This window comes from Solibacillus sp. R5-41, from assembly GCF_002736105.1.
Classification (GTDB): domain Bacteria; phylum Bacillota; class Bacilli; order Bacillales_A; family Planococcaceae; genus Solibacillus.
Genome location: NZ_CP024123.1, coordinates 2,085,487 through 2,200,829, shown reverse-complemented (window position 1 = coordinate 2,200,829; position 115,343 = coordinate 2,085,487). Strand labels below are relative to the sequence as shown.

General features: G+C 35.5%; 112 protein-coding genes, 4 pseudogenes and 1 riboswitch (2 of these 117 only partly in view). Of the genes and pseudogenes, 96 read left to right on the top strand and 20 right to left on the bottom strand.

The window, feature by feature from the left end; genetic code table 11:
• A protein-coding gene (locus CSE16_RS10600) for a right-handed parallel beta-helix repeat-containing protein (RefSeq protein ID WP_099423870.1) crosses the window boundary here: on the bottom strand, positions 1 to 1,732 show its 5' portion. 206 nt of this gene lie to the left of the window's left edge; 1,732 of the gene's 1,938 nt are visible here — the first part of the coding sequence; its start codon is at positions 1,730 to 1,732; its stop codon lies off the left edge, out of view.
• A gap of 288 nt (positions 1,733 to 2,020) precedes the next feature.
• Between CSE16_RS10600 and CSE16_RS10595 the strand changes: the two genes are divergently transcribed.
• From CSE16_RS10595 to CSE16_RS10575, 5 genes are all read left to right on the top strand, one after another.
• Positions 2,021 to 3,142 (top strand): AAA family ATPase, encoded by a 1,122-nt coding sequence (locus CSE16_RS10595; protein ID WP_099423869.1) that lies wholly within the window; start codon positions 2,021 to 2,023, stop codon positions 3,140 to 3,142.
• 11 nt (positions 3,143 to 3,153) lie between these two features.
• A complete protein-coding gene (locus CSE16_RS10590) occupies positions 3,154 to 4,608 on the top strand; it encodes a VWA domain-containing protein (RefSeq protein ID WP_099423868.1) in 1,455 nt (484 codons plus the stop codon).
• Between the two features lie 78 nt (positions 4,609 to 4,686).
• A complete protein-coding gene (locus CSE16_RS10585; protein WP_253896062.1) occupies positions 4,687 to 5,520 on the top strand; it encodes a DUF2785 domain-containing protein in 834 nt (277 codons plus the stop codon).
• Positions 5,521 to 5,920: 400 nt separating this feature from the next.
• Positions 5,921 to 8,623, top strand: a complete 2,703-nt coding sequence (acnA, locus tag CSE16_RS10580; protein ID WP_099423867.1) for an aconitate hydratase AcnA — start codon at positions 5,921 to 5,923, stop codon at positions 8,621 to 8,623.
• Between the two features lie 185 nt (positions 8,624 to 8,808).
• A complete protein-coding gene (locus CSE16_RS10575; protein ID WP_099423866.1) occupies positions 8,809 to 10,971 on the top strand; it encodes a 5'-nucleotidase C-terminal domain-containing protein in 2,163 nt (720 codons plus the stop codon).
• 114 nt (positions 10,972 to 11,085) lie between these two features.
• Here CSE16_RS10575 and CSE16_RS10570 read toward each other — a convergent pair whose 3' ends face one another.
• Together CSE16_RS10570 and CSE16_RS10565 are read right to left on the bottom strand one after the other, a co-directional pair.
• Positions 11,086 to 11,379 carry a YxcD family protein gene (locus CSE16_RS10570; RefSeq protein ID WP_099423865.1) on the bottom strand — a complete coding sequence of 98 codons (294 nt, stop codon included), beginning with the start codon at positions 11,377 to 11,379 and terminating at the stop codon, positions 11,086 to 11,088.
• The gene (locus tag CSE16_RS10565; protein WP_099423864.1) at positions 11,367 to 11,822 is read right to left on the bottom strand and encodes a large conductance mechanosensitive channel protein MscL; all 456 of its coding nucleotides are present in this window, start codon (positions 11,820 to 11,822) and stop codon (positions 11,367 to 11,369) included. Before CSE16_RS10565 ends, CSE16_RS10570 begins: the two co-directional genes overlap by 13 nt.
• Before the next feature lie 333 nt (positions 11,823 to 12,155).
• Here CSE16_RS10565 and CSE16_RS10560 point away from each other — a divergent pair, with 333 nt between their 5' ends.
• The 4 genes from CSE16_RS10560 (at position 12,156) to CSE16_RS10545 (ending at position 15,625) form a co-directional block, all read left to right on the top strand.
• Entirely contained in the window at positions 12,156 to 13,139 is a 984-nt protein-coding gene (locus tag CSE16_RS10560; protein ID WP_099423863.1) for a diaminopimelate dehydrogenase, read from the top strand.
• Positions 13,140 to 13,262: 123 nt separating this feature from the next.
• Positions 13,263 to 13,535 carry a YhdT family protein gene (locus CSE16_RS10555; RefSeq protein ID WP_172954378.1) on the top strand — a complete coding sequence of 91 codons (273 nt, stop codon included), beginning with the start codon at positions 13,263 to 13,265 and terminating at the stop codon, positions 13,533 to 13,535.
• Complete coding sequence (gene panF, locus CSE16_RS10550) at positions 13,535 to 14,980, top strand: sodium/pantothenate symporter (protein WP_172954433.1); 1,446 nt, start codon at positions 13,535 to 13,537, stop codon at positions 14,978 to 14,980. The genes CSE16_RS10555 and panF overlap by 1 nt, the downstream gene beginning before the upstream one ends.
• A gap of 54 nt (positions 14,981 to 15,034) precedes the next feature.
• Positions 15,035 to 15,625, top strand: a complete 591-nt coding sequence (locus CSE16_RS10545; RefSeq protein WP_099423860.1) for a transcriptional regulator — start codon at positions 15,035 to 15,037, stop codon at positions 15,623 to 15,625.
• A 125-nt stretch (positions 15,626 to 15,750) separates the two neighbouring features.
• Here CSE16_RS10545 and CSE16_RS10540 read toward each other — a convergent pair whose 3' ends face one another.
• Entirely contained in the window at positions 15,751 to 16,131 is a 381-nt protein-coding gene (locus CSE16_RS10540) for a nucleotide excision repair endonuclease (RefSeq protein WP_099423859.1), read from the bottom strand.
• 622 nt (positions 16,132 to 16,753) lie between these two features.
• On the opposite strand from CSE16_RS10540, the gene CSE16_RS10535 reads away from it, so the two are divergent.
• From CSE16_RS10535 to CSE16_RS10470, 14 genes are all read left to right on the top strand, one after another.
• Positions 16,754 to 17,272 (top strand): NUDIX hydrolase, encoded by a 519-nt coding sequence (locus CSE16_RS10535; RefSeq protein ID WP_172954377.1) that lies wholly within the window; start codon positions 16,754 to 16,756, stop codon positions 17,270 to 17,272.
• Positions 17,273 to 17,461: 189 nt separating this feature from the next.
• Entirely contained in the window at positions 17,462 to 18,184 is a 723-nt protein-coding gene (locus tag CSE16_RS10530) for an alpha/beta fold hydrolase (protein ID WP_253896061.1), read from the top strand.
• A 50-nt stretch (positions 18,185 to 18,234) separates the two neighbouring features.
• Positions 18,235 to 18,717: an HXXEE domain-containing protein gene (locus CSE16_RS10525; protein ID WP_099423856.1), complete on the top strand. Its 483-nt coding sequence runs from the start codon at positions 18,235 to 18,237 to the stop codon at positions 18,715 to 18,717.
• 265 nt (positions 18,718 to 18,982) lie between these two features.
• Positions 18,983 to 20,128 (top strand): VanZ family protein, encoded by a 1,146-nt coding sequence (locus CSE16_RS10520; protein WP_172954376.1) that lies wholly within the window; start codon positions 18,983 to 18,985, stop codon positions 20,126 to 20,128.
• Between the two features lie 128 nt (positions 20,129 to 20,256).
• Positions 20,257 to 21,012, top strand: a complete 756-nt coding sequence (locus CSE16_RS10515) for an ABC transporter ATP-binding protein (protein WP_099423855.1) — start codon at positions 20,257 to 20,259, stop codon at positions 21,010 to 21,012.
• Positions 21,013 to 22,938, top strand: coding sequence for an FtsX-like permease family protein (locus CSE16_RS10510; protein ID WP_099423854.1), 1,926 nt, complete (start codon positions 21,013 to 21,015; stop codon positions 22,936 to 22,938). It abuts the gene before it with no gap.
• 21 nt (positions 22,939 to 22,959) lie between these two features.
• Entirely contained in the window at positions 22,960 to 23,319 is a 360-nt protein-coding gene (locus CSE16_RS10505; protein WP_099423853.1) for a YxeA family protein, read from the top strand.
• 123 nt (positions 23,320 to 23,442) lie between these two features.
• A complete protein-coding gene (locus tag CSE16_RS10500; RefSeq protein WP_099423852.1) occupies positions 23,443 to 24,150 on the top strand; it encodes a response regulator transcription factor in 708 nt (235 codons plus the stop codon).
• Positions 24,151 to 24,153: 3 nt separating this feature from the next.
• Positions 24,154 to 25,560: a sensor histidine kinase gene (locus CSE16_RS10495; protein WP_099423851.1), complete on the top strand. Its 1,407-nt coding sequence runs from the start codon at positions 24,154 to 24,156 to the stop codon at positions 25,558 to 25,560.
• Between the two features lie 327 nt (positions 25,561 to 25,887).
• Positions 25,888 to 26,760: a DMT family transporter gene (locus tag CSE16_RS10490; protein ID WP_099423850.1), complete on the top strand. Its 873-nt coding sequence runs from the start codon at positions 25,888 to 25,890 to the stop codon at positions 26,758 to 26,760.
• Between the two features lie 208 nt (positions 26,761 to 26,968).
• Positions 26,969 to 27,080: riboswitch (TPP riboswitch) on the top strand.
• Between the two features lie 167 nt (positions 27,081 to 27,247).
• Entirely contained in the window at positions 27,248 to 28,228 is a 981-nt protein-coding gene (locus CSE16_RS10485; RefSeq protein WP_099423849.1) for an ABC transporter substrate-binding protein, read from the top strand.
• 3 nt (positions 28,229 to 28,231) lie between these two features.
• Entirely contained in the window at positions 28,232 to 28,525 is a 294-nt protein-coding gene (locus CSE16_RS10480) for a thiamine-binding protein (protein ID WP_099423848.1), read from the top strand.
• Positions 28,522 to 29,307: an ABC transporter permease gene (locus tag CSE16_RS10475; RefSeq protein ID WP_099423847.1), complete on the top strand. Its 786-nt coding sequence runs from the start codon at positions 28,522 to 28,524 to the stop codon at positions 29,305 to 29,307. Before CSE16_RS10480 ends, CSE16_RS10475 begins: the two co-directional genes overlap by 4 nt.
• A complete protein-coding gene (locus CSE16_RS10470; RefSeq protein WP_099423846.1) occupies positions 29,282 to 30,007 on the top strand; it encodes an ABC transporter ATP-binding protein in 726 nt (241 codons plus the stop codon). Before CSE16_RS10475 ends, CSE16_RS10470 begins: the two co-directional genes overlap by 26 nt.
• A 52-nt stretch (positions 30,008 to 30,059) precedes the next feature.
• Here the strand turns inward: CSE16_RS10470 and CSE16_RS10465 are convergent, their stop codons facing one another.
• A complete protein-coding gene (locus tag CSE16_RS10465) occupies positions 30,060 to 30,554 on the bottom strand; it encodes a GNAT family N-acetyltransferase (protein ID WP_172954432.1) in 495 nt (164 codons plus the stop codon).
• A 161-nt stretch (positions 30,555 to 30,715) separates the two neighbouring features.
• Between CSE16_RS10465 and CSE16_RS10460 the strand changes: the two are divergent.
• From CSE16_RS10460 to CSE16_RS10440, 5 genes and pseudogenes are all read left to right on the top strand, one after another.
• Positions 30,716 to 31,228: pseudogene (locus CSE16_RS10460) on the top strand (cysteine hydrolase family protein).
• A gap of 739 nt (positions 31,229 to 31,967) precedes the next feature.
• Complete coding sequence (locus CSE16_RS10455) at positions 31,968 to 32,705, top strand: GTP cyclohydrolase II (protein WP_099425810.1); 738 nt, start codon at positions 31,968 to 31,970, stop codon at positions 32,703 to 32,705.
• 13 nt (positions 32,706 to 32,718) lie between these two features.
• A complete protein-coding gene (gene ribD, locus CSE16_RS10450; protein ID WP_099423844.1) occupies positions 32,719 to 33,831 on the top strand; it encodes a bifunctional diaminohydroxyphosphoribosylaminopyrimidine deaminase/5-amino-6-(5-phosphoribosylamino)uracil reductase RibD in 1,113 nt (370 codons plus the stop codon).
• Positions 33,824 to 34,906, top strand: a complete 1,083-nt coding sequence (locus tag CSE16_RS10445) for an FAD-dependent monooxygenase (RefSeq protein WP_099425809.1) — start codon at positions 33,824 to 33,826, stop codon at positions 34,904 to 34,906. The genes ribD and CSE16_RS10445 overlap by 8 nt, the downstream gene beginning before the upstream one ends.
• A gap of 9 nt (positions 34,907 to 34,915) precedes the next feature.
• Positions 34,916 to 35,473 (top strand): 5' nucleotidase, NT5C type, encoded by a 558-nt coding sequence (locus tag CSE16_RS10440; protein WP_099423843.1) that lies wholly within the window; start codon positions 34,916 to 34,918, stop codon positions 35,471 to 35,473.
• Between the two features lie 385 nt (positions 35,474 to 35,858).
• Here the strand turns inward: CSE16_RS10440 and CSE16_RS10435 are convergent, their stop codons facing one another.
• Complete coding sequence (locus CSE16_RS10435; RefSeq protein WP_099423842.1) at positions 35,859 to 36,392, bottom strand: dihydrofolate reductase family protein; 534 nt, start codon at positions 36,390 to 36,392, stop codon at positions 35,859 to 35,861.
• A gap of 657 nt (positions 36,393 to 37,049) precedes the next feature.
• Between CSE16_RS10435 and CSE16_RS10430 the strand changes: the two genes are divergently transcribed.
• The 6 genes from CSE16_RS10430 (at position 37,050) to CSE16_RS10405 (ending at position 43,007) form a co-directional block, all read left to right on the top strand.
• A complete protein-coding gene (locus CSE16_RS10430; protein WP_371514649.1) occupies positions 37,050 to 38,006 on the top strand; it encodes a M23 family metallopeptidase in 957 nt (318 codons plus the stop codon).
• The gene (locus tag CSE16_RS10425) at positions 38,007 to 38,753 is read left to right on the top strand and encodes a polysaccharide deacetylase family protein (protein ID WP_253896059.1); all 747 of its coding nucleotides are present in this window, start codon (positions 38,007 to 38,009) and stop codon (positions 38,751 to 38,753) included.
• A gap of 518 nt (positions 38,754 to 39,271) precedes the next feature.
• Positions 39,272 to 39,682 carry a YrvL family regulatory protein gene (locus tag CSE16_RS10420; RefSeq protein ID WP_099423841.1) on the top strand — a complete coding sequence of 137 codons (411 nt, stop codon included), beginning with the start codon at positions 39,272 to 39,274 and terminating at the stop codon, positions 39,680 to 39,682.
• A gap of 104 nt (positions 39,683 to 39,786) precedes the next feature.
• A complete protein-coding gene (locus CSE16_RS10415; protein ID WP_099423840.1) occupies positions 39,787 to 40,455 on the top strand; it encodes a peptidylprolyl isomerase in 669 nt (222 codons plus the stop codon).
• A 289-nt stretch (positions 40,456 to 40,744) separates the two neighbouring features.
• The gene (locus tag CSE16_RS10410; protein ID WP_099423839.1) at positions 40,745 to 42,364 is read left to right on the top strand and encodes a Na/Pi cotransporter family protein; all 1,620 of its coding nucleotides are present in this window, start codon (positions 40,745 to 40,747) and stop codon (positions 42,362 to 42,364) included.
• 106 nt (positions 42,365 to 42,470) lie between these two features.
• A complete protein-coding gene (locus CSE16_RS10405) occupies positions 42,471 to 43,007 on the top strand; it encodes a TVP38/TMEM64 family protein (protein WP_157764793.1) in 537 nt (178 codons plus the stop codon).
• A 364-nt stretch (positions 43,008 to 43,371) separates the two neighbouring features.
• Here CSE16_RS10405 and CSE16_RS10400 read toward each other — a convergent pair whose 3' ends face one another.
• The 5 genes from CSE16_RS10400 to CSE16_RS10380 are packed head-to-tail and all read right to left on the bottom strand — an operon-like array spanning position 43,372 to position 49,434.
• Positions 43,372 to 44,574 carry an ROK family transcriptional regulator gene (locus CSE16_RS10400; RefSeq protein ID WP_099423837.1) on the bottom strand — a complete coding sequence of 401 codons (1,203 nt, stop codon included), beginning with the start codon at positions 44,572 to 44,574 and terminating at the stop codon, positions 43,372 to 43,374.
• 21 nt (positions 44,575 to 44,595) lie between these two features.
• Positions 44,596 to 46,350 carry a glycoside hydrolase family 35 protein gene (locus CSE16_RS10395; RefSeq protein ID WP_099423836.1) on the bottom strand — a complete coding sequence of 585 codons (1,755 nt, stop codon included), beginning with the start codon at positions 46,348 to 46,350 and terminating at the stop codon, positions 44,596 to 44,598.
• A gap of 12 nt (positions 46,351 to 46,362) precedes the next feature.
• Positions 46,363 to 47,184 carry a carbohydrate ABC transporter permease gene (locus tag CSE16_RS10390; RefSeq protein WP_099423835.1) on the bottom strand — a complete coding sequence of 274 codons (822 nt, stop codon included), beginning with the start codon at positions 47,182 to 47,184 and terminating at the stop codon, positions 46,363 to 46,365.
• Positions 47,185 to 47,195: 11 nt separating this feature from the next.
• Entirely contained in the window at positions 47,196 to 48,101 is a 906-nt protein-coding gene (locus tag CSE16_RS10385) for a carbohydrate ABC transporter permease (RefSeq protein WP_099423834.1), read from the bottom strand.
• A 49-nt stretch (positions 48,102 to 48,150) separates the two neighbouring features.
• Positions 48,151 to 49,434 carry an ABC transporter substrate-binding protein gene (locus tag CSE16_RS10380; protein WP_157764792.1) on the bottom strand — a complete coding sequence of 428 codons (1,284 nt, stop codon included), beginning with the start codon at positions 49,432 to 49,434 and terminating at the stop codon, positions 48,151 to 48,153.
• Positions 49,435 to 49,672: 238 nt separating this feature from the next.
• Here CSE16_RS10380 and CSE16_RS10375 point away from each other — a divergent pair, with 238 nt between their 5' ends.
• The 10 genes from CSE16_RS10375 to CSE16_RS10330 all read left to right on the top strand — a co-directional run bounded on the left by CSE16_RS10375 (position 49,673) and on the right by CSE16_RS10330 (position 59,667).
• Positions 49,673 to 50,455 carry an SDR family NAD(P)-dependent oxidoreductase gene (locus CSE16_RS10375; RefSeq protein WP_099423832.1) on the top strand — a complete coding sequence of 261 codons (783 nt, stop codon included), beginning with the start codon at positions 49,673 to 49,675 and terminating at the stop codon, positions 50,453 to 50,455.
• 11 nt (positions 50,456 to 50,466) lie between these two features.
• Positions 50,467 to 51,426: a sugar kinase gene (locus tag CSE16_RS10370; protein ID WP_099423831.1), complete on the top strand. Its 960-nt coding sequence runs from the start codon at positions 50,467 to 50,469 to the stop codon at positions 51,424 to 51,426.
• Positions 51,427 to 51,434: 8 nt separating this feature from the next.
• The gene (locus tag CSE16_RS10365; protein ID WP_157764791.1) at positions 51,435 to 52,076 is read left to right on the top strand and encodes a bifunctional 4-hydroxy-2-oxoglutarate aldolase/2-dehydro-3-deoxy-phosphogluconate aldolase; all 642 of its coding nucleotides are present in this window, start codon (positions 51,435 to 51,437) and stop codon (positions 52,074 to 52,076) included.
• Positions 52,077 to 52,081: 5 nt separating this feature from the next.
• Positions 52,082 to 52,957, top strand: a complete 876-nt coding sequence (locus CSE16_RS10360) for an SMP-30/gluconolactonase/LRE family protein (protein WP_099423829.1) — start codon at positions 52,082 to 52,084, stop codon at positions 52,955 to 52,957.
• Entirely contained in the window at positions 52,954 to 54,105 is a 1,152-nt protein-coding gene (dgoD, locus tag CSE16_RS10355) for a galactonate dehydratase (RefSeq protein WP_099423828.1), read from the top strand. The genes CSE16_RS10360 and dgoD overlap by 4 nt, the downstream gene beginning before the upstream one ends.
• Positions 54,106 to 54,438: 333 nt before the next feature.
• Positions 54,439 to 55,404, top strand: a complete 966-nt coding sequence (locus CSE16_RS10350) for a quinone oxidoreductase family protein (RefSeq protein ID WP_099423827.1) — start codon at positions 54,439 to 54,441, stop codon at positions 55,402 to 55,404.
• A gap of 341 nt (positions 55,405 to 55,745) precedes the next feature.
• Positions 55,746 to 55,889 carry a CPBP family glutamic-type intramembrane protease gene (locus tag CSE16_RS22215; RefSeq protein WP_157764790.1) on the top strand — a complete coding sequence of 48 codons (144 nt, stop codon included), beginning with the start codon at positions 55,746 to 55,748 and terminating at the stop codon, positions 55,887 to 55,889.
• A 303-nt stretch (positions 55,890 to 56,192) separates the two neighbouring features.
• The gene (glsA, locus tag CSE16_RS10340; RefSeq protein ID WP_253896058.1) at positions 56,193 to 57,131 is read left to right on the top strand and encodes a glutaminase A; all 939 of its coding nucleotides are present in this window, start codon (positions 56,193 to 56,195) and stop codon (positions 57,129 to 57,131) included.
• A gap of 292 nt (positions 57,132 to 57,423) precedes the next feature.
• Positions 57,424 to 57,945 (top strand): AAA family ATPase, encoded by a 522-nt coding sequence (locus CSE16_RS10335; RefSeq protein WP_253896259.1) that lies wholly within the window; start codon positions 57,424 to 57,426, stop codon positions 57,943 to 57,945.
• Between the two features lie 540 nt (positions 57,946 to 58,485).
• Complete coding sequence (locus CSE16_RS10330; RefSeq protein WP_099423824.1) at positions 58,486 to 59,667, top strand: MFS transporter; 1,182 nt, start codon at positions 58,486 to 58,488, stop codon at positions 59,665 to 59,667.
• 425 nt (positions 59,668 to 60,092) lie between these two features.
• On the opposite strand, the gene CSE16_RS10325 is transcribed toward CSE16_RS10330, so the two are convergent.
• The 4 genes from CSE16_RS10325 to CSE16_RS10310 all read right to left on the bottom strand — a co-directional run bounded on the left by CSE16_RS10325 (position 60,093) and on the right by CSE16_RS10310 (position 63,373).
• Positions 60,093 to 60,569, bottom strand: coding sequence for a DUF4188 domain-containing protein (locus tag CSE16_RS10325; RefSeq protein WP_099423823.1), 477 nt, complete (start codon positions 60,567 to 60,569; stop codon positions 60,093 to 60,095).
• A 2-nt stretch (positions 60,570 to 60,571) separates the two neighbouring features.
• Positions 60,572 to 61,126: a PadR family transcriptional regulator gene (locus CSE16_RS10320; RefSeq protein ID WP_099423822.1), complete on the bottom strand. Its 555-nt coding sequence runs from the start codon at positions 61,124 to 61,126 to the stop codon at positions 60,572 to 60,574.
• Between the two features lie 442 nt (positions 61,127 to 61,568).
• Positions 61,569 to 62,681: an ABC transporter permease gene (locus CSE16_RS10315; RefSeq protein WP_099423821.1), complete on the bottom strand. Its 1,113-nt coding sequence runs from the start codon at positions 62,679 to 62,681 to the stop codon at positions 61,569 to 61,571.
• A complete protein-coding gene (locus tag CSE16_RS10310) occupies positions 62,681 to 63,373 on the bottom strand; it encodes an ABC transporter ATP-binding protein (RefSeq protein ID WP_099423820.1) in 693 nt (230 codons plus the stop codon). Before CSE16_RS10310 ends, CSE16_RS10315 begins: the two co-directional genes overlap by 1 nt.
• Before the next feature lie 202 nt (positions 63,374 to 63,575).
• Between CSE16_RS10310 and CSE16_RS10305 the strand changes: the two genes are divergently transcribed.
• Entirely contained in the window at positions 63,576 to 64,073 is a 498-nt protein-coding gene (locus CSE16_RS10305) for a hypothetical protein (protein WP_099423819.1), read from the top strand.
• 189 nt (positions 64,074 to 64,262) lie between these two features.
• On the opposite strand, the gene CSE16_RS10300 is transcribed toward CSE16_RS10305, so the two are convergent.
• On the bottom strand, positions 64,263 to 64,460 hold the full coding sequence (locus CSE16_RS10300) for a cysteine-rich CWC family protein (RefSeq protein WP_099423818.1): 198 nt from the start codon (positions 64,458 to 64,460) through the stop codon (positions 64,263 to 64,265).
• Between the two features lie 330 nt (positions 64,461 to 64,790).
• Here CSE16_RS10300 and CSE16_RS10295 point away from each other — a divergent pair, with 330 nt between their 5' ends.
• Both CSE16_RS10295 and CSE16_RS10290 read left to right on the top strand, forming a co-directional pair.
• Positions 64,791 to 65,195: an MFS transporter gene (locus CSE16_RS10295; protein ID WP_099423817.1), complete on the top strand. Its 405-nt coding sequence runs from the start codon at positions 64,791 to 64,793 to the stop codon at positions 65,193 to 65,195.
• Positions 65,196 to 65,481: 286 nt separating this feature from the next.
• On the top strand, positions 65,482 to 66,213 hold the full coding sequence (locus CSE16_RS10290) for an alpha/beta fold hydrolase (protein ID WP_099423816.1): 732 nt from the start codon (positions 65,482 to 65,484) through the stop codon (positions 66,211 to 66,213).
• A 45-nt stretch (positions 66,214 to 66,258) separates the two neighbouring features.
• Here the strand turns inward: CSE16_RS10290 and CSE16_RS10285 are convergent, their stop codons facing one another.
• Entirely contained in the window at positions 66,259 to 67,083 is an 825-nt protein-coding gene (locus CSE16_RS10285; protein ID WP_099423815.1) for a TetR/AcrR family transcriptional regulator, read from the bottom strand.
• 93 nt (positions 67,084 to 67,176) lie between these two features.
• Between CSE16_RS10285 and CSE16_RS10280 the strand changes: the two genes are divergently transcribed.
• Positions 67,177 to 70,272, top strand: a complete 3,096-nt coding sequence (locus CSE16_RS10280; protein WP_099423814.1) for an efflux RND transporter permease subunit — start codon at positions 67,177 to 67,179, stop codon at positions 70,270 to 70,272.
• A gap of 280 nt (positions 70,273 to 70,552) precedes the next feature.
• Positions 70,553 to 72,361, top strand: coding sequence for a M3 family oligoendopeptidase (locus tag CSE16_RS10275; RefSeq protein ID WP_099423813.1), 1,809 nt, complete (start codon positions 70,553 to 70,555; stop codon positions 72,359 to 72,361).
• A 147-nt stretch (positions 72,362 to 72,508) separates the two neighbouring features.
• On the opposite strand, the gene CSE16_RS10270 is transcribed toward CSE16_RS10275, so the two are convergent.
• Positions 72,509 to 72,706: a tyrosine-type recombinase/integrase gene (locus CSE16_RS10270; RefSeq protein WP_256376325.1), complete on the bottom strand. Its 198-nt coding sequence runs from the start codon at positions 72,704 to 72,706 to the stop codon at positions 72,509 to 72,511.
• A 162-nt stretch (positions 72,707 to 72,868) separates the two neighbouring features.
• On the opposite strand from CSE16_RS10270, the gene CSE16_RS10265 reads away from it, so the two are divergent.
• The 27 genes and pseudogenes from CSE16_RS10265 to CSE16_RS10120 all read left to right on the top strand — a co-directional run bounded on the left by CSE16_RS10265 (position 72,869) and on the right by CSE16_RS10120 (position 97,275).
• Entirely contained in the window at positions 72,869 to 73,291 is a 423-nt protein-coding gene (locus CSE16_RS10265; RefSeq protein ID WP_099423811.1) for a VOC family protein, read from the top strand.
• A gap of 42 nt (positions 73,292 to 73,333) precedes the next feature.
• Positions 73,334 to 73,462, top strand: a complete 129-nt coding sequence (locus tag CSE16_RS22050; RefSeq protein ID WP_256376315.1) for a hypothetical protein — start codon at positions 73,334 to 73,336, stop codon at positions 73,460 to 73,462.
• Positions 73,463 to 73,663: 201 nt separating this feature from the next.
• The gene (locus CSE16_RS10260; RefSeq protein WP_172954431.1) at positions 73,664 to 75,772 is read left to right on the top strand and encodes a transglycosylase domain-containing protein; all 2,109 of its coding nucleotides are present in this window, start codon (positions 73,664 to 73,666) and stop codon (positions 75,770 to 75,772) included.
• Positions 75,773 to 76,075: 303 nt separating this feature from the next.
• Positions 76,076 to 76,426, top strand: a pseudogene (gene def / locus CSE16_RS10255) (peptide deformylase); the annotation flags it as partial.
• Positions 76,427 to 76,577: 151 nt separating this feature from the next.
• Positions 76,578 to 76,901, top strand: coding sequence for a hypothetical protein (locus CSE16_RS10250; protein WP_099423809.1), 324 nt, complete (start codon positions 76,578 to 76,580; stop codon positions 76,899 to 76,901).
• Between the two features lie 237 nt (positions 76,902 to 77,138).
• Positions 77,139 to 77,483 (top strand): hypothetical protein, encoded by a 345-nt coding sequence (locus tag CSE16_RS10245; RefSeq protein WP_099423808.1) that lies wholly within the window; start codon positions 77,139 to 77,141, stop codon positions 77,481 to 77,483.
• Positions 77,484 to 77,969: 486 nt separating this feature from the next.
• Entirely contained in the window at positions 77,970 to 78,131 is a 162-nt protein-coding gene (locus CSE16_RS21370) for a hypothetical protein (protein WP_157764789.1), read from the top strand.
• Between the two features lie 138 nt (positions 78,132 to 78,269).
• Positions 78,270 to 78,587, top strand: coding sequence for a hypothetical protein (locus CSE16_RS10235; RefSeq protein ID WP_099423806.1), 318 nt, complete (start codon positions 78,270 to 78,272; stop codon positions 78,585 to 78,587).
• A 255-nt stretch (positions 78,588 to 78,842) separates the two neighbouring features.
• Positions 78,843 to 80,120 (top strand): IS110 family RNA-guided transposase, encoded by a 1,278-nt coding sequence (locus CSE16_RS10230; RefSeq protein WP_099423704.1) that lies wholly within the window; start codon positions 78,843 to 78,845, stop codon positions 80,118 to 80,120.
• A 461-nt stretch (positions 80,121 to 80,581) separates the two neighbouring features.
• Positions 80,582 to 81,190, top strand: a complete 609-nt coding sequence (locus CSE16_RS10225; protein WP_371514648.1) for a DUF6141 family protein — start codon at positions 80,582 to 80,584, stop codon at positions 81,188 to 81,190.
• A gap of 362 nt (positions 81,191 to 81,552) precedes the next feature.
• Positions 81,553 to 82,368: a lipid II flippase Amj family protein gene (locus tag CSE16_RS10220; protein ID WP_099423804.1), complete on the top strand. Its 816-nt coding sequence runs from the start codon at positions 81,553 to 81,555 to the stop codon at positions 82,366 to 82,368.
• A 1,540-nt stretch (positions 82,369 to 83,908) separates the two neighbouring features.
• Positions 83,909 to 84,313, top strand: coding sequence for a hypothetical protein (locus CSE16_RS10205; RefSeq protein WP_099423801.1), 405 nt, complete (start codon positions 83,909 to 83,911; stop codon positions 84,311 to 84,313).
• A 241-nt stretch (positions 84,314 to 84,554) separates the two neighbouring features.
• Complete coding sequence (locus CSE16_RS10200) at positions 84,555 to 85,124, top strand: hypothetical protein (RefSeq protein ID WP_099423800.1); 570 nt, start codon at positions 84,555 to 84,557, stop codon at positions 85,122 to 85,124.
• A gap of 386 nt (positions 85,125 to 85,510) precedes the next feature.
• Positions 85,511 to 86,713 carry an IS110 family RNA-guided transposase gene (locus tag CSE16_RS10195; protein ID WP_099423799.1) on the top strand — a complete coding sequence of 401 codons (1,203 nt, stop codon included), beginning with the start codon at positions 85,511 to 85,513 and terminating at the stop codon, positions 86,711 to 86,713.
• A 265-nt stretch (positions 86,714 to 86,978) separates the two neighbouring features.
• The gene (locus CSE16_RS10190) at positions 86,979 to 87,533 is read left to right on the top strand and encodes a hypothetical protein (RefSeq protein ID WP_099423798.1); all 555 of its coding nucleotides are present in this window, start codon (positions 86,979 to 86,981) and stop codon (positions 87,531 to 87,533) included.
• 95 nt (positions 87,534 to 87,628) lie between these two features.
• Positions 87,629 to 88,030 carry a DUF3997 domain-containing protein gene (locus CSE16_RS10185; RefSeq protein WP_099423797.1) on the top strand — a complete coding sequence of 134 codons (402 nt, stop codon included), beginning with the start codon at positions 87,629 to 87,631 and terminating at the stop codon, positions 88,028 to 88,030.
• A 16-nt stretch (positions 88,031 to 88,046) separates the two neighbouring features.
• Positions 88,047 to 88,571: an SMI1/KNR4 family protein gene (locus CSE16_RS10180; protein ID WP_099423796.1), complete on the top strand. Its 525-nt coding sequence runs from the start codon at positions 88,047 to 88,049 to the stop codon at positions 88,569 to 88,571.
• A gap of 239 nt (positions 88,572 to 88,810) precedes the next feature.
• Entirely contained in the window at positions 88,811 to 89,095 is a 285-nt protein-coding gene (locus CSE16_RS10175; RefSeq protein WP_099423795.1) for a hypothetical protein, read from the top strand.
• Positions 89,096 to 89,366: 271 nt separating this feature from the next.
• On the top strand, positions 89,367 to 90,077 hold the full coding sequence (locus CSE16_RS10170) for a hypothetical protein (protein ID WP_099423794.1): 711 nt from the start codon (positions 89,367 to 89,369) through the stop codon (positions 90,075 to 90,077).
• A 451-nt stretch (positions 90,078 to 90,528) separates the two neighbouring features.
• Positions 90,529 to 91,143: a cysteine peptidase family C39 domain-containing protein gene (locus CSE16_RS10160; RefSeq protein ID WP_099423793.1), complete on the top strand. Its 615-nt coding sequence runs from the start codon at positions 90,529 to 90,531 to the stop codon at positions 91,141 to 91,143.
• Between the two features lie 234 nt (positions 91,144 to 91,377).
• Positions 91,378 to 91,557 carry a hypothetical protein gene (locus CSE16_RS10155; RefSeq protein WP_099423792.1) on the top strand — a complete coding sequence of 60 codons (180 nt, stop codon included), beginning with the start codon at positions 91,378 to 91,380 and terminating at the stop codon, positions 91,555 to 91,557.
• Positions 91,558 to 91,727: 170 nt separating this feature from the next.
• Positions 91,728 to 93,005 (top strand): IS110 family RNA-guided transposase, encoded by a 1,278-nt coding sequence (locus CSE16_RS10150; RefSeq protein WP_099423791.1) that lies wholly within the window; start codon positions 91,728 to 91,730, stop codon positions 93,003 to 93,005.
• 437 nt (positions 93,006 to 93,442) lie between these two features.
• Positions 93,443 to 93,829, top strand: a complete 387-nt coding sequence (locus CSE16_RS10145) for a DUF5071 domain-containing protein (protein ID WP_099423790.1) — start codon at positions 93,443 to 93,445, stop codon at positions 93,827 to 93,829.
• Between the two features lie 72 nt (positions 93,830 to 93,901).
• Positions 93,902 to 94,531, top strand: a complete 630-nt coding sequence (locus CSE16_RS10140; RefSeq protein WP_099423789.1) for a DUF3885 domain-containing protein — start codon at positions 93,902 to 93,904, stop codon at positions 94,529 to 94,531.
• Between the two features lie 734 nt (positions 94,532 to 95,265).
• Entirely contained in the window at positions 95,266 to 95,421 is a 156-nt protein-coding gene (locus CSE16_RS21365) for a hypothetical protein (protein WP_157764788.1), read from the top strand.
• A gap of 766 nt (positions 95,422 to 96,187) precedes the next feature.
• Positions 96,188 to 96,331, top strand: coding sequence for a DUF4083 family protein (locus CSE16_RS10125; RefSeq protein WP_256376324.1), 144 nt, complete (start codon positions 96,188 to 96,190; stop codon positions 96,329 to 96,331).
• A gap of 296 nt (positions 96,332 to 96,627) precedes the next feature.
• Positions 96,628 to 97,275, top strand: coding sequence for an alpha/beta family hydrolase (locus CSE16_RS10120; protein ID WP_099423785.1), 648 nt, complete (start codon positions 96,628 to 96,630; stop codon positions 97,273 to 97,275).
• A 240-nt stretch (positions 97,276 to 97,515) separates the two neighbouring features.
• On the opposite strand, the gene fabF is transcribed toward CSE16_RS10120, so the two are convergent.
• Positions 97,516 to 98,751, bottom strand: a complete 1,236-nt coding sequence (gene fabF, locus CSE16_RS10115; RefSeq protein ID WP_099423784.1) for a beta-ketoacyl-ACP synthase II — start codon at positions 98,749 to 98,751, stop codon at positions 97,516 to 97,518.
• A gap of 122 nt (positions 98,752 to 98,873) precedes the next feature.
• Between fabF and CSE16_RS10110 the strand changes: the two genes are divergently transcribed.
• From CSE16_RS10110 to CSE16_RS10040, 16 genes and pseudogenes are all read left to right on the top strand, one after another.
• Positions 98,874 to 99,722, top strand: a complete 849-nt coding sequence (locus CSE16_RS10110; RefSeq protein ID WP_099423783.1) for a helix-turn-helix transcriptional regulator — start codon at positions 98,874 to 98,876, stop codon at positions 99,720 to 99,722.
• Positions 99,723 to 100,163: 441 nt separating this feature from the next.
• Positions 100,164 to 101,441: an IS110 family RNA-guided transposase gene (locus tag CSE16_RS10105; protein WP_099423782.1), complete on the top strand. Its 1,278-nt coding sequence runs from the start codon at positions 100,164 to 100,166 to the stop codon at positions 101,439 to 101,441.
• Between the two features lie 441 nt (positions 101,442 to 101,882).
• Complete coding sequence (locus CSE16_RS10100; RefSeq protein WP_099423781.1) at positions 101,883 to 102,272, top strand: YhfM domain-containing protein; 390 nt, start codon at positions 101,883 to 101,885, stop codon at positions 102,270 to 102,272.
• Between the two features lie 102 nt (positions 102,273 to 102,374).
• The gene (locus tag CSE16_RS21560) at positions 102,375 to 102,533 is read left to right on the top strand and encodes a hypothetical protein (RefSeq protein ID WP_167395904.1); all 159 of its coding nucleotides are present in this window, start codon (positions 102,375 to 102,377) and stop codon (positions 102,531 to 102,533) included.
• Between the two features lie 222 nt (positions 102,534 to 102,755).
• A complete protein-coding gene (locus CSE16_RS10095) occupies positions 102,756 to 103,184 on the top strand; it encodes a hypothetical protein (RefSeq protein WP_099423780.1) in 429 nt (142 codons plus the stop codon).
• A 160-nt stretch (positions 103,185 to 103,344) separates the two neighbouring features.
• Positions 103,345 to 103,602, top strand: coding sequence for a hypothetical protein (locus CSE16_RS10090; RefSeq protein ID WP_099423779.1), 258 nt, complete (start codon positions 103,345 to 103,347; stop codon positions 103,600 to 103,602).
• Positions 103,603 to 103,684: 82 nt separating this feature from the next.
• Complete coding sequence (locus CSE16_RS10085) at positions 103,685 to 104,479, top strand: phosphotransferase family protein (RefSeq protein ID WP_099423778.1); 795 nt, start codon at positions 103,685 to 103,687, stop codon at positions 104,477 to 104,479.
• A gap of 192 nt (positions 104,480 to 104,671) precedes the next feature.
• Positions 104,672 to 105,718: a DUF1835 domain-containing protein gene (locus CSE16_RS10080; RefSeq protein WP_099423777.1), complete on the top strand. Its 1,047-nt coding sequence runs from the start codon at positions 104,672 to 104,674 to the stop codon at positions 105,716 to 105,718.
• Positions 105,719 to 105,897: 179 nt separating this feature from the next.
• The gene (locus CSE16_RS10075) at positions 105,898 to 107,175 is read left to right on the top strand and encodes an IS110 family RNA-guided transposase (protein ID WP_099423704.1); all 1,278 of its coding nucleotides are present in this window, start codon (positions 105,898 to 105,900) and stop codon (positions 107,173 to 107,175) included.
• A gap of 463 nt (positions 107,176 to 107,638) precedes the next feature.
• Positions 107,639 to 107,830: a hypothetical protein gene (locus tag CSE16_RS10070; RefSeq protein WP_099423776.1), complete on the top strand. Its 192-nt coding sequence runs from the start codon at positions 107,639 to 107,641 to the stop codon at positions 107,828 to 107,830.
• 388 nt (positions 107,831 to 108,218) lie between these two features.
• Positions 108,219 to 109,022, top strand: a complete 804-nt coding sequence (locus tag CSE16_RS10065) for an alpha/beta fold hydrolase (protein ID WP_099423775.1) — start codon at positions 108,219 to 108,221, stop codon at positions 109,020 to 109,022.
• Positions 109,023 to 109,171: 149 nt separating this feature from the next.
• Positions 109,172 to 109,402, top strand: coding sequence for a hypothetical protein (locus CSE16_RS10060; RefSeq protein WP_099423774.1), 231 nt, complete (start codon positions 109,172 to 109,174; stop codon positions 109,400 to 109,402).
• Positions 109,403 to 109,528: 126 nt separating this feature from the next.
• Positions 109,529 to 110,035, top strand: coding sequence for a GrpB family protein (locus tag CSE16_RS10055; protein ID WP_099423773.1), 507 nt, complete (start codon positions 109,529 to 109,531; stop codon positions 110,033 to 110,035).
• A 219-nt stretch (positions 110,036 to 110,254) separates the two neighbouring features.
• Positions 110,255 to 110,911, top strand: a complete 657-nt coding sequence (locus CSE16_RS10050; protein WP_099423772.1) for a CPBP family intramembrane glutamic endopeptidase — start codon at positions 110,255 to 110,257, stop codon at positions 110,909 to 110,911.
• A gap of 164 nt (positions 110,912 to 111,075) precedes the next feature.
• Complete coding sequence (lepB, locus tag CSE16_RS10045) at positions 111,076 to 111,639, top strand: signal peptidase I (RefSeq protein ID WP_099423771.1); 564 nt, start codon at positions 111,076 to 111,078, stop codon at positions 111,637 to 111,639.
• Between the two features lie 220 nt (positions 111,640 to 111,859).
• Positions 111,860 to 112,670, top strand: a pseudogene (locus CSE16_RS10040) (IS3 family transposase); the annotation flags it as partial.
• A 25-nt stretch (positions 112,671 to 112,695) separates the two neighbouring features.
• Here the strand turns inward: CSE16_RS10040 and CSE16_RS21360 are convergent.
• Positions 112,696 to 112,869: a hypothetical protein gene (locus CSE16_RS21360; RefSeq protein ID WP_157764787.1), complete on the bottom strand. Its 174-nt coding sequence runs from the start codon at positions 112,867 to 112,869 to the stop codon at positions 112,696 to 112,698.
• A gap of 506 nt (positions 112,870 to 113,375) precedes the next feature.
• On the opposite strand from CSE16_RS21360, the pseudogene CSE16_RS21865 reads away from it, so the two are divergent.
• The 4 genes and pseudogenes from CSE16_RS21865 to CSE16_RS10020 all read left to right on the top strand — a co-directional run.
• A pseudogene (locus CSE16_RS21865) lies at positions 113,376 to 113,474 on the top strand (cytidine deaminase); the annotation flags it as partial.
• A gap of 61 nt (positions 113,475 to 113,535) precedes the next feature.
• Positions 113,536 to 114,099, top strand: a complete 564-nt coding sequence (locus CSE16_RS10030) for a hypothetical protein (RefSeq protein ID WP_099423770.1) — start codon at positions 113,536 to 113,538, stop codon at positions 114,097 to 114,099.
• Between the two features lie 77 nt (positions 114,100 to 114,176).
• The gene (locus CSE16_RS10025; RefSeq protein WP_216641138.1) at positions 114,177 to 114,608 is read left to right on the top strand and encodes a terpene synthase; all 432 of its coding nucleotides are present in this window, start codon (positions 114,177 to 114,179) and stop codon (positions 114,606 to 114,608) included.
• Between the two features lie 282 nt (positions 114,609 to 114,890).
• A protein-coding gene (locus CSE16_RS10020; protein ID WP_099425804.1) for a D-glycero-alpha-D-manno-heptose-1,7-bisphosphate 7-phosphatase crosses the window boundary here: on the top strand, positions 114,891 to 115,343 show its 5' portion. The gene runs 84 nt beyond the window's last position; 453 of the gene's 537 nt are visible here — the first part of the coding sequence; its start codon is at positions 114,891 to 114,893; the stop codon falls past the right edge of the window.

The following is a 115,343-nucleotide window of genomic DNA, read 5'->3' as shown; positions in this document are numbered from 1 at the left end:
CATGTCCTTCAATCACCTGTGTCGCGGAAAGCTCCACTGTGGAATCTAAGTCAATCCAAATTTGTGGAAACTTATGGTTGGAAATAAAAGAATCCTGGATGAACGCCTCCGCATTATTTTCGATAATAAATCCATTTCGCTCGCCCTGTAATAACTCGCTATTTTTAAAAATGAGTGAGCTATCATTTATGACGATTTGGGGCATTTGATGATCTAAAATTTGGCTTTCTGAAATGTGAACGGACGAATTATTTTGCGCTTTAATCGCATTACCCGTGCCTCCGCTAACTTTTGAACGATGAATCGTTGCTTTTGTCCGACCAATGAGTTCAATTTGTGTTCCTAATGCGTTCTGAAACATAGAATCCTGTACATCTAATCGGCAATCATCCACCATAAAAATACTCTTCCCACCAGTAAATTCACTGTTATGAATAGCCACACTTGCATGCTCTTTGCCCGCGATATGTGGCATATGATTGTCATGGAATTGACAGTTTTCAATCGTTATATTCGCTTCATTGGCAGCGAGTATCCCATTTCCTTTATTTTGTCTTAATTCGCATTCCATCATTACTAATTCCGCACCAATGACTGTAACAGCCGAATTGTCGTTTTTCGCTAGGACACTTGAGACAAGGGATACAGATGCCTCTTTATCAACGAAAATTCCGACTTGTTTTCCTTCTTTAATGGTTGAATCTTTTAACGAGCAAATCGACTTTTCCGTGACGAATAATTGCGACAAGTCGTTCTCTGCAAACGTTGTGTGAACAAAATTGAGTATCGATTTTTCCCGTACTTGTATGCCAACCCCTTTGCAATGAACGATTTGGCAGTCGGTCATATGAAGCAAAGATTCCATTGTGAGCTGGACATTCGCGATGTTGTGGGAAGAAAAAAGGGTGTTCGAAACCGTCCCTTCAGCGTATTCCCGTAGCATTAATCCGGATTCATTGCCATGCTGAATTTGGCAATGGTCTAACTGAAATTTACTTTTTTGAATCCAAAGCTGTGGCAAGTGATGATGTTGCAGTGTAGTTTTTGAAAGTGTGACCGATGCATTTTCGGTTGCGTATATCCCATTGCCTTCACCATGTTCAATCGTACTTCCACAATCCGTTAATCCGGATTCATTTTGAAGAATAATTTGAGTGCCAGTGTGATGATGAATTATGACATTTTCGGTTGTGACATGCGACTGCGATTTTGCCCATATCGCATGGCGTGCATTTGAAAATTCGCTATTTGTAATTGCAACCGTCGAATTTTCTACTATTAGGTGCGCTTTTTCATTATTATCAAACGTGCAATTTACAAAAGATGCATGACTATGATTGATTAACGCAATCGCGACTTCGGTAGCATTTGAGAATGTACAGTTTTCAAACGTCGCATTTCCGCCATTTAACGATAAAATGACGTTCGTTAATAAACCATTAAATACACAGTTATTGAACGTAATGTCACCTTCAACAATCATTTGCATTGTTGGGAAAATCGCCATATTCTCAACAGTCACTTCGCCTAATTTTGGTATGATCATGACCCCTTCAAATAAAACGGGATTCGTTAAATGTCCGCTAATCGTTACGTGCTCATGGATTGTAATGGTTTCTTTATATTTACCGCCAGCAAGAAGGAGCTGATCGCCTCGCTGTGCTTTTTCCAATGCACGTTTTACCGTTTTTATTTTGGAAAAAATAGAAGTGGATACTTTAATCATCGTCATACAAAAACCTCCTACTCGTCATGCCCTACCTTTTATGTTCACTCAATTTACCAAAATTAATCATGTGGATGAAAATTTTCTACCCATACCTTGTCACAGCGAATTACCTACAGTTTTACTTTTATATGTGAGAACGGCGCTGTTTATTAAAATGGAAGCAAGGGAATAATAATGAATGGATACAATGATTCATATATATGTTTAAAACGTACTAAATAAGTGAAACTTGGTAACAAGATTTTTTTAGACACTTTGAAGTTGGTGTTTGGTCGGAAAGGAGCGTTTCGGATGTTAAATAAACAATTACTCGTAATCCAGCAACATTTAAATGAGAAATTTTTTGATCGTGAAATTGAAATAGAAGCGTTATTGACCGCACTTCTTTCAAAACAACATATTTTGTTTATTGGTCCAGCTGGCACGGGGAAAAGTGCGTTGTCCTCGATGCTCGGGAAAATGGTGGAAGGAAGCCATTATTTTCAACATTTATTGACGCCCTTTAGTACACCAGAAGAACTTTTCGGGGTATTATCATTGAAAGATTTAGAACAAGGAATTTACAAGCGCAATGTGAGTGATATGTTGCCTGAAGCGAATTTTGCATTTATTGATGAAATTTTTAAGGCCAATTCGGCTATTTTAAATTCCTTATTAACGTTAATTAATGAACGTATTTACTATAATAACGGGTTGCCCATTGCCTCTCCATTAATGACCTTAGTCGGCTCCTCGAATGAATATATCGAGGAAGGGGAAGGATTAGAAGCGCTTTTTGACCGTTTTTTATTGCGCTATGAAGTGACATCCATACGTGAAGACGAGGACTTTATTGCGATGCTTAAAGATGAGCAGCCTAAACACATTCCGAAAATGACATTGCAGGAGCTTGCGAATCACCAAGCACTTGTTTCGCGTATTCCTATATCAGATAGTATTTACAAAACGATTGCGAAAATACGCCAGGGTCTTTTTGACTTGGGGATTCGCCCGTCGGATCGCCGCTTTAAGCAATCATTATCTATTTTAAAAGCGAGGGCATACTTAGCAGGAAGAATGGAAGTACAACGAGAGGATTTACTCATTTTATCGAATATATTATGGGAAACGATTGATCAAAAAATGACGACCGAAGAAATAATTCATGACCTCGCATTTGATACAGTCGAAACCTTTATTCACCGTGTACAATATGAGTTTGAGGGGATTTTAATGAATGTGCAAAGTACGATGCTTAGCAAGACCCCATTCGCGCGGACAGCATTGAGCGAGCTTCTCATGCAAGGAAAAACATTATTTATCGAAGTGCAAAATATGAATCGCCAAGTACCGAATCGTCCAGAATTGCAAACATTAAAAAATGATATGCATAAACGATTACTCCAAATGACGTCAGAGGTAATCGGGTTTTAAGGGGGATTGCGATGTTGTATCATCATTCCATTTTTGACCAATCAAATGACCTACAATTGCGATTTAATGAATTACTAAAAATGGCCACTACACTAAAGCAATGCTGTATGGAAGGTGAGCAAATGCTACCAGGCTTTACGAATTTGGTAGGGGACTGCTGGACCGCATTTATTTCACTTCAACCGCAATTAAACGATGCTACCGAGAAAAATGATGCTTTTCAATATCCGTTTATCGTCAGTTTATTAAAAAATGAGGAGTACAAGCGTTGGCATTGTTTAACAAAGGGGGATGAACTGCTCAGTGTCTTAACGGCAATCGGAGTGGCAGAGCAAATGAAAGCGTCATTCCATATTACACAAGCCGTGCAACAGCTAAAGGCAGCCGAGCAAATTAAAGAAATGACCCAAAATCAACTCCATCAACTGCGGAAAAGACGATTCGATACGACACTTTCGGACCAAATGAAGCAACAGCAGCAGCTACTTCGAAAAAGAATCGATGAGGCAACTAAAACAATTGAACAAGCCCATCATCAGCTACAACAACAAATCAGAAAGCTAGATGACGTGTCCATTAGCTCGCTCATTACAAGCAATAAAAGAAAAATTTGCCGCACGAAAAATGCCATAATTGCTGTAGGTACGATGGGTGGAAAAAAAATCGAGCGGTTGCCTTTATCAGATCAATTTGAATTAGTTGAACAAATCCGAGAACAAAAGAGCTTACTCCTCATTGCGGAAATGGTGGGTCGCTTCAAAAAAATAATTCAAAAAAAGCAAAAGATAAAGGAAAAACAGACGATGGCGAGGCAATACATTTCGACTGGTCAGGAAATTTCAAGATTATTGCCATCGGAGCTCTCAAGCTTTGTTTTACCACCGAGTAAGCTAGATTTTTTACGGCGGTACGGCGAACAACAAACGTTTATCTTTGATACGAAAGGGAAAGATAGAAAAGGAAGAGGACCTATCATTATTTGTATGGATGAAAGCAGCTCCATGACTTCGCTAAAGGAACAAAGCAAAGCCTTTTGTATTGCGTTACTCATGATTGCTCGGCAACAAAAAAGAGATTTTGCAATCATTCCATTTGCAAGTGCCGTAGGGGAGGTGCAACGATTTAAAAAAGGGCACGCGACATCCAAACAACTAGTGGATTTTAGTACTCGTTTTTTAGGTGGCGGCACGAACTTTGAAAGCCCTTTGCGAGAATCATTGAACATTTTATTAACAAGTGGGTTTAATAAGGCGGATATTTTATTTGTAACAGATGGCTCAAGCTTTTTACCAACGAGTTTTATTGATGAATTTAATGAAATCAAAAGGAAAAAGCAATTTGAATGCACGGCCGTTGTGTTAACGAATTTATTTAATGCTGTCGATTTAACGTTAGTTGGTAGGTTTTCGGATAGGATATTAGAGGTTAATGAGTTATTTGAAGCGGAAAATGCGTTTGTACTTTAGATTCGCCATTTTCTTTCTAGTAAAACAATCAATTGTCAAATACAATGTCAGTAGCAATTGTTTGAGGAGGAATTTTTTTTGTTAATAGATTATTCAACTTTACTAGAAGTTTTACCTGAGCAGCGAGCGCAGTTTGTTAAAGAACAGGATGTGCTTTTTGAAACGATCTTAATGAATGTCGGTCATATTGAATCTACTATTCGGGATCAGCAAAATTACCGATTATTTATTCAGTTACTTTCAGAAAATATAATACCAGCACCGATTATCCATCATTATGTAAACTATTTGAGCGCGGACAATGGCTTGCTATTTGAATTAAATGATACGGATACGTCAACGGTCATCCAGCGTTCGTTTTCCGCTTTATTTTTAACAGCCATTGTTAACGCGGATCGCCAACTTGGTATTTTAACGAAAGAGGAAGTAGAACAACTGACAACCGCCGCGATCGAGCTTTTTTCGAAAGAGCAGGATTTTCGCAGTTATATAGATGAAATGACAGGCTGGGCACATAGTATCGCCCACACAGCTGACCTCATTTGTGCTCTTATTTCGCATCCGTACTTCAATATTCGTTTCACATCACATATTTTACAAGCTATTCGTACAAACTTGTGGAAGGGCTATGTATTTCAAGATGATGAAGAGGAGAGGTTTGTGAAAATTGTTGAGGCGCTTATCGCGAAAGGGATCGAAGAAGCACTATTCATTGAATGGGTCGAGCAGTTATTTGACCGTTTGGAAATGGTTGCTTATGAGCAGGGCTATAATGCTTCTTGGTTCAAAGCAAGGACAAACATATTAAATATGATGAAAACGCTCTACTTTTTCTTGAAATTTTCGAATCATTCGGACAAGCTACGAGGGATCGTGTCGATCTTTATTCAGCGCTGGCTAAAACTAACATAACTTCGAAAAAAGTTATGAACAGAATAATGAGGAATCCGTTAATTGGTATTGTAGGAAACTTGTATTGTATGGGCGATTGATGCCCCCATAAGCGGAAAATCTATTTATTCTGAATGCCTCGCCATTCAATGAATAACGGAGTTGAATCCGCAAAAAAACATCTCTTTCAAAATTAATATTAAATCCAGAATGACTATGGGCTACAAAACAATTGTGAGACAGTTCATAAAAAATGACGTTATTGTAGAATAATTTAGAGTTTCCGATAGGTCATAATTAAAACTTATCGCAAAAGATAATAATAATGCAATTTACTTATGTAGGTAAATACGTTATCATAGGCGTTGGAGAAAAGAACTTATTAACCTTTTCGATTAAGAAAAACTAGGGGGAACATCAAATGGCACAAAACTTACACAACAGCCGCGCTTCATTTGAAGTAAACGGTAAGTCTTATAACTACTTCCGTTTAGCTGCTATTGAAGAAGCTGGTATCGCAAACGTATCACGCCTTCCTTACTCAATTAAAGTATTATTAGAATCAGTATTACGTCAATATGACGGTTATGTAATCAAAGAAGAGCACGTAAATGAATTAGCAAAATGGGGTAAAGATGCTAACACTGAAGCAGAAGTACCATTCAAACCATCTCGCGTAGTTTTACAAGACTTCACTGGTGTACCAGTAGTAGTTGACTTAGCTTCTTTACGTTCTGCAATGAAAGAAATGGGTGGCGACCCAGACAAAATTAACCCAGCAATCCCAGTTGACCTTGTAATTGACCACTCAGTACAAGTTGACAAATACGGTAACGCTGCTGCATTAAATGCAAACATGGACCTTGAGTTCGAGCGTAACGCTGAACGTTATAACTTCTTAAAATGGGCGCAAACTGCTTATGATAACTTCCGCGCTGTACCACCAGCAACTGGTATCGTACACCAAGTTAACTTAGAGTACTTAGCACCAATCGTACACGTTCAAGAAAATGCTGATGGCACTTTCGAAACATTCCCAGACTCAGTAGTAGGTACTGACTCACATACAACAATGATCAACGGTATCGGCGTTCTTGGATGGGGTGTTGGTGGTATCGAAGCTGAAGCTGGTATGCTTGGCCAACCATCTTACTTCCCAATCCCAGAAGTTATCGGGGTTAAATTAGTAGGCGAACTTCCTAACGGAACAACAGCTACTGACTTAGCATTAAAAGTTACTCAAGTATTACGTGCAAAAGGTGTAGTAAACAAATTCGTTGAGTTCTTCGGACCTGGCGTACCTGGTTTACCTCTTGCTGACCGTGCTACAATTTCAAACATGGCTCCAGAATATGGTGCTACTTGTGGTTTCTTCGCAGTTGACGAAGAATCATTAAACTACATGCGCTTAACTGGCCGTGACGAAGAGCACATTGCTGTAGTAGAAAACTACTTAAAATCAAATGACATGTTCTTTGATGCAGCTTTAGAGCCTGTATACACTGAAGTTTTAGAAATTAACCTTGCTGATATCGAAGCGAACCTTTCTGGTCCAAAACGTCCACAAGATTTAATTCCTTTAACTGACATGAAATCTGTTTACCGTTCATCTGTAGTAGCTCCTCAAGGAACTCAAGGTTTCGGTTTAACGGAAGCTGAATTCGACAAAAAATCTCCTGCTAACTTTGCAGAAGGTACTGTAGAAATTCCAGCTGGTGCTGTAGCAATCGCTGCAATCACTTCTTGTACAAATACATCTAACCCATACGTTCTTTTAGCAGCTGGTTTAGTAGCTAAAAAAGCAGTTGAGTTAGGAATCAAACCTGCGAAATGGGTTAAAACTTCTTTAGCACCAGGTTCAAAAGTAGTAACTGGTTACTTAGAAGATTCTGGCTTACAAGATTACTTTGATGCAATCGGCTTCAACACAGTTGGTTACGGTTGTACAACATGTATCGGTAACTCAGGTCCATTACTTCCTGAAATCGAAGAAGCGATTAAATCAAATGACTTATTCGTAACTTCAGTACTTTCTGGTAACCGTAACTTCGAAGGTCGTGTACACCCACTAGTAAAAGCTAACTTCTTAGCTTCACCACCACTAGTAGTTGCATACGCTTTAGCTGGTACTGTTGATATCGACTTACAAAAAGACGCTATCGCTGTAACTCCAGAAGGCAAAGAAGTATTCTTCGCTGATATCTGGCCAACTACAGAAGAAGTAAATGCTGTATTAAACAAAGTAGTTACTCGTGAATTATTCCAAAAAGAATATGAAACAGTATTCACTGCTAACGAAAAATGGAATGCAATCGAGACTTCAACTGAATCTCTTTACACATTCGATGAAAAATCAACTTACATTCAAAACCCACCATTCTTCACGGGTCTTTCTAAAGAGCCAGAAGCAATCAAAGGTCTTGAAGGTTTACGCGTAATGGCGAAGTTCGGTGATTCAATCACAACTGACCATATTTCTCCTGCAGGTGCAATCGGCAAAGATACACCAGCTGGTAAATATTTAATCGAAAATGGCGTTGCAATTCGCGACTTCAACTCTTACGGATCTCGTCGTGGTAACCACGAAGTAATGATGCGCGGTACATTCGCTAACATCCGTATCCGTAACCAAGTTGCTCCAGGTACAGAGGGTGGTTTCACTACTTACTGGCCAACAGGTGAAGTTGAATACATTTATGACGCTTGCATGAAGTACCAAGAAGCTGGCACTGGCTTAGTAGTATTAGCTGGTAACGACTACGGTATGGGTTCATCTCGTGACTGGGCTGCTAAAGGTACATTCTTATTAGGCGTTAAAACTGTAATCGCACAAAGCTATGAGCGTATTCACCGTTCTAACTTAGTAATGATGGGTGTTTTACCACTTCAATTCATGGCTGGCGACTCTGCTGATACTTTAGGATTAAAAGGTGACGAAACAATTTCAGTTAACTTAACTGATGATGTTAAACCACGTGATATCTTAACAGTAACTGCAACTTCTCCAGAAGGTAAAGTAACTCAATTCAAAGCGTTAGCTCGTTTTGACTCTGAAGTAGAAGTAGATTACTACCGTCACGGCGGTATCCTACAAATGGTATTACGTGCTAAAGCTGCACAATAATCCATTATATTTATGAAAAAAAGGTAAAGTCAAATTGACTTTACCTTTTTTTTATGTGAAGAAAAACCTAAATTTCGAATAATATTAAAATTTAATTAATTTCTTATAATACATATGGAATAGTTGGTTAAATTTAGATAAAATGGTAGAGTGGTATTATTATAGGATGGAAAAGGGGTATTTAAATGACGAAGAAACGTAAAAAATATACTGCCGCAGCTCTTACAGCGATGACAGCAGTAGTAGTAGGTGCTACTGGTGTAGTTGCAGAACAATCAATGTATTCAGATGTGAACGATTCTCACAAATACTCTGAAGCAATTCAAGAACTAACAACTGCAGGAATTGTAACGGGCTTTGAAGATGGAACATTTAAACCAGATGCGACAGTTACACGCGGACAAGCCGCAAAAATGATTGTAGGCGCTTTAAATTTAGACACAAAAAATGTAGTTGATCCAAAATTTAGCGATATCACACAATCGAATCACTATTACGGTGCTATCTCGGCATTAGTGTCGACAGGCTTTATCTCAGGCTATGAGGATAATACATTCCGCAGCTCAGAAAAAATTACACATGGTCAATTTGCAACGATTTTAACGAATGTTTCAGCTGTTTATCCAATTGATACACAAATGATTCTAAAAGCGGCAAATGTATCATTCAATCCAACAAATGAATTATCACGTGGTGAATTATCTAGCATTTTAGCAACTATTTTAGCAGGGGCAACAACACCAGAAACGCCTGAAGCATCAGAGAATTTCAAGCTTTCTGTTATGCATGTCAATGACACACATGCACGTGTTGAAAATTTCCCAAAATTAATGACGGCTGTTAATGATTTCCGTGCAACATCATCGGAATCACTTTTACTCCATTCAGGCGATGCATTTTCAGGGACATTGTATTTCTCTGAATTTAAAGGGCAAGCCGATATTCAGTATTTCAATGCACTTGGCTTCGATGCGATGACATTAGGGAACCATGAATTCGATTTAGGCTCTTCACCAGAAGGGCACAAAGCATTAGCTGATTTCGTAAAAGCAGCAAAATTCCCAATCCTTACAGCGAACGTTGATTTTACAAAAGATCCAATTTTCACAGGGCTATTTACGGATTTAAATTCAAGTGATCCAGAAAACGGTAAAATTTATTCGGGTATGGTGAAAGAAATTAACGGCGAAAAAGTCGGGATTTTCGGTTTAACGACTGAAGAAACAGAATCGGTTGCATCACCTGGGAAAGTAACGTTTGAAAATTACATTAAAGAAGCAGAAAAAGCGGTTAAAGCATTTGAAGGTATGGGCATTAATAAAATTATTGCGCTTACGCATATCGGTTTTGACGATTCAGCTGAAATTGATAATGATCAAATTTTAGCAAAATCAGTACCTGGTATTGATATTATCGTAGGTGGACATTCACATACGAAGTTAGAAAAACCATTTATCGTTGATACAAATACGGTAGGTGAAAAGAAAGATTCGACAATTATTGTCCAAGCAAGTGAGCAAGCGCAATTTTTAGGTACGTTAGATGTTGAATTTGACGAGCAAGGGGTTGTCGTGGGTCATAATGGTCAACTTATTGATGTAGCGAAATTAGCGGCAGATCCAAAAGGTACTGAAATGCTCGCTCAATATAAAGAAAAAGTAGATGTAATAGCAAGTAAAGAAATCGGGGTAACATTAAAGGAGCCTCTTTTAAATCCTCGTTTGAAGACAACAGGTGATACGGCAAGTGTTCGTAATAGTGAGACGGCTTTAGGTAATATTATTACAGACGGTATGTTAGCAAAAGCAAAATCATTTACGGGTAAAAATGTTGTAATGGCACTACAAAATGGTGGGGGGATTCGTTCGGATATTCCAGCTGGCAATGTAACATTAGGCCAAGCCATTACAGTATTACCATTCACAAACACATTAGCAGTAATGGACATTACAGGCGCGGATTTACTTGAGGCATTCGAATTTTCGGTTCGTAATGCACCAAAAGAAAATGGCGGTTTCCTACACATCGCGGGTGCACAGCTTGTATTTGATTCATCAAAAGAAGTAGGCTCACGTGTCGTGTCGTTGAAATACTATGACGAAAAAACAAAAGCGTATGTTGATATTAAAGCAGATGAAACGTATACAGTAGCGACAAATGCTTTCACAGCACGCGGTGGCGATGACTATGAAGTATTTAAGAAAATCTATGATGCAGGAAAAGTTCAAGATTTAGGCTTATCTGACTATGAAAACTTCGTGGAGCAATTAACTTCATTAAAAGAAGTGAAAACGACAACAGAAGGTCGCATTACGGATGTAGCTGCACCAGTAACTGAAACGAAATAAATTAAAAATCACCGAACGAGGGCAACCTGTTCGGTGGTATTTCTTTTGGAATGATTATAATTTGAATAATAATAAAAGGGCGAATCCAATTGAATGGGTTCGCCCTTTGTTTGCTTAAAATTCGATATATGCGACCATGCCTTCTTCATCATGAATGTCCAGCGTAATACGTGCTGACATCGAGTCACGACCAAGCTGTTCATCAATATAAAGACGGATAGCTGTAATAAAATTAACAGAGTTGTAGACGTCTAGTTGACCATTGTAAAATGCTTCAGCAGAATAGCCTGCAAGATCATCGTACATTAACTCTACTTCAATGTCTTGTGGTGCCACGTTTTTAAATTTAGCGTGAAAGTGGCATACCGAATTAATTAAATCTTGTTCAAGAAACGTTAGTTTTTCCAAGATTGTGCAACCTCTTTTTCTTTTTTACGCTTGATTAATTGATAAATCTTCACTAAGAAGAACACAACTGCCCCAATTGCAAGCATATTAATCATTAATCCTAAAATCGAACCAAGCATACCCATGCCACTAAATAGACTACCGAATAATAAACCAGCTAAACCACCAAGCATTAAGCCCTTCATTAAGCCGCCTGATGATTTTTTCGTTGTATCTTGTTTCGTTGTCGTGCTGTTATTTTGTTTTGCAGTTGTAGGACTTGTAGCGTCATCCTTTTTTTGGATGTTGGTGTTGTTATTTGTGTTTGAATTATTAAAACCCTTTTTTCCTGATTTGTACGATTTTGCCTCTACTGAATGTGCGTCATTAGCAAAAAATAATGTTGATCCTACACTTGAAAAGACAAGTGCAAATGCTAACAATACAGCTGATAATTTCTTCATGTTGTGCCCCCAATTTGTCGATTCATTTACTTTTTTAGTATACCAAAAAGAAACAAAGATAGAAAATAAAAAGTCTGAATATGATTCTTCACATGAGTGAAAGGGATATTGTTAGCAATAAATTGAGTTGAAATCCCATTAAAAGTTGGGAAGAACGAATAAATAGATTGGTAGGGATATGCCACCAATTCAATGAAAAAAATCCATAGAAAATAAAAAAATTGATTGTGTTTTTTTTTATAAAAATATATGATAAATAGTGAATTTAAACGCTATTCTGAAATTAAAACGAAAGTTTATCAGATTAGTGTACTTAATATGGGAGGGACAAAAATGGCTAAAATTCGTATTGGTATCGTTGGCTATGGTAATTTAGGTCGAGGTGTGGAAGCGGCAATTCGTCAAAATGATGATTTGGAATTGGCAGCAGTATTTACGCGCCGTGACCCATCAACAGTGAGCATTAAAACAGAAAATGTCCCTGTTTATTTAGTTGAGGATGCGGTAAATTATAAAGAACTAATTGATGTAATGATTTTATGTGGAGGTTCGGCAACGGACTTACCAGAACAAGTGCCGTATTTTGCACAATGGTTCAATACAATTGATAGTTTTGATACACATGCTAAAATTCCAGAATTTTTTGATAGCGTAAATGCGGTTGCAGAACAAAATGCCACTGTTTCAGTAATTTCAGTTGGCTGGGATCCAGGTTTATTCTCATTAAATCGATTACTTGGTGAAACGGTTTTACCAGAAGGCAATACGTATACTTTTTGGGGAGATGGCTTAAGTCAAGGGCATTCCGATGCAGTCCGTCGAATCGAAGGAGTAATTAACGCGGTACAATATACATTGCCGATCAAAGAAGCTGTTGATCGTGTACGAAACGGTGAAAATCCAGAATTATCAACACGTGAAAAGCATGCGCGTGAGTGTTTTGTAGTTGTAGAAGATGGAGCAGATAAGGCAAATATCGAACAAGAAATTAAAGAAATGCCAAACTATTTTTCTGACTATGATACAACAGTTAACTTTATTTCTGAAGAAGAATTACAACAAAATCATGCGGGTATGCCTCATGGAGGATTTGTCATTCGTTCAGGAGAGTCTGGCGAAGGAGATAAACAAATTTTCGAGTTCTCGTTAAAATTACAATCCAATCCTATGTTTACATCCAGTGTATTAGTAGCATATGCGCGCGCTGCACATAAATTAAGTGCAAAAGGGGAAAAGGGAGCGAAGACGGTATTCGATATTCCGTACGGGCTACTTTCACAAAAATCACCAGCAGAGTTACGTAAAGAGTTACTATAATCAATTAAGTAAACGACTTCGTGTTAAGCGGAGTCGTTTTTTCTCGTTTTTTCACACATAAAGTCTTTTCATCTCTTGAATTCAAACGTATGATAGAGAGGTCACTATTAGAAATATGAAAGGATGATCCATGTGCAAGATAAACGGTTTAAAGTAGCCAACAAGGAAGCATTAATAGGTGTTGGCCTTGTTGTTATAAATTTTGCAATTTGGTTTGGGTTTGCCTATGGACTTGGCTCTGGTGACCCACTTGAATATCGTTATGTGTTCGGCTTTCCAGCGTGGTTTTTTTATAGCTGTATGGCGGGCACCGTTTTCATGATTGTATGTATTTGGCTAGCCATGAAACTGTTCTTCAAAGACATTTCACTTGAAGAGGAGGATGAACAAAAATGATTCATTGGCAAGTTATTATTCCATTATTACTTTTTTTAGTCATTATATTTGGAATTGGCATATGGGCAAATAAACAAGTGCGCACGTCGAACTCCTTTATGCAAGAGTACTTTTTAGGTGGACGCGAAATGGGTGGCTTCATATTCGCGATGACAATGATGGCTACTTATGGGAGTGCTTCTAGCTTTATCGGGGGGCCAGGAGTTGCCTATAATACAGGGCTTGGTTGGGTGCTACTCGCAATGGCACAGCTTCCAGCAGGGTATTTTGCATTAATGGTACTTGGGAAAAAATTTGCGATTGTGTCGCGCCGTATTGAAGCGATTACCTTAATTGATTTTTTAAAGAAGCGTTATGACAGCAACATAATTATCATATTGTCAGCATTAAGTATTATTGTGTTCTTATTTGCCTCAATGACCGCGCAATGGGTTGGTGGCGCACGGTTAATTGAATCGTTAACGGGGCTGAATTATACGAGCGCGTTATTAATTTTTGCTGCTTCCGTACTAGTTTATGTAATTATCGGAGGATTTCGTGCTGTTGCGTTAACGGATGCAGTCCAAGGAACAATTATGATAATCGGGACAGTCATTTTACTCATCGGCACAGTCATTGCCGGGGGTGGTGTTGAAAATATTATGCAAAATCTCGTAGCAGAAAATCCTAAGTTAGTTTCACCATTTGGAGCAGAAGGGAATTTAACACCACTGTATGTTTCGACATTTTGGATATTAATTGGTCTCGGTGTCATTGGTTTACCGCAAATTGCCGTTCGCACCATGAGCTATAAAGATGCCAAAAGCCTACACCGCGCGATTTTAATAGGAACAATCGGGATTGGAACAATTATGTTTGGCATGCATTTAATTGGTGTGTTTGCTCGATCAGTAGTACCTGGCATTGAAATTGGTGATAAAGTTATGCCTATAGTAACGCTGGAAGTATTGCCACCTTTATTAGCTGGGATCGTATTAGCAGCTCCAATGGCGGCCATTATGTCGACAGTCAACGCATTACTTATTTTAGTGAGCTCCACGGTTGTGAAGGATATTTATTTAAACTTTATCAATCCAAAGGCGACAGAACAGCAAATTAAGAAAAGAAGCTACTGGGTAACGACTACTATTGGACTGGCCGTTGTCATTTTTGCACTGAATCCACCAGAATTTTTAATTTGGTTGAATTTATTTGCATTTGGCGGCTTAGAGTCGGCATTTTTATGGAGTGTTGTTTTCGGACTGTATTGGAAGAAGGCGAATAAATACGGGGCAATTAGTTCGATGATTGTCGGTTTAACGTTGTATATCGCCATTGATCGATTATCACCGCATGTATTCGGTATGCACACCGTTACGCTTCCGATTGTTGTGTCATTCTTTACATTTATACTCGTAAGTTTAACGACTCATAAAGTAAAAAAACTAGAAGAATTCCACTTTTAGTAATAGGTGTGGTATTGTAAAGAAAATGGATAAATTATACAATGGAGGGCAAGCATGACAAACGATTATGAAGCAAGTATACATTATAATGGAATCATTTTATTAACAGCTTATTTACAGCGCCAATTTGTTTATGAAACGGTGCAAGTGCGATTACATAATGCGAGTGATGACAAATTAAAAAAAGTAAAAGATTGTTTAGATCGTACGCACGCGATGTTAAAGCTCTTTGAAGAAACGAAAAGCTTACTAGAAGGTCAAACGAATAAATTAAAATCTTTTTCAGAGCAAGTGACGCTCATGATGCAGAACTATATTAAAGAGGAACCTTCCTTCACAGAGCGTTTAGCCGTTGTAGGTTCAACTTTATATGCCGAGCAAATGATGAATAATGGCATCATCCGATTAGGACAAGTGTTTCAGCAAAATGTAGGAAAAGATTTTACTGCGCGCACAAAGTTTTATGAGGACCGAACAAAGGTAATTGATATTATCGTTCATTTACTAGCGGACGGAAAAGAAGTAGAAGAAGCTATGATGCAGCAAATTGATAAATGGTACGAAGGTATTGCTGGGCAGAAAAATAATATTTTAGGTGATATGAAAAAAATCAATGAAATGTTGGACTACACGCATAGAGGCTAAAGTGACATTGAGTGGGGAAAACTTCACTCATTTGACTCAGGTGTAATTGCGTCCACATATTGTAATGAGCTTTTACTGCTGAATAAAGAAAAAGGACCACCCGTTGAATGGGGCGGTCCTTTCGATTATGCACGTTCGAAAAATACTTTGTCGATATTGTATTTAGATTTGAATTGGTTGATCGCATATGTTTCGTAAATTTCACGTTCCATTGGATCTTCAATTTCATAAACTTCGATTTTATGCACTTCATCACGGTGATTTTTCATTGGTGATACAGTATCCTCGAAGTGTTTTTTAATGCGTTGACGAATTTTACGTGCCTTACCGACAAATAAAAGTTCGTTTTGTTCATTGTAAAAGAAGAAAATTCCACCAGTATCACGCGTAATTTTGTGGAAATCAATAAAGCCGAAGTAAGGTGTAATTTCAACTTCACCTGGTTTAATAACTTGCTCACGTTGACGAATAACAAGGGTTGGTTTTGGCATTTCAATAGTAATCAAACAGTTCACGTCCCTAATATATTATAAAATTATATATTACATTAAATCGCATCATAATTCCATCATTTCGTTATAAAAAAGTGGAAATTCAGTTAAATTGTACGATTATTCATAGAAAGTTCGTTTTTGAAGTGAACAGTTCTGCATATTATACGACACAATTAATTGAACTTTATTTTTCATCTACTCGCCCCAAAACAAACAATATACACAACTAAATCACGATAAATTGATAAAACTACATTTTAAGATCAGAAATAGCAAGTATCTAGAACAGGGGCAACCTATGAAACGGCACATTGGGAATTATTAAATAACGGCTCACATACCACAATTTATTTATCGGATGTGGATACAAATCGTGAAGATGCTGGGTTATATATTTTAAAAAAAAATGCGAATTAGTTTATCTTTTCAAAGAGATTTTTCAAAAGGTTGAAATGTTATAGGGTAGTTTTAATGTTCATTATACTTGCCATAATCCAAGACTTTAATGAAAAACTAGAGAATAATAGGCGTTAAACGAAAGCTCCTTCAAGTAAGAGGACGTTCAATGCGATAAGGATTTCAAAAATAACTGGGCTTTTTACAAGCTAACTAAAATGATAAGGGGAGCATAGCAATGGAAACTTGGGATTTATATAATAAGCATCGTAATAAAATCGAGAAACAAATAACTCGTGGAGAACCCATGGCATCGAATGAGTTTCATTTAGTAGTGCACGTCTGTATATTTAATTCTAAAGGAGAAATGCTCATTCAGCAACGTCAGCCATTTAAACAAGGTTGGTCGAACCTTTGGGATATTACTTGTGGTGGAAGCGCTACTTCAGGGGATACAAGCCAGCAAGCAGCGTCGAGAGAGTTATTCGAGGAATTAGGTATTGATTTTAGCTTTGAAAATATGCGACCACAATTCACCATTAATTTTGAACGAGGTTTCGATGATTATTATTTAATTGAACAGGATATTGATTTAAATGAACTTACATTACAATTTGATGAAGTCCAAGCAGTAAAGTGGGCTTCAAAAGAGGAAATTTTTAAGTTAATCGAGCAAAAAGCGTTTATACCATATTATGAGAGCATTATTTCCTTTCTATTTGAAAGTCGACACCGTTACGGCTCAATTCGTCTTTAACTGAGTAGGGCGGTAGAATTCTACGGGAACAGCACTACGCCTGAGACTACAGGCATAGGTCGTGCCGACGGAAAGCGTCCGCCCGCAACGGAATATGTGGTCAGTCGCATATTTTAGTAAAGATCCAGTAGGAAACAAAAAGATCTTCGAAATAGCTAAACAAGTGAAAAAGTAATCAGAAAGGTAGGGATGACTTTGCTATTACATACAGAAATTTTGGGGGATGGGGAGCCCATTGTCTTTCTTCATACCGGTTTACAAACGGGATTAACTGATTTTGCCTATCAAAGTGATTATTTCAGACACCACTTTAAAGTAATTCTTCCGGATTTAAGAGGTCATGGTAAGTCTATTGAGAATGATATTTCGAACTTCTTTGAGGATTCTGCAATGGATTTAGAAGAAACACTAAATAAATTAGAGTTGAAATCTGTTCATCTAGTTGGTTGCTCATTAGGGGCTTTAGTGGGCTTATGCTTTGCTAAAAAATTCCCTCATAAAGTAAAAAGTTTAACTATTTCTGGGGTTTTATGTGAAAAGCCAGACAACTGGAACGAAATGCACAAGAAAGAAGTGGAATCTCAAGCACGATTATTACAAAATAAAGAGGCAGCAAATTACTTTGATAATATCCATAATACTGACTGGAGACAATTTTTACATAGGGCAAAAGATGAACATTGGTATCCATTTTACGTAACAAAGGATTTGGATGGAATTGGTGCACCTGTTTTGTTTATAGTTGGTGAAGGAAATACAGCTGAAACGAAGGGAGCTACGCTGTACCCATTATTAAAGAAGAATGTTCACGTATCAATTATTCCCTTCGCGTCGCATTTGGTGCATTGTGAGCAGCCAGAAATATATACAAAAATATTAGAAGTATTCTTTAATAAAATTGAGAACAAATAGTTTTATGAAACAACTAACGGTTAGGGGTCATTATGGAGGGGGAATAATGAATGGAGCATCTCATAATATTCTTTTGTTTTGCAATTACTCTACATAATATTGAGGAAGCAATTTGGCTTCCTCAATGGTCACAGAAGCCGTCAAAGTTTCAAATGGCCGTTACTCCGAGTGAATTTCATTTTGCAGTCATTATTATTACAATTTTGGCTTATTTATCTGCTTTTAGTTATTTATATTTTCCAGAATCAGATCTTGCAAAATGGATTTTTATTGGCTTTTTAGGTTCCATGGTTTTTAATGCCATTTTTCCACATCTTATTGCTACTATTTTATTGAAAACGTATGCTCCAGGGCTCCTTACAGGCTTATTGCTTAACATCCCAATAAACTCATTAATTATTTATGAATTGCTTGAAAATCATTTGATTATCTGGAAAGAGCTAATAATATCTACGGTAATCATAGGAATTATTTTATTATCTCTTATACCATTATTATTTAAAATGAGTAGAAAATTATGTCCGTATACATAGATCGATTAAGTATTATACAGTTTGAATAAGTAAATTCTTAATGCGGTTCTTGTTGATCTTAGTATCTTTTTGGTTATGCTTTTAAGGAGTTTTGAATATTTCCGTTTCTAACCAAAAACCGTCGTTTAGAAATTTAAAAATTTCGGGTTTTCTCTTTATTAAATTCTTCAAAAGGGCATAGTAAGTAAATAAAGTAATCTGAAACTGGTTTCTTGTTATATCTTCAAGGCCAACAATTTAATTTTTGTATAGGGGTACTGCCACCGTGTCTGTATATTTAATATCAATAAAAACTGCATTTATTATATTTGGTCTTTTGGGTTTTTTTCTTATTATTCCTTGGTTAATCTATAGTTATAGAAAATATGCGTATTTAAGCATTTGGGCATCAATAGTAGCTTATTCCTTTATTTTTTATATGTTAGCTGCATTATTTTTAGTTCTTTTGCCTCTACCGGCTACACGTAATACTTGTGCTTTACAATCGCCTGATACGGTGCACTATTCTCTTGTACCATTTTATTTTATTTGGGATGTTATTAAAAGTAGTTCAGTTGTTTGGTCTCAGCCATCAACTTACATTCAGATATTTAAACAAAGTGCTTTTTTGCAGGCAGCATTCAATTTCATATTATTACTTCCTTTTGGTGTTTATTTAAGGTATTTTTTTCAACAAAAAAGATATTGGAAAAGGGCACTTGGTCTTGGGTTTGTACTCTCTCTTTTTTATGAGGTCACACAAGTAACTGGGATTTACGGAATCTATAATTGTCCATATCGCATATTTGATATTGATGACCTTATATTAAATAGCACTGGCGCACTGTTTGGATTCCTTATTGCACCGATTATACTTGCTTTATTCCCGTCTAGAAAAAGCATACTTGCTAAAGGCGAAGGTATACGGGAAAGTCACTTTGTCCCTCCATTATCGCAATTAGTGGCTGTACTCATAGATTACCTTTTAATCAAAGTTAGTTGGAACCTAACAGTTGGATTCTTTTCAACAAGTGCATTCTTAGAATTTATTTTTACAACGTTTGGATTTATCATTTATTACCTTCTTGTTCCTCTTTTTTGGAAAGGCAAAACAATTGGAACAAATATCATGCGTTTTAAACTTATTACATTTGATGGAGAAACACCATCATGGCAGCCTTTGCTAAAAAGGTTCTTTGCGTTATATCTGCCTTGGGTAGCAACAAAGTTTCTAAGTATATTTAACAGTATTGAGCTAGATATGAACTCATTTTTCTATCCATATCTAGTGTGGTCTTCTGTTTCTGTATTTGTACTTTTTGCTACTATGTGGTCTGTATTATTTATTCATGCTATGTTCATCATTGTTAATAGAGGGAGAAGGACGTTTTATTTTGACCATGCAGCGAATGTAATACCGAAGAAAAAATAATATGATTTATAAAAGCAAATCCTGATTTAAGGGTTTGCTTTTATTTTTAAGGTTTATTTAAGGTTTAGATTAAATTGGTGTAAGGTTTGTTAATTATACTTGTGATTAGTTACAAGGAGGCTATAACAGTGAAAATAATATTACAAGCAAAAAACGTACAAAAAGTATTTGGTACAAAGGGAAATATTTATAAAGCATTAGAAGATATTGATTTGGAAATTAAAGAGGGCGAATTTGTTGGAATAATGGGGCCTTCAGGTGCTGGTAAATCAACATTGTTAAATGTGTTATCCACTATTGACACACAAACATCAGGGGATATTATCATCAACAATCAACATATCGTAGGCATGAATGAAAAACAATTGGCAGACTTCCGTCGAAATCAACTCGGCTTCATTTTTCAAGATTATAACCTTCTTGATACGTTATCAGTGAAAGAAAATATACTACTTCCACTTGCATTATCAAAAGTTTCGGCACGTGAGATAGAAACCCGAGTGGAAAAAATTGCGAAGACGTTTGGCATAAGTGAAATACTCGATAAATATCCGTATCACATTTCAGGTGGGCAAAAACAACGCACAGCAGCAGCAAGGGCTATTATTACGAACCCGAGTCTAATCTTGGCGGACGAACCAACAGGTGCATTAGATTCAAAATCCGCAACCAGTTTATTAGAAAGCTTAACTATGTTAAACGAAGAGATTAACTCCACGATTATGATGGTTACACATGATGCTTTTGCTGCAAGCTTCTGTAAACGAATTGTATTTATTAAAGATGGTAGAATCCATGCTGAAATTCATAAAAAACAACAGTCTCGAAAGGAATTCTACCAAAAAATATTAGACGTTCTTGCTTCACTTGGGGGTGGGAATTAAATGACGCTGTTTCAAATTGCTAGGAAGAATATTAGGAAAAACTTCACCAATTATTTTCTTTATTTTTCTTCTATGATTTTTAGTATTGTAATCTACTTTACTTTCGTTTCAATGAAATATGATAAAACAATTCAATCTGCATCAGAATCTTCGACAAAAATTAGTGCAGCCTTTAATGCTGCATCTGTCGTATTAATGATTTTTGTTGCCATTTTCATCTGGTATTCAAATTCTTTTTTTACAAGGAAACGGAAAAAAGAGATTGGACTTTATTCATTACTAGGTGTACGTAAGAAACAAATTGGCCGTATGCTCTTTTATGAAAACTTTATAATGGGTATCATGGCGCTTATTATTGGAATTTTCCTAGGTTCGCTATTATCCAAATTTTTTGTATCGATCTTAATGAAAGTGATGGGCTACGATGTGATAGCGAACTATGCTATTGCACCTGATGCGGTAATCAACACGCTCATTGTGTTTACTATTATTACAATCATAACTTCATTTTATGGGTATAGATTAATTTATCGATTTAAGTTGATTGAACTATTTCAAGCAGACAAAGAAGGAGAAAAAGAGCCAAAATCTTCTTTTATCACTGCGATGTTAGCTGTTTTATTCATTGGTATTGGGTACTGGCTTGCACTTCAAAATATATTGGAGTCAGAAGCTTGGAGAAAAATCGGTATACTGGTAACTCCACTTGTTATTATCGTAACCGTAATTTTAGGAACTTATTTATTATTTAGTACAGTAACAATCTATTTATTAAAGATTTCAAGAAATAATAAGAAGAAGTTTTGGAAAGGTATTAACATCATAAGTACATCCCAGCTTCTATATCGTATGAAAGGAAATGCACATACATTAACCATTATTGCTATTTTGAGTGCTACTACGCTAACAGCAGTCGGAGCGTCTTATAGTTTGTATTATAACAATAAAAGTAATGCTGAATTAGCAAATCCAAACAGCATCATGTTTATCAATAATGACAACCAAATAACAAATAAAGTTAAAGAGCTAGTTTCAAAAGTAGAAAACCATGACATTACCTATCATAAAGTGATTCCTACGCTACAAATGAGAGTAGATACGACGAGTTTGAATAGTAAAATGGGTCCGGAAGAAGCGATTTATACTATGATTTCAAATTCATCTTTCAACGAAATGGCTGAACTTCAAAAAAGAGAAGACCATCTTTCACTGGAAAAAAATGATGCAGCTGTACTAGATTCAGGCTACTATGAGGGATTATCTCCAGAATATGTAGGTTCAAGTATTCCTTTAAATGGAGTCAGTCAAACGGATGAAATTATGTTAAAAAAACTGTTGAAATATAATGTCCTCAATGTTCGAACTGCAAATATAACCGTTGTGATTAGCGATGAGCTATTTACACAATTGGAAAAAGAAACTACCTCAATCAATATGGAAACATATGGCCTTTCGGGTGGCGAAAATGGAAAAATGTTAAGTAAAGATATTCAGTCTATTCTCCCAGAGGAGGCTGGTTTCTCTAGCTTTTACAACGATTACGCTCAGGGAATGGAAGCGGCTGGTTTAATTATCTTTATTGGCGCTTTCCTAGGATTGGTATTCCTTGCTGCAACAGGAAGTATTATTTACTTTAAACAGTTGACGGAAGCGAATTCTGATAAAGAGCGTTATGTGATCCTACACAAAATTGGTGTAAATAAAAAAGAAATTAGAAAGTCTATTTCTAAACAGGTATTCTTTATATTTGTTCTACCATTATTAGTAGGGATAGCACATTGTGTAATTGCGTTAACTGCTTTATCAAGATTACTACAAACAAACTTGGTTGTTCCTGTATTAATCTGTATAGGTATTTATGTTTTAATCTACATTATTTATTACTTCTTAACGGTGCGTACTTACTATAAAATTGTGACCAAATAAAATATGGACGGAGAAATAGCAATGAAAAAAATAATTATAGTTGTTGGAATAGTATTAGTGATTCTAATCGGTAGTTTGTTTTTTATCCAAAATGTAAATATTAATCGGTTTGGAACGGATGAATATTATACAACAATAATTGGAGATGGAAATAAAATGGAGGATAAAATGGACGATGGTTCTATTTTAGTAAGGTATGAATACGATTTACCCGCTTATGATAAAGATAGTAACCAAAAAACATTAACATTTACTGCCAACAAACAACTTCGAAAGAATGCGTATTTACTTCTGTTCGTGAAAGATGGAAAGGGAGTTACCTCATACAAGGAAGTGACTGCTGAAGAAATACCGGAAAAAGCCGTTAAAATGTTGGAGTAAATTTTTTCTGAAATCAAATCTAAAGAATCCTTTATTACAAGGGTTCTTTTTTGTTCATATAGAAATCTTAGGGTTGTTTCGTTTATAATTGTTTAAACATTGAAGGTGTGGAGGTAGTAATGAATGGCGTTAAATAAAACAGTATTAATTATTGATGATGAGGAAGATATTTTAAGAATTATAAAAACGGTTTTAATAAAAGAAGGGATTGAAAAAGTTGTAACTTCTACCACTGCAAAAGGAGGCTTTGACGAGTTCCAACAATCACATCCAGACCTTGTATTATTAGACATAATGTTACCAGATGGAGAAGGTTATGATGTATGTAAACAAATAAGAAATATTTCGAATGTGCCAATTTTATTTATATCAGCAAAATCAGAGGAATTGGACAAGCTCTTAGGCTTTGCCATTGGTGGTGATGATTATATAACAAAACCATTTAGTCCTAAAGAGGTTGCTTATCGAGTAAAAGCTCAGTTACGAAGGGCAGAATTTTTGCTAACGGATAACAAGACAGATCCTATAATTATAGCTGGTCCGTTTGAATTGAACGATCAAAAAGCGGAGTTATTAAAAAATAAGGAAGTCATTGAATTAAAGCCAAAAGAACTTGGTTTAATGAAGTATTTTCTCCAAAATATTAACAAGGTGATTAGTAAAGAAAGGCTCTATGATACCGTCTGGGGTGAGGACTATTTTGGCTCGGATAATACAGTGATGGTTCATATCCGGCGATTGCGAGAAAAAATAGAAATTAATCCCTCCTCTCCAAAATTTTTAATTACTGTAAAAGGGTTAGGCTATAAATTTACTGTAGAGGATGAATAAATCATGACGTGGAAGTTAACTGGAAGATATATACTTTCCGTTGTATTAGTCGTAATTCTCGTTGTTTTCATAAATATGTTTACAATGTTTGCTTTATTGCTAGCTCAGTCTGCTTTTAACTTACCAATATTTAAAGGAAACGAAGCAACGCCTGAACAATTTACAAGACAATTTCAAGAGAACATAAATATAGCAAATAATCATGTGACTATTACCGAAAAAGGAAAAAAAGCGTTGGTCGAAGAAAATGCTTGGATTCAAATTTTAGACGAAAATGGTAAGGTAATCTATGGCTATAGGGTGCCAACAGGTATAAAGGAAAAGTATACGCCATCAGAAATCATTCAAAACTATAAATATCAGGAGATTAATGGGGATACAACTGTATTTGTTGGTAATAAAAAGGAAGAATCCTATAATTACAGTTATTTTATTGGAATAGAGAATCCCAGTGTAAATCGCTTATTTATTTCGTTTGATAATCAGGACATATTTCAAGCAGTAAAAGTTGGCGCTATTGTTCTTATTATAGACATCTTCATCGCCTTATTAATTGGCTACTTATTTAGTAAACGTCTAACAAAACCTATACAAATACTCATTAATGGCATCAAAAGACTGGCGAATAAAGATTATACTGTCCATTATGAGCCTAAAGGGGTTTATAAAGACGTTTTTCATAATGTCAATTTATTATCTAATCAACTTACAGCCAATGAAAAGGAAAGAAAGAAGTTGGAGATGATGAGAGAAGAGTGGATAGGAAATATTTCACATGATATAAAAACTCCATTAGCTTCCATACAAGGATATGCTGAATTAATAAAAGATCCAGATTATAACTTTAGTTTATCAGAAATAAGGGAATACGCTGAGATTATTGAACAAAAGTCTTTGTATATAAAAGAGGTAATGGATGATTTAAATTTAACGACAAGATTAAAAAATAAAGCATTATCATTAAACAAAGAAACGGTTAATATTGTTTCTTTATTAAGAAATATGGTAATTGATATCTTAAATGATCCGCATTATTCTAATCGCCATATAGAGTTTCATGTAAATCAAGAGAATATACCTGTAGCGATTGATGAAATTCTTTTTCGAAGAGCGATCAATAATCTAATTTATAATGCGATTGTTCATAATGATGAAAATGTAATAATAGATGTAATGATTGAGAAATGTGAACGAACTCATATAACTATAAAGGACAATGGAAAAGGCATAAAGAATGAGGAACTTGATAAAATTTTTGATCGCTATTACCGAGGAACCAGTACCGGAGAAGCACATAAAGGATCTGGACTTGGAATGGCCATAGCTAAAGATATTATTCAGGAACATAATGGAGAGCTTACGATTAACAGTGAACTTGGTTTTGGGACAACGGTAGAAATTAAATTTTAAAGAACCCTAGTAAAATTAAAACGTTGCCGAATTAAACAGCAATATTTTATTCATTAATAACAGTATGTTGAGTTAATAAAATTCAGTTAATGACTGGGGTTTTTTTCAGTGATTAGATTAAATCTTTTTTATAAAACTACAGATACATCTACAACAAGTGGAGGCGCACATTTGAAGCTACCTGCCTTATCCAAAACCCAATCGCCAACAGTAAATTTCATTGAATTTTGTACACTTTTTCGATTTTAGTAAATTCTCCTTCCATTTTTACTAAATATTGATTATTGTTAAACTATTCGTATAAATTCATAGAGAGAAGGAATATTTATGCAGAAATATAAAGGCGAAATTTTGATGCTCATTACGGCCGTGATGTGGGGGAGCGGTTTCGTCGGCATGGCTGTTGGGCTAGAGTACTGGACCGTCTTTCAATTAATGGCTGGGCGCTTTTTATTAGCGTCCATTATTTTAAGCGTTATATTTTATAAAAAGTTAAAATTAATTACGAAAAGCGTTCTTTGGAAGGGTGCTGTCCTTGGCGCCATCTTATTTGCCGCATTTGCTTTGCAAACGATGGGGCTGGAGTACACGACACCCTCGAAAAATGCTTTTTTAACAGCTTTAAATGTTATTATTGTACCAATCATTGCGTATGTCATTTATAAACGTCGCATTGATCGCTTTGAATTTATTGCTGCCGGAATGGCGATTGTCGGAATTGGCTTTTTATCATTACAAGACTCGCTCACAATCAATTTTGGCGATTTCCTGTCCATTTTATGTGCAGTTGGCTTTGCCTTTGACATTTTCTATACAAATGTTTTCGTCAAAACTGAGGATGCACTTGCTTTAACAATTGTTCAATTTTATACGGCGACGATTTTAAGTATTGCTTCAGTCCTAGTGCTTGGTGAGGTGCCAACTACATATTCTTCGGAAGGGATCTACGTTATTCTTTACTTAGCGGTTTTCTGTACGGCGGTTGCGTATGTGTGTCAAAATATTGGGATGCAATATGCAAATCCAACAAAATCCGCAATTATCCTATCAACGGAAGCTTTATTCGGTACGATATTCTCGGTATGGCTACTCAGCGAAATATTAACGGGGCGTATGCTGTTCGGCTGTGTGTTAATTTTTGTTGCCATTATATTTGCCGAGGTCAAGCCAACCTTTAAAAGGAAAAAATTATATGCATAAAAGGATGGAAAGCAACCTGTTTTTTAGGTTGCTTTTTTGTGAGGGGAAAAAGTTGAAATACGTGCCAATTCACATGAAATCACCCATTATTCGCACTTTATTCAGGTACTACGAAAGGCTTTTAAAGTGAAAAATCGGAAAACTGGATATATTAAGCTTGACCTATGTGTCGGATATCGTTACGATAGGCATTGAAAAGTTCATAGACCTAAAAATGTAGGGGTGCTAGTGTTGCTAGCTGAGAAAGTGATCCATGGAGAGACTTACCCTTTGAACCTGAACTGGTTAATACCGGCGGAGGAAACATTGACACGTAGATTGTTATTTAGTTTATTTTTGTAACTATTTGTTTCTTGTTCGACGCCTGGTACCCAATGTACCAGGCGTTTTTTACATTTTTCTATTAGTCCTTTTCATTTGAAAGATAGATCTTGCAAAAAAACGCAAGAATCTGTACATACTTAGGCGAAAAAGGGAGGATTTTTACATGTGGAAATGGTTAAGTATTATTGGCATGTCATTGCTATTAGTAGGCTGTCAACAAGATGCTAAAACAGAAGATTCAGATTTGACGAAAGTTCAAGTGGTGCTTGATTGGACGCCAAATACGAATCATACGGGCTTATATGTTGCCCAGGAAAAAGGGTATTTTGAGGAAGCAGGTCTGGATGTTGAAATTATTCAACCAGGGGATGCAGGTGCAGATCAGCTTGTTGCAACAGGCAAAGCACAGTTCGGAATTAGTGCCCAAGAATCCGTTACACAGGCGCGATTGCAAGGTGTCCCAATCGTTTCCATTGCAGCCATCATTCAGCACAATACATCGGGTTTTGCATCATTAAAGGAAACGGGGATTCAAACACCAAAAGATTTTGAAGGAAAAACATATGGCGGCTGGGGTTCACCAGTTGAACAAGCCATTATAAAAACGGTAATGGGCATGGAAGATGGGGATGTAGAGAAAGTAGACATTGTTAACGCCGGCTCTGCAGACTTTTTTAATATGATGAAACAAGATATTGATTTTGCATGGATTTACTACGGCTGGACAGGCATTGAAGCGGAGTTACGTGAGCAAGCTATTGATATGCTATATTTAACAGATTATGCGAAAGAATTGGATTACTATACACCGGTAATTATTACGAATGAAAAGTACATTGACGAGGAAGAAGAAACGGTTCGTGCATTTATGCAGGCCGTAAGCAAAGGCTATGAACTAGCGATTAACGAGCCAGAAGAAGCGGCAAGTATGCTATTAAAAGCCGTACCAGAATTAGATGAAGAACTAGTAGTGAACAGTGCGATTTGGTTATCGAAACAGTACCAAGCAGAAGCGTCACAGTGGGGAATCCAATCATTAGACGTATGGGAAAACTACGCGAATTGGATGTTCGAAAATAAGTTAATCGAAAAAGAATTAGATGCTGAAAAAGCATTTACAAATCAATTTTTACCGGAGGAATAAAAAATGGCCAACAGTTTAGTAAGTATTCAAATTATCCCGAAAACAGAACGGTATGAAGATGTGATCCCGTATGTCGATGCAGCCATTGCAATGATTGATGCGTCTGGGGTCGTTTATCGCGTAGGTCCTTTAGAAACAACGATGGAAGGCGAGCTAACACAGCTTCTACAACTGATTGAAAAAATGAATGAAAAAATGGTGGAACTGGGTGCAATTAGCGTCATTTCTCAAGTGAAAATTTTATATAACCCACAAGGTGCATCAATCGAAAAGCTAACGGGGAAATATGATTCATGAACCTTTGGAAAAAGTATCGCATTACGATAGGCTTTTTACTAAGTTTATTCATCATTGCCGAAATTGTCGTGCGGCTACTAGATTTACCAGTTTGGCTATTTCCTGCACCATCTGTAGTCATAATGGAGCTTTTTCAAACGTCTGATGAACTTTTACCACATGTCATTGCAACGGTTAAGCTAACAATCATCGGTTTAACAGCTGGAAGTTTAATTGGTTTTATCGTAGGGATTTTATTGCATTTACTGCCGATCGTCCATAAAGTTGGCTATCCATTAATCCTGATATCGCAAAATATCCCGACGATTGTGCTAGCGCCACTATTAATCATTTGGTTTGGCTTCGGGCTTATGCCAAAGGTCGTCATTATTGGGTTAGTATGCTTCTTCCCAATTGCGATTGCCCTGTTGGATGGGTTACGTCAAACGACACCAGAACTGCGACAGTATTTTCAAATGGCTGGTGCGACAAAATGGCAGCAATTTTGGAAGCTTGAGCTACCGTTTGCAATGCCAGCGTTATTTTCAGGGTTAAAGATTGCCGCTACGTATAGCGTGATGGGTGCGGTCATTACCGAATGGCTCGGTGCGAAACAAGGTTTAGGCGTGTATATGACATATGCACAATCAGCCTTTCGCACAGATCGCGTGTTTGTTGCGATTACACTCATTGTCGTACTAAGCTTAAGCGTTTTCGGAATCATTCGCCTAATAGAAGAGCGTTTTGTACATAGCTATAAAAAGGAGGAGCCACATCATGCTAACAATTCAAGCACTCCATAAGCAATTTCAGCAGCAAGAAGTTTTGCAAGATATTGATTTACATGTACAAGATGGAGAAATCGTGGCATTGCTTGGTCCTTCTGGTAGCGGTAAAAGTACATTATTACAATGTGTTGGCGGGATATTGCCACCATCTTCTGGTCAAATTTTCATTGATGATACGCTCATTAATGGGGAAAGTGGGCACATTAGCTATATGCCACAGCATCACTGCCTATTACCTTGGCGAACGGTGTTACAAAACGTACTGCTTGCACAAGAATTATCGGGCACGGTTAATAAGGATGAAGCTATTGAATGGATTGAACGTATTGGATTAGGGGATTATTTACACGCCTATCCACACGAAATTTCAGGTGGCATGAAGCAGCGTATATCCTTTTTACGTGCTTTATTAAGTCCGCAAAGCTTGCTCTGTCTAGACGAGCCTTTTTCAGCACTGGATGAAATTACACGCCATAAAATGCACATTTGGCTATTAGAAATGTGGAAAAAACGTCAAAAGTCTATTTTATTTATTACCCATCAAATTGATGAAGCGCTTTTTTTGGCAAACCGTATTTATGTGCTATCGGAACGCCCGGCAACGATTAAAGCAGAAATCCAAGTGCCGTTTCCAAAAGAGCGCACAAAGGAACTGTTAGAAACCGAGGAATTTTTCCAAGCACGTACAAAGCTTTTGAACTTGTTGATGGAGTGAAAATCTTATAAAGCACAATTCATTGTTTAAATGGATTGTGCTTTACTTCGTATTATAATAAACGAGACATATAATATTCATCCACATATTGGCCGTCGATAAATAAAGAGTCTTTTTTAACGCCTTCAATTTCAAAGCCCATTTTTTTATATAAATGAACCGCTACTTCATTCGTCGCGATAACGGTTAACTCTAGGCGATGAAGCTCCACTTGTTTTGCCCATGAAATAACCGAAGTGAAAAGTGCATTACCTACACCTTTTCCTCGACTATCACTATGTACGCCAATGACAATATATGCTCGATGTGCAATGCGTTGAGGCTTTTCATTTTGGACGATCATATAGCCTAATATGCGGTCACCTTCAGTTGCAATAAACATACCTGATTTGGTTTGACTATTGATTAATTCAATAAGCTTGCCTAAACTTTCAGGAGTCACCTTTCTTTCCCCAGGTGCAAATAGCATAAAACCAGATTCTTCTGCATTGCTCATCACAAATATGATGTCTTCAGCATCACGATTCGTTGCTTTTCGGATTTCAATCATAGCTAAAACTCCTTTTAATTTCCTATTTTTCTCATTATACCAAATAATCAATGACTGACTCTTTTGATTTTTTAAACGATAATGTAAATTAAAGGTGTAGTATCCTACCTCAAATGATAAAATAATTACTATATTGTGAAATGAAAGAGGTAAAACGAATGGAAACTAGTTCAGATGTTTTAATCGTTATCGATTTACAAAATGGCGTATGTTACAGCGGAGATCATCTATTTGATTTATCAAATTTACTCACGAAAGTAAATAATCGAATCGCCTTATATCGAAAATTACATAAACCTATCGTTTTTGTTCAACACTGTGATGAAGGATTAGTACCCGAAGAAGAACTTTGGGCAATTCATGCCTATTTAGATGTCCAAAAACATGATTATTTTGTAAGAAAAAAACATGCAAATTGATTTTACAAAACGAACTTAAAACAACTTTTAGACCAATTAGATATCCAACGCATTGAATTTTGCGGCGCTCAAACAGAATACTGTATGGATGCTACAATTAAATTTGCTCATGGAATGGGCTATGAAAACTCCATGGTACAAAAAGCAACCTCAACTTTGAATAATCCATTTATGTCTGCAGAAGACACAATTGATTTTTATGAAAATATATGGAAAAACAGATTTTTAACATTGATAGAAGATGAATTATAGAAATGTATTACACCGGGTGTAACTAAATATTGAAAAGCTCATTATAGCTGCCAAAAGAAATGTTAGAACAGTTACAATAAGAAATACTTGCGGAAGTTCGGAGGGAAGACGAAATGATGTTGCATTCATACAAAGGAGATATTATGGATGCTACTGATTTAACTTATGAAGAACTAGAAGCGTAAAAAATGTAAGTATTCCCAAGTCCTTTTGCTAACAACGGCAAGTTTAATCCAAATGGGTCGGTATCAAGCACGGAATTTTTTGCGTTTCTGTAATAAGCATTTCTCATATAAAAACAAAAACGCCACTAAATACTGAAACTAAAATTGGTAGCGTGTTTTATTTGTATTAATCATAAACAACCCTGAATTACCAAAAGTTGTATAATCATTTCAATTTATATGATAAACTAGATTAACAGCAAAACATAGAGCGGACGGCGGTTGGCACTCCTTTGAGAAAGGGGGTGTTAAAGATAGTGACCTATGAAGCATTGAATTTAATGTTCCATTTTTACCACATTTTATGCTGAAATAAAAATAAAAGCAAAAGCTGTGCCGAGAGTTAAAACTTTCAGCACAGCTTTTTTCATTATCAAAAAGTATGCTGCTAGAAGCTTATACGAGCGTTGATATTTCTTTGTAATAAGGTTTTCTCTATGAAAACGGGCGGATTCAATTGACGATTTGGAGTTATTATAATATACTAGCTTACATAAAGTAACTAAAAGATGGGAATGGACAACATGGAAAATATACTTTCGATTTTACTAGATAAAACAAATCTGGTCGCGCGTAACGACTTTCAAAATATAGCAGTAGTTGGCCCAGTGAAATTACCAGTGAAGCAAAGTGAATTTGAAGCAACATTTAACTGGTACAGCTGGCTACCAGTGGACATAGCGCACTCAAAAGAGGAAGTCATTTCATCCTTAAACGAAATGAATCTAGCATTTGGGCAACAGTCTTCAGTTTTAGTATATGGAGATTTTGAAAATGCAGACAATGCGCTCATTCGTATGCATAGTATATGTCATACAGGCGATATTTTTGGCTCACAGCGTTGTGACTGTGGCTACCAGCTGCATGAATCGATGAAAATGATTGTCGAGAATGGCTGTGGCGCTATTTTCTATTTAGCTGATCATGAAGGACGTGGTATTGGGCTATTTTCGAAAACTTTCGCGTACTTATTACAAGAAGAAGGCTTCGATACAGTAGAAGCGAACCATGCACTCGGCTTTGAAGATGATACAAGGTCGTATGAAGATGCGATTAAAGTGCTGCGTTCACTAAGAACAAAACCTGTGACACTCATTACAAACAATCCGAAAAAACTCGCAGCCTTACAAGAACACGGACTACTGACAAATGGGCATGTGCCTTTATGGGGTGGAGAAACGGAAACGAACCGTCATTATTTACAAACAAAAGTAGAAAAATCAGGTCATATTCAACAAAAAATTACCGGGTAAGGGGAAGTCCATAATGCATAACGATCAAACTTATATGCAGCTTGCATTAGATTTAGCAGCAACTGCGCGCGGCAATACGAATCCGAATCCACTTGTCGGCGCAGTTATTGTAAAAGACGGGGTTATTGTAGGCACGGGTTTACATAGAAAGGCGGGCGAACCTCATGCGGAAGTTCATGCTTTCCGTATGGCAGGTGAACATGCGCAAGGGGCGACTCTTTATGTGACGCTGGAGCCGTGCTCACATTATGGCAAAACACCGCCTTGTGCAAATTTAGTGAAGGAATCCGGTGTCGTACGAGTTGTTATTGCAATGAAAGATCCGAATCCATCTGTTGCAGGCCGCGGTATTCAATTGTTGCAAGATGCCGGCATTGAAGTGCAAGTTGGTCTGCTAGAGGAACAAGCGCTACGTTTAAATGAACGGTTTATTCATAATATGCTTACAAGCCGTCCGTTTGTTGTATCGAAATTTGCGATGACGCTCGACGGAAAAATAGCTACAGCAAACGGTCATTCTAAATGGATTACAGGGGAAGCTGCACGCAAAAATGTACATGAGCTCCGACACGAAATGGATGCGATTTTAGTCGGGGTTGGGACTGTACTCGCAGATAATCCAAAACTGACTACACGCCTAGATGATCGCAACAGTAAAAATCCCGTACGTATAATTTTAGATTCGAATTTGCAAACACCGCTAACAAGTCACGTTGCAAATACAACCGAAGCGAAAACAATCATCGTCACTTCACTAGAAGCGCATGAAGAGAAGGCACAAAGCTTAGTCGCATTAGGCGTGGAAATTGTACGCGTAGGGAAAAATGAGCGCGGCTTAAAGATAGAAGAAGTGCTGACAAAGCTTTATGATGTTGGCATTACGGATATTTTAGTTGAAGGGGGCGGCGCGGTGAATGCCTCGTTCCTTCGTGCAGGTTTGATTGATAAATTCATCGTCTACGTAGCACCTAAAGTGTTAGGTGGCGAACATTCGATTAATCCGTTTCGCGGTGAAGATGTAACCTCGATGGACGCGGCAATGCAACTTGATTTTTCAGATGTGCAAAAAATAGGGGACGATTTTTGTCTCATTGCTTACCCTCAAATGGGTGATGAACGTGCATAAAGATGTTGATATTTGTATCGTCGGTGCAGGACCAGGCGGCGCACTCCTTAGCTTGCTACTAGTAAAAAAGGGCTTTTCTGTGCTGTTAGTCGAGCGCACAAACTCTTTAGCTAAAGCATTTCGTGGCGAGCATTTAAATGAAACGGGAGAAGCCATATTGAAAAAACATGGCCTATTTGACCGAGTGGAAAAGCTTGGACTATTGCGCATGGAAACTCTGGAATATTGCCATAACGGTAAAACAATAAAAACAATAAAAGCCGACCCAACTGTTGGGCACTTAGGTATTCATGTACCGCAAGCCCATTTGCTACAAGTCATTACAGAGGAAGCAGAACAATTCCCGAACTTTCACTTACTCCTCAATACGACTGTCAAAAGTTTAGTTCAGGACTCAAACGGGCATTATACACAAGTTTTGGCTTTGCACGACGGAGAAGAGCTCACGATTGATGCAGCATTAATTGTTGGCGCAGATGGACGTCACTCAACAATCCGCAAAAAAGCAGGGCTTGATACGCAAATTTATAGTCACGGCTATGATTTACTGTGGGCACGTATTCCCACACCGGCTAACTGGACTCCGGCAATTAAAATGGCACTCGTCGATGGGATGCAAATTTCATTGTTCACGCAAGCAAAAGGCTATGTCCAAATTGGATGGAATATCGAAAAAGGCAGTTATCCGAAGTTAAGAAAGCAGCCATTCGCACCATTTATCGACAAGCTCGTGCAAGCGTTCCCGCAACTAACAAACAGTGTCCAAACCCATATCCAATCATGGCAGTATTTTGTACTGCTCGATGTATTTAGCTCCACAAGTGAAAATTGGGGAAAAGATGGGGTTTTATTGATCGGTGACGCGGTGCATACAATGACACCAACCGGAGCGTTTGGTCTTAATGCAGCGATGGAGGATGCAGACGTGTTCGCGAGTTTACTCGATCCGAACACCATTTTACAGTCCAACTTTAAGGAATGTGCAACAATGAGAAAACAACAAACGGCGAAATTACGCGAAATGCAAGTTGAAAAGGAAAAAGGCTTCGCGCAAAATTTCATCGTCATGGATTAGGTGGAAAATATGAAATTTGGTTTTGATATAGATGATACATTAATTCATTTGCGCGGCTATGCGTTTGAATTATATAACAAGGAATTTGAGCAAAATTTTGGGGTGGACGTCTTTCAAGGCATTCCAACAGTTGAAATTCATGCCCCATTTGGATTAACAAATGAAGAAGGGCGCGCGATGTGGAAGCGTTCCATGGAAACAATTTATTTCACAAGTTGCCCGGTGTATGAAGGGGCACTTGAAACATTGCAAGCACTCGTTGCAGAGGGTCATGATGTGTATTACATTACCTCTCGTCCGAAGCAATTTTGTGGACGTACAAAAGATTGGATGATCGCACAAGGCTTTCCTGTCGCAGAGGGACATTTCTTTTGTGGTATGGAAGACGACGAAAAAATTGCGACGATTAAGGCACTCGAACTCGATTATTACGTGGACGATAAACCCGCCGTACTGGATACGCTTTCTGCTGTTTCAACGAAGGTAATCGTAAAGGACCAATCGTACAACCAGCATGTAACGTACCCGCGATTAACAGACTGGAAAGATTTCGAAAAATTACGGTGATGGCTGTACATTGCTTTTGAAGTGATTCCATTTTGAACAACAAATTTTTTAGTATGCTCTCCTGCCTTTTAATGCGTAATTGATATAAAACTTCAATATAAGTAAATGTTAAACCACTACTAAAATTCTGAAGTATCGATTTATAAAAAATATTTATTCTTTCAAAATGGACCGATTCAGCTTCTATACATCAAAAATTTACACCCACCTACCCGGTAAACGAGCAGGTGGGTGTTTTTAATTATTTTAAATGAAAGGAATTACAACGTTAAAGCCTACACATGCTGACGGTTCAATTGAACAGGTGATAGACCGCTTACCATTTAGAGCCCTTAAGCCCACTTTAATTTCGTGCGCTCAAGGGCTCTCTTTTAATCAATGCTTTTTATTTTCGTACTTCGTAATGGAGTTCGACAAATTGATTGAACTGCTGAATTCCTTTTAAAGTAAGCTCTAAATGGAATTCTTGTTCTTTAAATAACGGAATACCATTGCCAATTAATGTTGGCGCAACGGTTATGATCAATTCATCAACCAATTTATCTTTTAAGAAGGAATGCAACAACTCGCCACCACCTACAAGCCAAATGTTTTTGCCGTTTTGTGTTTTTAGTTCATTCGTAAAATTCACGATATCATCATTGATAAACGTTACTTTTTCATTTTCTTCGTGTACCGCTCTTGAAAAGACATAGCATTGTTTATCTAAATATGGAAATTCACCGGTCATGTTTTCCTTAATCCAATCATACGTTCTTTTTCCCATCAAAACGGTATCCACTGTATCATAAAACGCGGAATACCCATTGTCACCTTCACCTTCCACTTTAAACAACCATTCCAAAGTATCGTTTTTTGTTGCAATATAGCCATCTAAGCTCGTGGCAATGAACAGCATTAATTTTCTTTGAGTATTCATAATTTCTCCTCCCACAATATAGAATGTATGTTCTAATCATTTTAGACGAAATGCACGCAAAATACAATGGATGCATCTTGTTCGTGCGTGTGTTCACCTTCAATTTATTGTAGAATAAATACAAAATTTATTTGATTGTCTATAATTATAAAAGATAATAAATTTTCATCAGATTACGTATCATTCCTACAAGTTATAGGTGCTGTAATTATAAAAAATGTAACTCAGTAATCATCCAGAATGTAAACCTCATAAGAATCCGTCGCCACCAACGGCAGCGACGCACTCTATGAAAAAGCTTTAGAACCTCAAACTTTCACATAGGCTAGCCTTCCACAAAGCACAAAGCTGTGCGCCTCATGTGCTTAGCCAAACTAAAAAACGACACGTTATTAGATTCCCCATAAGAAAGAAATCCTTTATTTCATTAGACTTATAAAAAAATTTTAATAACGAAAAAAAGGATTTGAACTGCGATTCGAATCATTTTTTTTGTTTTTATTTTGGCATTTAAAATTTCGTATTCATTTCAATTTGTCAGCTCAAACTAATAAAAAAATTTTAACTCATGAAAAATAAATTTGAACTCACACTAAGAATGAAGGAAAGGAGGTTTACTTATTGTTCGTTCGTCCCATTGCCATTTTTTCGTGTTTCATACTATGGAGTACGATTTTTTCGAATGTGGCATCAGCTCAGGATTCACCATCCAAAGAAGAGATATATCAAGAACGAATGGCTTTTTATAAGCAGTTTGAGCAAGCATCTGTTCCTTGGTACCAAATAGCAGCGGTGGATCAATATGAACGAAACATCCAGGCGGTCCGCTCAGATATTTCGAAGCGAGAAGGTATTACCGCTATCCAATTTTCCAAAGAGTTTTGGGCCGGGGACATCAATCCATTTAGTGAAGATACTTCCCCTGCATCAATCGGCTATTTTGGTGGCTTCGGTATAGACGGGAACGGCGATGGTGTGGCCGATCCGCAACATGATGAAGATGTGCTCCAATCCCTGGTCAGCTATATAAGCAGTTTCGGTACATCCGAAACGGATTTTGAATTGGCGTTAATGGCTTATTATCAAAAGGAAGAAACGGTCAAACAAATCATGACCAATATGCGCCTTTTTATGCATTTTAAAACTATTGCTCTTGAAAAACATCATTTTCCACTCCCTATAAAGTTTGAATACAGCTACAGAGGGACATGGGGTGCGAATCGTGGATGGGGAGGTAGAAGGATGCATGAAGGAACAGATCTTTTTGCGGGGTATGGAACACATGTTTATTCTACCTCTTACGGTATCATCGAAATAATCGGTTGGAATGATTTTGGCGGCTGGCGGATAGGTATTCGAGATCATCACAATACGTACCACTATTATGCCCACTTAAATAGTTTTCAAAAAGATATTGCACTTGGGGACATTGTAGAACCAGGCACGCTCATTGGCTTTGTTGGTAGTAGTGGTTACGGGAAAAAGGGCACTTCTGGTAAGTTCGCACCACATTTGCATTACGGGATGTATAAATTTAATGGTCGAACAGAGTGGGCATTCGATCCTTATCCATCACTCTTGCTATGGGAGCGGCAAACGAAGGGCGGTATGTAATTGAAACGTAAAGTTGTTAAAGTGTGTCTAGTATTGTTTATTTTAATCCTCCTCGTTTCCATATTTTACGTCGTGGTCACTATGGCCGCAGATAAGGGCAGACCGTATTATGAGAACGCTGGACAAATTGTATGGGATATTAAAACAGATGAAAAAATTATTGCGCTGACATTTGATGATGGTCCACACAAAAAATACACGAATGAAGTGCTGGATTTATTAGCTAAATATGAAGCAAAGGGAACGTTTTTTGTCGTAGGAGAATACGCAGAAAAAAATCCAGAAGTTATTTTACGCATGCATGAAGAAGGGCACGAGTTAGCAAATCATACGTACTCCCATCCATTTAAAGCAAGCGTTCCAAAGCTCGTAAAGGAAATTCAACAAACAAATGAAGTCATTTTTAGTATAACCGGATACGCGCCTAAGTTATTTCGACCGGTGGAGGGGCAATACACGGATGCGTTAATTGAAGCGGTGGTAAAGGATGGCTATAAAGTAGTGATGTGGTCTTGGCATCTAGATACGGAAGATTGGAAAGACCCCGGTGTAAAAAAAATTGTTGACATCGTACTGAAAGGAACAAGAAAAGGTAATGTCGTGTTATTCCATGACGGTGGTGGGAACAGGAAGCAGACAGTAGAGGCACTCTCCCAGATATTACCTACGCTACAAAAAGAAGGATACCAGTTTGTGACCATTTCAAACTTGTTAAAGGTGCAACGAGAGAATGTGGAAAAACCATAGTGGGTAATGGAGCCCTTGCGCATGCTGATTAACATGTGCAAGGGCTCTATTTCATCTTCGTTTTAATTGTCACCTAAATCAAGTTCGATTATTTCTTAATCAATTTTTGAAGAAATCGGTGTTAAAACAAGTGATTGTATCAATGCGAATGGAATTTTCCTTAGGTAAATCAAGTTTTCCGCATTGACATTTCAAAAATAAGGAATGTGTGATTCTGTTATTTCTATTGGAACGCTTTTTCATTTTTCATGATTAACTGTTCTACTACATTTTCTTCTGTAATCTCCATTTTGTACCTTCAAGCTAGAGCCCTTATAACCTCAATACGTAGAAATGGGATGTTTTCTATCAAAATATTTTTTAGGACGTGTTTTCGCTAATTCTCTCAAAATAAGTGAAATATTAATAGATTTCATTCTTTAAGATGAAAATTAAAACTTTTTATCACGGAATGAGTATAATAGGGGACGGTAGCCATTTGCTACAGTTGAGCTATGTGAAGGGAGGGGCAAATTTACATGAACAAACTAAGCAACATATTCGGCATTCTCATCGCAGTCCTCGCTTTCATTGCGATTATCGGTGTGGTTATTGCCGCGGAAGTGTTCGCGTTAATTTTAGTAGGATTTACATATGAAAGTTGGAAATCCTTCGCTATTTTTATTATTGTGTTCGGCATTGTGGAGTTTATTTTATCTAGTATAATGCAAAGATTTGTTCAGACGAAAGCAAAATCAAATCACATGTACCATAAGTTTTGGGGGCATTTACTTATTTCCATCACATTGATGCTTATCGCAGTAAACGTCATGGAATCTATTTCGATTCCGGTTTTTGGGGCGATTATTTACGCGGTTATCACAGCCATTTTATATCTTATCGTTGATATTATTGAACAAAAGAATCCGAGAGACCCGCACGAAAAATAATGAAATAAGGTGTGTTTCAACTTTTAGAACGTTCTATCGCGTAATCCTCTCGCAAATCTGCTAATATGGGAAAGTACACATAATACATAAGGAGTTGGAATCACATGTTTGCACGAAATAAATTATTTTATTTAGTAGTTAGTCTATTGGCAGTTGTATTCGTTTTATCTGCTTGTGGCGATAAAACTGAAAATGATGAAGTAGTAGATACCCCGAAGGAGCCTACTGAGCAAAAGAATTACGCAGCTAATGTAAAGGAAAACCCTATTGTTACAATTACAATGGCTAATGACGAGAAAATTGTTGTGGAATTAGATCCTGCCGTCGCACCTAATACGGTTGCGAACTTCATTTCTTTAGTGGAAGACGGTTTTTATGATGGGCTTATTTTCCACCGCGTAGTCCCTGGCTTTATGATTCAAGGGGGAGACCCACTAGGTAATGGTACAGGTGGTCCCGACTATAGCATTGCAGGTGAATTTACATCAAATGATTTTGAAAATAACTTAAAGCATGAACGCGGTGTCATTTCAATGGCACGTTCGAAAGATCCAGATTCTGCTGGCTCTCAGTTTTTCATCATGGCAGAGAACACACCACAATTAGATGGTGACTACGCTGCGTTTGGTAAAGTAATCGAGGGCATCGAAACGGTGGACAACATTGTTAATGCCGAAAGAGATGCAGCGGATAAACCGTTAAAAGATCAGCAAATGAAAAAGGTTGAAGTCGACACGAAAGGCTTTGACTATCCTGCACCAGTTGTAAAATAAAACATGCCCCCCGCAAATGTTCGCAGCCAAATGCGCATTTACGGGGGAATTTTTTTTAGTTAGCTAGTAGGAGAGGGGCTTTAATCCGTCAAAATCGAAAATCTATCTGTCAGTTAGACGTTCTATCCGTTAAACACCCCTATTTAAAGGGAATTTATCATATCAAAACAAAAATTATTTGACGTTTTATTGCACAATGTTAATTAAATGTTAAGAGATTGTAAATATTGTTTACATTTCTAATGTAGCGATTGATAATAGGGCACAGTACGTTGAAAGGTAGTTGACTATGGAAGATAATTTTCAAGAAATGATATTTCAATTTTTAGGCGGTTTAGGCTTATTCTTGTTTGCTATTAAGTATATGGGCGATGGCTTACAAAAAGCGGCCGGCGATCGACTTCGAGATATATTAGATAAGTTTACGACAAATCCATTTATGGGCGTACTTGTCGGGATGATAATTACGGTTTTAATTCAGTCAAGCTCAGGGACGACTGTTATTACAGTTGGACTTGTAAGTGCTGGCTTTATGACATTAAGACAAGCGATTGGTGTCATCATGGGTGCCAATATCGGTACGACGGTAACCGCGTTTATTATCGGGATTGATGTCGGCGAATATGCATACCCAATTATGGCATTAGGTGCTATATTCTTATTCTTCTTTAAGAAAAGTACAATCCAAAATATTGGACAAGTATTATTCGGTTTTGCTGGATTATTCATCGGTTTAGAAATGATGAGTAGCGGGATGAAACCATTACACGACTGGCAACCATTTTTAGAGTTAACTGTACAAATGAGTGACATTCCAGTGTTAGGTCTTGTTGTCGGTACTGTGTTTACACTTATTGTTCAATCTTCTTCTGCGACTGTCGGCATTTTACAAGGGCTTTATGCAGAAGGGTTAATACCTTTACAAGGAGCGCTACCTGTTTTATTCGGTGATAATATTGGAACTACCATTACTGCAATTTTAGCTTCAATTGGTGCTTCAGTCGCTGCTCGTCGTGCCGCAGCAACGCATGTGTTATTTAACATAATTGGTTCAGTTATTTTCATGCTTTTATTAGTTCCTTTCACTGCATATGTGGAATGGATTTCTAGTGTATTAAACTTAGAAAACAAAATGCAAATTGCGTTTGCTCATGGTACATTTAATGTGGCTAATACAATAATCCAATTACCATTTATCGGTGCACTCGCATGGATCGTGACGAAGCTCATCCCGGGTGAAGATTCTGTCATTGCGCATAATCCAAAATATTTAGATGAAAATTTAATTGCCCAATCTCCTGCTGTCGCTTTAGGACAAGCAAAAATGGAAGTATTACATATGGGTTCTTATAGTGTACAAGGCATGGAAGAAGCCTTGAATTATTTACAATCAGGTGACACCAAGGCAATTGGCAATGTCGAGCAATTAGAAGAGGCAATTAATAACTTAGATCGTAAGTCAACGGACTATTTAGTGAAACTATCGAAACAAGCGTTATCACAAACAGAATCGAATTTACATCATAATTTATTTGATAATATTCGTGATATCGAGCGAATCGGTGACCATGTAGAAAATATCGTGGAGCTTTTACAATACCGTGATGCAAATAGAGTAAAACTAAGTGATGATGCGCAGGCAGAATTAGTTGAAATGTATGAATTTACGATGGATACAGTGCGCCTTGCTTTACAATCACTTGAAAAAAATGATCCAGCACTTGCAAAAGATGTATATGCAAGAGAAAATGAAATTGATGTGATGGAACGTAAATTGCGAAAAATGCATATTTACCGTCTGAATGAAGGCATTTGCTCTGGTTCAGCAGGCATTGTTTTTGCCGACATCATCAGCAATTTAGAACGAATTGGCGATCATGCGAAAAACATTGTGGATACAGTGAAATAACAAAAGGCGATAACCCACATAGACAGGGTTTTCGCCTTTGTTCGTTTAATATTTAAGGAAATGAGATAAAATAAAACAAATGATTTACAGAGAGGTGACATGTTACATGGATTTGGTGGAGGAAAGTAGTGCGAGTGTTTGGATTAGTTTTTTAATAATGGTGGGGTTAGCCTTTGTACCGGCTATGCCCATTCCGTTAATTGTAGGGATCATTGCGGCAAATCAACCGTTTTGGCTCGCATTATTGATAAGCCTTGGTGGAACAACAGTTGGCTGTATAGGCATGTTTTATTTAAGTCGGACCATTTTGGCGCGTTGGGCAAGAAAAAAGGTCGCAGCGTATGCACGGTTAAACGGCTTTTTTACGATGCTGGATCGCAATGTATTTTTGGCCATTTTAATTGGTCGATTAATTCCAATCATGCCTTCAGCAGCTTTGAATGCCATTGCTGGTATCACATCCATGTCTATTTGGGCATTTACTTTCGCGACAGTCATTGGCAAACTTCCCACAATGGTCGCTTTTACAATGGCCGGCCAGCAATTTGAAGACAATCAATTCAGCACCATTATTTTAGTTGGTACATATATGCTCCTGTTAGTATTAATCGGGCAAAAGTTGAAACGGAAATTATCTTCATAAGTTATGATACGTACAAACATAGCCAAACCATGCTTTGGGTTGCTTTTTGTAATTCAACAAATTTTAACATTAGGGGAGTTTTACACGTCTAAATTTTTTAAGGGGGATGTTAATGAAAAAATATTTGTTTATACTATTGGCTCTAATGGTTTTTTCCCCTGGTGAATACTATTATTCTAAATAGGGGCTTAATCAATATGGAAAAGGACAACTTCAACAGGGGGGAAGTCTATCAAAAACGAGAATGAATTCATACATAGATTATTTGGAATAACGCCCTCCCTGCAAAAAAAACAATGAGAGAGAGCGTCCAATAAACATGAAAGCTTGGTAGATTCATCTTAGGATTTTGTACAAACATTTATCATTCGTTGGAGAGTTCATCCTCTGCAACATCATCAAAGACATGGGAAAGTACAATGGCAATGGCTCCTTTTAATGTAGCATCATGGCCCCATCTAGATATTTCAACATGACTATTTTTGGCTTTCCCTGTAAGCCCTTTTTCTTGAATGATTTGCTTCACGATAGGTAATATGTATTGTGATGCATCCATCACTCCTCCACCTAAGACAATACGTTCAGGATTGAACATATGAATGAGATTAATGAGCCCAATACCAATAGCATGTCCAATTTCGTGGAAGATTTTAATAGCCTCCTCATTTCCTTGGCAGGCGAGCTGAAAAACCGTGTCCCCTGTAATTTGGTCATTAAACCGTTCGAAATGAGTGGAAGGAATTCGCTCCTTTGCTTTAGAAGCGATTGTTTTTCCAGACGTTAACGTTTGTAAACATCCGCGATTCCCGCAGTCACATATATCGCCATTCATATTAATCGTCATATGACCAATTTCACCAGCTAAGTAATCTTTGCCATAAAAAAGCTTCCCATCAACGATGATTCCGGCGCCAACACCGCGTCCGATATTGAGGGTTACTAATGATTGCGGAACGTTTGTTGTGTCAAACCATGCCTCACCCATTGCCATAGCTCGTGCATCATTTTCTACATAGATGGGCACTTGAAAATGCTCATATAACATTTCTTTAATCGGGATGTTCGTTAATCCTAAATTGGGTGCAAATGTGGCTTCTCCCTTGAGAGGATCGACCACACCGTGCATCGCGATTCCGATACCTAAAATGTCCTGAGAAGGTTTTAAAAATGATGAAATCGTATCAATGCTTGTCATAAGCGCTTCAATAAACAATTCATTTGTATGGACACCTTCTAGTGAGCAGTGGTAGCGATTTAAAATTTCCCCTTTTAAGTTCGACAAACTAGCTTGAATTTTTTGCGAACCAGCATCAACACCTATTACAAAATACTTATTTTCCGTTAGCATGAGCATTTTCGGTTTGCGTCCACCACTTGAAGTGCCATAATCTGTTTCTTCTACAATACCTAATGCGATTAATTCTTTAACATTGCTACTAACTGTCGGAGGAGTGATTTTGGTTTCTTTGGCAATTTGAGCTCTAGATATAGGTGCGTCTGTTCTGATTTTATTAATAATAATGGATCGATTCACTGATTTCATCCATTCAAATGTACCTAGTCTCAAAATATTTCCTCCTACTATTTATTATCCAAGGCGATGAACATCTGTAAATTGCACAGTTTGTAATTTTTCAGCGTCTAGCTCAAAAACAATCACTTCATTTGTTCCTTTACGCAAAATGCTACTTGGTACATAGTACGTTTCTTGTGGACCAACAGACCAATAGCGACCTATATTAAACCCATTGATAAAGATAACGCCTTTTTCACCTGAAGGCACCTCGATAAAAGTATCGGCTACTTCATCGATTGTCAAAGTACCTTTATAAAAAGTAGGTTCATTTTTGCGAAGTGGCTGTAACTGATTGAATGAAAGCTGCTCTATATTTGTTAGTGGTAACGTATAAATTTCCCAATCGAAAATAAACTGCCCTTTGAAGCGAACCCCACTGACAATGCCTTTTGGGTCAAACATTTTTTCGCCGTAATTCACCCGACCCATATTTTCAACTAATATATCTAATTGTACATCATTTTCTCCTACATGAATATCGATTTCTTGCTGTTCCCAACGATCAATGATGCCTTTGAATTCTTGGTTAATAAAAATATGTGCACGGTCTGCCACACGGTCAATGCGAATAGGTCCAGTACCCATATTTTTTGGCAAAATCGTTCGATATGAAATAAAGCCGTAATCCTGATTTGCCTTTTCCATCGTTAATGGCTGTGGGCTTCGAAGTGGGGAGCTCAGTTGATTTAAGGCATCGAAAAGTTGCTTGCTTTGAGAAAGTTGGACCGCTCCATAAGCCAATTTCTTTGAGTTTTCAGGAATAGGCCCAGCATCAATACCGGTATATTCCTCAATGACATTTTTTAGTTTTATATATTTTTCGGTTATATCTCCTGCTTCAGTAAGAGGGGCATCATAGTCGTAGCTTGTAATAGTTGGATCGTATTGTTCTCCGCAATTTGCGCCATTGTAAAATCCAAAATTCGTCCCACCATGGAACATATAAAAATTTACAGAAGCTCCGTTATATAGCATTTCTTTAAAGATATCTACGGCTTCATCTACATTGCGTGTATGATGCTTTTCTTTCCAATGATCAAACCAACCATTCCAATATTCCATGACGATATGTGGTACGGCACCAGCATGTTTTTCTAACATCTCAAAAGATTCTTCCTGGCGTGACCCGAAATTGACAGTTGGTAAAACATCTTGAACCGTACCGCCAGTTAGCATCCAATCGGTAGGTCCATCACTTGTAAACAGTAATACATCTACGTTTCTTTGGAGAAGCGAATCTTTTAAGTAATTCAAATATTGTTTATCGTTGCCGAAACTACCATATTCATTTTCGATTTGTACTGCAATAATTGGCCCCCCATTAGTAGATAGGAAGGGTGTTAATTTTGGGATTAATACATCATAATAGGCATCTATTTTTTCTATAAACTTCTTATCATACGTTCGAATATTAATATTGTGATCTTTTAATAACCAATAAGGTAAGCCGCCAAATTCCCATTCAGCACAAATATAAGGACTAGGCCGAGCAATGACATAAAGACCTAATGAATGAGCAATTTCAAAAAACTTTTCTACATTTGCTAAACCTTCAAAGTCATAGACACCTTCTTCAGGTTCATGCAAATTCCAAGGTAAATAGGTTTCTACAGTATTAAATCCACAAGCCTTTAATTTTGCTAAATAATCAACCCAATCCTCAGGCATTGATCTGAAGTAATGAATCGCACCAGAGATTAATTGTATTGGCTGATCATTTAATAATAGTTGACGCTCTTTGTAAGATAATATTTTTTTTGAATTCATCATTTTCGCTCCTTAGTCTTTAACAGCTCCCGCTGCAATATTAGAAATGAATTGTTTGCTTACAATTAAAAATAAAATAATTAACGGCAATGTTGCCAGTAGGGTACCAGTCATTACAACTGCATAGTTTGTAGCATGTAACCCTTTTAAACTTGCTAAAGATACCATTAATGTATACTTAGAAGGATCATTTAATATAATTAACGGCCATAAATAATCATTCCAAACGCCCATAAATGTGAATATACCTAAAAAGGCTAGTGCAGGCTTTAGTATAGGAAGTGCTACGTTAAAATACATTCGAAACATGCCAGCTCCATCTATACGTGCAGCATTTAATAAATCATCATGAATTGCACCTTCAGCATATTGCTTTGTCCAAAAAATGCCAAATGCACTGACTAAACCAGGAATAATTAAAGCTTTATAACTATCAGCCCAGCCGAATTGTTGCATCATTGAGTATAGGGGGATAAGCGATAATTGTGTAGGAATCATCATTGTCACTAATGTAAAAATAAAGAGAAATTTTTTTCCCGGAAATTCGAATTTAGCAAAAACAAAGCCAGCTAATGAACTAAGAAATAGAACAAAAAAAGTTGTCGTTGTCGATACAATCAATGTGTTTGTGAGCGCCTTAAAAAAGTCAACTTCGGTAAATACCATTTGAATATTGTTTAGAAACTCGCTTCCTAAATTCCATTTAGGTGGATAAGCATAAGTAACACTGCTGTCGTTGGTAGCTAATACAAGTAACCAATAAAATGGAAAAACAGAAATGATTACACCAAGAATCAAACTACCATACAAAAGTATTTTTTTGAACATCTTCATCTTAGAACCTCCTATTTTTTCCGTTGAACGAGTGTCCAGTTAATAAGTGAGAATAGCATAATAATAACGAGTAAGCTGACAGCAACTGCTGATCCATAACCATAAAGATTTTTAGTAAACGCTTGCTGATATAAATAGAGCACTATCGTCATCCCACCTTGACCAGGACCACCGTTACTACTTACGAGTATTTGGGGTTCTGTGAAAATTTGCATTCCACCGATTGTCGATGTAATAACGACAAATAATAGAACAGGCTTTAACAGTGGAATTGTGATTTTTGTAAAAATATCAAATGTGCTTGCACCATCAATTTTTGCAGCTTCATATAATTCAGTATTAATATTTTGGAGTCCTGCTAAAAATATGATGGCGTTGTATCCTGTCCAACGCCAAATAACCATGGAGGCAATCGCAATTTTGACACCGATACTGTTACCATGCCAGTCCACGGCATTTAGATCGAGTAAAGACAACAGGTAATTAACAAGCCCATAATTAGGTGAAAAAATCACGCCGAATACTAATGCTACTGCTACAATGGCTGTAACATTCGGCAAGAAATATAATGTTTTAAACAAGTTATTAAACTTTACGAATGTGGAGTTTAATAAAAATGCGATCGTCAATGCAAAGATAATCATAGGAATGGTTGACATAAACCAAATGATTATCGTATTAGATATAGACTTCCAAAAGACAGGGTCCGTCATTAATAATTCAAAATTACGTAAACCAATAAATTTAATTTCGCCAATACCATCCCAACTTGAAAGAGATAGATACAATGAAAATAGTAAAGGATACACACCAAAAATAAAAAAGAGAATAAAGAAGGGGGAGATAAATAAATAAGCCATTTTATTTTTTTTAATGTCATGCCATAGTCTAGCATTGTTGCGAATGGTTTTTCCCATTATTTTCACATCCTTAAATAAAAAAGGGGAATAGCTTCCCCTTTTCTTTTTACATACTTAAATCTCTGGCGATTTTATCTAGTGCATCTTGCCATGCTTTTTCGGGATCTTTATTTTCAGTTGCAACTAAATCTAGTTCATCACGAAATGCAGTAGACACAATTGTTTCTTTCGTGCCTCGGAAGGCCTCTTTCACATTTTTTGCTGATTCAACAAACACTTCTGAAGTATTTTGACCACCGAAATATTCTTCGCTTTGACCAAGTTCAGTGTTTGCAAGCGCTTTATTATGAGCAGGGAACAAGCTCATATTTTTATAAGATGTCACTTGGTTTTCTTCATTATTAATAAATTCTGCAATTTTTACTGCTATTTCAGGGTTTTTTGAAGATTTTAGTACACTAAGGAATGAACCGCCGTCATTACCGTCAGCAACAGGGGAGCGAGAAACTTTCCATTTTCCAGAAAGTGCAGGAGCAGTGTCGATAATAATATCCTTTGCCCAAACTGGTCCATCATAGCCAACAATCTCTCCATTAATTAACGCAGCATTCCATTCTTGTGTTAGCTCCTCGATATTGCCTAATACCAATCCGTCCTTACCTAAAGAGATAGCTTTATCCCATTCTTGCTTAATATGCTCTTGATCACCGATAAATTTATTGTCTGCATCAAAGTAACGTTTATCTAATTTATTGATTTGCTTTGAGAATACATCTTTCATAGAAGACTCCGCATAAACACCTTTTTTATCCTTTAACTCTTGTAACACACTGACATAATTATCCCAGCTTTTCACTTTATCGCTTAGCTCTTCAGGTGAAGAGGCAATGCCAGCATCTTTGAATATATCTTCACGATAGAAGAGGCCTGTAGGAGCTGTATCAACAGGTACCGCAATCATTGTTTTGCCATCACCTGAAACGCCTTGTTGTACTTTCCATGCTGGATAATTTTGTTCAATATCTTTTCCGTTATAATCATATAGATTCAAAAATTTTTCAGAGTATGGTAAGTATTCTGATAACCAAATATTCATCAATACTAAGTCTGGTGAATCTTTGCCTGGTTTTGATGTTAATAATGCTGTTAATTTTGTTTTATAATCCTTACCTGGAGGTAACTTTTGAAGATCTAATTGAATATCTGGAAATTCCTCCTTCACTTTTTCTAAAACGCTTTCATCTAATCCACGATTCCAGTACCATAAAGTAATTTTTTTAGAACCTGAATTGTTATCCGTCTCTGCTTCTGCTTCATTTTCACTGTTACAAGCACTCAATAATATAATTGACAATACCAACAGTAACAGCGATACCCCTAACTTTTTCATTACCATTTCCCCCTTTGATTAAGTTATGAATTGATTAGCGTAAATAAACTTAATTTACTAAACTTAATTAATTAAATTTATTTAAATAGAATGTAGCAAAATAAAAAATGGTAGTCAATGATTTTACTGAATTTTTAAAATAACGCTAACAGTTCTAATATTCTGTTTGAATGTTCATTAGCATTGTAGTATATTCTTTATAAAATTAATTTATTAACTTAGTAGTGGGGTGTTTTTTATGGATATAAAAGATCAAGTAGTTATAGTGACGGGTTCAGGGCAAGGAATTGGCAGAGGTATTGCATGGGAATATGCGAAAAGGGAAGCGATTGTTATTATTGCAGAACTGCAGGAACAGTTAGGGTTGGCGCTTGAGCAAGAACTATTGAGCGCTGGATACCGAGCAAAGTTTGTACAAACAGATGTAACGAATGTAACTCAAATTGAGCAGTTAGTAGCGCAAGTCATTGAAGAGTTCGGGAAAATAGATACATTGGTGAACAATGCAGGCATCACCATATTTAAATCAATATTTGATTGCACAATAGAAGACTGGGATAAAATGATGAACACGGATTTAAGAAGTGTATTCTTATTATCGAAAGCAGTCGGTAAAGAAATGGTGAAAAAAAATAACGGGGTAATTATCAATATTGCTTCGAATCATGTATTAGCTACTTTACCAAATACAGAAATGTATGCTGCCGCGAAATCAGGTGTCATTGGTTTCACAAAAAGTTTGGCATTAAGTTTAGGTGATAAAGGGATAAGGGTAAATGCAATTTCTCCAGGATTTATGGATACCCATCATCACAGAACTTGGCTGACACAATTTGAGCAACCTGATGTTGTTCAAGCACATATTAATGGGCTACATGCAACAAGGAGAATTGGTAATCCAGAAGAAGTAGGTAATATGTGTGTCTTTTTATCTTCTTCACTGGCAAAGCAAGTGACGGGAGCAAATATCGTCATGGATGGTGGATTAAGCACGAGATTGTATACTTCACAATACGAATAGGGGAGAACGCTTTGGAAGTCATTACATTAGGGGAGACAATGGCAGTTTTTACAGCTAGCCAAAGAGGTAAAATGCGTTATGCCTCTAGTTATAAAAGGAGCTTTGCTGGAGCAGAGTCCAACGTAGCGATTGCTTTATCTAATTTGAATGTTCAAGTGTCATGGATTAGTCAATTGGGAGAGGATGAATTAGGGCATGCCATATATGCATTTATGAAAGGGCATTCCGTCGATACATCAAATGTTACATTTACGACGAAAGCCCCGACTGGCCTTATGCTGAAGGAAAACCGCAGCCTAGGGATGACAAACGTTTACTATTACAGACAAAATTCTGCTTTTGCTCATATTCATAAGACGCAAATTGATGAGTCCTTGTTTACACAGGCGAAAATTTTGCATATAACGGGAATTACGCCATTGTTGAGTGAAAGTGCATATGAAGCCTGTATGGAATGTGTACGATTAGCCCAAAAACACCAGATGCGCATATTTTTTGATCCAAATATTCGAATGAAATTGTTAACATGTGGCGACCAAATAGCAAGATTAAAAACATTAGTCATGCATTGTGATTTTTTTATGCCAAATGTGCATGAAGCGCAATTTTTATTCAATATAACATCCGCTGATCCGAAAGTTATTCTCGATAAGTTAGCTAGCAAAATAAAGGCGACAATTATTTTAAAAGATGGCACCCGAGGCACCTATTTTGTCAGTCCAGAAGAAAGTGGGTATGTCGAAGCTTTTCAAGTAGATGAGGTGGATGCGATAGGAGCAGGCGATGCTTTTGCCGCTGGGATGATTTACAGTACGTTGCAAAACGGCAGTTTGAGAGACAGCGTATTGAAAGGAAATGCAATGGGCGCAATGGCTGTAATGGCTGAGGGGGATATCGAAAATTTACCGACAATAGATGAGCTCGACAGATTTTTAAAGCAAACTACTGGCAATGATAATGTCTTTCGATGAGGAGTGCAATGATGAACACGTTAGAGCATTTAAAAAAGTATCCTATTATCTCTATTTTGCGGCGTTTACCTCAAGAAAATTGTTTGAAAGCTGTCCAAGCGCTTTATGAGGGTGGCATAAGGAGTGTGGAAATTACAGCTGATTCAGATGATATTTTGTCAACAATTGGTGAAATTAAAATGCGTTACCCATCAATGAAAGTTGGTGCAGGGACAGTGCTATCAGTGGACATGGCAGAGCAATTGCTTGATTGTCGTGTTGATTTTATGCTTTCACCTGTTGTAAATAAAACGGTCATACAAAAAGTTGTTATGAATAATTGTATTATGATACCTGGTGCGTTTACCCCTACTGAGGTGTTGGAAGCGTATGAGGCAGGCGCACAAATCATTAAATTATTTCCCGCGCATTTTCTAGGCAGTAAATTTATAAAGGATTTATCAGGACCATTACCTTTTATTCCGTGTGCACCAACTGGTGGTATAGATTCCTCGAATATTTTAGAATACCTTGAAGCGGGTGCGCATTGTTTAGGTGTATCAAGTGCGTTCCCTACACATAGCAAAACGATAGGTGATAATGAGTATCAAGAAATTGTCAGAAAAGCGCTAGAAATAACAGCAATTGTGAGAAAGTTCCAAGAGGGGTAAAAACAATGGACGCGATATTAAAAATTAAATTAAAGCAGACGTTAGGGGAAGGTCCGCTTTGGGATGAAAAAGGTCAAAAAGTATATTGGACGGATATTTTGAATGGCTGTTTATATCGTTCAAACCTGATAGGAGATTCAATCGAAAAGCGTATGTTGCCATTTCATATTGGTAGTTTTGCATTTTACGAGCAAGAAGAGCGTTTACTGCTAGCCACGAGTAAAGGTTTGTTTCACTATTCATTTGATGACGATTATTATGAACAGCTATGTGAATCCTTCCAACTTCCATCTCATATGAGATGTAATGACGGCAAAGTAGATCCGCATGGGGATTTTTGGTTTGGAACAATGCAATATAATCCTGTAGAGCCACACGGTTCGATTTTCCGATATACAAAAACGGGTCAGCTAATAGAGGAGGCACGAGGCTTCATTATCCCGAATGGTATTTCCTGGATAAATGACGTGATGTACGTTGTAGATAGTGGCAAAAGGGAATTGTATGCAGTGCAGAGGAAAAATAATGCATATGATTGGGAAAACAAAGAAGTTATTTTTTGTTCGCCAAAGGGAATGACACCGGATGGCATAACAATTGATTCAGAAGGAGATATATGGATAGCCATTTGGGGCGGTGGCAAGGTAATCCGTTTTAATCCACAACGTCGAGAAATTGTAAGCGAAATTATTGTCCCAGCACCGTATGTTACAAGCTGTTCATTTGCCGGTGAATTTCTGGATACGCTATGGATTACTACGGCAAAAAGTGATTTAACAGAGGAGCAACTGCAACAATACCCATTATCCGGAAGTGTTTTTGTTGTTCAAATGAATACAAAGGGAGCAAAAAATTCATTGTATAGAGGAGAATCTAAATGAAAATTACCCGTTATGAATTATTTCAAGTCCCACCACGATGGCTATTTTTGAAAATTGAAACAGACGAAGGTTTTGTAGGATGGGGAGAGCCGGTGATTGAAGGGAAGGCCCATACGGTAAAGGCAGCAGTTGAAGAATTAATGAGCCAGTTAATTGGCAAAAACCCTCTGAATATTGAGGATCATTGGAATATGATGTATAGGAGTGGCTTTTACCGAGGAGGTCCTATTCTTATGAGTGCGATTGCCGGTATTGATCAGGCACTTTGGGATATTAAAGGGCATTTTCATAATGCAAGCATCCATGAGTTAATGGGAGGGGCATGTCGCTCTAAAATTAAAACATACAGCTGGATAGGTGGAGATCGTCCACAGGATTTGGTAGATGAAGCTAAAAAAGTAATGGACTTAGGGTTTACAGCAGTAAAAATGAATGCCACAGAGGAATTGCAAATAGTCGATTCATTTAAAAAGGTCGATGAGGTAGTCGAGCGTATTGGATTACTTCGAGATACTTTTAAATATGATTTAGATATCGGTTTAGATTTCCATGGAAGGGTTCATAAACCGATGGCAAAGGTATTAATGAAAGAATTAGAGCAATTTAAACTATTATTTATAGAAGAGCCTGTTCTTGCTGAAAATTTAGAAGCATTAAAAGATATTACGAAAAATAGTTCGACGCCAATTGCAACGGGTGAAAGGATGTTCTCAAGATGGGACTTTAAGCAAGTACTACAAGAAGGCTTTGTCGATATTATCCAGCCGGATCTATCGCATGCGGGAGGCATTACAGAAACGAAAAAAATAGCTGCGATGGCAGAAGCGTATGATGTTGCTTTAGCTCCACATTGTCCACTTGGTCCGATTGCATTGGCTAGCTGTTTACAAGTAGATGCCACTTGCTATAATGCGTTTATACAGGAGCAAAGTTTAGGGATTCATTATAATCAGGAAGGTCAGGATTTATTAGATTACTTAAAAAATCCGCAAGCGTTTCATTATGAAGATGGCTTTATTACTATTCCTGATGGACCGGGTTTAGGCATTGAAATGAATGAGGACTATATTAGGGAAATGGCCCAACAAGGACATGATTGGAAAAACCCAATTTGGCGTCATAAAGACGGCTCTATTGCAGAGTGGTAAATACGCAATAAAACACTTGAAAATAACTAGTGTATCTTAATTAAGAAAGCAGTATGACTACTCGTCATACTGCTTTCTTTGTTGAAAAAAACCTATCAATAAAATTTTTGTGAAGATGATATTTGAAGTGGAAATGCAACTTGTATAATTGAAATCAATGGTAAAAAGAATGTTTAATGGCTTTTTGTATAAGCATTATCTATACATATTATTATGCACAATCTGTTAAAGGCATTGATAGCAACAGTATAAATGTACTGTGATGTTTACTCCAACTGTCTATTTTTGATATATTATGAATATTAGAAACTACCCTATAACAGGAGGGATACTATGAAAATTATTCAACAATTTGAATTTGGCTCAGCCGATGTTTTACGAGTACAGCAAACACACGTACCAAGCTTAACAGATAGAGAAGTGTTAATTAAAGGTGCTTATACGAGTATTAATTTTGCTGACATTAAGAATCGAACAGGTGCTAAGGCAAAAGGTGCATTTCCAATAACGCTAGGTCTTGATTTAGCCGGTACAGTAATCGAAAGTTGCTCAAGTCACTTTAATGTTGGAGATAGAGTAATTGCGTTTCCTAAAAATGGTAGTTATTCAGAAGTGGCTGTCGCACATGAAAATTTGACTTATAAAATTCCTACTAATCTTTCATTTGAACAAGCTGCAACTATGCCTACCGTTAGCTTTTTAGCTGAAATCTTAGTAAATGCTATTGGGAATGTCAGTAAAGAGGATACGGTGATTATTCATAGTGCAGCGGGCGGTGTAGGTTCGATGCTTGTCCAACTTTGTAAGCAGCTACAATGTCAGAAAATTATCGCGACAGTAGGTTCAAGCAAAAAAATAAACTATGTGAAAACATTAGGAGCAGATGTTGTATGTACATACGAGGAATTTGTAGGGACAACACTAGAGGCTACAAATTCGTATGGCGCGACAGTTATTTTTGATTCGGTTGCTGGAAATATTACTGCGGATAGTTTACACTGTTTAGCACCTTTTGGCACGCTCGTTCAGTTTGGTAATAGTAGTGGAGTAAAAGGAATCTTTTCTACGAATGATGTTCATAGTAGTTGCCGGTCCATTAAAGGGTTTAGTTTAGGAACAACACGCAAACTGAAGCCTGAATTCATCCGTCCTTATGCCGAAAACATGATTGATCAATTTGCAAATCAAACACTACAACTTCATATTGATCGTATATTTAACTTAGACAATATAATAGAAGCGCATCAGTATTTTGAAAAACGTCAACATCATGGGAAAATTTTATTGAAATTAAATTGATTACTGCTGAATTCTTGATATGTGAATCAAAAATTCGGTAATACACATACCCATCACGTGGCACAAAAATATGGAAGAAGCTCTAAAAAGAACGTACCGCAGTAGACCACATCAACGTCTATTTATAATAGGGAATGTCCAGTTGATATGAGGGGGAGCAATATTAACAATATTGATTTGAACGAAACACGTGTGAAAAGTTCTACTTTTTCAGTACCCGTTACTTTTAGTGATGGGACAGAAGGCGAGTATTTATTTATTGGCGAAGAAGGGAAAGTTGGTTTTTTGGTCTATACTCTTTGTAACAATTCATTTTCCTATTTGGATTTATAAAGGCCTTTTTGAATTGCCTTATTTTAAGTTCCATAATAACAGTTTTTGTATTGGGTATTATATTTAGGTTTGTATATAAGAAAAGTGACTCCCTTTGGTCAGTAATTATTATTCATTCTTTGTATAATTTGTTAGTGTCACTTTTCTACTAACGAAGGCAGATTAATAAGGATTGCTGAAAATGATCAAATTTTTTTCAAGAATCTCAACCTTCATGAGTGGAAATGCCCATCTAATGATACACATCACGAGAATATAGATATTAACGCAGGGCAAAATTTTTATAACGACGCGAGAAGGATTCAAAATAAATAAATTCGTAATAACGGGTAAAATTATTTAATAAAAAAACATTATTCTTTTATTTAAAATATTGTCTATACTTTCAGTAATCAAAACAATCAACTGTGAACAATAAACATTTAACTAGTATTGAGAGGTGAAGGCTAGTCATTTTGATTAGCAAATTACAAATGGGAAAATTCCAAACAATTTATGCGCAAGCACAGAAATTGACTAGTAAGGGCAAGGTTGCGTCCTATATCCCGGCATTAGCTGAAGCGGATTCTACTGCATTTTCTGTATGCCTGATGTCAATGGATGATAATATTGAGCTCGGAGATTGTACAAAAAAGTTTACTCTTCAAAGTGTTGTTAAAGTGCTAAGTTTCATGGTTGCGGCGCATCATCATGGTATAGAGGAAATCATGCGTTATGTAGACGTCGAGCCAACAGGGGATTCGTTTAACTCGATTGTGCGCTTAGAAAGTAACAATAACAAGCCCTTCAATCCGATGATTAATGCAGGAGCAATCACCATTGCATCGTTATTGCCCGGGCAAACGATGTTTGATAAGGTGAAATCCGTAACGTCTTTCATTGAAAAAATTTTAAATAAACAAGTATCGGTCAATAATGAAGTGTATATGTCAGAATATCATTCGGCTGATTATAACCGTGCCATAGCTTACATTTTACAGGCAAATGGCTTCTTAAAATCCGATGTAGAGGAAGCGCTACAAGTATATTTACAGCTTTGTTCGATTTCAGTGAATTCTTCAGATTTAGCGAAAATCGCGCTTTACTTAGCGACAAATGGTCATAATTGTGAAGCAGAGTGTAGCAATCAAGTTATCAACATCGCTAAAGCATTAATGATAACATGTGGCATGTACAATTTTTCGGGGAAATTTGCTGCGTTCGTTGGCTTGCCAGCAAAAAGTGGTGTATCCGGTGCCATTATTGCCGTTGTAAAAAACGGGGAAATCGAGCATTTAAAGGGTCCAATTGGGATTGGACTTTATGGTCCGTCGATTGATGATGTTGGAAATAGTGTTGCTGGCATAGATTTTTTAGCGAAGTTATCGAAGGAGTACGATTTATTTTGTTTATAAAAAGAAGCCTGCTTGCATATAACGAGCAGGCTTTTAGGTGTTATTTTAGTGTTACGTCTATTATTTCCAAAAAATTATCTTTCATTTCATCGCGTTCAAAACGCAGAGCAAAGTTTTATTCATCAAATTTTAGCCCGATAATTAGTTATTCCTCATCTTAAAAGAAAGATCAAAATTGGCAAGTGAATATGCAATGAGTAAAACCTATCCATTTTTTCATTAGCTGGATAGATAATGATTGTTGTCTCATACACAATCTTAAAAAAAGCGAGGAGATGGTGAAGTGATTATAATGATAAATGGAGCATTTGGTGTGGGTAAAACTACTATTGCAAATCTGCTTCAAAACGAAATTAAAAATAGTATGATATATGACCCTGAAGAGATAGGGTATATGTTAAGAAATGTTATTCCAATGGATATAAAAAGAATTGAATCCTCTACAGGGGACTTTCAAGATTTAGATTTATGGAAAGAGTTAACCGTTGATGTGGCAAAACGGTTAATAACAAAATATAAAATTAATCTAATAGTGCCGATGACAATTCGGAATATAGAATACTTTCATTTCATTTACAAAGGATTTAGAAGTATAGATGAACACACCTATCATTTTTGTTTGAGTGCAAATAAAGAAACAATTTACGAAAGGCTAAGACTACGTGGAGAGGAAGAAGGCAACTGGTGTTTTCAACAAACCGATAAATGCTTGGAAGCCTACAGTAAATATGATTTTGGAGAGTATATAGATACTGAAAAATTTGAAATTAATGTTATTGTTCAAGATATAAAAGAAAAATTAAATCTTTTTTAAACTATATTTTTGATTATATCAACCACTAAAATATTGTTTATTCAACTTTTCGTGGCTTTTTGTAGAACATGATCTATACATATTTTTTGCACAATCGATGAAGATCATTTATAACAACAGTTTTGATGTATTTTGATAATGCTGCATCATCGTCATTGTTGATTAAAATCGTGCAAAAAATTAAGTCTTATCGTTGTAAGGTCAGGAAATCTGATTAGACCACTTAATGTAAAGAAATCGCAATCTATCTAACCAATATATGGGGTTATTACAGGAGGTGAAGAATATACAAATCGGGGTGATACTAATAGAAACACTCCTAACAACTCTAGAAGCCTATTAATTAGTATTTTTAATGATACAATATTAGTAAAATCCAACATTTCATCTTCCTACCAAAAAAAGAACTTTATAGTGAATTCAGGTTATCTTATATAAGTATGTATGATAATGATAAAACAAAGTGAAAGTAAATCGGAGGAGATACGAGTGTAAATTTAACTACCTTTTAAATTTTTTATAAAAGAAAGGGTAGTGAAGATGAAAAAGTCGTTTCATTTTTTATGGGTGAGTCAATTACTTGCTAACTTAGGTGATGTTTTTTATATAGTCGGGTTAATTTCTATTTTATATCAAGTAAGTGAATCGCCATTTTATCTGGCGTTACTACCATTTTTAAATATGGCAGGGCGTATGATAACTAGCAGTCTCGCACCTTTACTGGTAAATCGTTATCCTTTAAAACAATTACTTGTCATATCCCAAGCGTTAAAAACGATATTATTATCAATTTTAGCTGTAGGTTTGTACTATACGCTATCGTTAATTTTTATTCTAATTATTATTTTTGTCGTTGCTCTTTTAGATGGACTTGCACAACCAGCTAGTAATGCGCTAGTTCCTCGGATATTAGAAAAATCGCAGCTTTTACGTGCAAATGGAATTTTATCAATGATTAATGAATCGACACAGCTTGGAGGTTGGGCACTTGGCGGAATACTTGTAGCGAATACAAATGGAAACACAGTTATTTGGATTACGTTGATACTTTTTGTGCTTTCTACATTGTTTATTTTGTTCGTTATAGATCCTACGCCATTCGAAAGAAAAATAAATGTTGCTAAAAAACAAGAATTAACAGAGGGTTTTAACCTTATTTGGGATAATCATTCCTTCCGCACGATTCATGTAATGATTGTTTTTGAATCCATTGCAAATGTCGTTTGGGTTGCAGCCATTATGTATCTTTTTGTTGCTGATGTATTACATGCATCTGAGGCATGGTGGGGGTATATTAATACAACCTTCTTCATTGGATTGGTAATCGGTGGTTTTATTTGTACCAAATTTGAACAAGTTTTCGAGAAAAATTTGAAAAAAATCGTTTTGGTTTCATCATTTGCTGCTGCGATTGTGATGTTATTGTTTGGATTAAACCAAGTTGCAATTTTAGCACTAATATTAAGTCTATTTTTCGGAGTTTTAGACCAGTTCAAAGGCATTCTACTTGGAACGTGGCTACAATTGAAAGCAACGGATGAACAACTCATAAAAGTTTATAGTGCTCAAGGTGTATTAACATCTCTGTTATTTGGTTTATCAACACTATTAGCAGGGACATTAGCAAATATCTATTCTGTTCAATGGCTTTTTATTGGGGCAGGGCTACTTTTACTACTGTCCGCAATTTATTTTAGTTTAGGACAAAAAAGATTTGAATAACTAGTAAAAAATTTTTTCTATACTTCAAATGTAGAACAAATATTCCGAAATTAAAGTTTGGAAACGATCCTAAAAGCCACGAATGTTTATTTCAACGTTCGTGACTTTTTGTAAGAACATTATTTAATCATAGTTTTATTTATAATCGCTGAAAGTAGTAAGATCCCTAATTAGACAAACATTGAATCAGGTATTTACTCATAAGTTTGCAGAATCAATAAAAACTCGTTTTACTCAGATCGATGTTAGTGAAAGAAGGTATAACTAACGGGGCATAATCATGAACGGTATCAAAAACGATTAAACGGCTTAAGCCCATCAAAATCAGAGCTCAATCCGCTTAACCTATTTTTATTATTTCCACTGCTACTTGACGGGGAGCACTTCATAATTTGCTATAAGGTGCTTTTTAAACTAGAACAAAATTACTGGTCTTTAAGTCGTTTACGTGAGGAATTTCGTTCTGCAGTAATGGGAATATGCTCCAATGCCTTTCCTAATCCATAGTGAGGCATATTTACATAAATAGATTCATAATGACCCTTACTTATTTGATAAGTTTCATGATAAATTCCAACCGCATCATTGTTACCTACTTTTTGGTTGAATTTTTTCCAAGCAGTAAAATGTTTTTCATTTTTAGAATAAGCAAGCAGGTCTTCGATTGAACGCCAATATTGGATCATAGTAGTAGTTCTAAGTCCAAAATAACTTTCCATCGATAGAAATCCCAGTTCCTCTTTGTTTATATAAAGCTCCTTAATCATTCCAGGCATGGCGTTAAATACTGGTAACCACTTATGAACTGCGAGTCGCCTATTAAATCTCATTCCAATGATGAAAACGACAATATCCTCTGTATTATCAATCGTATAACGACCAGTATAAATCTGCTTAGTCATCGCTAATCCCCCTTCGTAGATAATTTATCAAGAGTAAACTCGCACCAATCTATCGCAGCTTTGGTGGTCCTTTTTCCATAATCCAATGTAAACAACCAAAATATTGAATCATCATCGTTATCTTTGTGATTGATAATAGCCTGTTCAATAGATATATAGGTTTGATAACGTCCTTCAAGTTCTTGCTTGTAATTCTGTAGAAGCAATACCTTATTTTCTCGAGCTTGATAGCGACCAAAAAATAATTTAAGTAAAATTTCATTTCGGTCAATTGGTATTTGTTTAATGGGCTGCTCCAACCAATTTTTCAGTACTTCCATTCCTTTTAAGGTAAGATAGTACTCATTTCTATCAGGTTTTCCTGGGCTTGATGAAGTACGAACTTCTGCTAATTCCTCTTGGACAATTAATTTTAGAGTTGGATATATTTGTCCATAACTAATTTTCCAAAAATGATTTAAGCTCTTGTCAATGAACTGTTTAATGGCGTAACCTGATTTACATTCAGTAGTTAATATCCCTAATATTGCATATGTTGTATCGTTATAACTTTTCAATATTTTCACACCTATCCAAAAGATATATATCATTAAGATATAAAATACTGGATGTTAACAAAAAACACAAGTTAATTTTCTGAATAGTTAATAAATACCGTGATTTAGAGGATAAGTCAAAACCTCATTTAGATACACCACGGTGAACCATACCATAAGAAAAATTTTATTAATTTGTTATACAAAAAACATTACCAAATCAAAGTTTTGGGATGCACAATTAAGCCACGAATGTTGTTAAAATCAACGTTTCGTGGCTTTGGCTTTTTGTATGAATATTATCTTTACATATTTTTAGGCACGATCGGTAAAAGTCGTTTAGAGGTGTTTTGATAATGCTGCACCATATTAATTGATGAATAAAATTATGCAAAAAAATTAAGTCTTATCGTTATAAAGTGCGGAAATCTGATTAAACATCTTAACCGGGCTATTTCACATATCAAAAACCATTAAAAACTACTGTAATACCTATAAAATAGACAATTACAAACACCATAATGAACCGAATAAGTTTATTTTTCACTGTTAATTGCGCGGCATTCCAACGCTCATCGGAAATTTGAAATATGACATGGATTGGATGTTCTCTCATTTCAGTAATGAGGGAATTTGTATATCCCTTGAGCATAAAGTAAGTTGCAATAACTAAAAGGATTTGTGCCCAAAAAGGCAATGCGAAATAAAGTGGTAGCGTAATTCCAACGAGTCGTAAATAAGCCCATTTATACCTTCTATTTCGAATGAATGTTTTGACAATCAGTTCTACAACTTCATCTTGAATGATTCGCTTCGTAAAGAAACGTGGCTTTTTTCCCGTCTCTTTAGGTGTATTCATACTTTGTAATTCCTTGCTTAATGTAAAAACCGTTCCGACTAAAAAATAATATTGTGAAAGATCCACACGTAATAACTTATCAAACGAATGGTGGCGATACACATAGCGTTGAATATAAATTGCGAGAAGTAGGGTAATGATAAAGCAACTAATTATCATTCCTAAAGGCGTTGGAACAACTAAAAAAAGCACGGTCATGAGCAACGGAAGGAGGAATTGTAAAATCGTTTGAAACCATTCTCTCCAATCCGTTCGAACGATGAGTTGTTTCCATAAATAAGTAGTTAAACTTAAGAAAAAGATGAAAATGATTTCGAGCACTGAACGGTCGTATAAATGAATAAAGACATTATACAGTAAACCTAGAACAAGTCCGTTAAATAGGATTTTCAAGGATAATGAATAAATAAGTCCGCCAGCTAACAGCTTTCGCCATTGCGCCGGCTGCTGAATAAGAAACAATTTATCAGCAGGTTCTAGTAAACTTCGAATAATCCCCGTTTGCAGGAGAAAAAGAAGCACAAACAGGAACACTTCAAATGGAACCCATTCTAACAAACCAAATTGCTTTTGCATGATCGTTTCGCGATAGAGAAAATAGGAGAACAATGCCGCTGGAATACAAATATAAATCCATACAGTCCAATCTGCGATGCTTTTTAATATGGTGCGGTTAAATTGCCATTGCCTGCTTAATCTATTTCTAAAGAGTTCCATTACTTTTTCACCTCGAGTAAGGCATCGAAAGCAGCAAGTAGTGAATTGTCTTCAACATGTACACCATCTTTTATTTCAGCTAATGTTCCTTTTTTTAAAATCGTCCCTTCATGCATCAGTACGAAACGGTCGCAAATTTTTTCCGCCGTATCAAGCGCATGGGTAGACATTAATATACTCGCACCTTGCTCTTTCAGTTCATTTAATAATTGGATTAAACGACGCATCGCCTGCGGGTCCAGTCCCATAAATGGTTCATCAACTATGTAAAAAGTATAAAGGGGAGTGAAGGCTAAAATAAGCATGACCTTCTGTTGCATCCCTTTCGAAAATTTCGTTGGATATTCTGATAATTTCGTCGTTAGCTGAAACGTTTCACATAGCTTATTTGCACGTTGTTGTAAAACCGAAGCATCTTGTCCAACCGATCGAATTAAAAAATCAATATGCTCCTTTAACGTAAAGTATTCATACAAAATCGGTCTTTCTGGCACATAACCATACGCTGGTAAATGCACAGAGCCTTCCATATACGGTAACGTGCCCATCATTGCCTGAATGGTCGTACTTTTCCCCGCACCATTCGAACCAATTAACCCTATTAATTGCCCTGGTAAAAGTTCGAATTGAATATTATGTAAAATTTGATGCTTTCGTTCATAGCCACCTGATTGAATCGCAATACGTATCAAAAAATCATCCTCCTTATAATAAGTACGAGTTAAAATAGGAAGAAGTTTCAATTATTTTGGGTAATTTATACAGATGGATATTTGAATGGGGCGACCAATTTATTTGGATAAATTATTATTTCACGTACTTATTAGTTTTTTGTTAAAGGTGGTTTGATTTATTTGGAGAATAATATATTTATATATAAAAGGAGGCAAGACAATGCATTTATACCACTACATCGCAATCAATCAAGACAGCAATACATTTAACAGTCCTAACAATGCGTTAAAAGAAGGGTTAAATCACCAAACGAGAACAGGTTACTATACGAACGGAGGCAATTTATTTCCAGAACTAACAGAAAAACTAAGACCCACAAATGTCGAAAGCTGGGTTGATTTTAACAATGCGTTCGGTGCCCAATTGGGTCAACCAGAACAACCTTATTTGACATTTCCTCTAACCACGAATAAAATTTTAGTATTTAATCGGGATTTATCGAGTGATTTATTTGCTTACATAGAAGATCAATATATGAAGCAGGAAACAGGCGGAGGTTATTTTACAGTGGGGCTTCCATCGAAAGAAGAACTCGTAATGCAATATTGGGCGAGTATGTTGATACTGGATGACTATTTAAAGATGAAACCTTACAAAGATGCAGAACTTTTAATTTTCACAACCGTCCCACCAGAATTATTGGAATATAGGAAGTAAATTCACTGTAATTAAAGTGACTTGAGCTCAGCATGAATAGAAGTGGCTCAAGTCGTTTTTGTCCATGCCATGTTTGTTTTTTCAGTGGAGCAAGCAACAATGGCCGCATTTGTGCGAGCGCTAATTGTACTTCCTATCAGTGTCTTTCTATTCCCTAAGCACGACTCGGATTGGTCTGGATAGGAGACGTTAAGACTTAAATTCCACCAAACAATTTTCACAAATACAAACCTTTTCACGATCAGGTGGTAACTGGTCGAAAATCTCTTTTGGGAAGACTACTTTAAAACACCAGCATTCTCCTGTTGAAGGATTGTCGGTCATCCCACACTTATTACCTTTCTGACAGAGTGGACAAAGCTTGGCTTGATTCATTTCTAATGTCATAAGCAATCTCCTTTTTTTCAAATTTGACTTCATTATATCGTCACTCTTTTCAGAAACTCAACATCTATTAGAATGAACAATCAATCTTTTAGTAGAGGTGAATGGCTGTGGCGAAAAGAAATCGTGGAAAAATATTAAATCGACTGCCATCTAATGGGCGAGGCGATTGTCCTTTATGTAATCGGAAAAGAGTCAAGTTATTGTACGCCCATAAAATAGATCCAACGAAAACCGTGCAGGTCTGTAAATTCTGTAGAAATAAATAAATCATCAAATTGTACATCGCTTTTCACAGACGATGTATTTTTTTGTTTTTGGTGAAAGGATGATTTGAAAGAGGGAATTACTGCTCTATTTGGTAATCGCGCCATTTTTATACCGACATGGACAATCTTCCTGTCAAACTTTGCTTCAAGTCTTTGCATTGTGGTATTAACCTTTTATGCACTCGATATATTGCAATTCACAAAGGGACAACTTGGTTTCATGTTTGCCTTATCGGCTGCAGGAGGACTTGTTGGAGCAAAAATCATCAAACCGCTCCGTGCAAAGTGGCGACGCGGAGCCATTTATACATATGTACCATTATTTGATACGCCTGCCTTCATATTATTTTTCTTAGCAGACAGCTGGCTATTTTTAGGCATCCTTCTTGCAATTCGAACAGCCTTAGCCACGGTAACAAATATTATCTTTTTAGCCATCCTCAAGAAACAACACCGAATCATTTACTAGGTAGAGTTGCAGGTACATCCTCGATGTTGATGAAGCTCGCATGCATTGCCAGTTGGTCTATTTATTGGAGGAATGTGGGCTGATTATTTACCAGTTGCACCAATTTTTCTGTTGTGTGCACTTATTGTTTCATTGAATTCAATCATTTTATATAAAAATAAATTTCACGAAATATCTTAAATCACATTTCACAAATTAATTTTAACCCCGAAAAATACAAGGTAGGTTTACTATTAAAATTTCTAGGCTATGGTTAGAGTGTAGACTCGAATAGGGGAGTGGTATTTTGTTAAATTATAAACGAGAAGGTTCAGGCAAGGTTCTTGTATTAATCCATGGTTTTTTAGGTGGCATTGCCATTTTCGATAAAATTATTGTTCCATTAACACAAAAATTCGATGTCATCGCAATTGATTTGCCTGGACACGGACAGAGTGAAGTAGGGGAAGACAAGGTTTATACGATGCAGCGCTATGCTGAAGATGTTGTCGAGGTACTTATGAAAGAAAATGTGCAAAGTGCCTTTTGGTTAGGTCACTCCATGGGCGGATATATTACTTTAGCGGCATTGGAAAAGAAGCTGTTTCCTATTGATAAAGCCATCTTACTTTATTCTTCTGATGCAGCAGACACGCCAGAAGCAATAGAAAAAAGAACAAAGCAACAGCAGGAAATACAAGAATCGGGTGTAGGTTCATTTGTAGATGGCATTATCGATAAATTTTTAGCACCCGATGCCAAAACAGAGGATATATTATTCGCTAAAGAAGTAGCTTATGAAGCAACATCTGACGGGTTAATTGCAGCTCTAGGAGCTATGACGACACGTACAGACCAGCGTAAACTCGTTGCCAATATTGAGGGCCCTATGCTCATAATCGAAGGCGAGCAGGATCTTGTGGTAAAACCGATTGAAACGTATAATCGTCATGTCCAAAAAGTAAAAACGAATACAGGTCACTTAGGTATGCTTGAAGATTCGAAAGCCGTTCTTCAAGCGATTGTTGCGTTCTTGTAAAAAAAGTGTGATGGGGGGAATGCTTACCCCCATTCAATGCTCGAACTATTGAAACTGCTTTCTTAATAAATAGCAATACCAATCAAACTTATCATTCTTCTCAATATTGGAAACTAAACCTAAAACAATGGGCGCGCGCGTCATTTCACTTTGAAGTTCTTCGATTAATAATTGAACGGATTCTTTTTCAATCTTATTGGATGAATAGGCACATGCTTGTTGTAGCCCTTCAATAATTTCTTCAACAGGAAAGACTGGCTCACTTGCATGTGGATGATTTATCGGTTTTTTCAAAAAAACGAGCTGGCTATTCATAGCTAAAATGGTCGTTTTCTCAACTAATGTTTCTGCTAATTTTTGAATGTCAACATGCTGCTTGTTTTCAAATAGCATATGCGCATAGGATTGAATCATGCCATTTACGACAACGACTAAATCATATTGCTTTCCTTCAATTTGTTCTCCAAAAACATCAAATAGCAGCTTTGTTAAATTTGCATTCGACATCTCAACAAAAAACTGCACTTTTTCAATCAATTTTTCACTTATTGTCGTTGATCTTTCTCGCATGAGAATTTCAGCAAATCCTGTGTATTCGGAAAGAATCGTAAACGTTTTTACAAAATAAACAAGTAATTTATCCGTTCGCTTCATTGTTTCACTGACTGATTGGTCAACATTCTTTATTATATTGCTCATAAAGTATTCAATGATGGCGATGATTAATTCGTCTTTTGATTTAAAGGATAAATAAAAAGCGCCCTTTGAAATGCCACAGTGCTCTGTAATTTGCTGAACAGATGTTGCTTCGATTCCTTTGGCCGCAAATAATTCAATCGCAGCATCAATAATAATTTGTTTTTTTGTCATAAATTTTATATACCCCTTTAAATTGACAGTTGACCGATTAGTCATTATTATAAAATGGTAAAGTTAACAAGTCAAGAAAGGTAAGGTGGAACAGTGAACGGTTTAGTTAATTTCGTAATAAAGAATAAATTAGCGGTATGGTTACTTACGTTAATCATCACGTTTTCAGGAATTTATTCAGCTACACGTATGAAAATGGAGTCCATTCCAGACATTTCGATCCCATATTTAATTGTAATGGGAGTTTATCCTGGTGCAACACCCGAACAAGTGATGGATGATGTTTCCGTACCATTGGAAAAAGCAATTGAAAGTTTAGAAGATGTAAAGGCTGTGTATTCAACTTCCTCATCAAATGTCTCTCAAGTTCAAGTGGAATATGAGTACGGCATAGATATGGATGAAAAGAAACGCCAACTAGAATCGGCGTTAGATAGTGTTACATTACCTGAAGAGGTAGAAAAGCCAACAGTTATGGCGATTAGTATGAACATGATGCCAGTTGTTGCGTTATCGATGAGCAGCACTGAAGAAAACATTGTCGAGTTAACATCAACAGTAGAAGATATCATTCTACCAAAAATCAACAAAATTGACGGGGTTGCATCTGCAACGATTACCGGTCAACATATTGAAGAAGTTTCATTCACATATGATAAAAAGAAAATGGCGGACCTTGGTTTAACAGAGGATTCCGTGAAACAAATGATACAGGCGAGTGATTTAGCAATTTCACTTGGTTTATATGAATTTAAAGATGGGGAACAAGCTGTTGCAATTGATGGCAAGTTCAAAACAATGGATGATTTAAAAGAAATGCTCATCCCAGTTACACCATCTGAAACAAATCCAGCACCATTCGTGAAATTAGGAGAGATTGCCGACATTAAAACAGTTGGTAAAGTTCAATCCGTTTCACGTACAAACGGTAAAGATGCGATTGCCATTCAAATCGTAAAAGGGCAAGATGCGAATACCGTGACGGTTGTAAATGCCGTGAAAGAGTTAATTGAGGAAGAGAAAAAATTAATCAATGGTTTACAAGTGGATATTTCACTTGACCAAGGGAAACCAATTGAAGATTCTGTTTTCACAATGATTGAGAAAGCGGTATTTGGTGGCTTAATTGCGATCCTAATAATTTTATTATTCCTACGTGACTTTAAATCTACAATTATTTCAATCATTTCGATTCCGGTTTCTGTGTTTATGGCATTACTCTTATTAAACTGGTTAGATATTACGTTAAATATTATGACGCTCGGTGCCATCACGGTCGCAATTGGTCGTGTTATTGATGACTCCATCGTCGTCGTTGAAAACATTTACCGACGCATGCACTTGAAAGATGAAAAACTACAAGGGCGCGCACTAATTCGTGTAGCAACGATTGAAATGTTCAAACCAATCTTTTCTTCAACATTAGTAACAGTGGCTGTATTCGCACCACTAATTTTTGTTGGCGGTATGGTGAGTGAATTATTCATGCCATTTGCTTTAACGATGTCATTTGCATTAGGTGCGTCATTAGTCGTTGCGGTTACAATCGTACCAGCACTTTCTCACTTCCTATTCCGTAAGAAAATTTACGGGGTAAAAGAAGAAAGTCAGCATAAAGAAGTTGGAAAATTAGCGATTGCTTATCGTAATTTCCTAGAAAAATGTCTAAATCATAAATGGATTACTTCAATTGTTGCCGTTGCAATGCTTGTTGGTTCATTAATGCTAACACCATTAATTGGCTTTAGCTTCATGGGCTCACAAGAAGAGAAGGTGATGTATTTAACATACACACCAGGCACAGGGGAATTAATCGATAACACATTAGCCAATATTGAAGCCGTTGAAAAAGAATTATTAAAACGTGACGATATTGATATTTTACAATTATCTGTGACAACAGAAGCTTCAACAGACCCGTCTGCTATGATGATGGGCGGCGGTGCTGGTGGCGGATTAATGTATTTAATCTTTGATCCAGAAATGGAAGTTGAAAAATTCACAAAGGCGAAAAAAGAAGTAGAAGACTATATTTTCAACATCGGTCAATCTGGTGAATGGAAAACGCAAAACTTCGGAATGAGTGGCATGTCTTCTAATGAAGTAAGCTACACGCTTTATAGTGAAGATTTAGATAAGTTGCGTACAGCGGTAACAGAAGTCGAGGGCGCTCTACAAGGCATTGATGGTTTAGAAGAAATTAAATCAAATGCTTCGAACCCATATGTTGAGCATGTATTAAAAGTGGATCAGCAAGACGTCTTACAATACGGCTTAACAACAGCTCAAATTTTAATGGCGTTACAAGCGGATACGTCAAAAGAAGTGTTAACAACAGTTGAAAGCAACGGAAATGACATTAATGTTGTTGTTCAACGTGATGCAAAAACAAGTGCGGCTTCTATTGATGAGTTATTAAAAACACCAGTCCAAACTGCAATGGGTACTACGCTGACACTTGGTGAGTTAGTTAAAGTGGAAGAAGGCACAACATTAACTTCTTTATCACGTCAAAAAGGGGAATTCTTTGCGACGGTTTCAGGTACAATTACGGATAAAGATATTTCAAAAGCAACTTCTGCTGCCGATGAAATAATGGCTGACTTAGATTTACCAAAAGGCGTAACAACAGGTGTTGGTGGGGTTGCAGCTGATATGGCTGAAACATTTACACAGCTTGCGCTAGCTATGATAGCAGCTATCGCGATTGTTTACTTCATTTTAGTCGTAACATTCGGTGAGGGCCTAGCACCATTTGCAATTCTATTCTCATTACCATTCGCGGTAATCGGTTCTTGGGTCGGCTTATGGGCATCGGGTCTAACGATTTCGGTTTCTGTATTAATGGGTCTACTCATGTTAATTGGTATCGTCGTGACGAATGCAATCGTACTCGTGGACCGAATTATTCATATGGAACATGATGGCATGAACATGCGTGATGCGATTTTAGAAGCGGGGGCAACGCGATTACGACCAATTTTAATGACGGCAATTGCGACAATTGGAGCGATGCTTCCAATGGCATTTGGCGGTGCTGGTGGTGGCTTAATTTCACAAGATTTAGCGGTCACAGTAATCGGTGGTTTATTATCATCGACAGTATTAACATTAATCATCGTTCCAATTGTGTATGAACTATTATCAAAAATGCTAAAGAAAAATCGTAAAGATGTAAAAGATAATTAATAGTCGAAAAGCAGCCTGTGAAAATTCGCAGGCTGTTTTTCTTGTAGCTTTGTAATAAAGTTTGATCGATAATTTGAAATAAAGATTGATTAAAATCATATTTCCTCTATAGATTTCTTAGAGGTTAGATGATTTTTTTTGGATATTTATGTTAATGTAAATATAAATATTGTGAAGAAATGTACTTAAACTAACCTGCAGTTTAGTTGAATAAGTATATGCTAAAATCGGAATATATGTTCGGTGTGGATTTAATACATATTATTCTAGGAGGAAGATGATGGAGAAAATGGGGTATCAAAAGAATTGGAATTTGGATAAGATTTTTCTAGGTGGAAGCAAATCAAATCAATTTTTAGATTATATAAAGAGGTTGGAAGTTCTTGGTCGTGATTTAGAACGATGTGTTAAATCATATACTACTTCATTAGCAACAAATGAAGCGGCTAACTTGAGAAAGTTAGTGGAATATATTGGTGAAATTCGCGTCAACTTGTCACAAGCTAATTCTTTTATCACTTGTCTTCATTCACAAAACACAAAAGATCAGGATGCTGCAACTTTGCGAGGAAAAGTAGCTCAAATAGAATCCAATTTTGAAAAAAAATTATCAAAGGTGAAAATAATATTAGCAAATACAAAGCAGGATGTATGGGAAAGTTTAATTGAAACTAAAGAATTAGAAGATTATAGATTTGTTCTAAACGAATGGCGTGAAAATACAGATAAGCATTTTTCTGATGAAGAGAAAAATTTAATATCTGATTTAATGGCTGATGGATATCATGCGTGGGGTCATTTTTATAATGCGCTAGTAAGTAGTATTAACGTAAATGTTCAAGTTGATGGAAAAGAAAAGAATTTATCAGTAGGACAAGCAATTAACTTACGGTCACATCCTAATGAGGAAGTGAGAAAGGAATCTCATAATGCTTTAGAATCTATAGGGGAAGAAAAAGAAGAGCTATTTGCAAAAATATTAAATCACATTGCTGGCTTCCGTTTACAAGTATATAAAAAGTCTGGAGTAAAAAGTGTATTAGAAGCACCTTTGAAAGATAACAGAATGAAGGAAGAAACACTGAATGCTATGTGGTCAGTAATCAGTAAATATAAAAAACCTTTCTCTAATTACTTGAATCGAAAAGCTGAAATGATGGGTGATTCCAGCATGAAAGCATATAACTTTTGGGCTCCCGTTACCAATAGTAATCAAAAGATAGAATACGATGAAGCCGCTATACTAATTACGGAACATTTTAGTCAGTTTGGAACCGAATTAGAAGGTTTCGTTAAGCAAGCTTTCCATGAAGCTTGGATAGAAGCTGAAGACCGTGCCAATAAGTCCGCTGTTCCGTTTTGTGCTGCTTTTCCGCTCACTGGTGAATCAAGAGTTTTTATGACATTTGGGGGTACTTTTTTGAATGTGTTAACTCTTGTTCATGAATTGGGTCATGCTTTCCATAATTATGCTATGAAGTCTGTTAATGGGGTGAATAAACGTTATCCTATGAGCGTTGCTGAAACTGCATCAACCTTTTCAGAAATGATTATTTTTGATGCCGCTATGCAAAAGGCAAAGTCAAAAGAAGATAAGTTGATTATATTGGATGAAAAATTAAAATGTAGTGTTATGAATTTTATGAATATTCATTCGAGATTTTTATTCGAGCAGAGATTTTACGAAGAACGTAAAGAAGGGATTGTTTCATCAGCTCGTCTAACTCAGTTAATGAGAGATGCAATACATGAAGCGTATGATGAATCACTAGAACAGCCTTCCACTTATTCTTGGGTATGGACACCACATTATTATATTACGCAATCTCCTTTTTATAATTTCCCATATACTTTTGGGTATTTTTTTGCTTTAGGTATCTTTGCAAAGGCAAAGGAAAAAGGGAATGAGTTTGAAAAGGATTATCTGAACTTACTTCGTGATTCAGGAAGTATGACCGTTGAAGATTTAGTTATGAAACATTTAGGGGAAGACATTACTTCGGAGGAATTTTGGGAAAAAGGAATGGAAATATGTGTGAAAGATGCTGAGGAATTTCTAAAATTAACTTCTTTGGATGATATTGAATAAGAAGTAGTCGATTCGACAAAGTGATGTTACAAAATGAACAGTTTTTATAGTGCGATTACTAATATTTTTGTGAATGTTTTCACTTAAACTAACGGGGTGCTTTAATAAAGTAGAGCAACGTCTTTTATGACGTTGCTCATTTTACATTTAAAAGTACTTTTGATAATACTCTTTCCGTAGTTTTCCGCATAATTGAGCGTATAACCTTGTGGTTTCACTTTTCTCATGCCCCATAAGACTTTGAATGATTTCAATAGGAGCGCCATTATTCAACAAGTGAGTTGCATAGCTGTGTCTACGTTGGTGTGGATGAATCTCTTTATTAATTTCAGCACGATCGGAGATCCGCTTCGATTGTTCAATAGAGCAGTCGTTTTTTTTACTAACGGAGCAGTTTACTTAAATAAAGAAATGTCATTTTTCTTATGTCATAAAAGTGTTAGTCAGTAATAAAAGTGCTAAAATACAAAGTGACTTAATCATTCTATAACAATAGGAGAGACAATAATGATTCAATCAATAGTTCATATCGCATTAGTAGTAAAAGACTACGATGAAGCAATAGAATTCTATACAAAGAAGCTAAATTTTGAATTAGTCGAAGATATTTATCAACCAGAACAAAACAAACGCTGGGTAGTGGTGTCCCCTCCTGGTTCAGTAGGTACCACAATATTATTAGCTAAAGCATCTAAACCTGAGCAGGAAACCTTTATAGGTAATCAGACGGGCGGTAGAGTTTTTCTTTTCTTAAATACTGACGATTTTTGGAGAGATTATAACGATATGAAATCAAAAGGAATTGAATTTGAGAGAGAACCAAAAGAGCAATCATATGGAATAGTTGCAGTGTTTAAGGATTTGTATGGGAATTCATGGGATTTGTTACAACTAAATGTTGATCACCCCATTGCTCAAAGAATTAAGTAGGATAAACTGGGGGTTTCCAATAATTAGGGGAGCTCTTTTTCTATGGATGATAAAGGTGCAACTCCTGTAAAAAGAACTGTTTGTTGTGAAGAAAAAAACTTAAATTATAGGGTACTTTACTTGAAGAACATTGAGTTGCGTTGGCAGCTCTTTTTTTCTTTATTAAACTAACGCAGAAGTTTAGTTGAAGAGTGTTGTTTAACTTGTGTTCAACAATCGGGCCATTTAATGGAGTAAGGCATATCTACAATGGGGTAAAGAAATAAATTTAGAATGTTAATTTTTTATTATGTATTGACTTAAAATGTTAGATATTTAACAATAAAGCAATGTGTATTAATAAGCTTGAAGGTGGGAATAGAAGTGGGAAGAATGGAAAGAAGACAAGAACGCAAATTGTCTAGGAATACTGTATGGAATAAGATACAATCTAAAAGTTTTGTAGTTAAGTTAGTATTGGCAGGTATAACGTTTGTCTTAATTAGTTTATTTATTTTTAATATCTTTATCTGGAAAAGTGATATTAGTAAATTAGAAAATCCGGTTCCACAGCCAACTATTATATATGATCAAAACGGAGACATTGCAAGCAAGATATCTAATTCAAATATTGAAGGAGTTAGTATAGAAGAAATACCAAAAGAAGTCATACAAGCTGTTATATCAACAGAGGACCAGCGTTTTTATAAGCATAATGGTGTTAATTATATAGGTATCATTCGGGCATTTTTTCAAAACTTGATAAGTGGAGAAGTTGTTGCGGGCGGAAGCACAATTACACAGCAGTTAGCAAAAAATGTTTTTCTAACACATGAACGTACCTTTACAAGAAAGATAAAAGAATTAATTTTAACTAAAAAAATTGAACGAACTTATACCAAAGATGAAATCCTTGAACGATACTTAAATCAAATTTATTTCGGTGAGGGAGCTTGGGGCATTCAACGTGCTGCTCAAACTTATTTTGGAAAAGATGTAAGTGAATTGTCGTTAAGTGAATCTACAATTCTTGCTGGTTTAATTAAGGCGCCTTCTGTTCTGTCACCTATAAAAAATTTAGATAAGGCAGTTGAAAGAAGAAATATAGTCTTAACATTAATGAAAAATGAGGGATATATTGACCAAAGTGATGTTGAAAAGGCGAAGAAACAGACTATTGTATTAGAAAGTAAGAAGATCGATGACAAGTACAAAGGTAAATATCCTTATTATGTAGATCATATCATCGAGGAAGCAATTCAAAAATATGATCTGACAGAAAATGAAGTACTTTCTGGTGGGCTTCATTTTTATACTGAATTAAATCCTACTATTCAGAATGCTACTGAAGAAGTATATGAAAACGGAAATTTGTTTCCAGAAAGTCAGACGGATCAGTTGATTCAAAGTGGAGGTATCTTTATTAATCCTTCAACCGGTGGAATTAACGCTCTTGTTGGTGGAAGAGGCGAACATACTTTTCGTGGTTTCAATCATGCTACACAATTAATACGCCAGCCTGGATCAATAATGAAACCATTAGCAGTGTATACACCAGCTTTGGAACAAGGATATGATACATTTGATTTGTTAGAGGATAACCCGCTTAATATAGATGGATATCAACCGACTAACTATGATAAGCAATACCGTGGTCAAGTGACGATGTATGATGCCGTAGTTAACTCATATAATGTACCAGCAGTTTGGTTATTAAACAAAATGGGATTGGATTACGGGATAAATGCAGTAGAGCGTTTCGGTATCCCATTAATTGAAGAAGATCATGGACTTGGGTTAGCTCTAGGAGGAATGTCTAAAGGAACATCACCATTATTAATGGCACAAGCATTCTCGACATTTGCCAATAATGGATTAATGGTAGAGGCACATGCCATTCAAAAAATAGAGGATGCAAATGGGAATCTACTTGGAGAATGGAAGAAAAATGCGACGCGAGTTACTGAACCAGATGTTGCTCAAAAAATGACATATATGCTTAAAGGTGTTGTAAATGAAGGTTCGGGGATAAAGGCTCAGGTTGAAGGTGTAGAAATAGCAGGAAAAACTGGTACAACACAGCTCCCATTTCTATCAGAAGGAGGAGCAAAAGATCATTGGTTTGTTGGATATACCCCTCAATTAGTCGGTACGATATGGTTAGGGTATGATAAAACAGATCAAGATCATTATCTTTTATCAACTAGCAGTGGGACTGCGACAGTAATTTTTAAAGAAATAATATCTAAGTCTGCATCGGAGATTTCTAATGAAAATTTTGACTTATCTTTGATTGAGAACAAATATAAACAAGAGTTGAAGAATAAAAAATATGAAGAGGAAAGGAAAGAAGAGGAAGAGGAAAAGGAAAGAAGAGATGAGAGAAAAGAAAGAAAAGAAGAGGAAAAAGAAAGGAAAGAAGAGGAAAAGAAAAAGGAAAAGGATAGAAAGAAAGAAGAAAAGGATAGAAATAGTAAAGATAAAAAGGAAGATGAGGACTAAGTAAAGACATTAAGTGTAGATGTTTTGGATATAGAGATGGTTTTTTATGTGCTAAGATTAGAAATTACTACAAAATGAGTAACATATGGTAACTACGATAGGAGCAAATTTTTTCTAGATTTGCTCTTCTTTAAATGATCGGTTTAATGTTGCAGCTGAAACTCCTGTCGCTTTCTGAATTTTTTCACTGCAATTTGTTTAGAATGGGACATTTATTTAGGGGATATTAATTGAAATTTTGTTCAACAATTTGGCGCAATTCTTGAAGAGGAATTGTGCCTTTTTCAGCAATAGGGCCTTGCAGGTGTTGGCTTGTCGGCTAATCAAAAAGGCTTAAACAAGCGAATGTTTGTTATGTATATAGATGGTAAAGAGTACATTTTAATTAACCCTAAAATTACTAGTCATTCAATAAACATAGTTTATTTACCTGATGGTGAAGGTTGCTTATCTGTAAATAGAAATGTTTTAGGCTATGTACCACGATATGAAAGAATTAAAATTAGTGCTTATAATATTGATGGAGAAATTATTACACATAGTTTTAGTGGATATGAAGCATTAGTTGCACAACATGAATTCGACCATTTAAATGGTATTATGTTTTACGATAAAATTAACAAATCTAATCCATTTGAATTGCCAAATAGTTGACGGCGTTCAATAAAATAGGCTTATTCAACTAATGGGGGCTTTACTTCAAGAAGGTGTAAAGCCATTTGAACTAACGCAGCAGTTTAGTTGAATAAATTGTCGGGAATTTGTGGTAATGTTAATTAAAGTAGATTTTACACGGAGGAGTTTTATGAAACAAACGATTGCTTACGGTGCTTATTTTCTAATCGTAGCCACAGTCACCTATTTTGTTGAAATTTTTTTATCTTTTATGATTATGGGCATTTTATTCGATGCCGCCGACGCACCACCAGGAGATGTTTCAGACAAGGGTAAATTACTGTTCAGCGTAGGAATGCCTGTCGTCTATGCCTTTGTTCTTTTTGCGCTATATTACCAATATAACGCCATTCTTAAGAGTTTCAAGAACCATCTGATGCTAAGTGTCGGGGTTTTGTTCCACATACTGATTGCCATTTATCTCATTTGGAATGTAGTACCAGATGCCTTCTAATTTACAAAAAGATATGACTGAAAATACATACATTTTGTGCTGTTGATTTAAGCCATATAAATAAAGAACCAACATTCAAATAAGCTGTCACTTTAGTTTTCACTAATATGACAGCTTATTTGCTTTAAGATTGGTTATTCTGAAAAGAATCTTTAACTAAAAGGGCAGTTTAGTTCAAGAAGAATAATCTTTATAAAGGTAACTGGTGTATAATTGGAATATTGGAGAGATGAATAGATGGTTGATGTAATTGGTTATGTAGTTGTTATGTTATTCATTATCGGTTTCACATATGGCTTAGTTAGACAAGTTCAATATACGTTGACTATCCAAAAAGCTAATAGCTTCGGTGTATCTAATTACAGAAGGTTGTTATTCGGCAATTATTTAACTTGTGTTTCATTATTGGGTTTTCTCGTTTCATTTATATTAAACGTATTAGTTGCAATACAAATTATCCAATTAAATCTACTGACAAGTAATAATACTGGTTTTAGTTGTTTTGTTTTTTTACTGATTCTTTTAATTGCTAAATTCAGAGTTATTCCTAAAAATAGTAAACGAAACGAATTTTTATATTGATAAAAAGTTAGATTATTTAATATTAATTGTACTCTTAAACTAACAGGGCAGATTAGTTGAAGAGCGTTGTTTAACTTTTGTACAACAATCGGGCCAGATTGCTGTATAAGTTATGGTAAAGTTGAAAATTTGGGAGGTGGCAACATTGCAAAGTAAACAGAGTATGGGGTTGCTTTCTTTTATTAGTCTAATTGTTGGACTTATTTTCCTTGGTGTCTATATTTTCACGGGAGATTCGTTTATTGATGACAACATAACAATGTTACTCGGGTTTACCTTTCTAGTACTCTCTTTTGTTCTATCCTTGTTCAGCAAAAAGGACAAATTAGGAAGGATATCGCTATACGTTTTCCCAATACTTGCGGTTATTTATTTATTGTTTTTCGAAGTTATGTCTTTATTTTGGAATACACCATAATAGTGCAACTAAAGGGCGCGATTGTTGAATAAGCGTCTCTGTTCTTAATTAACTAACGAGGGCTTTACTTGAAGATCATTGAGTTGCATATGCAGCTCTTTTTTCTTAATAACCCTAATGTGTTTAAACGTTTAAGAGAAGAAATTTTAATTCCAAAAAAACAGTTAGCAGAAAAGCGTAGCCCTCACAAATACTTATTAAAAGAAATAGGTATTGAACCTTTTTTTTGAATCAGATAAATTTTAAACAAGTTTCAGCAATAGTAAATTCGGCACAATTTATATAATTGAACTAACGGGGCAGGTTAGTAATAGAAAATAATAATGTCCTTACCATATTAATTAAGGGCAATTAAAGGTGGATTTAATGTGGAAAAATTAACTGTTACAGAGTGGTTAAAGGAGAAAAATCTCACTGAAAATGAAATAGACTTCCTTGTTACGTTTATACCAACATTAACATATTTGCAAAAAAGTTCAGAGAAAAGAACTGTAGCGTTTAAAATGTTAAAGGAACAATTCTCAACCTTTAGCGTTGATCCAGAAGTAAACTACTTAGAATTTGAAGTTTTCAATTCAACTATCCAAAAAAATATATCAAATAAGATTTCATCCAAAGAATTATTGGAACGTATGTCAGAACAAGGTTTATGTAAACCATTTTGCGATTCTTTACTTAACAACTAATATTTTTAAAACAATTAACAAAGCATAAATACTTTTAGTAACTTGTTTAGAGTTTGTGAAATAATGTACTTAAACTAACGGGGGCTTTACTTGAAGATCATTGAGTTGCATATGCAGCTCTTTTTTCTTATTAAACTAACGGGGCAGCATTCCTGTTTGAAGGATGTTCGAGGTCTTGAAAGAAAAGGAGCCCTCTAGTATGATGCATGAGTGTCAACGACCATTGACCCATCATCAAACAAGGAGGACTCCTTTATGCATTCTAAATGGAATAACAAAATTAATCAAGTTACTGAAAATACACTGGTTGTCGGCATGGATATTGCTAAGCGTATTCATTACGCATGTTTTGTCGATGAACGCGGGCGAGTAATAGAAAAAGCTTTTGCGGTACATCAATCGAAAGAAGGCTTCGAAAATTTGTATGAAAAGATCCGTCAAATGATGAAGGAAGCTAAGAAAACTGAAGTAATAATAGGGATTGAGCCTACAGGCCACTACTGGATGAACTTAGCCTATTTCTTAGATCAATACGGAATCCCACTTGTCATGGTGAATCCAATGCACGTCAAACGTTCGAAAGAACTTGATGATAATTTGCCGACTAAGAATGATAAAAAAGATGCATTAGTCATCGCACGGTTATTGAAAGATGGACGCTTTAGCTATCCACGAATATTAAAAGAAGTAGAAGCTGAACTACGGATTGGTTCTACTCTTAGATTAAAGTTAACGGAAGATCTAGCAAGTATTAAAAATCGAATCATTCGTTGGCTCGATCGATATTTTCCTGAATTCACTCAAGTCTTTCCTACTTTCGGAAAAATGGCACTTACTGCATTAGAAAGAACACCAATGCCACAGGACATTCAAGGGAAAACCGCGGAAGAACTTGTATTTTTCTACCGTCAGGTAGGGGGTATGAGAGCTCCACAACTACCAAAAGCTAAGCTACTCATTGAAAAGGCTTCAAACTCTATAGGACTGACAGAAGGACAAAAGATGGCCAAACATGAAATCGCCACACTCCTACGTCAGTTTCGCTTATTAGAAACTGAAATCGAAGCAGTGAATGACCAATTAACTGAATTGGCAAAGACAACGATGGAATATGACCTACTCGCGTCAGTACCAGGTTTAGGAGATGCGACAATTGTTGATCTACTTTCCGAAGTAGGGAGTTTTTCACTTTACGAAAATCCACGCCAACTCATTAAACTAGCGGGACTAACATTACGTGAAAACTCTTCTGGTCAACATAAGGGTCAAAAACATATATCAAAACGTGGACGTAAGAGACTTAGACATATCCTTTTCAAAGTGATTGTTCCTTTGATTCGGCATAACCTAGCATTCAAACAACTTCACGAATACTACACAACAAGGAATCAGAATCCCTTACGGGGTAAGCAATCGATGGTAGTTCTCTGTGGTAAATTACTGAAAATATTACATGGTATTTGTAAAAAGAAAGTGTATTTTAACGAGCAACTTATGATGAAAGATCTCTACTCTCTCGGAGAGGCAGCATAAGCATTTCGATCAAAGAGCTATAGCAAAAAGGATGATACGGAGAAGCCGGCAATATCACTAAACTTAGACTATGAGTCCCCGGGGCAGCTTAGCAGGCCTCTGCCTTATGAATAGACCGAACGAAGGAATGTAAGCGCGTTGACGCTAAGAGACATGGGAGGGTACGTCGTCATAAGCATCGCAGAGATCCATTGTGCATCAAAATAATGGATAAAAAAGCTAATGATTTTCATTAGTTTTAGCGAAGCGTACGCTTTACTTGGTAATATAATCTATAAATTCAAGACTCTGTTTATCAGAGGGGAGAAAAATATTTTTCTTAAATCACGAAGTGATGGAAACCGTTGATATCTCAATGTTTATAGAGGGAGTTTAGTGGAGTAAGAGGAATAGATAAAAGGCTCTTTTCGTAAAGATAGTTGCTTTCTCAATAAAAATAAGGTTTTTTACATTTTTATGGTATTTTATTTACAGGATCTTATTCAACTAAAGAGCAGATTTGTTTAAAAAGAAAGGATATTAGGTTAAGCAAGGAGTGGTTAGATATTCGTAAAGACGATGATTCTGTTTTATATCGAGAAGTTCAACGGCCAAGACAATTATTATATATCATAATGATAATTGTTATTTCAGGCATTTTTTGGTGGGGGTTTATCCAACAGGTTATTTACGGAATTCAATTCGGAGACAAACCGATGTCGGATATTGGGTTGGTAATAGCTTGGGTTTTGATCGGTTTGATGATGCCCTTGTTAGCGTTCCAAGTTAAGATGATAACTGAAGTACTTGGAGATGGAGTATATATAAAATTTGTCCCCTTCCATTTTGAATACCGAGACTTCCGTTATCAAAGTATTCGGGATTATAAAAGTGTTTCTTTTAGTTCGCTAAAACGGTTTGGAGGTTGGGGGATTAGTATTAATCTAAATGGAGAACGCCTTTATAATATTGCAGGAAGCGAGGGTGTCGAATTAAGGTTAGCTTCAGGAGAGATTGTTATAATAGGCTCAAAAAATCCTGATGAGCTCAAAAAGGCATTAGATTTATCTTTCATAGAGAATACTAAATAATCCTCATGATAATTACCAATTATCAAATTTTCAATTTTTCTTCTTAAACAAGCGGAGACCGCCATCTTCTTACTAAGAATTGTGAAGAATTGTACTTAAGCTAAAGGGGGCTTTAGTTAATCAAGACCATCATTTCGATGGTCTATTTTTATGTCTAAAACATCAAGTAGGCTTCGGTGATCCATTGTGAAATGTTAAACTTAAACTAACGAAGCAGGTTACTTGAATAAAGGGTGGAACATTATTCCATATATTTCGTCAGAATTTAAATTCGAAATGAGGTAAATAGTTATTTAAAAAACTCTATTGAATTTTGGCTATACTCTAATTTAAAGGGAATAATTATTTATGGAGGGGTGTGTATGGAGTTAATTACAAGTAAAGTAGTTGCAATAGCTTTGTTCTTACTAATCATTACTATGATTGAGACTTTAGCCTATTCTACACGGATTTCAGGTACAAGGGTAAAATTAATAGCAACTGCTATGTCGTTGTTTAGTACTTTAGTGATTGTTTCAAGATTCTCAACAATGATTCAACAACCCTTAACAGCAAAACTTATAGCAACGGCACCAGATTTAAACAAATTAGGCTTTATAGAAGATCAGTATAGGATTTTAATTGGGGTAACATCTCTTGGTGTACTGCTGGGTATACTTTTATTTCCAACCTTTATTAATATTTTTTCTAGAGCAATTATTCAATTATCTAATGAAAGAGGTTCGGTAGTTGCAACATTTTTAAAGCAATTAAACCCTAAAGGTATTAAAAAGATTATTGCGTGCTTCAGATTACCTAAATTGACATACTTGAGTGGCATTACACTAAAGACAATACCGAAACGGTTATTTATATTTAATGTTATTGTCTCCGCAGTTTTTACAATTGGAGTTCTGTCTTCTTTATATGCATCAATGTTAGTCCCAGAGGATTATGCACAGGCAGCATTAATGTCCTCTGGAATAATTAATGGAGTAGCAACTATTTTGCTTACATTATTTATAGACCCAAAAGCTTCAGTTTTAGCAGATAGAGTGATGAAAAAGCAATGTGATTATGTTTTTTTAAAGAGTTATTCATTAACAATGATTAGCTCAAAATTTTTTGGAACAATATTGGCTCAATTATTGTTTATTCCTGCTGCATATTATGTTGCTTGGTTTGCCGAGTGGATTTAATTATTATTGAACGGGTGCTTTAGTAGAAAATCTTTGAGCTGTTCAGACAGCTCTTTTGTTTTGCAGTCATGCTATTCCCAATAATTCAGTTCTTTATATCCAGAAAGTATAAATAAGTCTTTATTAAACTAACGGGGGCTTTAGTACAACAAACATTTTGCTATTTTATTTCTGTATAATGGCTAATAAAAGAGGTGCATTTGGTAATGGGTAAAATCAACATTTCTATCATTTTAAATATAATAGTGCTTATCTTTTTACTAGCAACATTCTATTGGCAATATGAACAATTATTTGTGACTAGAATTATTCTAATAATCTTTGCACTAATTTACTTGTTGTTTGAAATTAAGAAGGAATACATTTCGAGAAATAAAACTATATTTATTATTTTTAGTGTTATTAGTTTAATTACAGTAATTATTAGTATCTTTTTCGATAATTTCCCACTAAATAGTGCAATAAACAATAGAGATTATCTTATTCCTGTATTTACTTTTATCCTTATTTCGATTATGTATAAAGACGTGTACACTAAAAATCAATGAGATATCATTTGATTTAGAAACCTGTAATATTTTTTATACAATTCCATGCAAAATAACGTTCCCAAATGGAAGTTTGGGGACACCATAAAACACTTAAAATGTTGTGCTATCAATGTTTTAAGTGTTTTTCTGTATTATATTCATATACGGCTTTTGACTATCGTTTGAACTTAGATACAACAAATCTTTCAATGTTGTTCAAAAGAAATTGCACTGGATCATATTTTTAATAAAATCTTGCATATAAAACGGATTCCTTACTGGTGTAAATCCGCATTTTTCTCACGAGACCTCAAATTTACAATAAAAGAAGAGAGCAATCTATAAAATGTTCCAAAATTTCTTTTTGGGCTTATTTGGTTTATTCTACAAATAAAAATGACCAGGCACATATGATTTAAAAAAAAGATTGTTAACCTTAAATTGGATATTTATGTTAAAATTTATGTAATTAGGATTGTGAAGTAATGTACTTAAACTAACGGGGCAGTTTAGTTGAACAGTGTTGTATAATAAATGGATATCTTTAGTTTGAAAATCACATGTTGTACTGGGAGGATAGTATGTGGAGTTTTAACACTTTTAAAGATAAACGTTACTGGATTCTTTTGATTCCAGCTATAATTATCTTGGTCTTGTTCGCTGTTTTTACCCCTGATTATATTCTTGAAAAAACTTACGTTTCACCATTTTCAATACTTATATTTCCAACTTTATTTTGGTCTACATACCATCTTTGGAAGTATTTTGGTGATAAAAAGAAGAGGAATAATACGGATGACAGTTGCGATTTGTAACTTGCTTGTTCAACTAACGGGGGCTTTACTTGAAGATCATTGAGTTGCATATGCAGCTCTTTTTTTCTTTATTAAACTAACGCAGCAGTTTAGTTGAACTAGAATTGTTACTTTCATTCAATATTAACGTCTACTGTAAATAAAGGGGGGAGTACAATTAAAAAGATTTCTGTATTAATTATTATTGGACTGATTATGATAGGAATATTTATTTTTGAACCATTTCGTTTAGAACCACCAACACCAAACGTAACAATAGGAGATGTTGATATTCCTACTACACAAGGTTCGTATTGTTGGAAGGGGCTACTTTCAGCTCAGTGTAAAGATATGGCTTATACAAGCCTGTTTGATATGGCAAGTACGCATAAACCAACAGTTGTATCATCGAATGAAAAAATAAAAATTGAATTTAAGAAAAAACCCATTGCTGGAACAATGAAGGTAGAGCAATGGGTAGATGAAGACAATATACAAAAAGTTGAAGTGAAAAATAGCTCAATTATGGCTCCTAAAGAAAAAGGTGTGTATGTATATAGTGTAGTATCTGATTGGAAGCAAGGAGACGGGTGGTATGCCTTTTCTATAGAAGTAAAATAAATAGACCTTTCTTTAACTAACGGTGGCTTTAGTGCAACAAGCATTTCGAAAACTTTCCCAAACGACGCTTTTGGAACGATTTTTATTTGATCCAGCATAACGGGTTTGTGGAAGATGGTTTTCATTCGCAAGATATAGAAGAATAATATAGGAATTTAAATGAAAAATTTGTAAATTTAGAATGAAAATGTAGAGTTTGTTTTGATATCAAAAAATAATTATGGGAGTGGGAGTGAGCAAATTGAAATTTTATTATGATGATATTAGTAGTGGTAATGCAACATGTACATTTGAAATCAATGATAAAAAGATGGAATTTTACCCTTCTTTTCATTCGGATGCACTAGGTGACTTTGTTACATATCTTGCATCGATACATCCACTATGTAAATTAGGTTGGAAGGAAGGAGCTTTTCACAAAAGAAACGGAGGCATCGAATGGCATACGGGTCCTGTTTTATTATGCTGGGAATTTAAGCGTGATTTTGAAGATTTAGAAATTATAATTACAGAAAAACAAAGTTTCATAGTAGATAGAAAAATTAATGATAAATTACCAAGAAAAATATTAAAAACAAAATGTAACTTTGAAGAATTTGTATTATGCGTAGTGAAAGAGTTAGATAGAGTTATTAAACAACGTGGCATTTTAGGCTATCGTCAAGAATGGCAAAATTACACATTCCCAATTGATGGTTTCCTTGCTTTGAAATATGCGTGTCTCTATAAAAAAACTTTTGAAATAGCAAAGATAAATAGTGGTACCGTTATTGAAGATGAATTAAATTTATTGTTAAGTGCAATTGAGTAAGTTATTCCGCTAATTGAGATGCTTTAGTATAGCAATGATTTATAAAGCATACAAAGTAAATCTAATAATCGTTCCAAAATGCAAGTTAGGTAACAAAACCTCGTTTTGGGGAGCATGTCTTGTTCAACTAACGGGGGCTTTCGTATTATATAGTTCAGCCAGAACTTTCTGGTTGAACTTTTTTTATTTAGATTTAAGCTATCAGTAACCAGGGTAGAACGTACGGGGGCGTGAGACATTGATCCCGTCAATTAAACTGTTCACCCCCTACTTGTAGAAATATGTTTGAGGCTGGTTGGGACTAAGATCTCGTATAACAAGCGAAGCTATAATACTACTTGAAGGTAATAGGGGTTACTGGTGAATACGTTAGAGGGGGAGAAAAAATGAACCCAGTAGTGGGTATTGATGTAGCTAAGGATGAAAGTGAAGTACAAGCTTTTTTAGAAAAGGGAAAGCCATATGGGAAAAGTTTTTCAATTAAGCATAATCGTGAAGAGTTAGACAAGTTTATAAGATTTTTAGGAGAGATTAGATCGATAACAGCGAGTAAGCCTGTTGTCATTTTGGAATCAACAGGTCATTATCATACACCGATTATTCAATGTTTAGAAGAAAATGAAATACTTTATATATTGTTAAATCCAATCATCTCTTACCAAGCAAAGAAGTCAAGCTTAAGAAAGGTAAAGACTGATGCCTTCGATGCCTATCAATTATGCGTTCTCTATTACAAAGAGGAATTTGAACCTTATAAAATGAGAGGGATTCAGCTTCTAAACCTTCGTAATCTATCGAGACAACAGGAGATTGTAACGAATATGTATGTGGAAGCTAAGCTGCAATTCCATACTATTTTAGATCAGGTTTTCCCTGAATATAAAAAAGTCTTTGGAGATCTTTTTTCTAAAGTATCTTTGTTGATATTGAAAGAATATCCAACGTCGGAGAAAGTTCTAGATTATAACGAGGAGGAACTGGTAAATAGTATACGTGAGTATTGTCCAAGTCGTTCTGCCCTATGGGCAAGGGAAAAGGCAAGAAAATTGATCGATTCAGCCAATCAAAATCCTTTTCAGAAGGTAATGTATCAAAGTCACTTGTTTAATCTGAATATGTATATTGATATCCTATTTCATTACCAAGGACACCTTTCGGAATTAGAGAGCCAAATGATATCCCTGGCAAGTGAAATAGAAGAATATAAGATTATCCAATCAATACCTGGAATCGGTGAAAAAATCGCTGCCACGATAATTTCTGAAATTGGGGAAATTGATCGGTTTAATCACCCTAAGAAATTGGTGGCCTATGCTGGAATTGATCCGAGTGTTTATTCTTCAGGAAAATTCACAGCGACAACGAATCGGATTACTAAACGTGGTTCCAGTAGGCTAAGGCGCAGTTTATACTTAGCTGTTTTGTGTGGAATAAGAAGCTCTAGAAATAAAAAACTCAAAGAGTTTTATGACAAGAAACGGTCAGATGGTAAACCTTCAAAAGTTGCGTTAGTTGCTTGTATTAATAAACTTCTTCAATGGATATATGCCTTATTAAAGAGAAAAGAAGTTTTCCTTGATTTAGCTTGATTCGTTAAATTGACCATTAGATGTAAAACCTTCCATAATACATCTGGAGGGTTATTTGGTATGCCCAAAAAAGTATAACATAAAGAAAAGTACTTTTTTACAGAAAGATATTGACAACCTATTAGCTGGTTTAGTTAAACAAGACCATCATTTCGATGGTCTATTTTTATGTCTAAAACATCAAGTAGGCTTCGGTGACCATTGTGAAATGTTACTCTTAAACTAACGGGGCAGTATAGTTGAATAATGGAAGGAGGAAGGAAGGTTGGCGAATAATATTATTGAACAAGCAAAACGGGGTTTGGAAGGATTTGCTATAGGCGGTTATCATACTAGTTGTGATTATTCTAGGTATCGAGAGCACTATTATAAATATTTTGGAGACCCCGATTTTGAAACTAGAAAATACGCGATTGCTGCATTTACTTGTATGTTGGGGGCTTGGGAAACAGGTGCTCTCTTTATATTTCAACCCGTAAAAGAATGTGAAGAAAATAAAAAATGGAGTTCGAATCCTTTAAATCAAAAGCGTTTTTACCGCTTTAAAGATTATCTTCATGCTTTGTTAGACCATCACGAACAGATAGAAAAAGAATTTCCTTATATGTTTGAAGATATTATCCTTTTTTTAATAAGAATTGAGCAAAATAAGGGGATAAGTTATGAAGAATGGTTTCCTGAACATAACCCTAATGTGTTTAAACGTTTAAGAGAAGAAATTTTGATCCCCAAAAAACAATTAGCAGAAAAGCGTAGCCCTAACAAATACTTATTAAAAGAAATAGGTATTGAACCTTTTTTTGAATCAAATAAATTTTAAACAAGTTTCAGCAATAGTAGATTCGTCATAATTTATATAATTGAACTAACGGGGCAGTTTAATGGAACAGAAATATTTGAAAATGAGGTGTTTAATTGTTTAAAAAGCACATTTTTCGCTATTCGTTTATGGTGTTTTTTTCCTTGATAATGTTAATCGGTTGTGCGGGATTGGCAGATTATAGCTTAGAACTCCCTGGAAATTACTCAATTGTAAGAACATCTGCTCACCAAGTAAAGGTAGCACCAAAAATTAGTGATTCACATTGGGGAAGTGATGTTATTCCAACAAAAGTCACCGAGGTGGCTTGGGATGACAACTATATTCTTGCAAAGCAACTTGGTTTAGTAAACGACCCAAAAAGTAGTAATGGCTATCAGATTCCTAATAATGAAGATGTACATTTTTGGATAATATGGATTTTTATGTTAAAATATATTTATAGAAAAAATAAAAATCTAATTTTGAATAAGAGAAAATTCACATTTGAGACGTGAGGAGAAGATTAAAAATATGATAAATCAAGCTGATCGGTTATGGAAACGTATTATTGAAAGAGGTTCAAATAATGGAAGTAACTTTAAAGAATCATTAAATCTTCAGTCGGGTGCAAGTGATGAAGAGTTTCAACTTCTTGAGGATACACTGGGTGTTTTACTGCCTGAAGAAATGAAGAGCTTTTACAGGGTATATAACGGACAAGTTTGGGTAACTGGGGTGAATCCATTTGTGAGAAATTTGACTCTATCACCTACTTCTGAAATTATAGATAATTGGATTTTTTTACAAGAAGAATTCGATCCAGATGAGGATGTAGAGCCAGATATTGAAAAAGAGCTTAAGTCACTTCTTTGGAATTCAAAATGGATTCCAATTGCAGTTAATGGTGGTGGTGATTATCTTTGCATTGATACAGATCCATCTGAAGCTGGGGTGGTAGGACAGATTTTATACTTTTGGCATGATTGGGGAAATCGTTCTATTGAGGCAAAGAATATCTTTGAATTCGTAGAGATTTGTTTAAATGAAGAAATTTAAATTTTATTAAGGGCTTGTGAAAAAATACACTCAAACTAACGAGGGCTTTAGTGCAACTAGGATTTATGGCGTATACATAAATAAACCTAATAACGTAAGGTAATAAAAACACCCCATTCAATTGAATGAGGTGTTTGTTTTTTGCTGTAATCGGTATGCCCCCCAAACGGTTGTTTTGGAACCAAATAATTACAATTCTCGTCTATACTGAGAAATGAAAGTATAATGGAGGCATCAATATGTGGTTAATATTAGGTCTTATTGCAATAGTAGCAACTTTAATAAATCTTTATATGTATACAACTGGTAAAGATTACAAACTTGCGATGGCATTCGGGTTATCATTTACAGCGTTGACACTCTGTGCAGAAAATAGTCTTATAGCTAATTGGGTAGAAGTTAAAGATTGGGTAGCTTTATTGGATGTTGTACCTACTATGGAAAAGGCGTTATGGTTTCTGACAATTGTTTCTATCTTACTAAATATTGCACCTATACTTTTAGAATTAAAAAATAAAAAATAATTTCTTATTGGTGTTCATAGGATTTACAACATTAAGAGCAAAAAGTCCACAAACCTCGCTTGAACTGCGCCCCAATTATTAGTCACAATTAAAAAGGAGGTGCAATTCAAGTTAGGGAATAAAACACCCCATTCAATTGAATGAGGTGTTTGTTTTTTGCTGCTTATAATCAGTATATTCCAAAACCACGCTTTAGGATATAAAAACCAATGAAAACCATATATGGTATTATTAAGTTGTATTATTTAATAATGTTAAATGGGGTGGAATGTTGAAAAAATATTTTTACGTAAGCATTTTACTAGGGGCATTTGCTTTATCAGGTTGCACTGATGATGAAGCAGATAACAAGGAAGTTAAAGACGAACCGTTAAATACCGAGCAATCAATAGAAATTAATAACGAGGCTAATACTACAAAGATAGTAGAAGCAGCACCGATTCCTCTAAACTTAACGCAAGAAGAAAAAGCAGAATACTATCAAAAATACGTAGAAATACTAGAAAAAGTAAACGAAGAAAATAACGAAGCCTTTGAACTAGAGATGGAGCCTATAACGGCATTTCTTGATGAAAATTGGATTGAAGTAGCAGACTTTGAAAAGCTAGCAAAAGAGCGAGCTAATATGTCTATAACGGTTTTGGAAAATAGTGAAGGTTATAGCCCGGGGGCAGTACCAAAGACAGTAATGTTACAAATAGGATCAAAAGTAGCAAACATTATTTTTGAAGGCTCTTTTGATACACAATTAAACTCAAATACACCAGAGGGGATACAATTATTTTCAGCATTTAATGGTATTTCTTCAGAAGCAGAGAATGCTGATGGAAATTGGACTCAATTTGGAAATGTAGCTTTACTAAAAGATGGTGGCGTTACATATGTTATTGAAGTTTCAGGAAAATACTCACAAAGCGGAATTATTTCTACACATACAATGGCATTAAAGTTCAATTGCAATAAATATGGCGCAATAAGTTAATATTTTTAACTAAATCCTTATCCTGTATGTTATATGCCAAAAATTCTTTATAATCGTTCCCAAATACATGTTTGGGTACACCTTAAAACACATAAAACGTTGTGCTATAAATGTTTTATGTGTTTTGCTGTAATGGCTGAGTATGAAGAGGACTGGCAAAATTCTTCTCAACAAAAATTGTTTACTAGCTTAATTCGTATTGTAATTGATGGTTCTGACTATAAACTATAAGGAGTTTGAAAAGAAACTCAACTAACTATAGTCTATAACACGCTTCTTCAATGGGCGCAATTGTTGAATGAACGTCACTTTTCTTATTCAACTAACGGTGGCTTAAGCAGAACAAGGCTGCCTTTAGGGTATCTTTTCTTCTTGAACTAACGGGCAGGTTAGTGAAAGAAGGATTTAGAATATTGTTTCGATTTGGACGTAAAGAAATGGGGGAAGTAGCATGTTTATAGTTAGAACAGTTATTTTATGGATTATTATTTCAACTATTATTAATGCATATTTAATGACATTACCCGTCCCGGTTTTTCGAAAAAGAAATTATCCAGCTAACTATCTTATTCAAAAAATAAACCGAATAGATTTTCAAAAAAATACGGAATGTGCCGCATTTTCAACAGCGTATTTGCTGCGTCATTTTGGTATGGAGGCTGAGGGTGAAGCGTTATTTATGCATTTTCCTAGTAAAACGAGGGCAGGCAATGTATATCCAAAGGGAATCCGTAAAATGTTAAGAAAAAAGGGCTTTAAAACAAACTATTATAAAGGAAATATAAATACATTAAAGTACGAAGTTAGTAAAGGAACTCCCGTAATTGTTTTTATTAAAGTACAGAAGGATTTTAATAATTTGCATTTTGTCTCTGTTGTAGGCTATGACAAGGAGTATATTTACCTTTCAGAATCATTAAGGCATCTGGTGAATTGTGATGATGTTCACAAGAGCTATAATCGAAAAGTTCCGATTAATGAATTTAAGAAACTATGGAATGTAAAGAGAATTCATATGCTTCTTTATAGCAATACTTACATAGCCGTAGACGCCAGACAAAGCTAATATTAATAACGGCTTCCTGTAAGAAAAATGCCGATTTACAAGGTTAAGGAAAGAATTGTTCAACGGCGCTTTGGAGACTTTTTTTTTCAACTAACGGGGCAGGTTAGTCGAAGAAGCGTAGTGTCGAACTGTGGATCAACGATTGTGCTAAATCAATCCATATTCCTTTTGAATGCAGACCGGGGTAAACTTACATAAGTACGGAATTATTTGATTGAATGGAGTTACTACCGAATGAAAAAAATATTACTTCGATGGTTTATTGTTCTGTCAGCATTGTATTCTTTAGGACATTTGCTATTTGGTTTTGATGAAACACGGTTGTTGAGAGTTATTACGAGTACAATTGGTGTGGCTTTCTGTGTCAGTGTTCTTCTCTATATGAATATAAAAGAACGAGAAGAAGAGATTTAATTAACAGTTTGATTCAACTGTTGCTTATGCAGCTCTTTTTTCTTATTGAACTAACGGAGCAGCATTCCTGTTTGAAAGATGTTCGAGGTCTTGAAAGAAAAGGAGCCCTCTAGTATGATGCATGAGTGTCAACGACCATTGACCCATCATCAAACAAGGAGGACTCCTTTATGCATTCTAAATGGAATAACAAAATTAATCAAGTTACTGAAAATACACTGGTTGTCGGCATGGATATTGCTAAGCGTATTCATTACGCATGTTTTGTTGATGAACGCGGGCGAGTAATAGAAAAAGCTTTTGCGGTACATCAATCGAAAGAAGGTTTCGAAAATTTGTATGAAAAGATTTGTCAAATGATGAAGGAAGCTAAGAAAACTGAAGTAATAATAGGGATTGAGCCTACAGGCCACTACTGGATGAACTTAGCCTATTTCTTAGATCAATACGGAATCCCACTTGTCATGGTGAATCCAATGCACGTCAAACGTTCGAAAGAACTTGATGATAATTTGCCGACTAAGAATGATAAAAAAGATGCATTAGTCATCGCACGGTTATTGAAAGATGGACGCTTTAGCTATCCACGAATATTAAAAGAAGTAGAAGCTGAACTACGGATTGGTTCTACTCTTAGATTAAAGTTAACGGAAGATCTAGCAAGTATTAAAAATCGAATCATTCGTTGGCTCGATCGATATTTTCCTGAATTCACTCAAGTCTTTCCTTCTTTCGGAAAAATGGCACTTACTGCATTAGAAAGAACACCAATGCCACAGGACATTCAAGGGAAAACCGCGGAAGAACTTGTATTTTTCTACCGTCAGGTAGGGGGTATGAGAGCTCCACAACTACCAAAAGCTAAGCTACTCATTGAAAAGGCTTCAAACTCTATAGGACTGACAGAAGGACAAAAGATGGCCAAACATGAAATCGCCACACTCCTACGTCAGTTTCGCTTATTAGAAACTGAAATCGAAGCAGTGAATGACCAATTAACTGAATTGGCAAAGACAACGATGGAATATGACCTACTCGCGTCAGTACCAGGTTTAGGAGATGCGACAATTGTTGATCTACTTTCCGAAGTAGGGAGTTTTTCACTTTACGAAAATCCACGCCAACTCATTAAACTAGCGGGACTAACATTACGTGAAAACTCTTCTGGTCAACATAAGGGTCAAAAGCATATATCAAAACGTGGACGTAAGAGACTTAGACATATCCTTTTCAAAGTGATTGTTCCTTTGATTCGGCATAACCTAGCATTCAAACAACTTCACGAATACTACACCACAAGGAATCAGAATCCCTTACGGGGTAAGCAATCGATGGTAGTTCTCTGTGGTAAATTACTGAAAATATTACATGGTATTTGTAAAAAGAAAGTGTATTTTAACGAGCAACTTATGATGAAAGATCTCTACTGTCTTGGAGAGGCAGCGTAAGCATTTCGATCAAAGAGCTATAACAAAAAGGATGATACGGAGAAGCCGGCAATATCACTAAACTTAGACTATGAGTCCCCGGAGCAGCTTAGCAGGCCTCTGCCTTATGAATAGACCGAACGAAGGAATGTAAGCGCGTTGACGCTAAGAGACATGGGAGGGTACGTCGTCATAAGCATCGCAGAGATCCATTGTGCATCAAAATAATGGATAAAAAAGCTAATGATTTCCATTAGTTTTAGCGAAGCGTACGCTTCATTTGGTAATATAATCTATAAATTCAAGACTCTGTTTATCAGAGGGGAGAAAAATATTTTTCTTAAATCACGAAGTGATGGAAACCGTTGATATCTCAATGTTTATAGAGGGAGGTTAGTTTAATAAAGACTGATCTAATAAATAGATTGCCATGTATAAAAATCTAAGGAGGATTGCATGTGAAAAACTTTGAGGAACTTTTGCCAAGACATAAATTTGATATCGATAGAGTAGAAATGATTAAAAAAATGGATAGAGATAAAATATTGCCCTTACTCCCTAACCTCCTCGAATGGATTCAAGATATGAATTGGCCAGTGGCACCAAGCGTATTGGAATTACTTTTAACTTTTCCAGAAGAAATTGTTCCACTTGTGCAAGATATATTATCTTCAGATGATGATAACTGGAAGTGGTTTATTCTACACTTTTTAGTTAATAAATTGCCAGTAGAGTCAAGAATCCAGTTTAGAGAGTATTTAACAAGAGTGGCTGAAACACCTGCACATAATGAACTTGCAGAAGAACTTGATGAAATCGCAAAAAAGATTTTGGAAACAATCTAACAATACCATTTGTTCAACTAACGGGGCCGTTTAGTTGAATAATCGTAAATAGCAAATGAGGTGGAAAGATTTATGAAAATAATAGAATTAATGGGAGAACATTATAAAGGTTTATTGTTAACACCAGGTATTTATCATTCTTTGGATTTAGGAATCCACATTGAGTTAGGTGAGGATATTTATCAGATTAATGAAGATGGAAAACTTAATATGAAGAGATTTCACACCGTATATAGACAAGTAGCTGAAATTTTTCCTTTGTTGTTTAAAAAGAAGGATGACGTAATTGTTGTTGTTAATTCATATCCAAGTGAAACAAATAAAATCGTATATCCAAACTTTTTTCAACGTTATGTAAAAGTACAACAAAGAAAGTATTCATTACGCATGCACGAGTTTATTTGGCAATTTGATGAAGATGATGTTTTTGTTCAGCAAATGGAATTGTTCTGTAAAGTTTCAGATTTAAAATTAGAATACCTTCTAAAAACATTAATACATGAGGACTTTGGCTCTTTGAATCCTCGATTAAGAAAAAAGTATTGTATATATGCACCTGATATCTTCTTCGTAAATGTAAGGACGAAGTGTATTTTTCACATTTATGATGACAGAGGATGCGAAATTATGAATACTGATGTGAAATTACATAAAGAACTGGTTGAATACTTTAAAGAATGGGAAATTCAAGTGAAAGTTTAATATGGTAACAATGTTTGTGAATAATTGTACTTAAATTAACGGGGGCTTTAGCAGAACAAGGTGCTACCTTAAGCGTAGCTTTTTCTTATTGAACTAACGGGGCAGGTTAGTTCAATAAGAAGGTTTTCATTAGTAAGTCAAAGAAGTAGTTATTGAAAGAATAATGCCTTTGTTAAAATCAAAAGTGAGGTGAAGCATCTATGTGGTCATTTATTTTTTATGGTTTATTTCTAATAGGATTAATCTTAATGATTGTAGCAATAGTTAAAAATGTTGCGAGAAATTATTGGTTGGCGGGATTAATTATGTATATTGTTAGTTTTTTAGGAAGTTGGTCTATTGGTCTCTACTTGCTTGTTATACCTTTTGTTTTATGGTCTTAGCTTTAGCACATTCTTTCGGTTGGGTGAAGAAAAGTTGGCAAAATGCACCTTTTGCAATCATCGGAATAATACTCTGGTATCTAAGCATTACAAATATTGATGATTATTGGTTGTTCCTACCTTTTGTTTTGTTACTTTAGTTAATGTAATTAAACGTTATTAAGCTAACGGGGGCTTTAGTGCAACAAGGATTTATAACGTATACATAAATAAACCTAATAACGTTCCCAAATGAAAGGTTGGGAATTAAACCTTCTTATGATTAATGTTGTTCCAAATCTCGATTTGGGAACTTAAACGTAACTTATCCGTAGAAATAACAAACAACATTTTATTTTAGGAGGTAGTAACTTGAAAACTATTAATTATAAGAACCCTGTTGTTGCGAGCTATTTATTAGTAGGTGGCGTATTTTTTATTATGGGTTTTTCTAATGGGTTTTTGTTCTTTCTTTTGGGAATAATTTCGATTCTTTTTGGGATTAGAGAAAACAATAAACTTTCTTGATATCTGATAATTGAAATAACTTTAAGTTCATATTTTATACAGTTCCATAGAAAATAACGTTCCCAAACACAAGTTAGGTAACTATAAATCCCCATTCAAAACGAATGGGGGATTTGTTTTGGGTTGCTTATTCACTAAATGCATCTAAACAACACTTTGAAAATTTACATTTAAATGTTAAAAAAAACTAAATGTATTATTTTTATTTATGGAGGGAGAGATATTATTGGGTTTATTTTTTTATTTCAGCGTAATTAGGGATATAATCTTGAACTTTTTTCAAAATGGTATCTGGGTACTTGGCTTTTTTTTTCTTTTAATTAAGATATTCGAAAATGCTAAACTTAAGCATTTTTCTAAGTATGTTATAGCCATTGTTTTAGTAATATTGTTTATCAACGCCATTTGGGTAAATATACATAAATTAAAATATATCAACCTATAGGTACTTCATTATAAAATGGATTTATAATACATACAAAATATAACTAAAAAACGTTCCCAAATGCAAGTTTGGAAACGAACGTAAATGCCACAAATGTTTTTAAATCAACGTTTTGTGGCTTTTGTGGCTTTTCTTATGAACATTGTTTATACGTCTTTTAATACAAGTGGCGTAAACGGTTGATGTAGCAGTTTTTTCATTTGCATAAAATCGTGTATATTTCTTAACGTTTTAAATATGACGCTACCCCGGCTTTAGCAGAAAAAGGCTGCCTTTAGAATATCTTTTTCTTAGTGAACTAACGCAGCAGGTTAGCATGAAATTTTTTCTTTTACTCTCTTTATAAGAATGTTGCTTATCAATTCTTCAGCGAGAAGTAATAAGTCTAATAAATTGGAACAAAAACTCGATATGCTAATAGAACAAAATGAAAAGATAATTTCATTATTAAAAGAGAGAAAATAGTTTCTTATTCAACTAACGGGGGCTTAGTTAAACAAGACCATCATTTCGATGGTCTATTTTTATGTCTAAAACATCATGTATGCTTCGGTGATCCATTGTGAAATGTTACACTTAAACTAACAAAGCAGGTTAGTTGAATAAGAAGGTTTTTTTGCAAGAATATCGAAGTTGTAATTAAACAGTAAATTATTCAAGCAACGAGGGAGAAGCATAGAGTCGTAATTAAGGGAATTAGTTAATTTGAAAAGGCGAAGATAAAAATGAATTATCAATAATTAAGGCGAGGGAGAATTCCAATGAAGGCTACAAAAATTGCAGTAGATACAAATGATAGTCTTAAACAGATAGAGTATACACATATTCAAACAGGTTCTAAAAATATTTGCTTTATGTTTTCGGGTACTGGTTATACCTACGATAAACCCTTGCTTTATTACGCTACTATGGTAATGCTTGAAAATCAATTTGATGTTGTTCAAATCCACTATTCATATCAAAAAGAATTATTCGAACAATCTTTCGAAGATATAACTAATATCATTATGAATGATGTTAACCCTGTTATAAATAATGTTCTAGCTAATTTTCATTACAATGAAAAGATTTTCCTTGCGAAATCACTTGGAACAATACCTGTTATTAGTGAAATTATGAAAAAAGAAGCTTTTAGTGAGTCCAAAATGATATTACTTACCCCTTTGCTGAAACTCGATAGAATTTATGAAAAAATTTTAAACAGTAATCACGTAGGATTGTTAGTCATTGGTGATAAAGACCCTCATTATAACTCAGAACAAGTCGAACAATTGGCACAGCAAACCTCTTTTAACATTAAAGTAATACAGGGGGCAAACCATTCGTTAGATAATGAAAAGTATGACACACTAACCTCTATTTCCTCTTTAACGAAAGTGATGATAAATTTGAAGGAAATGATTAGTTAGATTAGGAAATACCGAATTTAAAGTATAATAATTGAATGTTTTTCCTAATTTCCTTGTTAAACTAACGGGGGCTTTAGTGAAAGATCGTTGAGTTGCTTAGGCAGCTCTTTTTTTTATTGAACTAAAGCAGCAGGTTAGTTCAACAGTGTTGTTTAACTTGAGTTCAACAATCAGGCCATTTAATTTAATAAATCTAACCGTTTCTATAGGAAAAGGTTAGATTTACGAGAGAAAGCTTATTTACTCGTATTTTTTTAAAACAATAGCCGCATTATGACCTCCGAAACCAAATGAGTTAGATAGGCCTGTATTTATTTTCACTTGGCGAGCTACAGACGGTACATAATCTAGATCACATAATGGATCAGGGTTTTCTAAATTAATTGTTGGAGGAACTATCTGTTCCTTTATGCTCATTGCTAAAGCAATTGCTTCAACTCCACCAGCTGCCCCTAACATATGACCAAGCATAGATTTATTAGCTGAAATTGGAACCTTATAAGCCCGCTTTCCAAATAGCTGTTTAATAGCCATCGTTTCAGAGATGTCTCCAACTTTTGTACTTGTTGCGTGGGCACTAATTACATTAATTTCTTCAGGTGATATATTGGCATTTTTTAAAGCGGATCTCATTGCAAGATATGCCCCTTTACCTTCTGGGTGTGTAGCTACCATATGGTGTGCATCTGAACTTGCACCATATCCAATGACTTCTGCATAAATCTTTGCCTCTCTACGTAAAGCATGAGATAAAGATTCTAAGATTAGTATTCCAGCTCCTTCTGACATGACAAAACCATCTCGATTTTCATCAAATGGACGACTAGCTTTAGTAGGATCATCGTTTCTTGTTGATAATGCTGTAGCATTACCAAAGCTTGCTATTGATAAGTCTGTTATAGCTGCCTCAGTTCCACCTGCAAACATAACGTCAACTTCTCCGGAACGGATTAGTCTAAAGGCTTCTCCGATAGCTGTATTCCCAATTGCACAAGCGGAAACAGGAGACATAGAAGGTCCCATGGCGTTCCATTTGATACTAATTTGTGCGGCAGCAGCATTAGAAATCATAGCAGGTACTAGAGTTGGGCTGACTCTTCTTGGTCCTTTCTGTTTAAGCGCATCAATATTTTCAATTAAGGTTTCAAGTCCCCCTATACCTGAACCTACATATACGCCTAATCTTTCTCCGTCTATATGTTTAAGATCTAACTCAGAGTCTGACCAAGCTTGTTCGGCAGCAGCCAAAGAAAATTGAGAAAAGCGATCTAAACGTCTTGCTTCATTCTTTCCTAAAATTTCATCTGCATCAAAATCTCGTATGATACCTGCGATTTTAGCCTTGTGATTAGTAACATCAAATGTATCAATAAGGGATATACCTGATTTCCCATTAATCAAATTGTTCCAAAATGTTTTTATGTTGTTTCCTATAGGAGAAACTACTCCCATACCGGTAATTACAACTCTTTCCATTTCCCATCCCTCCAAATCATTAATATACTTGTATTTTACATCCTTATTATCCTATTACAAGAGATTGTTTATACTGGTATAATAAATACTAGGTTAAATTGATAGGATGAGGAGTTTTAATAATGAATGATAAAACTAGGCTAGAAGCTGTGTCGACATTCTTAAAAGCTAAGCGTGCCCAAATTAAGCCAGAGTCTATTGGTTTGCCTGCCGGAACTCGGAGAAGGACACCTGGGTTACGAAGAGAAGAGGTTGCACAATTAGCAGGTGTAAGTACCACTTGGTATACATGGCTAGAGCAAGGAAGAGATATAAAAGTATCTTCAAGCGTACTTGATTGTATTTCTACAGCATTGCAATTAAGTAAAGATGAAACAGACTACTTATACGACCTGGCATTAGAAGTAAAATCGGAAATTACAAATCTAAAAAAGAATCAATCAGAGCTAAACCCTTCTCTAAAACGAATTTTAGCTGAATTAACATATTGTCCGACTATCATTACGGATCGGCATTGTCATATTGTAGGTTGGAATCCTGCAGCTGCTCATGTTTTTTTAGATTTTGAACAAATACCGAATAGTCAAAGAAATCTGATTCGTTTAGTTTTCATTAGAAAAGAATTTAAAGCATTGGCCGTTAATTGGGAACATTTTGCTAAAGGTTTTCTTTCTATTTTCCGTACCTATTATGGACACTATTTAGGCGATGAATGGTATAACCAATTTATTGAAGAAATGAGTCATTCACATTCAGAATTCCAGGATTTATGGCAAGAAAGTCAAGTGAGTAAGGCTCCAGAAATGATAATTGAATTCAGACATGCAAAAGCAGGGAAAATGTTGTTTAATTTAACTTCTCTTCAAGTTCAAGGCGATATGGATTTACGGTGTAGCATCTATACACCAGTAGAGGAAACAGAAACAGAAAATAAATTAAAGCGATTAATGAAGAGGGTTTCCGCTGAATAATAATTAAGTAATTTCATTTCGCCAGAAAAATGATACTGATTACTGAACGAAATGAATATTCCTTATGGGAAAAAGAGTTAATTTTACTTTGCCCTCTTATCTTAAGTGAGGATGACGTTAGTTTAAGAAGAATAAGCTAATTTGCATTCGTGTTTTTAATTCCTTTATTCTTTTATAGAGCGCGATTGATTAAGGAGCGTCTCTATTCTTCTTCAACTAAAGGGGGCTTTAGTTAAACAAGACCATCATTTCGATGGTCTATTTTTATGTCTAAAACATCAAGTAGGCTTCGGTGATCTATTGTGAAATGTTACACTTAAACTAACGGAGCAGCATTCCTGTTTGAAAGATGTTCGAGGTCTTGAAAGAAAAGGAGCCCTCTAGTATGATGCATGAGTGTCAACGACCATTGACCCATCATCAAACAAGGAGGACTCCTTTATGCATTCTAAATGGAATAACAAAATTAATCAAGTTACTGAAAATACACTGGTTGTCGGCATGGATATTGCTAAGCGTATTCATTACGCATGTTTTGTTGATGAACGCGGGCGAGTAATAGAAAAAGCTTTTGCGGTACATCAATCGAAAGAAGGTTTCGAAAATTTGTATGAAAAGATTCGTCAAATGATGAAGGAAGCTAAGAAAACTGAAGTAATAATAGGGATTGAGCCTACAGGCCACTACTGGATGAACTTAGCCTATTTCTTAGATCAATACGGAATCCCACTTGTCATGGTGAATCCAATGCACGTCAAACGTTCGAAAGAACTTGATGATAATTTGCCGACTAAGAATGATAAAAAAGATGCATTAGTCATCGCACGGTTATTGAAAGATGGACGCTTTAGCTATCCACGAATATTAAAAGAAGTAGAAGCTGAACTAAGGATTGGTTCTACTCTTAGATTAAAGTTAACGGAAGATCTAGCAAGTATTAAAAATCGAATCATTCGTTGGCTCGATCGATATTTTCCTGAATTCACTCAAGTCTTTCCTTCTTTCGGAAAAATGGCACTTACTGCATTAGAAAGAACACCAATGCCACAGGACATTCAAGGGAAAACCGCGGAAGAACTTGTATTTTTCTACCGTCAGGTAGGGGGTATGAGAGCTCCACAACTACCAAAAGCTAAGCTACTCATTGAAAAGGCTTCAAACTCTATAGGACTGACAGAAGGACAAAAGATGGCCAAACATGAAATCGCCACACTCCTACGTCAGTTTCGCTTATTAGAAACTGAAATCGAAGCAGTGAATGACCAATTAACTGAATTGGCAAAGACAACGATGGAATATGACCTACTCGCGTCAGTACCAGGTTTAGGAGATGCGACAATTGTTGATCTACTTTCCGAAGTAGGGAGTTTTTCACTTTACGAAAATCCACGCCAACTCATTAAACTAGCGGGACTAACATTACGTGAAAACTCTTCTGGTCAACATAAGGGTCAAAAGCATATATCAAAACGTGGACGTAAGAGACTTAGACATATCCTTTTCAAAGTGATTGTTCCTTTGATTCGGCATAACCTAGCATTCAAACAACTTCACGAATACTACACCACAAGGAATCAGAATCCCTTACGGGGTAAGCAATCGATGGTAGTTCTCTGTGGTAAATTACTGAAAATATTACATGGTATTTGTAAAAAGAAAGTGTATTTTAACGAGCAACTTATGATGAAAGATCTCTACTGTCTTGGAGAGGCAGCGTAAGCATTTCGATCAAAGAGCTATAACAAAAAGGATGATACGGAGAAGCCGGCAATATCACTAAACTTAGACTATGAGTCCCCGGAGCAGCTTAGCAGGCCTCTGCCTTATGAATAGACCGAACGAAGGAATGTAAGCGCGTTGACGCTAAGAGACATGGGAGGGTACGTCGTCATAAGCATCGCAGAGATCCATTGTGCATCAAAATAATGGATAAAAAAGCTAATGATTTCCATTAGTTTTAGCGAAGCGTACGCTTCATTTGGTAATATAATCTATAAATTCAAGACTCTGTTTATCAGAGGGGAGAAAAATATTTTTCTTAAATCACGAAGTGATGGAAACCGTTGATATCTCAATGTTTATAGAGGGAGTTTAGTTGAATTAGGAATTGTGACTTTTTTCCAATATAAACGTCTAATGAGAAAGATATGGGGGGATTTAATGAAAAAAACTATTATCTACTCGTTTATAGCTATTCTTGTGTGTGCATTAGGATTTTCATTTTTTTATAACGGATTTTCAGGAATCCAAAGCATGACTATCCAAAAATATGATGAACCAATTGAAAAAGGAAAAATCACTACCGACAAGGAAAAAATAAAGACCATCACTGGAATCCTTAATCGGTCAAATCGTGTTACTGCTAATTATGAACTTGTATATCCTCACGATTACAAAATTCAGCTGAAGTATAAAGACGGTAAGACAGAAGTTTTATATGTCAATAAAAATTTTGGATTAAACATAACACTTTTTGTTAGTGATGTGCGTGACAGCTACAAAATCAATGATAAACAAACAAAAAAAATATTAGACCTTTTACTGAACTAACGGGGGCTTTAGTGAAAGATTAATGAGTTGCTTAGGCTACTTTGGGCGCTTTTTTTCAACTAACGGAGGGCAGCATGATTAAATGTAATAGGGGGATAGAAGATGGATAACCAATATTTCGTAGGTTGGGGTACATTGGCGTTGATAAATGCTGCACTTGCACAAGGGAAGAATAGAACCGGGTTAAATTGGTTTTTACTTTCACTTGTATTAGGTCCATTGGCAACACTAATTTTGTTATTTGTTGAAAAGAGACAGTAGCACTATACGTTATAAATTAACCTTTTCTTATAACATAGCCTTTTTCTTAATTGAACTAACGGGGCAGTTTAGTGCAACAAGGAGTACCTTCAGAATTATGGGGATTTATAACGCTAAGTTAAGAAATGTGACCAAACGACGCTTTGGGGATGTTTTTATTTAAAAAAGGATTTGGAAGGTTTTAATTGAATCTAATTCAGTGAGGATGAAGGGATTGAATAAATGAAAAAAATTATAGTTGGAATAATTATAGTTGGAATTTTAGGAATTGGGATTTATCTATATTACTCGGAACCAACTTATTCTGCGACGGATGTTTTAAAGCGTGCCGATTTTAGTGTAGAAGAACAAACTGTAGAGGTGACAAAGTTTGATTTGGAAGTGGATGGAGTACTTGTTCCGATTGAGTTAACAGATACAACTCAAAAAAAAATGATAAAGGCTTTTGAAAAATCGAAATTTAAAAAAGACGATTCAATATCTTTCGATAATGATTACTTAATGAAAATCACTTTGAACACAGGTTATTTTATGTTTATGGATATTACCGGTAAAAGGATAGCAGTTGAAGATAATAGAGGTTCATACGACCGTTATTTATTTGAAGATGATAAATTTTTCAGTATTTTAGAAAAAGCAATGACAGAATAAAAAAACTATAGATAAACTAGAAAGAAGTTCTTATTAAACTAACGGGGGCTTTACTTGAAGATCATTGAGTTGCATTTGCAGCTCTTTTTTCTTGTTAAACTAACGAGCAGGTTAGTTCAATAAGGCATATGGGTTATAATCGTGATAAGGGGGTGTCTAAATGAGGTTGGTTTTCCAAGCATTTAGTGATTCAATTGCAATTCATGTAGTCTATTTTGTCGGTATGATGTTAGTCAGTTATATAAAAACAAGAAACTACAAACCAGATTTTACAAGTGCGTGGGATAATGTAGAGACACTTCAAAGTGAAGTGGTTTTTAGTAAGGCTAATTCTCCTTTTCTTTACTTATTCACATTAGTAGGGGTAGCAGTAATTTGCGGAATTATAATATTTTCATATAAAACCTTCTTCAACTAACAGGGCAGTTTAGTTGAAGAAGGGATTATGATTATAGATAAAGAATTAAGTAGTAAAATGCTTATTAGATGGGGTGTACTCAATGCAACCAATAAATATCGATGAAATTCCAATTGAAATAAAAGAATATCTTAACAAGATTATTTCTATAAGGTTTCCACGGCAAGGTTACACATCTGATGTTGGATTAATTGAAAATAACCAAGGGTATTATGCACTGAAAAGGACAAAGGGAGAATTATTTAGGTCTTGGTTGAATAGAGAAATATCTGTATTAAACTGTTTGACTAATCAAACTAAACTACCTGTTCCAAAAGTGAAGAAATTTGTTGAACAAGAAAACCACGGGGATTCCTGGGCTCTCCTCGAGTTTTTAGAAGGAGAAACAATAAGGACTGCTTTATTCACTGAGAAAAATAAAGAGAAACGGCAAGAAATGATATTTAATTTTGGTGCACTCCTATTGCAAATACATACAACCCCTTGCCCAAAAGAGCTAACTTATGAACGAAAATGGATTGACCAAATGTTAAATCAAGCTGAATATAATTTGAAAAATTATAAAGTTGATGGAAATGAAAAATTATTAGAAAAAATTAAAACAAATAAACCCAACTTCTATAAACAAACTTTAATTCACGGAGACTTTACAATTGATAATGTTTTAGTCTCGAACGGAGTAATAACAGGAGTAATTGATTGGGGAAGTGGAGCTTATGGAGACCCACGATATGACGTATCATTGGCTATACGCTCAAAACCCAATGCCTTTGAAAATGAAATAGATAAAGCAATTTTTTTTGAAGGATACGGGGAAAAGATTATTGATGATAACGTATATGATTATTTTGTAAATGGGTTATATGAATTCTTTTAATGTTTTGTTATTCAACTAACGGGGGCTTAGTTAAACAAGACCATCATTTCGATGGTCTATTTTTATGTCTAAAACATCAAGTAGGCTTCGGTGATCCATTGTGAAATGTTACACTTAAACTAACGGGGCAGTTATGTTTAATAAGATGTGCTGTATTTTTATGGTAATATTATCTGTAAAGGGGGTAATAAATTGATTGATGAATTGAAAAGAATCCTTAAAAATTCTCCTGATGATGAAGTGAAATCACTTTTATTTCAAATTCTTTTGCGAATCAATATGCTTGAAGAAACAGACCAATATACTGAGGGGCAATTTGTGACAGACTTGAAAAAAACATATAATGATTTTCTGAATTATAAAAGAAACCAAACTGATAAAAAAAATAATAAAAACTATAAGTTTGTACATATTCTCTTTGGTGATTCAGCATCTGGTAGTTTAAAAAGAGCATTAAAAGAAATGGAATCGCAGGACGAAGAAAAGGTTATCTCATTTTCGGATATGTTCTCTATTGGTCCAGTTTGGCAATTGCATGATAAGGTTGGGCTTAATCAAAGGTATGAATGGATAAAAAATCATCTAATTTTTGATGATGATTATATAGATGAATACCAATATAATTTCAATAATACTACTTCAATGATTAACGCTATTCCTAAAAATACAACAATTATAGTTTGGGTTGGGGCGAATTCTCACGAACAGACTGCCTTAAGATATGTTCTGTATTTATTAAAAGATAATAAATACGATATTTTCTTAATGGATACCACTAAGCAATATAAAAATCAATTCAATATTCCAGATACTGATTGTTACCCGTTACACACTGGAGAAATTATTTCTGAAAAATTAAGGTTAATTTATGAGAAAGGTAGAATGGTTCCTCCGATAAGTCAAGAGCAACGTGAAAAATTGGAGAAGGAATGGCAAGAGTTATCTTCTACACAAGAGGTTCTAAGGGTATGGGAAAATAAAGAAATAAAGAGTGTAGACGTAGCTTACTATGATGACTATATAATCAATAAAGCTAAAAAATTACATACGGAGAGAAAGAATAATGATTTTATGAAATCAGCACGTCTTATTGGTGAGGTTATTGGATATTTAGACCAATATATTGGTGACGAGTTTTTTGAGTATAGGGTAAGACATTTAATCATGAATGGCGTTTTTGAAATAGAAGGAGTTCCAAAAGCTATGAGGTTTTATAGTGTGAGACTCAAAAACAACTAAATCTATTGCACTAACGGGGGCTTTACTTCAATAAGGAGTAGAGCCTTTTTCTACTTCAACTAACGGGGCAGCATTCCTGTTTGAAGGATGTTCGAGGTCTTGAAAGAAAAGGAGCCCTCTAGTATGATGCATGAGTGTCAACGACCATTGACCCATCATCAAACAAGGAGGACTCCTTTATGCATTCTAAATGGAATAACAAAATTAATCAAGTTACTGAAAATACACTGGTTGTCGGCATGGATATTGCTAAGCGTATTCATTACGCATGTTTTGTCGATGAACGCGGGCGAGTAATAGAAAAAGCTTTTGCGGTACATCAATCGAAAGAAGGCTTCGAAAATTTGTATGAAAAGATCCGTCAAATGATGAAGGAAGCTAAGAAAACTGAAGTAATAATAGGGATTGAGCCTACAGGCCACTACTGGATGAACTTAGCCTATTTCTTAGATCAATACGGAATCCCACTTGTCATGGTGAATCCAATGCACGTCAAACGTTCGAAAGAACTTGATGATAATTTGCCGACTAAGAATGATAAAAAAGATGCATTAGTCATCGCACGGTTATTGAAAGATGGACGCTTTAGCTATCCACGAATATTAAAAGAAGTAGAAGCTGAACTACGGATTGGTTCTACTCTTAGATTAAAGTTAACGGAAGATCTAGCAAGTATTAAAAATCGAATCATTCGTTGGCTCGATCGATATTTTCCTGAATTCACTCAAGTCTTTCCTACTTTCGGAAAAATGGCACTTACTGCATTAGAAAGAACACCAATGCCACAGGACATTCAAGGGAAAACCGCGGAAGAACTTGTATTTTTCTACCGTCAGGTAGGGGGTATGAGAGCTCCACAACTACCAAAAGCTAAGCTACTCATTGAAAAAGCTTCAAACTCTATAGGACTGACAGAAGGACAAAAGATGGCCAAACATGAAATCGCCACACTCCTACGTCAGTTTCGCTTATTAGAAACTGAAATCGAAGCAGTGAATGACCAATTAACTGAATTGGCAAAGACAACGATGGAATATGACCTACTCGCGTCAGTACCAGGTTTAGGAGATGCGACAATTGTTGATCTACTTTCCGAAGTAGGGAGTTTTTCACTTTACGAAAATCCACGCCAACTCATTAAACTAGCGGGACTAACATTACGTGAAAACTCTTCTGGTCAACATAAGGGTCAAAAACATATATCAAAACGTGGACGTAAGAGACTTAGACATATCCTTTTCAAAGTGATTGTTCCTTTGATTCGGCATAACCTAGCATTCAAACAACTTCACGAATACTACACAACAAGGAATCAGAATCCCTTACGGGGTAAGCAATCGATGGTAGTTCTCTGTGGTAAATTACTGAAAATATTACATGGTATTTGTAAAAAGAAAGTGTATTTTAACGAGCAACTTATGATGAAAGATCTCTACTCTCTCGGAGAGGCAGCGTAAGCATTTCGATCAAAGAGCTATAGCAAAAAGGATGATACGGAGAAGCCGGCAATATCACTAAACTTAGACTATGAGTCCCCGGGGCAGCTTAGCAGGCCTCTGCCTTATGAATAGACCGAACGAAGGAATGTAAGCGCGTTGACGCTAAGAGACATGGGAGGGTACGTCGTCATAAGCATCGCAGAGATCCATTGTGCATCAAAATAATGGATAAAAAAGCTAATGATTTCCATTAGTTTTAGCGAAGCGTACGCTTTACTTGGTAATATAATCTATAAATTCAAGACTCTGTTTATCAGAGGGGAGAAAAATATTTTTCTTAAATCACGAAGTGATGGAAACCGTTGATATCTCAATGTTTATAGAGGGAGGTTAGTTGAAAAAGAGGTTTCTTTAGTAAGAACGTAGAAGTAGTTATTAAACAGATGATATTAGCATCGTTATAGTTTATGAGGAGAAAGGAATGAGCCCAAAAAAACAAGATAAAATCCAAAAGCAATTAAAGGTTCAAGGTATATATAGAAAGGTAAAACAACAAAGTAGAGGAGATAAAGACGATAAAAATGATAACAAAATAAGTGTAATCATTGTAAATATTTGTGTTGTATTAGCGATTTTAGCTCTTATACTAAACGCATTTTTTAAAGTATTCTAAATTGTTTTATTGGGGAATTTGAACGTAGAAAATTGCACTTAAACTAACGAGGGCGATTGTTCAATTAGAGAAATCGCCTCTTGTGCTAACGGTGCAGAAGTGTTGAATAAAGGGGAAAAGTAAATATGGAGAAATTTAAGGTCTTTTTACTATCTTTTATCACACTTACTTTACTATATATTGCCTTTATGGTAACTGACTTAGTAGTGTAATCTAATGCAACTAACGGGGTGCTTTAGCAGAACAAGGCTGCCTTTAGGGGAGCTTTTTCTTATTGAACTAACGGGGCAGTTTAGTTGAACAAGGAAATTTGTTAAAATTGTAATATATGGAAGGATTAAATTCCATGTCGATACATCTGGTTTACAGTGAAAGGGGAAACAAATACATGTCGATTTATCATAAAGTAATTGGAGAAGGATATCCCATCGTTATGTTGCATGGTTGGACACTTGACCATCAAGTGATGTTACATGCAATGGAACCGTTATTCGAGAAACGAAGCGGTTGGAAGAGAATATACATAGACTTACCAGGTATGGGGCATTCCGAGTCACAACCATATATTCAGAACTCTGATGATATTTTAGAAGTGATATTGCGTCTTTTGGACGAGATTATCCCTGGTCAACCTTTTATTATTTGTGGTAATTCATATGGCGGATACATTGCCAGAGGCATAGTCTGTTCACGGCAGGACACAGTTCGTGGATTACTGCTGATGGCACCAATGACTATAACTGAGTTCGATGAAAGGATATTACCACAGCAGACCGTTCTAAAAAAAGACAGCAACTTGATATCACATTTGTCACCAGAGGATGCTGATGAATTTTGCTCCATGGGGGTAGTGCAAGGTCAAACTGAATGGGAGAGGTTTCGAAATGAAATTTTAATTCCTTCTAAACAAACAAATTATGAATTCTTAAACAACATTCGTCAAAATGGATATGGCTTTACCTTCGATATTTCATCTAAACTTGAGTTTCCCATTCTAATTATCACAGGGCGTCAGGACAATGTAGTCGGATATCACGATGCGTGGCGACTAATTGAAGATTACCCAAGGGCAACTTTTGCAGTGCTTGATATGGCTGGTCACAATCTACAAATCGAACAAACCGATGTATTTAACGCATTAGTTCATGACTGGTTAAACAGACTTGAGTTGGAAAATTTTCGACTTGTATAACTGTTCATAAATTTGGGTTCTTATTGCACTAACGGGGGCTTTAGCAAAACAAGGCTGCCTTTAGGGTAGCTTTTTCCTATTGAACTAACGCAGCGGTTTAGTGAAATAAGGAGATATATTTTAAAATAAGCTCACAGGTGGTGGAAAAGATGACTTTAAAAGAGTTTATTGAGTTCCAAGAAGGTATAGCAAATGGAGAAGAATACCCTTTTACATATCAAAATGAAGAATATTGGATCAGCCAAAATCCAGAAGGATATTATCTTACGCGAGTTAGAGGTTCCTATACTCAAGAGTTTGATACTTCTGAGGTTCTTTTTAAAAATGGAACAATCGATGGAAGACTTATTGCAGAAATTTATATGGATATAGAGTGGTAATTTAAATCTTAAAATACGTCCTTGTTGAACTAACGCAGCAGGTTAGTTGAATAAGAAAATATTGACAATTATAAAAATATAACTAAAATAGATAAAATACACAAATCCGTTAATCGAGGTGATGAAATGTTAGGGTTACCAAAAGGTGAAGTTTTTTTAACCCCTTGGACAGAAGAATGGGAAAAAGAATTTTTATTAGAAAAAGGGGAAATTCAGAAGAAAATTAGTAAGTATATTGTGGATGTTCACCATATTGGAAGTACCGCAGTAAATTATCTGAGTGCAAAGCCGATTATTGATATTGCTGTTGAAATACATAAATTTAGCGATGCTGAGTATTGTATCTCACATTTAGAAAGCCTTGGATACTCATATCGAGGAACCAACATTTTGCCAGATAGGCATTATTTTAGTAAAGGCGAACTAAGGACACATCAAATCCACATGTTCCAAAGTGGAAGTAAATATCTAATCGATCAGTTGAAATTTAGAGATTATTTAAGAAGTAATGATGACGCAAGAATTGAATATGAACAACTTAAACAGAAACTATCAGTAGCAAATAAAAATAATAAACAAAAATATACTGATGAAAAATCTGATTTTGTTAAGTGTATCTTAGAAAAAAATTAAATACTGTTCTTCAACTAACGGGGGCTTTAGTGCAACAAGCATTTCGAAAATTTTCCCAAAACGACGCTTTGGGAACTTGTTGAAATCATATATAGATTATTCCTTTTTTGAAATTTTTAATTAATTTCATTCGTACAAGTAAATTAATGGTATTTTACAAAGCGATACTATTGGTTTAGTTCAGTAGGATTCTTGAAGTAGAAAAAAAGGAGGTGTTTGATGGATTTAAAAATAAATAAGAATTATATTTGGGGATATTTCATAACATTTTTTGCCCTATGGTGTATCAGAGAGTTATGGTTAGTTCAATATTTAGATTTGATGAATTCTGTTCCAAGAGCTATATTATCAGCCGTTATTAAAGTGGTTATTTGGATAATTCCAGTTTTAATATTAGTTAAAGTTATGGAAAAAGCGGTTCCACTTTCCTATTTAGGGTTACGTTATAACTTTAGAAAGGGTTTAAAATGGGCAGGTTGGGTATCCTTAGTTTTCATATCTTATTTCATAATATTAAATTTCACAGTTTTACATAATAATATTGATTTTCGAATAGGGTTTAACGAATTGCTAAATACTGTACTATTAGTCGGGATTACTGAAGAAATTGTCTTTAGAGGTTTTTTATTAAAAAAACTGATGAATTCTTTTAAATTTTGGATAGCTAATGCGATTACATCTTTACTTTTTGTATCCATTCATTTTCCTATTTGGTTTTATAAAGGGCTTTTCGAATTTCCTTATATTTTAACTACTTCATTAACAGCTTTTATATTGAGCGTTATATTCGGTTATGTGTATAAGAAAAGCGGTTCTCTTTGGTCGGTAATCGTTATCCACTCTTTATATAACTTGTTAGTATCACTCTTCTACTGACTAATAATTTATTCAAAAAAACATTCCCAAATAAAGTTAGGGAATCAAACGTCCCTTTCAATTGAATAGGGGCTTTGATAACTTTTGTAATTCTAATAATAAGCATATAAGTGATATTAATAATTTATAATTAATTTAATGGTAAATAAAGGAGTGATGTTGTTTTGGATAACTCTAAGAAAAAGGAATTACTAGACTGGATTAAGTCTACTGTGGTAGCATGTGTTTTTACTATTGCTATAATAACGTTTATTATTTCACCAGTTGTAGTAGATGGTGCTTCAATGATGCCAACATATGAAGATGGAGATATAGTTTTAGTAAATAAAATTGGTAAGAAAATTTCTGGTATCGATAGATTTGATGTTATCGTATTCGAAGCTCCTATTGGTGAGATTTATATTAAACGTGTCATAGGATTACCAGGAGACCATATTGCTTATGAGAATGACACGCTTTATATAAACGATGAAGCTTTGGAAGAATCATATTTAGACTTGTATAAAAAACAACTGCTAGACACTGGTACACTAACACAAGATTTCACTTTACAGTCTTTAACAGATTATTCAACGATACCAGAAGGCTATTTATTTGTTTTAGGTGATAACCGTAGAAATAGTGTTGATAGTAGATATCCTAGTGTGGGGTTAGTACCAATGGAAAAGGTTTTAGGAAAAACCAACATTAAAATTTATCCACTTGATAGTATCGGTATTGTTAAATAACCGCATTTTTCGGAGCCGATAAGTTAGATGGTTTAGTGTTACAAGGGTTAATAAAATATACAAAACGAATACAAATAACGTTCCAAAATGAAAGCTGAACTGCACCCCATTTGTTAGACACATCTAACAAGGAGGTGCGGTTTTTCTATGGCTAAAATGTGCCCAGAAGAGGAATTAGCAGCGGTTCAACGATATGTAAATGGCAAGGAAAGCTCAAGCGGTGAAAGCGCTTGTGGCATATGCGGATATTCCACGTAGTACGTTTTACGATATGGCGAAAAAGTTCGATTTACCCGATCCAGACGTCGATTTAAAGGCTGAAATCCAAGCGATTTACGATGAACATGAGGGTCGTTACGGCTACCGTCGCATTCGTGATGAGCTCGCGAATCGTGGGCAAAAAGTGAATCATAAGAAGGTTCAACGCATCATGAAAGAACTTGGCTTAAAGTGTATTGTCCGCATGAAAAAATATAAATCTTTTAATGGCACGGTTGGCGAAATTGCGGATAATATTTTGGATCGCAATTTCAAGGCCGAAGCACCGAATGAGAAATGGGTAACGGATATTACAGAGTTCAAATTATTTGGCGAGAAGCTTTATTTATCGCCTGTTTTAGACCTGTTTAACGGAGAAATTATCACCTATACAATTGGCTCTAGACCCTACCTATTCTTTAGTTTCAGAGATGTTAGAAAAGGCATTAGAAAGCTTACCAGAATACCATCATCTATTAATGCATTCAGATCAAGGCTGGCATTATCAAATGAAGCAATATCGCCACGCCCTAAAGACGAGAGGCATTGTGCAAAGTATGTCACGCAAAGGAAATTGTCACGATAACTCCGTAATGGAGAATTTCTTTGGCATCATGAAATCTGAATTTCTTTACTTAAAAGAATTTGAAAGTATCGAGCACTTTAAAGAAGATCTCGAAAACTATATAAATTATTACAACACAAAACGGATTAAGGCAAAATTAAAATTGAGTCCGGTACAATACCGAACTCAATTTACCCAAGCTGCCTAGATGAAATAACCGTGTCTAACTTTTTTCATTCTGGAGGTTGACCGTTCACGACATTGCGTTTGCAACATCTGTTTGGTGAATACACTGGCTCAATATCACCATTTGCTGTAATGAAGACATAAATTAAAACATAGTAATGTGGCGGTAAATTTTGAACGATACGAACATCGGATAATTCAAATGGTCCCTTACTTAACAAAGAAACAACATCTAATGGGGGCTTTACTTGAAGATCATTGAGTTGGGCATTGACCTAATAACATGAGACAAATAAAAACACAGGTTTTCCTTTATTTAAAGAGATCAAAGAGCTGCATAGACGGCTCTTTTTCTTGTTAAACTTTAGGGCTGTTTAGTGGAAGATTGCTAAAGCTATTTAAATTCAGCGGCAACACCGTAATCGATTTTGGAACAGGAAGTAATTTTAGACGTCTTGGTAATAAATAGAATTTATTAGGAGGAAGAAAATTGTTTAAGTATGTATTACAACTCATAGTTTAATCTCAATGTTAAATAAATTAGAAAAAGGTGTTGAATACCTCCATTCCCAAACGATATTCTTTATAGTATAAAAAAGGTACAAAATATTACGCTATACAAGGAATAAGCACGGAAGAAGCAATTGCTATTGAAGAAGATGGTAAGTATAGAAAAGCAATTAGGGATGGAAGGTACGGAGAAAAATAACTTTCATTTTTTACTAATGGGAAAGATACTGATGTGATCATTCCTTTTAAAGGTGAATTAGTAAAGTGTAATGTAATGCAATTACTACCAGAAAAATATACAAGTGATACTGAATGACCTTGTTAAACTAACGAAGCAGGTTAGTTTAACAATTATGGATAAAAAAGGGGGGATGAAAATGTTTCGAAATAAATTCAAGAAAAGTGAGACAGGCTTATTTGTTTTACTTCTTACTTGTTTTCTCCTAGTTGGTTGTTCACAAGAAAAGCAAGTAATCGAGGAGAAAGAAGCTGTAATAGAAGATAGTAATACTATTACTATGCCAGAAGCAATACCAAGTGATTTCTATTTTATCGTGGAATTTGGTGTTGATAAAAGGAATGTAATTAATACCTATGAAGACACAATAACAAAGGATTTAGTAGCTGATGGAACAGTAACAACGAATTTGACATTTACAGCAGAAGAAATGGATATGATTTATCAGAAAATGAAAGAGATAAATATAACAGGAACGAAAAACTTTAATCCACAAACAAATTGTTTAAGAAAACCCTTTAGTGAAGATGAATGGGAAATTACGATTAATCTTGAAGTATTTACTCATACTGTTTCTGAACAGTACTGTGAAATATCTGATGATGCCAAGCAATTAATTGAGTTACGAAATTATGTTTTCTCTTTAGTTAAAAATAAAGAAGAATATAAAAAACTTCCTGAAGCTAACGGGGGGTACGAATAATTTCTTATTCAACTAACGGGGCAGCATTCCTGTTTGAAGGATGTTCGAGGTCTAAAAGGAGCCCTCTAGTATGATGCATGAGTGAAGATACTAGAGGACCCTTTACAGAAGAAGATAAAAAGTTAGAGCCACTTTATTTTTTAGATGACGAAGATATAAATGTAATTGTTAATGTATTTAGAATATATCTCCTATCAGATGAACCTTTAGAAAAAGAGGATTCGATTATGTTAAGACAGTTTTTTGGAGAATTAGTTGACATTAGTTCTGTTACAAACTATATTACTCAAGAATTTATACAAAAAGACTTATATGAACATGTGGAAGATTCTTGGGATGTTAAAACTTATCAAAGAATGTTAGATATAGTTGGGTCAAAGTATAAAATCCAAACAATTGATGAAAAAAATTGGTTAAATTTATCTCAAGAAAGTTTGGGGACACAGAAAAACGATCTTCCACAATCGGGCGCAATTCTTGAAGAGGAATTGTGCCTTTTTCAGCAATAGGATCTTATTGATATGGAAAAATTGCAACTATTCATAAAATTATTTGGAGTAGGAGTAATTTTTTTCTTAGGAATAAAGATTTTCTTTGAGACCAGAAATACAATTGAAAGGTTAGCAGATATTGGAATTACAATAATTCTTCTATTTGTATGGTTAGTTGCACTTATTGAAACAATTGTCGTTGAAGTAAAATTAAAGTTTTTTTACAAAAAAGATATATGCTTAAAGCCGAGAATTTTTAACATAATAAAAGTAATGTTAAAAATTAAAGGTGTGATGAGATTGAAAAGGGCAGTTTTTTTAGATCGAGATGGAGTAATAAATGAAGTGCTAACTGATCGAGTGAAATTTGTAAACGAACCGAATCAATTTTATTTTTTACCTGGTGTAGAAGAAGCAATTAAAAGTTTAAATGAGTATTTTGATTATGTGTTTGTCGTAACAAATCAAGGTGGAATTGGATTAGGTTATATGAAGGAAAAGCAGTTAAATAAAATTCATGACTATATGGTGGCTGAACTGGAGAAAAAAGGAGCAACGATTCATGAGGTTGCCTATTGTCCGCATAAACCAAAGGCTGGGTGTGAATGTAGAAAACCAAATAGCAAAATGATTTTAGATTTAGGAGAAAAATACAAAATTGATCTTGAAAAATCATATATGGTTGGAGATACTGATACTGATATTCAGGCAGGTAAAAAAGCAGGTACAAGAACCGTTTTTATTGGTGAGAGT

What these genes read in the sequence shown, in the direction of transcription:
- CSE16_RS10595 (WP_099423869.1), top strand. Translation starts at nt 2,021, where the DNA reads ATGTTAAATAAACAATTACTCGTAATCCAGCAACATTTAAATGAGAAA.
- CSE16_RS10590 (WP_099423868.1), top strand. Translation starts at nt 3,154, where the DNA reads ATGTTGTATCATCATTCCATTTTTGACCAATCAAATGACCTACAATTG.
- acnA (WP_099423867.1), top strand. Translation starts at nt 5,921, where the DNA reads ATGGCACAAAACTTACACAACAGCCGCGCTTCATTTGAAGTAAACGGT.
- CSE16_RS10575 (WP_099423866.1), top strand. Translation starts at nt 8,809, where the DNA reads ATGACGAAGAAACGTAAAAAATATACTGCCGCAGCTCTTACAGCGATG.
- CSE16_RS10565 (WP_099423864.1), bottom strand. Translation starts at nt 11,822, where the DNA reads ATGAAGAAATTATCAGCTGTATTGTTAGCATTTGCACTTGTCTTTTCA.
- CSE16_RS10560 (WP_099423863.1), top strand. Translation starts at nt 12,156, where the DNA reads ATGGCTAAAATTCGTATTGGTATCGTTGGCTATGGTAATTTAGGTCGA.
- CSE16_RS10555 (WP_172954378.1), top strand. Translation starts at nt 13,263, where the DNA reads ATGATCCATGTGCAAGATAAACGGTTTAAAGTAGCCAACAAGGAAGCA.
- CSE16_RS10545 (WP_099423860.1), top strand. Translation starts at nt 15,035, where the DNA reads ATGACAAACGATTATGAAGCAAGTATACATTATAATGGAATCATTTTA.
- CSE16_RS10535 (WP_172954377.1), top strand. Translation starts at nt 16,754, where the DNA reads ATGGAAACTTGGGATTTATATAATAAGCATCGTAATAAAATCGAGAAA.
- CSE16_RS10530 (WP_253896061.1), top strand. Translation starts at nt 17,462, where the DNA reads ATGACTTTGCTATTACATACAGAAATTTTGGGGGATGGGGAGCCCATT.
- CSE16_RS10525 (WP_099423856.1), top strand. Translation starts at nt 18,235, where the DNA reads ATGGAGCATCTCATAATATTCTTTTGTTTTGCAATTACTCTACATAAT.
- CSE16_RS10510 (WP_099423854.1), top strand. Translation starts at nt 21,013, where the DNA reads ATGACGCTGTTTCAAATTGCTAGGAAGAATATTAGGAAAAACTTCACC.
- CSE16_RS10505 (WP_099423853.1), top strand. Translation starts at nt 22,960, where the DNA reads ATGAAAAAAATAATTATAGTTGTTGGAATAGTATTAGTGATTCTAATC.
- CSE16_RS10500 (WP_099423852.1), top strand. Translation starts at nt 23,443, where the DNA reads ATGGCGTTAAATAAAACAGTATTAATTATTGATGATGAGGAAGATATT.
- CSE16_RS10495 (WP_099423851.1), top strand. Translation starts at nt 24,154, where the DNA reads ATGACGTGGAAGTTAACTGGAAGATATATACTTTCCGTTGTATTAGTC.
- CSE16_RS10490 (WP_099423850.1), top strand. Translation starts at nt 25,888, where the DNA reads ATGCAGAAATATAAAGGCGAAATTTTGATGCTCATTACGGCCGTGATG.
- CSE16_RS10485 (WP_099423849.1), top strand. Translation starts at nt 27,248, where the DNA reads ATGTGGAAATGGTTAAGTATTATTGGCATGTCATTGCTATTAGTAGGC.
- CSE16_RS10480 (WP_099423848.1), top strand. Translation starts at nt 28,232, where the DNA reads ATGGCCAACAGTTTAGTAAGTATTCAAATTATCCCGAAAACAGAACGG.
- CSE16_RS10475 (WP_099423847.1), top strand. Translation starts at nt 28,522, where the DNA reads ATGAACCTTTGGAAAAAGTATCGCATTACGATAGGCTTTTTACTAAGT.
- CSE16_RS10470 (WP_099423846.1), top strand. Translation starts at nt 29,282, where the DNA reads ATGCTAACAATTCAAGCACTCCATAAGCAATTTCAGCAGCAAGAAGTT.
- CSE16_RS10455 (WP_099425810.1), top strand. Translation starts at nt 31,968, where the DNA reads ATGGACAACATGGAAAATATACTTTCGATTTTACTAGATAAAACAAAT.
- ribD (WP_099423844.1), top strand. Translation starts at nt 32,719, where the DNA reads ATGCATAACGATCAAACTTATATGCAGCTTGCATTAGATTTAGCAGCA.
- CSE16_RS10440 (WP_099423843.1), top strand. Translation starts at nt 34,916, where the DNA reads ATGAAATTTGGTTTTGATATAGATGATACATTAATTCATTTGCGCGGC.
- CSE16_RS10435 (WP_099423842.1), bottom strand. Translation starts at nt 36,392, where the DNA reads ATGAATACTCAAAGAAAATTAATGCTGTTCATTGCCACGAGCTTAGAT.
- CSE16_RS10420 (WP_099423841.1), top strand. Translation starts at nt 39,272, where the DNA reads ATGAACAAACTAAGCAACATATTCGGCATTCTCATCGCAGTCCTCGCT.
- CSE16_RS10415 (WP_099423840.1), top strand. Translation starts at nt 39,787, where the DNA reads ATGTTTGCACGAAATAAATTATTTTATTTAGTAGTTAGTCTATTGGCA.
- CSE16_RS10410 (WP_099423839.1), top strand. Translation starts at nt 40,745, where the DNA reads ATGGAAGATAATTTTCAAGAAATGATATTTCAATTTTTAGGCGGTTTA.
- CSE16_RS10405 (WP_157764793.1), top strand. Translation starts at nt 42,471, where the DNA reads ATGGATTTGGTGGAGGAAAGTAGTGCGAGTGTTTGGATTAGTTTTTTA.
- CSE16_RS10395 (WP_099423836.1), bottom strand. Translation starts at nt 46,350, where the DNA reads ATGAATTCAAAAAAAATATTATCTTACAAAGAGCGTCAACTATTATTA.
- CSE16_RS10390 (WP_099423835.1), bottom strand. Translation starts at nt 47,184, where the DNA reads ATGAAGATGTTCAAAAAAATACTTTTGTATGGTAGTTTGATTCTTGGT.
- CSE16_RS10385 (WP_099423834.1), bottom strand. Translation starts at nt 48,101, where the DNA reads ATGGGAAAAACCATTCGCAACAATGCTAGACTATGGCATGACATTAAA.
- CSE16_RS10380 (WP_157764792.1), bottom strand. Translation starts at nt 49,434, where the DNA reads ATGAAAAAGTTAGGGGTATCGCTGTTACTGTTGGTATTGTCAATTATA.
- CSE16_RS10375 (WP_099423832.1), top strand. Translation starts at nt 49,673, where the DNA reads ATGGATATAAAAGATCAAGTAGTTATAGTGACGGGTTCAGGGCAAGGA.
- CSE16_RS10365 (WP_157764791.1), top strand. Translation starts at nt 51,435, where the DNA reads ATGATGAACACGTTAGAGCATTTAAAAAAGTATCCTATTATCTCTATT.
- CSE16_RS10360 (WP_099423829.1), top strand. Translation starts at nt 52,082, where the DNA reads ATGGACGCGATATTAAAAATTAAATTAAAGCAGACGTTAGGGGAAGGT.
- dgoD (WP_099423828.1), top strand. Translation starts at nt 52,954, where the DNA reads ATGAAAATTACCCGTTATGAATTATTTCAAGTCCCACCACGATGGCTA.
- CSE16_RS10350 (WP_099423827.1), top strand. Translation starts at nt 54,439, where the DNA reads ATGAAAATTATTCAACAATTTGAATTTGGCTCAGCCGATGTTTTACGA.
- CSE16_RS10335 (WP_253896259.1), top strand. Translation starts at nt 57,424, where the DNA reads ATGATAAATGGAGCATTTGGTGTGGGTAAAACTACTATTGCAAATCTG.
- CSE16_RS10330 (WP_099423824.1), top strand. Translation starts at nt 58,486, where the DNA reads ATGAAAAAGTCGTTTCATTTTTTATGGGTGAGTCAATTACTTGCTAAC.
- CSE16_RS10325 (WP_099423823.1), bottom strand. Translation starts at nt 60,569, where the DNA reads ATGACTAAGCAGATTTATACTGGTCGTTATACGATTGATAATACAGAG.
- CSE16_RS10315 (WP_099423821.1), bottom strand. Translation starts at nt 62,681, where the DNA reads ATGGAACTCTTTAGAAATAGATTAAGCAGGCAATGGCAATTTAACCGC.
- CSE16_RS10305 (WP_099423819.1), top strand. Translation starts at nt 63,576, where the DNA reads ATGCATTTATACCACTACATCGCAATCAATCAAGACAGCAATACATTT.
- CSE16_RS10300 (WP_099423818.1), bottom strand. Translation starts at nt 64,460, where the DNA reads ATGACATTAGAAATGAATCAAGCCAAGCTTTGTCCACTCTGTCAGAAA.
- CSE16_RS10285 (WP_099423815.1), bottom strand. Translation starts at nt 67,083, where the DNA reads ATGACAAAAAAACAAATTATTATTGATGCTGCGATTGAATTATTTGCG.
- CSE16_RS10275 (WP_099423813.1), top strand. Translation starts at nt 70,553, where the DNA reads ATGGAGAAAATGGGGTATCAAAAGAATTGGAATTTGGATAAGATTTTT.
- CSE16_RS10265 (WP_099423811.1), top strand. Translation starts at nt 72,869, where the DNA reads ATGATTCAATCAATAGTTCATATCGCATTAGTAGTAAAAGACTACGAT.
- CSE16_RS22050 (WP_256376315.1), top strand. Translation starts at nt 73,334, where the DNA reads ATGGATGATAAAGGTGCAACTCCTGTAAAAAGAACTGTTTGTTGTGAA.
- CSE16_RS10260 (WP_172954431.1), top strand. Translation starts at nt 73,664, where the DNA reads ATGGAAAGAAGACAAGAACGCAAATTGTCTAGGAATACTGTATGGAAT.
- CSE16_RS10250 (WP_099423809.1), top strand. Translation starts at nt 76,578, where the DNA reads ATGAAACAAACGATTGCTTACGGTGCTTATTTTCTAATCGTAGCCACA.
- CSE16_RS10245 (WP_099423808.1), top strand. Translation starts at nt 77,139, where the DNA reads ATGGTTGATGTAATTGGTTATGTAGTTGTTATGTTATTCATTATCGGT.
- CSE16_RS10230 (WP_099423704.1), top strand. Translation starts at nt 78,843, where the DNA reads ATGCATTCTAAATGGAATAACAAAATTAATCAAGTTACTGAAAATACA.
- CSE16_RS10220 (WP_099423804.1), top strand. Translation starts at nt 81,553, where the DNA reads ATGGAGTTAATTACAAGTAAAGTAGTTGCAATAGCTTTGTTCTTACTA.
- CSE16_RS10205 (WP_099423801.1), top strand. Translation starts at nt 83,909, where the DNA reads ATGATAGGAATATTTATTTTTGAACCATTTCGTTTAGAACCACCAACA.
- CSE16_RS10195 (WP_099423799.1), top strand. Translation starts at nt 85,511, where the DNA reads ATGAACCCAGTAGTGGGTATTGATGTAGCTAAGGATGAAAGTGAAGTA.
- CSE16_RS10180 (WP_099423796.1), top strand. Translation starts at nt 88,047, where the DNA reads ATGATAAATCAAGCTGATCGGTTATGGAAACGTATTATTGAAAGAGGT.
- CSE16_RS10175 (WP_099423795.1), top strand. Translation starts at nt 88,811, where the DNA reads ATGTGGTTAATATTAGGTCTTATTGCAATAGTAGCAACTTTAATAAAT.
- CSE16_RS10160 (WP_099423793.1), top strand. Translation starts at nt 90,529, where the DNA reads ATGTTTATAGTTAGAACAGTTATTTTATGGATTATTATTTCAACTATT.
- CSE16_RS10155 (WP_099423792.1), top strand. Translation starts at nt 91,378, where the DNA reads ATGAAAAAAATATTACTTCGATGGTTTATTGTTCTGTCAGCATTGTAT.
- CSE16_RS10150 (WP_099423791.1), top strand. Translation starts at nt 91,728, where the DNA reads ATGCATTCTAAATGGAATAACAAAATTAATCAAGTTACTGAAAATACA.
- CSE16_RS10140 (WP_099423789.1), top strand. Translation starts at nt 93,902, where the DNA reads ATGAAAATAATAGAATTAATGGGAGAACATTATAAAGGTTTATTGTTA.
- CSE16_RS10120 (WP_099423785.1), top strand. Translation starts at nt 96,628, where the DNA reads ATGAAGGCTACAAAAATTGCAGTAGATACAAATGATAGTCTTAAACAG.
- fabF (WP_099423784.1), bottom strand. Translation starts at nt 98,751, where the DNA reads ATGGAAAGAGTTGTAATTACCGGTATGGGAGTAGTTTCTCCTATAGGA.
- CSE16_RS10110 (WP_099423783.1), top strand. Translation starts at nt 98,874, where the DNA reads ATGAATGATAAAACTAGGCTAGAAGCTGTGTCGACATTCTTAAAAGCT.
- CSE16_RS10105 (WP_099423782.1), top strand. Translation starts at nt 100,164, where the DNA reads ATGCATTCTAAATGGAATAACAAAATTAATCAAGTTACTGAAAATACA.
- CSE16_RS10100 (WP_099423781.1), top strand. Translation starts at nt 101,883, where the DNA reads ATGAAAAAAACTATTATCTACTCGTTTATAGCTATTCTTGTGTGTGCA.
- CSE16_RS21560 (WP_167395904.1), top strand. Translation starts at nt 102,375, where the DNA reads ATGGATAACCAATATTTCGTAGGTTGGGGTACATTGGCGTTGATAAAT.
- CSE16_RS10095 (WP_099423780.1), top strand. Translation starts at nt 102,756, where the DNA reads ATGAAAAAAATTATAGTTGGAATAATTATAGTTGGAATTTTAGGAATT.
- CSE16_RS10090 (WP_099423779.1), top strand. Translation starts at nt 103,345, where the DNA reads ATGAGGTTGGTTTTCCAAGCATTTAGTGATTCAATTGCAATTCATGTA.
- CSE16_RS10085 (WP_099423778.1), top strand. Translation starts at nt 103,685, where the DNA reads ATGCAACCAATAAATATCGATGAAATTCCAATTGAAATAAAAGAATAT.
- CSE16_RS10075 (WP_099423704.1), top strand. Translation starts at nt 105,898, where the DNA reads ATGCATTCTAAATGGAATAACAAAATTAATCAAGTTACTGAAAATACA.
- CSE16_RS10070 (WP_099423776.1), top strand. Translation starts at nt 107,639, where the DNA reads ATGAGCCCAAAAAAACAAGATAAAATCCAAAAGCAATTAAAGGTTCAA.
- CSE16_RS10065 (WP_099423775.1), top strand. Translation starts at nt 108,219, where the DNA reads ATGTCGATTTATCATAAAGTAATTGGAGAAGGATATCCCATCGTTATG.
- CSE16_RS10060 (WP_099423774.1), top strand. Translation starts at nt 109,172, where the DNA reads ATGACTTTAAAAGAGTTTATTGAGTTCCAAGAAGGTATAGCAAATGGA.
- CSE16_RS10055 (WP_099423773.1), top strand. Translation starts at nt 109,529, where the DNA reads ATGTTAGGGTTACCAAAAGGTGAAGTTTTTTTAACCCCTTGGACAGAA.
- CSE16_RS10050 (WP_099423772.1), top strand. Translation starts at nt 110,255, where the DNA reads ATGGATTTAAAAATAAATAAGAATTATATTTGGGGATATTTCATAACA.
- CSE16_RS10030 (WP_099423770.1), top strand. Translation starts at nt 113,536, where the DNA reads ATGTTTCGAAATAAATTCAAGAAAAGTGAGACAGGCTTATTTGTTTTA.
- CSE16_RS10025 (WP_216641138.1), top strand. Translation starts at nt 114,177, where the DNA reads ATGAGTGAAGATACTAGAGGACCCTTTACAGAAGAAGATAAAAAGTTA.